This is a genomic window from Bradyrhizobium ottawaense (assembly GCF_900099825.1).
Lineage (GTDB): Bacteria > Pseudomonadota > Alphaproteobacteria > Rhizobiales > Xanthobacteraceae > Bradyrhizobium > Bradyrhizobium ottawaense_A.
Genome location: NZ_LT629693.1, coordinates 2,221,787 through 2,337,129 on the forward strand (window position 1 = coordinate 2,221,787; position 115,343 = coordinate 2,337,129).

General features: G+C 58.5%; 100 protein-coding genes and 6 pseudogenes (1 of these 106 cut by a window edge). 42 read left to right on the plus strand and 64 right to left on the minus strand.

The features are described 5' to 3' along the window. Positions 1-178 precede the first annotated feature (178 nt). The 3 genes from BLR13_RS10360 to BLR13_RS10370 form a co-directional block, all read right to left on the minus strand. Entirely contained in the window at positions 179-1,048 is an 870-nt protein-coding gene (locus BLR13_RS10360; protein WP_074824784.1) for an amidohydrolase family protein, read from the minus strand. Beyond that, on the minus strand, positions 1,045-1,983 hold the full coding sequence (locus tag BLR13_RS10365; RefSeq protein ID WP_074824781.1) for a LysR family transcriptional regulator: 939 nt from the start codon (positions 1,981-1,983) through the stop codon (positions 1,045-1,047). The genes BLR13_RS10360 and BLR13_RS10365 overlap by 4 nt, the downstream gene beginning before the upstream one ends. Before the next feature lie 300 nt (positions 1,984-2,283). Then, positions 2,284-5,133, minus strand: a complete 2,850-nt coding sequence (locus tag BLR13_RS10370; protein WP_079586444.1) for a 2-oxoglutarate dehydrogenase E1 component — start codon at positions 5,131-5,133, stop codon at positions 2,284-2,286. A 1,035-nt stretch (positions 5,134-6,168) separates the two neighbouring features. Between BLR13_RS10370 and BLR13_RS42555 the strand changes: the two genes are divergently transcribed. From BLR13_RS42555 to sseA, 3 genes are all read left to right on the plus strand, one after another. Then, positions 6,169-6,519 carry a Crp/Fnr family transcriptional regulator gene (locus tag BLR13_RS42555; protein WP_433994278.1) on the plus strand — a complete coding sequence of 117 codons (351 nt, stop codon included), beginning with the start codon at positions 6,169-6,171 and terminating at the stop codon, positions 6,517-6,519. A gap of 108 nt (positions 6,520-6,627) precedes the next feature. After that, complete coding sequence (locus tag BLR13_RS10380) at positions 6,628-7,569, plus strand: LysR family transcriptional regulator (protein ID WP_074824776.1); 942 nt, start codon at positions 6,628-6,630, stop codon at positions 7,567-7,569. A gap of 907 nt (positions 7,570-8,476) precedes the next feature. Beyond that, positions 8,477-9,337, plus strand: coding sequence for a 3-mercaptopyruvate sulfurtransferase (gene sseA / locus BLR13_RS10385; protein ID WP_074824773.1), 861 nt, complete (start codon positions 8,477-8,479; stop codon positions 9,335-9,337). Between the two features lie 498 nt (positions 9,338-9,835). Here sseA and BLR13_RS10390 read toward each other — a convergent pair whose 3' ends face one another. The 3 genes from BLR13_RS10390 to BLR13_RS10400 are packed head-to-tail and all read right to left on the minus strand — an operon-like array spanning position 9,836 to position 15,227. Continuing rightward, positions 9,836-11,440: an ABC transporter substrate-binding protein gene (locus BLR13_RS10390; RefSeq protein ID WP_074824770.1), complete on the minus strand. Its 1,605-nt coding sequence runs from the start codon at positions 11,438-11,440 to the stop codon at positions 9,836-9,838. Beyond that, positions 11,437-13,140, minus strand: coding sequence for a hydantoinase B/oxoprolinase family protein (locus BLR13_RS10395; protein WP_074824766.1), 1,704 nt, complete (start codon positions 13,138-13,140; stop codon positions 11,437-11,439). The genes BLR13_RS10390 and BLR13_RS10395 overlap by 4 nt, the downstream gene beginning before the upstream one ends. Beyond that, positions 13,137-15,227 carry a hydantoinase/oxoprolinase family protein gene (locus BLR13_RS10400; RefSeq protein ID WP_074831678.1) on the minus strand — a complete coding sequence of 697 codons (2,091 nt, stop codon included), beginning with the start codon at positions 15,225-15,227 and terminating at the stop codon, positions 13,137-13,139. Before BLR13_RS10400 ends, BLR13_RS10395 begins: the two co-directional genes overlap by 4 nt. A gap of 680 nt (positions 15,228-15,907) precedes the next feature. Between BLR13_RS10400 and BLR13_RS10405 the strand changes: the two genes are divergently transcribed. The 6 genes from BLR13_RS10405 to BLR13_RS10430 all read left to right on the plus strand — a co-directional run bounded on the left by BLR13_RS10405 (position 15,908) and on the right by BLR13_RS10430 (position 22,151). Next, positions 15,908-16,891, plus strand: a complete 984-nt coding sequence (locus BLR13_RS10405; protein ID WP_433994262.1) for an ABC transporter permease — start codon at positions 15,908-15,910, stop codon at positions 16,889-16,891. 11 nt (positions 16,892-16,902) lie between these two features. After that, positions 16,903-17,823 carry an ABC transporter permease gene (locus BLR13_RS10410; RefSeq protein ID WP_197679537.1) on the plus strand — a complete coding sequence of 307 codons (921 nt, stop codon included), beginning with the start codon at positions 16,903-16,905 and terminating at the stop codon, positions 17,821-17,823. Beyond that, complete coding sequence (locus tag BLR13_RS10415; RefSeq protein WP_074824761.1) at positions 17,820-18,842, plus strand: ABC transporter ATP-binding protein; 1,023 nt, start codon at positions 17,820-17,822, stop codon at positions 18,840-18,842. The genes BLR13_RS10410 and BLR13_RS10415 overlap by 4 nt, the downstream gene beginning before the upstream one ends. Then, on the plus strand, positions 18,823-19,755 hold the full coding sequence (locus BLR13_RS10420) for an ABC transporter ATP-binding protein (protein ID WP_074831675.1): 933 nt from the start codon (positions 18,823-18,825) through the stop codon (positions 19,753-19,755). The genes BLR13_RS10415 and BLR13_RS10420 overlap by 20 nt, the downstream gene beginning before the upstream one ends. Positions 19,756-19,820: 65 nt before the next feature. Further along, entirely contained in the window at positions 19,821-21,011 is a 1,191-nt protein-coding gene (locus BLR13_RS10425) for a MalY/PatB family protein (RefSeq protein WP_074824756.1), read from the plus strand. Positions 21,012-21,632: 621 nt separating this feature from the next. Then, entirely contained in the window at positions 21,633-22,151 is a 519-nt protein-coding gene (locus BLR13_RS10430; protein ID WP_074824753.1) for a hypothetical protein, read from the plus strand. 470 nt (positions 22,152-22,621) lie between these two features. Here BLR13_RS10430 and BLR13_RS10435 read toward each other — a convergent pair whose 3' ends face one another. Then, positions 22,622-23,578, minus strand: coding sequence for a PDR/VanB family oxidoreductase (locus BLR13_RS10435; protein WP_074831673.1), 957 nt, complete (start codon positions 23,576-23,578; stop codon positions 22,622-22,624). 125 nt (positions 23,579-23,703) lie between these two features. Beyond that, the gene (locus BLR13_RS10440) at positions 23,704-25,434 is read right to left on the minus strand and encodes a thiamine pyrophosphate-binding protein (protein WP_079586440.1); all 1,731 of its coding nucleotides are present in this window, start codon (positions 25,432-25,434) and stop codon (positions 23,704-23,706) included. Between the two features lie 246 nt (positions 25,435-25,680). On the opposite strand from BLR13_RS10440, the gene BLR13_RS10445 reads away from it, so the two are divergent. Beyond that, positions 25,681-26,556 carry a LysR family transcriptional regulator gene (locus tag BLR13_RS10445; RefSeq protein WP_074824747.1) on the plus strand — a complete coding sequence of 292 codons (876 nt, stop codon included), beginning with the start codon at positions 25,681-25,683 and terminating at the stop codon, positions 26,554-26,556. 76 nt (positions 26,557-26,632) lie between these two features. Here the strand turns inward: BLR13_RS10445 and BLR13_RS10450 are convergent, their stop codons facing one another. The 16 genes from BLR13_RS10450 to tnpA form a co-directional block, all read right to left on the minus strand. Then, the gene (locus BLR13_RS10450; protein WP_074824745.1) at positions 26,633-28,066 is read right to left on the minus strand and encodes an aldehyde dehydrogenase family protein; all 1,434 of its coding nucleotides are present in this window, start codon (positions 28,064-28,066) and stop codon (positions 26,633-26,635) included. Between the two features lie 205 nt (positions 28,067-28,271). Further along, positions 28,272-29,681 (minus strand): M20 family metallopeptidase, encoded by a 1,410-nt coding sequence (locus tag BLR13_RS10455; RefSeq protein WP_074824743.1) that lies wholly within the window; start codon positions 29,679-29,681, stop codon positions 28,272-28,274. A 5-nt stretch (positions 29,682-29,686) separates the two neighbouring features. Then, positions 29,687-30,544: a VOC family protein gene (locus BLR13_RS10460; RefSeq protein WP_074824741.1), complete on the minus strand. Its 858-nt coding sequence runs from the start codon at positions 30,542-30,544 to the stop codon at positions 29,687-29,689. A gap of 4 nt (positions 30,545-30,548) precedes the next feature. Beyond that, complete coding sequence (locus BLR13_RS10465) at positions 30,549-31,721, minus strand: aromatic ring-hydroxylating oxygenase subunit alpha (RefSeq protein ID WP_079586437.1); 1,173 nt, start codon at positions 31,719-31,721, stop codon at positions 30,549-30,551. 860 nt (positions 31,722-32,581) lie between these two features. Further along, the gene (locus BLR13_RS10470; protein WP_157793694.1) at positions 32,582-33,013 is read right to left on the minus strand and encodes an SgcJ/EcaC family oxidoreductase; all 432 of its coding nucleotides are present in this window, start codon (positions 33,011-33,013) and stop codon (positions 32,582-32,584) included. 184 nt (positions 33,014-33,197) lie between these two features. Then, complete coding sequence (locus BLR13_RS10475) at positions 33,198-34,328, minus strand: ABC transporter ATP-binding protein (protein WP_171944976.1); 1,131 nt, start codon at positions 34,326-34,328, stop codon at positions 33,198-33,200. Between the two features lie 10 nt (positions 34,329-34,338). Beyond that, positions 34,339-35,139 carry an ABC transporter permease gene (locus BLR13_RS10480; RefSeq protein ID WP_074824727.1) on the minus strand — a complete coding sequence of 267 codons (801 nt, stop codon included), beginning with the start codon at positions 35,137-35,139 and terminating at the stop codon, positions 34,339-34,341. Beyond that, positions 35,136-35,999 carry an ABC transporter permease gene (locus tag BLR13_RS10485; protein ID WP_143039762.1) on the minus strand — a complete coding sequence of 288 codons (864 nt, stop codon included), beginning with the start codon at positions 35,997-35,999 and terminating at the stop codon, positions 35,136-35,138. The genes BLR13_RS10480 and BLR13_RS10485 overlap by 4 nt, the downstream gene beginning before the upstream one ends. A 126-nt stretch (positions 36,000-36,125) precedes the next feature. After that, on the minus strand, positions 36,126-37,217 hold the full coding sequence (locus tag BLR13_RS10490) for an extracellular solute-binding protein (protein ID WP_157793695.1): 1,092 nt from the start codon (positions 37,215-37,217) through the stop codon (positions 36,126-36,128). 477 nt (positions 37,218-37,694) lie between these two features. Next, positions 37,695-38,705, minus strand: coding sequence for a YeiH family protein (locus tag BLR13_RS10495; protein WP_074824720.1), 1,011 nt, complete (start codon positions 38,703-38,705; stop codon positions 37,695-37,697). 54 nt (positions 38,706-38,759) lie between these two features. After that, complete coding sequence (locus tag BLR13_RS10500) at positions 38,760-39,557, minus strand: hypothetical protein (RefSeq protein ID WP_074824719.1); 798 nt, start codon at positions 39,555-39,557, stop codon at positions 38,760-38,762. A gap of 242 nt (positions 39,558-39,799) precedes the next feature. Then, the gene (locus BLR13_RS10505; RefSeq protein WP_074824717.1) at positions 39,800-40,288 is read right to left on the minus strand and encodes an Lrp/AsnC family transcriptional regulator; all 489 of its coding nucleotides are present in this window, start codon (positions 40,286-40,288) and stop codon (positions 39,800-39,802) included. A gap of 370 nt (positions 40,289-40,658) precedes the next feature. Then, positions 40,659-42,059: a porin gene (locus BLR13_RS10510; protein WP_079586435.1), complete on the minus strand. Its 1,401-nt coding sequence runs from the start codon at positions 42,057-42,059 to the stop codon at positions 40,659-40,661. A 1,008-nt stretch (positions 42,060-43,067) separates the two neighbouring features. Further along, on the minus strand, positions 43,068-44,591 hold the full coding sequence (tnpC, locus tag BLR13_RS10515) for an IS66 family transposase (RefSeq protein ID WP_074816759.1): 1,524 nt from the start codon (positions 44,589-44,591) through the stop codon (positions 43,068-43,070). Positions 44,592-44,669: 78 nt separating this feature from the next. Beyond that, a complete protein-coding gene (tnpB, locus tag BLR13_RS10520; RefSeq protein ID WP_083387555.1) occupies positions 44,670-45,026 on the minus strand; it encodes an IS66 family insertion sequence element accessory protein TnpB in 357 nt (118 codons plus the stop codon). Then, the gene (gene tnpA, locus BLR13_RS10525) at positions 45,023-45,451 is read right to left on the minus strand and encodes an IS66-like element accessory protein TnpA (RefSeq protein WP_074816761.1); all 429 of its coding nucleotides are present in this window, start codon (positions 45,449-45,451) and stop codon (positions 45,023-45,025) included. The genes tnpB and tnpA overlap by 4 nt, the downstream gene beginning before the upstream one ends. A 237-nt stretch (positions 45,452-45,688) precedes the next feature. On the opposite strand from tnpA, the gene BLR13_RS41345 reads away from it, so the two are divergent. Continuing rightward, positions 45,689-45,832 (plus strand): zinc-binding dehydrogenase, encoded by a 144-nt coding sequence (locus BLR13_RS41345; RefSeq protein ID WP_197679538.1) that lies wholly within the window; start codon positions 45,689-45,691, stop codon positions 45,830-45,832. Between the two features lie 241 nt (positions 45,833-46,073). Here BLR13_RS41345 and BLR13_RS10530 read toward each other — a convergent pair whose 3' ends face one another. Beyond that, entirely contained in the window at positions 46,074-46,835 is a 762-nt protein-coding gene (locus BLR13_RS10530; protein WP_074824714.1) for an NAD(P)H-dependent oxidoreductase, read from the minus strand. A 288-nt stretch (positions 46,836-47,123) separates the two neighbouring features. Here BLR13_RS10530 and BLR13_RS42560 point away from each other — a divergent pair. Both BLR13_RS42560 and BLR13_RS42565 read left to right on the plus strand, forming a co-directional pair. Beyond that, positions 47,124-47,312: pseudogene (locus tag BLR13_RS42560) on the plus strand (hypothetical protein); the annotation flags it as partial. A 112-nt stretch (positions 47,313-47,424) separates the two neighbouring features. Further along, a pseudogene (locus tag BLR13_RS42565) lies at positions 47,425-47,475 on the plus strand (hypothetical protein); the annotation flags it as partial. Between the two features lie 167 nt (positions 47,476-47,642). Here BLR13_RS42565 and BLR13_RS10540 read toward each other — a convergent pair. From BLR13_RS10540 to BLR13_RS10560, 5 genes are all read right to left on the minus strand, one after another. Further along, entirely contained in the window at positions 47,643-48,341 is a 699-nt protein-coding gene (locus BLR13_RS10540; protein WP_074824711.1) for a Crp/Fnr family transcriptional regulator, read from the minus strand. 433 nt (positions 48,342-48,774) lie between these two features. Then, the gene (locus tag BLR13_RS10545) at positions 48,775-49,524 is read right to left on the minus strand and encodes an enoyl-CoA hydratase-related protein (RefSeq protein ID WP_074824709.1); all 750 of its coding nucleotides are present in this window, start codon (positions 49,522-49,524) and stop codon (positions 48,775-48,777) included. A gap of 83 nt (positions 49,525-49,607) precedes the next feature. Then, the gene (locus tag BLR13_RS10550; protein ID WP_197679539.1) at positions 49,608-50,612 is read right to left on the minus strand and encodes an NADPH:quinone oxidoreductase family protein; all 1,005 of its coding nucleotides are present in this window, start codon (positions 50,610-50,612) and stop codon (positions 49,608-49,610) included. An 84-nt stretch (positions 50,613-50,696) separates the two neighbouring features. Further along, positions 50,697-52,226, minus strand: coding sequence for an AMP-binding protein (locus BLR13_RS10555; RefSeq protein ID WP_074824708.1), 1,530 nt, complete (start codon positions 52,224-52,226; stop codon positions 50,697-50,699). A gap of 111 nt (positions 52,227-52,337) precedes the next feature. Beyond that, positions 52,338-53,711, minus strand: coding sequence for an MFS transporter (locus tag BLR13_RS10560; protein WP_079586433.1), 1,374 nt, complete (start codon positions 53,709-53,711; stop codon positions 52,338-52,340). 353 nt (positions 53,712-54,064) lie between these two features. On the opposite strand from BLR13_RS10560, the gene BLR13_RS10565 reads away from it, so the two are divergent. Then, positions 54,065-54,844 (plus strand): SDR family NAD(P)-dependent oxidoreductase, encoded by a 780-nt coding sequence (locus BLR13_RS10565; RefSeq protein ID WP_074824703.1) that lies wholly within the window; start codon positions 54,065-54,067, stop codon positions 54,842-54,844. 237 nt (positions 54,845-55,081) lie between these two features. On the opposite strand, the gene BLR13_RS10570 is transcribed toward BLR13_RS10565, so the two are convergent. The 3 genes from BLR13_RS10570 to BLR13_RS10580 form a co-directional block, all read right to left on the minus strand. Further along, positions 55,082-56,245 (minus strand): serine hydrolase domain-containing protein, encoded by a 1,164-nt coding sequence (locus BLR13_RS10570; protein ID WP_074824700.1) that lies wholly within the window; start codon positions 56,243-56,245, stop codon positions 55,082-55,084. Between the two features lie 40 nt (positions 56,246-56,285). Continuing rightward, positions 56,286-56,603 carry a 2Fe-2S iron-sulfur cluster-binding protein gene (locus BLR13_RS10575; protein WP_074824699.1) on the minus strand — a complete coding sequence of 106 codons (318 nt, stop codon included), beginning with the start codon at positions 56,601-56,603 and terminating at the stop codon, positions 56,286-56,288. Between the two features lie 106 nt (positions 56,604-56,709). Then, entirely contained in the window at positions 56,710-58,056 is a 1,347-nt protein-coding gene (locus BLR13_RS10580) for a Rieske 2Fe-2S domain-containing protein (RefSeq protein WP_074824697.1), read from the minus strand. 237 nt (positions 58,057-58,293) lie between these two features. Between BLR13_RS10580 and BLR13_RS10585 the strand changes: the two genes are divergently transcribed. The 6 genes and pseudogenes from BLR13_RS10585 (at position 58,294) to BLR13_RS10610 (ending at position 65,105) form a co-directional block, all read left to right on the plus strand. Then, entirely contained in the window at positions 58,294-59,256 is a 963-nt protein-coding gene (locus tag BLR13_RS10585) for a LysR family transcriptional regulator (RefSeq protein WP_074824694.1), read from the plus strand. Between the two features lie 82 nt (positions 59,257-59,338). Beyond that, positions 59,339-59,915 (plus strand): annotated as a pseudogene (locus tag BLR13_RS10590) (transposase); the annotation flags it as partial. Between the two features lie 338 nt (positions 59,916-60,253). Continuing rightward, positions 60,254-61,042 carry an N-acyl homoserine lactonase family protein gene (locus BLR13_RS10595; RefSeq protein ID WP_074824691.1) on the plus strand — a complete coding sequence of 263 codons (789 nt, stop codon included), beginning with the start codon at positions 60,254-60,256 and terminating at the stop codon, positions 61,040-61,042. A gap of 600 nt (positions 61,043-61,642) precedes the next feature. Continuing rightward, complete coding sequence (locus BLR13_RS10600; protein ID WP_074824688.1) at positions 61,643-61,969, plus strand: DUF1330 domain-containing protein; 327 nt, start codon at positions 61,643-61,645, stop codon at positions 61,967-61,969. Positions 61,970-62,066: 97 nt separating this feature from the next. Continuing rightward, on the plus strand, positions 62,067-63,299 hold the full coding sequence (locus BLR13_RS10605) for an ABC transporter substrate-binding protein (RefSeq protein ID WP_079587919.1): 1,233 nt from the start codon (positions 62,067-62,069) through the stop codon (positions 63,297-63,299). Between the two features lie 585 nt (positions 63,300-63,884). Next, positions 63,885-65,105 carry an NAD(P)/FAD-dependent oxidoreductase gene (locus tag BLR13_RS10610; RefSeq protein ID WP_074824682.1) on the plus strand — a complete coding sequence of 407 codons (1,221 nt, stop codon included), beginning with the start codon at positions 63,885-63,887 and terminating at the stop codon, positions 65,103-65,105. Between the two features lie 58 nt (positions 65,106-65,163). Here the strand turns inward: BLR13_RS10610 and BLR13_RS10615 are convergent, their stop codons facing one another. Next, complete coding sequence (locus BLR13_RS10615; RefSeq protein ID WP_074824679.1) at positions 65,164-66,111, minus strand: D-2-hydroxyacid dehydrogenase family protein; 948 nt, start codon at positions 66,109-66,111, stop codon at positions 65,164-65,166. A gap of 465 nt (positions 66,112-66,576) precedes the next feature. Here BLR13_RS10615 and BLR13_RS10620 point away from each other — a divergent pair, with 465 nt between their 5' ends. Beyond that, positions 66,577-67,464: a LysR family transcriptional regulator gene (locus BLR13_RS10620; protein WP_074824676.1), complete on the plus strand. Its 888-nt coding sequence runs from the start codon at positions 66,577-66,579 to the stop codon at positions 67,462-67,464. A 286-nt stretch (positions 67,465-67,750) separates the two neighbouring features. Here BLR13_RS10620 and BLR13_RS10625 read toward each other — a convergent pair whose 3' ends face one another. The 6 genes from BLR13_RS10625 to BLR13_RS42570 all read right to left on the minus strand — a co-directional run bounded on the left by BLR13_RS10625 (position 67,751) and on the right by BLR13_RS42570 (position 74,471). Next, entirely contained in the window at positions 67,751-68,695 is a 945-nt protein-coding gene (locus BLR13_RS10625; protein ID WP_074824672.1) for a cupin domain-containing protein, read from the minus strand. Positions 68,696-68,780: 85 nt separating this feature from the next. Then, entirely contained in the window at positions 68,781-69,782 is a 1,002-nt protein-coding gene (locus BLR13_RS10630; RefSeq protein WP_074824667.1) for an NADP-dependent oxidoreductase, read from the minus strand. A 617-nt stretch (positions 69,783-70,399) separates the two neighbouring features. After that, positions 70,400-71,347, minus strand: a complete 948-nt coding sequence (locus BLR13_RS10635) for a LysR family transcriptional regulator (RefSeq protein WP_074824662.1) — start codon at positions 71,345-71,347, stop codon at positions 70,400-70,402. 15 nt (positions 71,348-71,362) lie between these two features. Further along, complete coding sequence (locus BLR13_RS40055; protein WP_154070841.1) at positions 71,363-71,503, minus strand: hypothetical protein; 141 nt, start codon at positions 71,501-71,503, stop codon at positions 71,363-71,365. 312 nt (positions 71,504-71,815) lie between these two features. Then, the gene (locus tag BLR13_RS10640) at positions 71,816-74,302 is read right to left on the minus strand and encodes a CoA transferase (RefSeq protein ID WP_074824659.1); all 2,487 of its coding nucleotides are present in this window, start codon (positions 74,300-74,302) and stop codon (positions 71,816-71,818) included. A gap of 10 nt (positions 74,303-74,312) precedes the next feature. Next, positions 74,313-74,471: a 3-keto-5-aminohexanoate cleavage protein gene (locus BLR13_RS42570; RefSeq protein ID WP_079586430.1), complete on the minus strand. Its 159-nt coding sequence runs from the start codon at positions 74,469-74,471 to the stop codon at positions 74,313-74,315. 385 nt (positions 74,472-74,856) lie between these two features. Here BLR13_RS42570 and BLR13_RS10650 point away from each other — a divergent pair, with 385 nt between their 5' ends. Next, complete coding sequence (locus BLR13_RS10650; protein ID WP_074831670.1) at positions 74,857-76,071, plus strand: ABC transporter substrate-binding protein; 1,215 nt, start codon at positions 74,857-74,859, stop codon at positions 76,069-76,071. Between the two features lie 93 nt (positions 76,072-76,164). Here the strand turns inward: BLR13_RS10650 and BLR13_RS10655 are convergent, their stop codons facing one another. The 3 genes from BLR13_RS10655 to BLR13_RS10665 all read right to left on the minus strand — a co-directional run bounded on the left by BLR13_RS10655 (position 76,165) and on the right by BLR13_RS10665 (position 78,667). Beyond that, positions 76,165-76,665, minus strand: a complete 501-nt coding sequence (locus BLR13_RS10655) for an alpha/beta hydrolase fold domain-containing protein (protein WP_074824656.1) — start codon at positions 76,663-76,665, stop codon at positions 76,165-76,167. Positions 76,666-76,815: 150 nt separating this feature from the next. Beyond that, positions 76,816-77,712 carry an AtpZ/AtpI family protein gene (locus tag BLR13_RS10660; RefSeq protein WP_143039760.1) on the minus strand — a complete coding sequence of 299 codons (897 nt, stop codon included), beginning with the start codon at positions 77,710-77,712 and terminating at the stop codon, positions 76,816-76,818. 403 nt (positions 77,713-78,115) lie between these two features. After that, the gene (locus BLR13_RS10665; RefSeq protein ID WP_074831669.1) at positions 78,116-78,667 is read right to left on the minus strand and encodes a TetR/AcrR family transcriptional regulator; all 552 of its coding nucleotides are present in this window, start codon (positions 78,665-78,667) and stop codon (positions 78,116-78,118) included. Positions 78,668-78,889: 222 nt separating this feature from the next. On the opposite strand from BLR13_RS10665, the gene BLR13_RS10670 reads away from it, so the two are divergent. The 4 genes from BLR13_RS10670 to BLR13_RS10685 all read left to right on the plus strand — a co-directional run bounded on the left by BLR13_RS10670 (position 78,890) and on the right by BLR13_RS10685 (position 83,616). After that, a complete protein-coding gene (locus BLR13_RS10670) occupies positions 78,890-79,579 on the plus strand; it encodes an antibiotic biosynthesis monooxygenase family protein (RefSeq protein ID WP_074831667.1) in 690 nt (229 codons plus the stop codon). A 279-nt stretch (positions 79,580-79,858) separates the two neighbouring features. Then, positions 79,859-80,632, plus strand: a complete 774-nt coding sequence (locus BLR13_RS10675) for an SDR family NAD(P)-dependent oxidoreductase (protein ID WP_074824651.1) — start codon at positions 79,859-79,861, stop codon at positions 80,630-80,632. Positions 80,633-80,665: 33 nt separating this feature from the next. Then, positions 80,666-81,907, plus strand: coding sequence for an alkene reductase (locus BLR13_RS10680; protein ID WP_244525137.1), 1,242 nt, complete (start codon positions 80,666-80,668; stop codon positions 81,905-81,907). Positions 81,908-82,008: 101 nt separating this feature from the next. Then, the gene (locus tag BLR13_RS10685; protein WP_197679540.1) at positions 82,009-83,616 is read left to right on the plus strand and encodes an MFS transporter; all 1,608 of its coding nucleotides are present in this window, start codon (positions 82,009-82,011) and stop codon (positions 83,614-83,616) included. Here BLR13_RS10685 and BLR13_RS10690 read toward each other — a convergent pair. After that, positions 83,613-84,377 carry a hypothetical protein gene (locus BLR13_RS10690; protein WP_074824647.1) on the minus strand — a complete coding sequence of 255 codons (765 nt, stop codon included), beginning with the start codon at positions 84,375-84,377 and terminating at the stop codon, positions 83,613-83,615. The genes BLR13_RS10685 and BLR13_RS10690 overlap by 4 nt on opposite strands. A gap of 62 nt (positions 84,378-84,439) precedes the next feature. Further along, positions 84,440-85,300: an alpha/beta fold hydrolase gene (locus BLR13_RS10695; protein WP_074824644.1), complete on the minus strand. Its 861-nt coding sequence runs from the start codon at positions 85,298-85,300 to the stop codon at positions 84,440-84,442. Positions 85,301-85,401: 101 nt separating this feature from the next. Here BLR13_RS10695 and BLR13_RS10700 point away from each other — a divergent pair, with 101 nt between their 5' ends. Further along, complete coding sequence (locus BLR13_RS10700) at positions 85,402-85,938, plus strand: TetR/AcrR family transcriptional regulator (protein WP_074824641.1); 537 nt, start codon at positions 85,402-85,404, stop codon at positions 85,936-85,938. 127 nt (positions 85,939-86,065) lie between these two features. Here the strand turns inward: BLR13_RS10700 and BLR13_RS10705 are convergent, their stop codons facing one another. The 4 genes from BLR13_RS10705 to BLR13_RS10720 all read right to left on the minus strand — a co-directional run bounded on the left by BLR13_RS10705 (position 86,066) and on the right by BLR13_RS10720 (position 88,745). Then, positions 86,066-86,644, minus strand: a complete 579-nt coding sequence (locus tag BLR13_RS10705) for an alpha-ketoglutarate-dependent dioxygenase AlkB (RefSeq protein ID WP_079587916.1) — start codon at positions 86,642-86,644, stop codon at positions 86,066-86,068. Positions 86,645-86,816: 172 nt separating this feature from the next. After that, on the minus strand, positions 86,817-87,323 hold the full coding sequence (locus BLR13_RS10710) for a DUF1993 domain-containing protein (protein WP_074824636.1): 507 nt from the start codon (positions 87,321-87,323) through the stop codon (positions 86,817-86,819). A gap of 61 nt (positions 87,324-87,384) precedes the next feature. After that, a complete protein-coding gene (locus BLR13_RS10715) occupies positions 87,385-87,834 on the minus strand; it encodes a UBP-type zinc finger domain-containing protein (RefSeq protein WP_171944975.1) in 450 nt (149 codons plus the stop codon). Positions 87,835-87,998: 164 nt separating this feature from the next. Continuing rightward, positions 87,999-88,745, minus strand: a complete 747-nt coding sequence (locus BLR13_RS10720) for an isocitrate lyase/PEP mutase family protein (RefSeq protein WP_074831664.1) — start codon at positions 88,743-88,745, stop codon at positions 87,999-88,001. 614 nt (positions 88,746-89,359) lie between these two features. Between BLR13_RS10720 and BLR13_RS10725 the strand changes: the two genes are divergently transcribed. Beyond that, positions 89,360-90,391 carry a hypothetical protein gene (locus tag BLR13_RS10725; RefSeq protein WP_079586427.1) on the plus strand — a complete coding sequence of 344 codons (1,032 nt, stop codon included), beginning with the start codon at positions 89,360-89,362 and terminating at the stop codon, positions 90,389-90,391. 150 nt (positions 90,392-90,541) lie between these two features. Here the strand turns inward: BLR13_RS10725 and BLR13_RS10730 are convergent. Beyond that, positions 90,542-90,856, minus strand: a pseudogene (locus BLR13_RS10730) (PAS domain-containing protein); the annotation flags it as partial. A gap of 253 nt (positions 90,857-91,109) precedes the next feature. On the opposite strand from BLR13_RS10730, the gene BLR13_RS10735 reads away from it, so the two are divergent. The 9 genes and pseudogenes from BLR13_RS10735 (at position 91,110) to BLR13_RS10770 (ending at position 97,045) form a co-directional block, all read left to right on the plus strand. After that, positions 91,110-91,484 (plus strand): response regulator, encoded by a 375-nt coding sequence (locus BLR13_RS10735; RefSeq protein ID WP_074824630.1) that lies wholly within the window; start codon positions 91,110-91,112, stop codon positions 91,482-91,484. A 138-nt stretch (positions 91,485-91,622) separates the two neighbouring features. Next, positions 91,623-92,465, plus strand: coding sequence for a transglutaminase domain-containing protein (locus tag BLR13_RS10740; RefSeq protein ID WP_074824628.1), 843 nt, complete (start codon positions 91,623-91,625; stop codon positions 92,463-92,465). A gap of 181 nt (positions 92,466-92,646) precedes the next feature. Next, positions 92,647-93,435 (plus strand): alpha/beta fold hydrolase, encoded by a 789-nt coding sequence (locus BLR13_RS10745; RefSeq protein ID WP_074824624.1) that lies wholly within the window; start codon positions 92,647-92,649, stop codon positions 93,433-93,435. Continuing rightward, positions 93,428-94,555 carry a PAS domain-containing sensor histidine kinase gene (locus tag BLR13_RS10750; RefSeq protein ID WP_074824619.1) on the plus strand — a complete coding sequence of 376 codons (1,128 nt, stop codon included), beginning with the start codon at positions 93,428-93,430 and terminating at the stop codon, positions 94,553-94,555. The genes BLR13_RS10745 and BLR13_RS10750 overlap by 8 nt, the downstream gene beginning before the upstream one ends. A 69-nt stretch (positions 94,556-94,624) precedes the next feature. Beyond that, a pseudogene (locus BLR13_RS10755) lies at positions 94,625-94,997 on the plus strand (response regulator). 192 nt (positions 94,998-95,189) lie between these two features. Continuing rightward, entirely contained in the window at positions 95,190-95,648 is a 459-nt protein-coding gene (hspD, locus tag BLR13_RS10760) for a small heat shock protein HspD (RefSeq protein ID WP_074824617.1), read from the plus strand. 74 nt (positions 95,649-95,722) lie between these two features. After that, entirely contained in the window at positions 95,723-96,046 is a 324-nt protein-coding gene (locus tag BLR13_RS10765) for a hypothetical protein (RefSeq protein ID WP_074824614.1), read from the plus strand. A gap of 129 nt (positions 96,047-96,175) precedes the next feature. Then, positions 96,176-96,265, plus strand: a pseudogene (locus BLR13_RS40060) (catalase); the annotation flags it as partial. Positions 96,266-96,574: 309 nt separating this feature from the next. Continuing rightward, positions 96,575-97,045, plus strand: coding sequence for a hypothetical protein (locus BLR13_RS10770; RefSeq protein ID WP_074824612.1), 471 nt, complete (start codon positions 96,575-96,577; stop codon positions 97,043-97,045). A 321-nt stretch (positions 97,046-97,366) separates the two neighbouring features. On the opposite strand, the gene BLR13_RS10775 is transcribed toward BLR13_RS10770, so the two are convergent. The 3 genes from BLR13_RS10775 to BLR13_RS10785 all read right to left on the minus strand — a co-directional run bounded on the left by BLR13_RS10775 (position 97,367) and on the right by BLR13_RS10785 (position 99,383). Then, positions 97,367-98,197 carry an SDR family NAD(P)-dependent oxidoreductase gene (locus BLR13_RS10775; RefSeq protein WP_079586424.1) on the minus strand — a complete coding sequence of 277 codons (831 nt, stop codon included), beginning with the start codon at positions 98,195-98,197 and terminating at the stop codon, positions 97,367-97,369. A 103-nt stretch (positions 98,198-98,300) separates the two neighbouring features. Beyond that, positions 98,301-98,705, minus strand: coding sequence for a DoxX family protein (locus BLR13_RS10780; RefSeq protein WP_143039759.1), 405 nt, complete (start codon positions 98,703-98,705; stop codon positions 98,301-98,303). A 57-nt stretch (positions 98,706-98,762) separates the two neighbouring features. Further along, positions 98,763-99,383: a VOC family protein gene (locus tag BLR13_RS10785; RefSeq protein WP_074824602.1), complete on the minus strand. Its 621-nt coding sequence runs from the start codon at positions 99,381-99,383 to the stop codon at positions 98,763-98,765. Between the two features lie 89 nt (positions 99,384-99,472). Between BLR13_RS10785 and BLR13_RS10790 the strand changes: the two genes are divergently transcribed. Next, complete coding sequence (locus BLR13_RS10790; protein ID WP_074824599.1) at positions 99,473-99,844, plus strand: winged helix-turn-helix transcriptional regulator; 372 nt, start codon at positions 99,473-99,475, stop codon at positions 99,842-99,844. Positions 99,845-100,340: 496 nt separating this feature from the next. Then, positions 100,341-100,739, plus strand: a complete 399-nt coding sequence (locus BLR13_RS10800; protein WP_074824596.1) for a winged helix-turn-helix transcriptional regulator — start codon at positions 100,341-100,343, stop codon at positions 100,737-100,739. 836 nt (positions 100,740-101,575) lie between these two features. Here the strand turns inward: BLR13_RS10800 and BLR13_RS10810 are convergent. The 5 genes from BLR13_RS10810 to hisE form a co-directional block, all read right to left on the minus strand. After that, positions 101,576-103,582 carry a carbohydrate porin gene (locus BLR13_RS10810; protein ID WP_244525138.1) on the minus strand — a complete coding sequence of 669 codons (2,007 nt, stop codon included), beginning with the start codon at positions 103,580-103,582 and terminating at the stop codon, positions 101,576-101,578. A gap of 38 nt (positions 103,583-103,620) precedes the next feature. Then, a complete protein-coding gene (locus BLR13_RS10815; protein WP_091976430.1) occupies positions 103,621-104,322 on the minus strand; it encodes an MgtC/SapB family protein in 702 nt (233 codons plus the stop codon). Next, positions 104,306-104,503, minus strand: a complete 198-nt coding sequence (locus BLR13_RS40065; RefSeq protein WP_143039758.1) for a hypothetical protein — start codon at positions 104,501-104,503, stop codon at positions 104,306-104,308. Before BLR13_RS40065 ends, BLR13_RS10815 begins: the two co-directional genes overlap by 17 nt. A 44-nt stretch (positions 104,504-104,547) precedes the next feature. After that, a complete protein-coding gene (locus BLR13_RS10820) occupies positions 104,548-106,239 on the minus strand; it encodes an NRAMP family divalent metal transporter (RefSeq protein ID WP_079586421.1) in 1,692 nt (563 codons plus the stop codon). An 87-nt stretch (positions 106,240-106,326) separates the two neighbouring features. Continuing rightward, positions 106,327-106,884 (minus strand): phosphoribosyl-ATP diphosphatase, encoded by a 558-nt coding sequence (gene hisE / locus BLR13_RS10825; RefSeq protein WP_079586420.1) that lies wholly within the window; start codon positions 106,882-106,884, stop codon positions 106,327-106,329. A 186-nt stretch (positions 106,885-107,070) separates the two neighbouring features. On the opposite strand from hisE, the gene BLR13_RS40070 reads away from it, so the two are divergent. Then, complete coding sequence (locus tag BLR13_RS40070; RefSeq protein ID WP_143039757.1) at positions 107,071-107,469, plus strand: hypothetical protein; 399 nt, start codon at positions 107,071-107,073, stop codon at positions 107,467-107,469. A 567-nt stretch (positions 107,470-108,036) separates the two neighbouring features. Here the strand turns inward: BLR13_RS40070 and BLR13_RS10830 are convergent. After that, entirely contained in the window at positions 108,037-108,870 is an 834-nt protein-coding gene (locus BLR13_RS10830) for a hypothetical protein (protein ID WP_197679541.1), read from the minus strand. Positions 108,871-109,145: 275 nt separating this feature from the next. Beyond that, positions 109,146-109,535 (minus strand): hypothetical protein, encoded by a 390-nt coding sequence (locus BLR13_RS10835; RefSeq protein WP_074824587.1) that lies wholly within the window; start codon positions 109,533-109,535, stop codon positions 109,146-109,148. Positions 109,536-109,850: 315 nt separating this feature from the next. On the opposite strand from BLR13_RS10835, the gene BLR13_RS10840 reads away from it, so the two are divergent. Beyond that, positions 109,851-110,114, plus strand: coding sequence for a metal-sensing transcriptional repressor (locus BLR13_RS10840; RefSeq protein WP_074824584.1), 264 nt, complete (start codon positions 109,851-109,853; stop codon positions 110,112-110,114). Positions 110,115-110,258: 144 nt separating this feature from the next. Beyond that, on the plus strand, positions 110,259-110,492 hold the full coding sequence (locus tag BLR13_RS42575; protein WP_433994279.1) for a DNA-directed RNA polymerase subunit alpha C-terminal domain-containing protein: 234 nt from the start codon (positions 110,259-110,261) through the stop codon (positions 110,490-110,492). Between the two features lie 130 nt (positions 110,493-110,622). On the opposite strand, the gene BLR13_RS10850 is transcribed toward BLR13_RS42575, so the two are convergent. The 4 genes from BLR13_RS10850 to BLR13_RS10865 all read right to left on the minus strand — a co-directional run. Further along, positions 110,623-111,615, minus strand: a complete 993-nt coding sequence (locus BLR13_RS10850) for an alpha/beta fold hydrolase (RefSeq protein WP_244525139.1) — start codon at positions 111,613-111,615, stop codon at positions 110,623-110,625. Between the two features lie 344 nt (positions 111,616-111,959). Continuing rightward, positions 111,960-113,441: a CoA transferase gene (locus BLR13_RS10855; RefSeq protein WP_197679542.1), complete on the minus strand. Its 1,482-nt coding sequence runs from the start codon at positions 113,439-113,441 to the stop codon at positions 111,960-111,962. A gap of 472 nt (positions 113,442-113,913) precedes the next feature. Continuing rightward, complete coding sequence (locus BLR13_RS10860) at positions 113,914-115,245, minus strand: NAD(P)/FAD-dependent oxidoreductase (RefSeq protein WP_091976433.1); 1,332 nt, start codon at positions 115,243-115,245, stop codon at positions 113,914-113,916. Between the two features lie 73 nt (positions 115,246-115,318). After that, positions 115,319-115,343, minus strand: partial view of a 3-hydroxyacyl-CoA dehydrogenase NAD-binding domain-containing protein gene (locus tag BLR13_RS10865; protein ID WP_074824571.1) — the final stretch only. It continues 950 nt past the right edge of the window; only the last 25 of its 975 coding nucleotides appear in the window; its start codon lies off the right edge, out of view — the gene reads right to left on this strand; its stop codon occupies positions 115,319-115,321.

Below are 115,343 nucleotides of genomic sequence, written 5' to 3' on the forward strand. Positions count from 1 at the left end.
TTGGCGGACGACGATTCACCCTCCGCCAACTGGATCATTTCTCGCAATGCGACGCTTCCTCCAGTGAAGGCGAAGGTATCGGTCGCCGACCATTACAAGATGGTGTACCAGCGATGTTTGGCGACTTAGAACACTCGCGTCCCCATCATGCCTCGTCCGGAAACTCGTTCAAATCGGACTACTCGAAACTGTAAAGCCGTGCCGGATTATCGACGAATATTCGTTGGACGTCTGTCTTAGACATCCACGAGTTGGCAAGCTCAAACAGGTCCGTGGTATTCGGCATCGGCTTGTCTTCGAGAAAGATGTGAGGCCAATCGGTTCCCCAAATGCATCGCTCCGGCGCCGCCGCAATCAGAGCTTTGGCCGGCGCCGAAAGGTCAGCAAAATTGGGTGCCAACTTCGACAGCCGGTAGCCAACGAGCTTGATCCAAAACCGGTCGTTTTCGAGCAACCGAAGAATGTTCTTAAATTCACTCCCCTCCACTCCATCCTGCATCGGAAAATGTCCCATGTGATCGAGTACGATTCGCAACGACAAATCATTCAGTATGCTTCCGATCTCCAACAGCCGGCCACTGTTGATCCAGAGCTGAATGTGCCAACCGAGCGGCTCGATCATCTTGGCCAATCTCGGCAACCATTCGATGGGCGTCCGCCCGGTAATGGCGTTAAAGCGGATACCACGCACGCCGGCGCGGTCCATTCTATTTAGCTCATCCATGGTGATGCTCTGGTCTACCACTGCAACGCCGCGCGTTCTTTTGAGACCAAGTCTGGCGATCGAATCCAAGAGGCAGCTATTGTCCGTGCCATAGACGCTCGCCTGTACGACAACCATGCGCTCGATCCCAATAGTATCAGCCATAGCGCGATATTCGCTTATTGGAGACAACGCTGGATCGTACATTCGCGCCGGACTAAGCGGATATTTCGCGGTAGGACCGAAGATGTGAAAATGCGTATCTGTCGTCCCGGGTAGGGCTTGAATTTTCGGCGTACGTGCGAGCGGCGGTGGCGGTGAGGCAACAATGCTATGCTGTGTCATGACCTAAACTGATCTGCCTGGAGGAAGGGATCAGGCAGTTCGCTCAAGCAGAGAAGCGACATCGCCTTCAGACTTTTCAAGAAGAGTTCCGCAGCGAGGGTCGGAGTGCGTGTTAAAGGTGATACAGCAATCACCTCACGCGGAATGGCAGGATCGATTATGCGCTGCGCACGGAGGAGCTTTCGATCCAGGGCCTGCTTCACGGCGATGATAGGAAGTATCGTTCCCCAATCGCTTTTGGCGACCAGCTCGATTGTCGGACCAAGCGAGTCAAGTTCGATCTCGGGTTGAAGCGCAATACCCTTAGCTGCCAAGATCGAATCTATCAGTCCACGCATGCCTTGCCGCTGTGATGGAAGAACCAGCCGGAACTCCGATAACCTGTGCGACTCGATCGTATGCGCGAACCGCTTGCCGGCCTGATAGCGCGTGGCGAAGATCAGGTAGTCGCGAAAAAGGGGAAAGATGGCAGTATCGCTGAGCGGCCCGGAATTATTGACGATGGCCAGATCCAGATTGCCGGCATGCAGTTGATCGAGGAGACTCCCACTGTATGCCTCAACTATCCTGAGCGTGACATCCGGATAGCTCGATTTGTAGCCCACCAGAACGGCTGGTAGGACGCTGTTTGCGACCGATGGCATGACTCCGATCGTCAAATGCCCTGCCACATTTCCGCTTGCGTCGCGCAAGTACCGCTGCGCTTCGTAGACCTCATTCAAGATCTTTTGGCAAAGACCGTAGAATGTCCGTCCTGTGTCGGTCGGAAGGACGCCACGGGACGTGCGGTGGAACAGCTTCGTTTTGAAGCTCCGCTCGATCCGGCTAATCTGCATGCTGACAGCCGGCTGAACAACGTTCAGTCGGCGAGCTGCCTTCGTTATGCTGCGTTCGTCGTACAGCGCGACAAAATATTCAATTTGACGCAAGTCCATGGCGCTCACGCGCTGTCGGCGTAATCCTGTCCCAGAAGTTGCGACCATTCTATGGATCTTCCGCTTTAGACCATTACACCGACGCTGGCCACCAACTCGAAAACCGATGTTTCCAGCTTGGACACTTTCCTCACGCCATCCTTTGATCCGACACCCACATCCTAACGAACTCCATATCTTCGGCTACCTCGAGCATGGCACAAGGCAGAAAGCAGGTAACCGGCTGGTAGACCGGTAGCAGGATCGCAGCATCGCGAGCGGCACGGTTCGACATTCTGAGTCTCTACTCATGTCTTCCCTTTAATGCCGTTTCTCTCTCCCAGAGTTGGCTAATCGCTCCAAAACGTATCCGTCTCGCGCTTCATCAAGTCCGATGGCCATATCCGTCAATTTTGCCTGGTCGGCGATGTGCTCATCGTTCGTCCCTATTGCCGTTGAGGCATTTGGGGGCCGGCTAACACAGTGGGGCCACTTGCATGGGTTGCCTATCCTTCGCAAGATCGCCTCGATTTTGCGGTCAATGTAGGACCACGCCCCCATGTTCTCGGGCTCTTCTTGGCACCAGATTACGGAAGCATCCGGAAAACGGCTCAGTTCGTGCTGCAAAGCATTCTCTGGAAATGGATAAAGCTGCTCGATCCGGACAAGAGCGACATCCACGCTCCGCGTGGCTGCCAATCTGGCTTCCAAATCGTAATATATCTTTCCGCTGCAGAGAATGACGCGTCGGATATTGTGTGCTGGGTCCGCGGGGGTGCCGATCACCTCCTGAAATGACGTGCCGTGATCAAAATCGCCGAGTCTCGAAACGGCGAACCGATTTCGCAGCAGTGATTTGGTCGTGAATACGATCAGCGGGGAACGGTCGAGTTTGCTTGCCTGCCGCCGCAGAAGATGGAACAGGTTTGCCGGCGTGGAGCAATTGGCTACTGTCATGTTTTCACTAGCGCACATCTGCAGGAAGCGCTCGATTCGACCCGACGAATGATCGGGACCCTGTCCTTCAAGGCCGTGTGGCAGCATCACGGTCAGGCCCGACCTATCAAGCCATTTGTCTTCGCCGCTTGCGATGAACTGGTCGAAGATCACCTGGGCAACATTTGCAAAATCACCGAACTGCGCCTCCCACACTACGAGGCAGCGGTCCACGTCCATCGAGTAACCGTATTCAAAGCCCAGGACCGAGTATTCCGAAAGCGGGCTTCCGACTATTTGGCAACGGCCTTGCTCCTCTTGAATTAGATTGAAGGGCTCGAAGGGGAATCCGGTTTCGTTGTCAATCAGAACAAAATGGCGTTGGGAGAATGCACCACGAGGCGAGTCTTGACCACTAAATCGCACGTCAAATCCGTCGGACGCCAGCGAAGCGAGGGCCAGTGCCTCGCCGAATGCCCAGGCAATACCTTTTTCGGAGCGGATCGCGTCACCACGCTCTTTCAGTTGCTTGACGATTTTCTCGCTGGCAGACATTCCGGCCGGTGGCACCGACAGCGACTCTCCGATTGTTCGCAACCGATCCAGCGACACTCCAGTCTGGATATCGCGATCGGAGGTCACTTGTCGTGTGGCAGACGAATTCGACTGGGATTCCCGATCGACCGACTGGACATGATTTTTCCGATAGCCGTCCAGCGCAGCATAAGCAGAGTCAAGCTCGGCGAAATAGCCGGCGGCAACTTCTTCCGCCCTTTCCTGCGACATAACGCCCTCTGCGACGACCCGCGCCAAGTATTGGTCGCGCACCGGGAGATGAGTCGCGATCTTGCGATACATGAGTGGTTGCGTGAACGTCGGTTCGTCGAGTTCATTGTGGCCGAAGCGACGGTAGCACACTAAGTCCACAACTATATCCGCATGAAACCGGAAGCGGTAATCAGCTGCAATTTGCGCTGCCCGAATTACCGCGTCGACGTCGTCGGCGTTTACATGCAAAACAGGAGCACCAATCGTACGCGCAACGTCAGTACAATAGATCGACGTCCTTCCGCATTTCGGATCCGTAGTGAACCCTACTTGATTGTTGATAACGACATGAATAGTACCGCCGGTTTCGTAAGCTGGAATCTGGCTGAGTTGAAGCACTTCGCAGACTACACCCTGTCCGGCGAACGCGGCGTCGGTGTGTACCAATAGTCCAGCGACACGACGTATGCCCTCCTCCCGGCTGGCAAACCGGTCCTGTCGCGCTCGTACCCTTCCCAGGGCAACACCATTGATGGCTTCCAGGTGCGACGGGTTGTGGCAATAGAGCAACTTCACATTTGCGTCGCCGAAGTATCGCTCCGTCTCGTGGCCGAAGTGATAAGGGACGTCTCCAGAGGCCTTGACATCTTCTGGAAAGGGCCGCCCTCCCTTAAAATCGTGCAGAAGGGCCGTCAGCGGCTTCTTCAATACGTTAGCTAAAACGTTCATTCGACCGCGCGCAGTGCCGCCTATCACAATATCGCGGAGTCCGTTCTCGGCGCACCGAGCCAAGACCGCTTCGAACCAAGGGATCAACGCTTCGGCGCCATCCGCACCAAACCGCTTCTTGCCGACGAAACGGAGGTTGAAAAAACGCTCGAACTCATGCGCGCGGATGATGTCTTCAGCGGCTCGGCCGCGCATGCTGTTGTCGATTGTTTCAATACTTCCCTCCGCCACTGCATAGATCCAATTTCGCGCGGCCGTATTGTCAACGTGGGCACAGTCGAAACCGATGCTACCTGCGTATATGCCATTCAGACGCGCGTGCAGGTTACGCAGTGTCGGCGGTGATACGTCATAAGCAAGAGAAGCACTGATCTCATCGTCAAGGGCCTCCCCAGATATCCCGTGGTAGCCTGGATCGAGCTCCGGAGGTCGTGGTTGCTTCCACAGTTCCAAGGGATCGAGCTTTGCCGCGAGGTGCCCGCGCTGGCGATAGGCGTCAATTAGACGCGCAGCAGCGACTTCCGTTACAAAGTTCGAGCCTCCACCTACCAGTGAGGCTTTTCCCCACATTTCATCGAAGTATGGCTTCCAACTTCCATCGACTGATTTCGGGTCGCGCATGTAACGATCGTAGAGATCAATCACGTAATCCGCGCTAACGGCTGATAAATTCATATGACGCCCGGCCTCATTACAGACTGACTGGCAAGGCCACTTGATTGAAGCCAATTGCCGCATGCAATCTCCTCGGCTTCCGCAGCCCGGGCAAATAAAGAGAAATGATGGGAGGTATCAGCACAACAAGGCTTCCGCGCGGCGCGTAATCTGTCAGGTTAGCAAATTGCATGACGTCTTCTACTCACGTTCGTCGATCGACAGAAGAGAACATCTTTCACGGCGACGGCGGATCTCGTCGCATGCCGACGCCAGCGTGCTGGCAGGTCAGTGACGACGGATCGGACTCTCAAGGATTGAAGTGTATCGTACGATACAGCAACGCCCTGCGCAGACGGGTCATACTGGTAATAAACCGAATACTTGAGAGGGAACCCGTGGTGAAACTGACGGAACAAGGTCTCGCCCGCCCAAACAGCGCAAAAGCAATTGCTGTCGCGAGCATGGTGAACGACGGCAGATTGCTTGCCGCAGTTATGCCGATGCCTTCTCGAGGTCAAGCACTTCGGTCCGCCGCGATGGAAAGGCGAACCCGGTCCTACCCAATTTCAGACTTTCGATGAACAGGACCGCAGGAGGGCTTTCACGTCTATGACCACAATCCAGCCGGCGTGTGAAGTCCAACCCCGCGGGACGCCAGATGGCGGCCTATCGCATGAGGATTGCTCGCATGGCTTGACTAAACCGGGGGCCCCCATGCTTCGGCAGTGGCGCCAACGCATGTCCGTTAAGAATTGCGCCTTGAGAAGCTTCTCACCGCTCGACTTCAATTACATTCGCCCCCTTCTGCAGCCCGTGACCTTGAAACGACGTGCCGTGTTGCAAGAGCCCAACAGAGGTATCGAGTACATAAATTTTGTCGAAACGGGAATTATCTCGCTGATGACAGTTGCCACCGGAAGCATCCTCGAAACAGCGATGGTTAGTTCACGCGGCTTCGCTCCAGCGTCCGCCGTCCTCGGCGCAAGAACATCCGCCCATAGGTCAATCGTACTCGTCTCGGGACACGCGTTACGAATTCGTTCTGACGATTTGAAGCGCTTGATGATCGAGCGACCTCAGATTCGGGAAACTCTTTTGCAGTACGTTCAATCACTTATGGTTCACGGCTCGCAACGGGCGCTTTGCGGGGTACGACATCAACTCGATCAACGTTTGGCCTGCTGGCTTTGTCTAGCGTGCGATGCACTTGACGACGATGTCCTTCCCGTAACGCATGATCATCTTTCAACAATCCTGGGGTTCCGGCGAGCTGGCGTCACTCAAACATTGAACCTTTTCGAAGAGCAAGGACTGGTCGGGAAAATGCGAGGGGTTTTGCAGATACTCGATCGTCACCGGTTAGAGCAGAGAGCATGCTGTTGCTACAGACGAATTGCGACTGCCGATGGACGGACGAGTTCGCCGGACTACGCGGCTGCTTCCCTCCCCCAATCAATGCAACGCTGATCAGCGTCACACTGTGCCTGATCAGCAACTATGGGCTTGCAAATTGCGTTGCATCGCGAATCCGTTGATGGGGAGGAGACGAACCCCTAGCAAGAGCAGAGGTGGACAATGCGGAATAGCGGGGGACCGGATGTCGCATCATCAATTGATGTCGATCGTCTGAATTTGATAACATCATTCGTGTCGGTAGCGGAACATCTCAGTTTCATTGCTGCCGCCAACGTTATTGGCACTTCTCCATCGACGATTAGTCGAAAGGTATCGCGATTAGAAGATGCGCTCGGTCTCCGGCTGTTCGAGAGGACCACGCGTCGCGTCGCGTTGACTGAGGCAGGACGGTTATACCACGCGCAATGCGTACAAATTGTTAACCATTTGGCCAACGCGGATGCAATGATTGCATCCCTCAACTCGGAGCCGAACGGCCAATTGCGCGTAAGCTTTCCTATTGCTTTCGGCCGGCTTCAGCTTTCCGCAATCATCAGCGAATTTCTCGACACCTATCCGAAGGTAAAAGTGGAGGCCAACTATACGGATCGTTTCGTCGATCTAATCGAGGAATCTTATGATGCGGTCGTGCGGATCGGAAGCTTGCCGGATTCGAATCTGGTCGCGCGCAAAATTGCCGCGAACCGCAGGCTCGTCGTTGCGTCGCCGGCCTATCTTGAGCGACAGGGCGTTCCTCATGAGCCCGCCGACCTTGTGTCGCACCGTTGTCTAAGATTCAGTCGTTATTCCGCATCCGGGAGTGTCTGGCGTTTCAAGCGAGATAGCCGGATCGACGAGATCAAAATCTCTGGTGAATTTAGATCGGACAGTTCCGAGGCGATCTACGAAACGGTTCTGCGCGGGCGGGGGATCGGACTGGTTGCCAGCTATCTCTGCAATCATAGTATCGAGAGAGGCGATCTCGTTCTTCTTCTGCCGGAGTGGACCAGCGTGCCCGAAGCAGGTGTCTATGTCGCCTACAGCAGCAGCAGACACCTCGCGCCCAAAATCAGGGTGTTTTCCGATTTCCTGGTTCGAAAGCTGAAAAACGTGCCGTGGTAGGCACGAGCCGTAGGAGCTGGGATATCGGTGACCGTCGTAGCCCGGGGCGCCGGCGCAGTATTCAAACGACGGCATAGAATGAATGGCTCTTGCTGCAGATGAATTTGGCAGAACCCCTCGTCAATAAGATTCCAAGGCTACTTTCTCCAAGGACGCGCAGCTTCTGATAAACGCAGGCTGCCGTTCACTTTTCTGTCTGCTCCATCAGCCCGAAAGTAAGGACAATAAACGGACCGGCCGGAAGGCCGTGATGCGCAGTCAACGATTCGAATACCGCGGATCCTTTGTCTTCCGATGTGATCCGATCTTTTGAGTTTTCTGATATCGCCAGAGTCATAGTCAATAAATGTTTCCCACGTGTCAGCAAGATCTCACGTCGGAACAGGTCTCGAGCGTCCACGACCTCTGATCTCAGGGGATTTACGCGACAAGGTCGTACAACCGGGCGATTTGTGAAATCGAAAAGCCTCCGGCGGGCATGCCGGAGGCTTTGGAGCTTTAACAAGAGATGGGTGTCTAAACTCTCCCAGTGTTGTTGTGCAAACGAACGTTTGGCGGAGAAGAACGTCGGACACCCCGTTCCGAGCAGAGGAGCGAACGTGTGCGAGGCGCGCGACGTAGAACGTCGTCGCGCTGCCATATTGGCAGATTAAGTCGGGGACGAGGGACGAAGCATTGTACGCAAGCGGACGAAACACAGCACAACTTCCTACCTGTGTTCTTCGAGTACCAGGTGCGTACGTTTTAGTACACACTTTCGAAACAGGATCATACGTTTGCGGAAAACAACTCTTTCGTTGATCTAGACGCTAACTTATATGAGATTCGAAGCGGTCGAGCCTAGTTGCTCGTCTTTCCCGTCCCTGCGATCGTCGTATCGCGGGATACACCACAGGGGTCTTGCACCATGAAATCAGCCGGCGACGATCCGCTCGTTTCTACCGATTGGCTCGCAGCGCGCCTCGACGATCCTGCGATCCGGATCATTGATGCGTCCTACAAGATGCCCGGAATGCTGCCCCTGCCGGCGGACGATTTTCTCGGCGCGCATATTCCAGGCGCGGTGTTTTTCGATATCGACGCCATTGCCGACCAAAATGATCAATTGCCGCATATGTATCCAGATGCCGCGCAGTTCGAGAAAGACATTTCCGCGCTCGGCATATCCTCTGGCGATACCGTGATCACCTATGATTCCGGCGCCTGGGTCGCGGCGCCCCGTGCCTGGTGGATGTTCCTGTCGTTCGGCCACGGCAAGGTAAAGGTGTTGGATGGGGGCCTGCGGAAGTGGCTCCGCGAAGGACATCCGGTCCATTCTGGCAAGGTCATGCCGGACCTTGGATGCTTCAAGGCGGAGTTCGACTCGCGCTTTATCCGCAACAAGCAACAATTGCTTCGCAATCTGGAAACACAAGCGGAGCAATTGATTGACGCCCGCCCGCGTGCTCGCTTCGAAGGGATCGTAGCCGAGCCGCGACCCGGGAGGCGCTCCGGTCACATTCCTGGCAGCCGCAACGTGCCCTACGTCGAACTGTTCGACGCCGAAACCGGCACGATGAAGCCGCTCGAAGATCTGCGAACGGCGTTCACGCATTCGGGCATCGAACTGACAAAACCGATTGTCACGACTTGTGGCTCGGGCGTGTCCGCAGTGGTCCTGACCTTGGCGCTTCATCGGCTAGGTGTGCGCGGCACTGCTGTCTACGACGGCTCGTGGGCCGAATGGGGTCTGCCTCATGGACCGCCGGTCGCGACCGGCCCCGGCTAATTTCAGAACGCCAGCTAATGCCGGTTTGGTCGGCATCACCAGAAATCCAACCGGCTGAGGAAAATCCGATTTTTCCGATGGCACGCGATCACGCCATTCCGATCGGTGAGTGGTATCGAGAATGATCTATTCCGAAGACCAAATAGAAGAACCAAGAGGACTTTGCGGATCGCTACCTATAAAGGCCTTGCTCGACCGCGCTGGTCGGTTGCCAATTTGGCTCCAATCAACTGGGTACGCCAAGCATTGAGGCGTCCCGTTGCCGAACTGCTGATTGCCGCAGCCGCGCGCCGATAAGTTTCAATAATGACTGAAGCGTCTGACGTCGGACAGCTCCGGCCCGACCAGCTCGCGGCCGTCAACGGTCGCTCCTTGCCTGTATATCAGGCTTACCAGAGCAAGGACCAATTCTTCATTTTTCGAGCGCAGTGAGCAGAGACGGACAATCTCGGGTTTTCCGTGATATTCCCAAAAGTCCTACAGAAAAGCTGATTAGATCTAGCTGGTGAGATAGACTCTCGCCATTGACCCTTCGAATCCCTCTGCGTTCGTCGTATGGTCTTTGACCCGGCTCTGGCTGATCGTCAACCACGAGGCCATCACAATGGGGAAATTGGGAACATCACGCATGACGATGTCTTGGATTTTTATCCATTTCGCAATGCGATCCTGCTTGTCGAGCGTCACCGCCGTCTCTTCCAGCAACGCATCGACCTCAGGATTGTTGTAGGCTGTACCGTTCGAGAACGGGACACCCTTGATCAAGTTCTTCGACCAGTACAGGCGTTGAACGCCAACCTGCGGATCGAACAGATTGCTGATCGAAGCCAGATGCAGCGCGAACGCACGATCGCTGTACACGCGCTTGACCAATGTCCCCATGTCTTGACCACGCAGTTCCACGCCAATTCCCGCGCGGCTCATCGCTGACCGCAAGAACTCCCCGAGCACCCGCTGGTCGTCGCCGGTGTAATCCATTGTCAGTGTGAAGCGCATCCCGCTTCCTGCCCGCGCGTAGCCAGCCTCGTCAAGAAGCTTTGCAGCAGCCGCGACATTATAGGGATAGGGCGATAGCTTACTATTGTGAAATTCCTTATGATAGGGAACGATCGGTGCCGCCGATGGAACGGCATTGCCGAAGAACACGATCTTGCAGATCGTTTCGCGGTCGATGCAATGCGCAATGGCTTGGCGAACTTTGAGGTCTTTTAGATATTCGTTTTCGAGATTGGCCTCGATAATGATGATGTTAGGTGGATCATAGACATATCCATTTTCATCGAACGATATTTTCGGATTCTTTTTCAGCCTCTCGACATCTCGATAGGGCACCGGCGTGCGGTAGCCGAGGTCGACGTCTGCGGTCTCGAAAGCGATCGTGCGCGCGGCCGGGTCGGAGATGAAGCGGGCGACCAATCGATCAACATAGGGCAACGGCTTATTCCAGTAATTCGGATTGCGGTCCCATATGACATGACTGCCGCGGACCCATTCCCTGAAAACGTAGGGACCGGTTCCAATCGGAGCTGCGTTGTTGACGTGGGTCAGCGGGTCTGCGTCGCCGTACCGGTGCTTTGGCACGACCGGAGATTCCCCCGACGACAACGCCGATAGCAGGTATGGTGTCGGCTTCCCCAGGTGAAGAATAACCGTGTATTTGTCCGGCGTCTCGATTGTCTTGATCTGGGCGAACGTCGTTCGGCCGCGCGGGTGGAGCTTCTTTTGGACCGCGATCGAGAATGCAACGTCCTCGGACGTAAAGTCCTCGCCGTCGTGCCACTTCACGCCCTCGCGAAGCTTGAATGTATAGGTCAATCCATCGGGTGCCACGTCCCACGAGGTCGCGAGCAGAGGCTGCGGGTTCATATTGTGGTCGAATTCGAGCAATCCTTCCGTCGTTCTCCCGCTGAATGTGATGCTCGACGAGTTCACGAACCCCAGCAGCGTCGGGGGTTCAAACGCCGCGACCATTGTCACTACCCCGCCTCTCTGTGGCGTCGCTGCGCTCGCTGAGCGGGAACGTGTTGCCCCACCAATGCCCAATGCGGGCAAGGAGCATAAACCTGCAACGATGGAACGTCGGTCCAGATTGATCTTCGTCACTGTATTTTCTCCTGTATGGGGGTGACAGATCGCTGGTCGGCAGCCGCACGTTCGAGCCCGTACAATTCCTGCGCCGCCTTCAAAGAGATGAGTTCATTGGCGAGATCGGTCTCGACCATGACGCGATCCCGCCCTTTTGGATCGCCGATACCGCCGCCGCCTGGTGACATGATCAGGACTCGCTCACGGGACGGAATGAAATGCTGGCCCTTGCTCGGCAGCCGGCTACCCGACTTCAGGCCGACATAGCCGGCGCCACCGTCCAACCCGCCTTCAACTCCGCGCGGGGCAAATTTCACCCGCTCGTACGCGCCGCTGAAAAAGAACGGCTCGTCGATGCCGTTTTCCATTTCGATGGTCTGACCGAGACCACCGCGCATGCGGCCGGCGCCACCGCTATCCTGCCGGTACTCCTTGCGCCAAACAATCACCGGCGACATCGATTCGAAGATCTCTATCGGACCGCCGCGCACGCCACTCGGGAATCCGGTCGCCGACAGGCCATCGCGAAACGGCAGCGCGCCCATGCCTCCGGTGGTGACGACGCTGACCATAAAGTCGTCCCCAAAACGCGACGGACTCGATTTGGAACCGCTGGCGCCGACAATCCAGAGCACACCGGACCCCTCCGCTGGCACCCGCTCCGGGATCGCCTGCCGCAAGCAGCCGAAAACGAGATCCGGCAACATCAGGCCAATCAGATGCCGGTGGACGACGGCGGCAGGCTTGATCGCATTGACGATAGAGCCTGCGGGCGCGGACACCGTGCGCGGCTCCAGCGAGCCCGCGTTGTTGGGAATGTCGCGCGCAATAATGCAGCCGAGCGCATAGGAGGTATAGGCCAGCGTATAGCAGAACGGTACGTTAAAATTACTCTTGGTCATGCCGTCCGACCCCGAATAGTCGACATGGATGCCGCCGTCGGTGACCGTCAGTGCCGCCTTCAACTCGACCGGCTCGCCCTGACCGTCGAGCGACAACGATGCACGCCATGTGCCTTTCGGCAGCTTGGCGATCTCGGCCCGCACGGCTTCACGCGACGCATCAATGATGTGGTCGGCCAATTCGTCGAGTTCTTCCAGCCCGAATTCCTCCATCATCTCCGACAGGCGGGCGCAGCCAACGTCGTTGCAGTTGATCAGCGAATAGACGTCCCCCACCGTCTCCACCGGCTGACGCGTATTTGCCCGGATCACCGCCATCAAGGTTTCATTGAGAACGCCGCCTTCAACGATCTTCAGGATAGGTAGATAAAGCCCTTCCATGAACACATCGGTCGATGACGACATGTCGCGCAATCCGCCGATATCCATCACATGGCTGTTGCAGGCGAGGAACCCCACCAGCGTGTCGTCACGAAAGCAGGGCGTGGTCACCGAGATATCGTTGGTGTGCCCGGTGCCCATCCAGGGATCGTTGTGGATGAAAACATCGCCTGGCTGCATGGTCGGGATCGGGTATTCGTCAATCACATGACCAACCGCCAATGCCATCGAATTGATGTGGCCGGGCGTTCCTGTCACCGCTTGCGCCAACATTCGACCGTCGGCGTCGAATACTCCTGCGGCGAGATCGCCGGATTCCCGAACGACGGTGCTGAAGGCAGTACGCTGCAACGTCTGGGCCTGCTCTTCCACCACCGCAATCAGGCGGCTCCACATGATCTGCTTGTCGATGAGACCGAGATTTGCTTCGCTCACGCTTTTGTCCCCTTGCGTTCCATCACGATCGAACCGAGACCATCGATCCAGGCATCGAAATTTTCTGTCACGTAGGTCGATGTTTCATCCTCCGTGATAATCGCCGGTCCGGACAGACGGGCGCCCGTGGCAAGGGCATCGCGGCGATAGCGCGAAATATCGACCGGCTTGCCGGTCCGGCCATCGAACACCTTGACGATCTCGTGGGCCGCGAGCGTCGGAAACAAGTCGACGTCAGCGATCTGCTCGGGCAATTTCGTCACGGTCGAAAGATTGACGGACCAGGCCATGATCTCGATCGCCGCTGCGGGGATCGAGCGCTTGAACAGCGCCTCGTAGTCGGCCTCGTAACGGACTCGCAGCGCCGGAATGTCGGCATCCACAAGATCGTGAACCGGAAGTTCGACCGCGATCTCATGGCCCTGCCCGACATAGCGCATAAACGCGATGCGGCGCTCTACAAGCGGCTCGCCGTGTGCCGCAGGCTCGACCCACGTCCTAATCTCTTTCGACATCGCGTTGAGAAGGCCCGTTGCAGCAGTCGCATCGAACGTATCGAGGCGCATGTACTTGGTCTTGACCATCTCGTAAGAAATCGGCGCAGCAAGAAAGCCGACAGCGGACCCGACACCCGCATTGGGGGGAACAATGACGCGGTTGGCGCCAATCTTTTCCGCGACGCGGGCCACATGCAGCGGCGCGGCGCCACCGAACGCAATTACAGTATGATCGCTTGCCACCGCGCCGCGCTCGACCGTGTGAACTCGAGCGGCACTGGCCATGTTCTCGCATACCATCTCGTACACGGCGTAGGCTGCCATCTCCGCGTCGAGACCCAGCGGATCGCCAATCACGCTCTTGAGCGCCTTCTTCGCCAGTTCGGGATGGAGCTTGATCGTGCCACCTGCAAAGGTGGCGGGATCGATCAGGCCGAGCGCGACATCCGCGTCGGTCACCGCGGGTTGGTTGCCGCCAACGTTGTAGCAGACGGGCCCGGGAACCGAAGACGCGCTTTCCGGTCCCACGATCACGCGCTTCAACGAATCGAGCCGTGCAAGCGAGCCGCCGCCCGCGCCGATCTCGACCATCTCGATGACGGGGATGCGAACCGGAAGGCCGCTACCCTTGAGAAAGCGTGCTGCGCGATCGACCTCGAACACGCGCGATGTTTCCGAACGATAATCCTCGATCAGACTGACTTTCGCGGTCGTGCCGCCCATATCGAACGCCAGCACCTTGCGCTCGCCAAGCCTGGCCGCGATTTGCGCGGCGAAAACGGAGCCGCCGGCTGGGCCGGACTCAACCAGCCGCACCGGAAACTTCCGCGCGGTTTCAACCGAGGTCAGGCCGCCGCCCGACGTCATCAGGCAGAGCGCCCCGCGGAAGCCCATCTGCTTCATCTTCTCCTGCATGCGGGCTAGATAACCGTCCATCAGCGGCTGCACGTAGGCATTCGCCGCCGCGGTCGATGTCCGTTCGAATTCCCGCATCTCCGGACATACCTCGGATGACAGCGTGATGTAGAGTTCGGGCATGAGGGATTGCAGCAGCTTGGCCGCGGCCTGCTCATGCGCCGGGTTTGCGTAGGAATGCAGGAACGCAATCGCAACGCTCTCGATTTTCTTCGCTTTTAGTGTTTTGGCCACGGTGGCGATGTCGTGCTCATTCAACGCCAGGCGAATGCAACCGCGCGCGTCCATCCGCTCGCGCACCGTGAAACGCAGCGGTCGCTCGACTAGCGGCTTCGGCCGCACCAGCGCCAGTTCATATTGATCGTAGCGGCTCTCGGTTCCGATCTCGAGCACATCGCGAAACCCGTCCGTCGCAATCAGCGCCACCCTGGCGCCGCGACGCTCGATGATCGCATTGGTCGCGAGCGTGGTCCCGTGGACGAAGATATCGGTGTCGGCAATCGATTTTCCGGCACGAGCCATCACCTCGCCAACACCCCGCAGCACACCTTCTTCCGGGGACGATGGCGTCGTCAATACCTTTCCGGTCCAGCGCTGCGTTCCATGCTCCAGCACAATATCGGTGAACGTTCCGCCGACATCGGCGGACAGCTTCAATTTCGGTTCAGCTCTCAATCCCGCGTCCTCAACAGTTCCAGATGCGCTCGATAGCGATGGCCCGGAGATTCCGTTTTCCAGCGTCACCAAGTAGGTGCCGACACCGGAAACCATGCATCGTCGGCTGCAATGTCTGGCACGAATGCTGTTGGAATGAATAGTTTCATTTTTGGAATTATCTAATGCAAAAGATCGATCAAAGACTCGTCGATTACTGTGGCAAGCTAATGAAGGTGCACTCGCTTGGACCACATGATGATGTCGCTTGCTCTCAACGTAGCGGGCGCTAAGGGACGGCTCTGGATTGCATGACACAGGTCATCGAACACTTCTCCTCTATCGACTCGTCTTGGGTGTCTCTTGGCGTCGAGCGTGCGATACCGTTAGCGGCCCCCGGCTTCAAGCTTCTCCTTACCGACGTCAGAGATCTACAGATCCGCTGCACCATCGCCAAGGCGACGGGACACCCCGGGCAACGCCCATTCGATTGCGAAAGCCGACCCGCGGTGGGGTGGCCCCGGCCGGAAAGCAGTGCGCGGACGGCCGAACACGGGGAGTTCTGGTCTCGGACTTGCGTCTTCGACGGCCAAGTCTACTGGGGTCGGGGCCGGCAAGGTTGTTTTGAACGCCATGTCGCGACGGGAGCGCCGATATGATCGGGTGCCTGACTGAATATCCGAAGTCCAAAGGAGCTTGAATTGGCAACATTCGGGCGCGCCCGACAGATGATTCGCCGTGTCGCGATCCAGGCGATCCCGACCATCCTCGGCATTATCGCGTTGAGTTTTCTCTTGTTGAATCTGATGCCCGGCGATGCCGCCGACGCGATCGCGGGAAAGTCCGGCTCCGCGACCGTGGAAACAATGGAGACACTGCGCCGAAGCCTCGGGCTCGATCAGTCTTTTTTCACGCGGCTCGTCACCTACGTTTCCAATATTGTCGCACTTAATCTGGGCACGTCGAGCAATTACAACGCGCTTGTCATCGATGTCATCATGGAGCGCCTCCCCAACACTTTGCTGTTGATGCTGTCGGCCTTCTTCATCGCCGTAACCTTCGGCATTTTCCTCGGATGGGTCATGGCCATCTTCGCTAACAAATGGCCCGACTGGTTGCTGACGATGATCGTTTTGCTGCTCTATTCCGCACCCGGCTTCTGGATCGGCTTGATGGCTATCGTGCTGTTCTCGGCACACCTCGGCTGGTTCCCAAGCGGCGGCATTGAGACAATCGGCATCGAGATGACCGGAATAGCGATAATACGCGACCGGATCCTGCATCTGATCCTGCCATCCATCGCACTGGCGACGTTCTTCATCGCTATCTACGCACGCCTAACGCGGGCGGCGATGCTGGAAGTGTTGCGTCAGGATTTCATGCGCGCTGCTGCGGCCAAGGGCCTTCATCCGCTCGTTCTGCAATTCCGCCACGCGCTACGCAACGCGCTTATTCCCGTGACAACGGTGGCAGGTCTTCACTTCGCAAATCTCCTGAGTGGCGCAGTGGTGGTGGAGACCGTTTTCAACTGGCCAGGGCTCGGCCGTCTGACCCTGGACTCGTTGATCGCCCGTGATTTCAATGTGCTGCTCGGGATTCTGCTTCTGTCGTCAATTATCGTGATCGGCACTAACGTCGTCATCGACTGCATTGTCATGTGGCTCGATCCCCGCATCGAGATTTAGCAGGTAGGCTGATGATCATGACGGATGTCATTGCTAATGAACCGGACAGTCCGATTCCTGCCTCCAGAAAGGATCCGATAAGATTTATGCCAACCAAACGACGCCCCCTGCCAGCCTGGCTGCGCGACCCGTTCCTTTGCTTCGCCGTGATCATCTTGCTCGGCATCATCTCCATTGCGATCGCAGCCAACCTGATCTATCCGACCGACCCGCTCGATATGGTGGCGCAGCCGCTGCTTTGGCCCGGACAAGACATGGATTATCCGCTCGGGACGGATGCGCTGGGACGTGATGTCGCCGCTGGCATCGTCCACGGTGCCCGCGTCTCCCTACTGGTTGGGTTCTTCGCGGCGCTCATCGGCCTCGTAATCGGCACCACGATCGGCGCGCTCGCGGGCTATTTTGGTGGCATCGTCGACAATGTTCTGGTTCGACTGACCGAGTTGTTCCAGACGATTCCGCCGACCTTGCTGGTCATCGTCATTCTCGCAATCGGCGACCCATCGGTGTTCCTAATTGTCCTCTCGATCGGGATTGCCTCCTGGCCGATGATTGCCCGGCTTGCGCGCTCCCAGTTCATGGCATTGCGTGAAGCCGATTTCGTCATGGCCTCGCGCAGCCTTGGCTATGGTACCTCGCGCATCATTGTTCGGGAAATCCTGCCGAATGCCCTCCCGACAATCGTGGTTGCGACATCGGTGCTGGTCGCGAACGGCATTCTCGCGGAAGCCGGTTTGTCCTTCCTCAATCTTGGCGACCCCAATCGTGTGAGCTGGGGCAGCCTGATCGGCAACGGCCGCTCGATGCTGCGGGATGAATGGTATCTGTCGGCGTTACCCGGCGTTGCCATTGTCCTCACCGTCCTGTCCATCAACATCATCGGCGACCGTTTGACCGACATCCTCAATCCGCGATCGGGCAGCACCCGATGACATTCTCGGATCGACAGAATCCTGTCCTTGAAGTTCGCGATCTTCAGGTCGGTTTTCCAAACAGTATCGCAGTGCAGGGAGTAAGCTTTGCCATCGCACAGGGAGAGACCATGGCGCTGGTTGGCGAATCCGGCTGCGGTAAGTCCCTGACGGCGTTCTCTATTCTGCGATTGCTGCCGCCGACTGCCTCGATCATCGGCGGACAAGTGCTATTCGACGGGCTCGATCTCGCCACAGTATCGGCGCGGAAGCTGCGCCAGATCCGCGGCAAGGGAATCTCGATCGTCCTCCAGGAGCCAATGACATCCTTGAACCCCGTTCTCACCATCGGCACCCAGATTTGCGAGGTCATTCTGCGGCACGAAAAGCAGTCGCGTCGCAAAGCCAAGGATCGCGTGATCGAATTGCTCGACCTGGTCGGCATTTCCGAGCCACATCGCCGCTACGACCAAATTCCTCATAATTTTTCCGGCGGAATGAGGCAGCGAGTAATGATCGCGATGGCTGTCGCATGCAATCCGCAGCTGCTGATCGCTGACGAGCCCACTACGGCGCTCGACGTCACCATCCAAGCTCAGGTGATGGATCTATTAGACCGCCTGCGACGCCAACTCTCGATGGCGGTGCTGCTGATCACTCACGATCTGGGCGCGGTGGCGCAATGGGCCGACCGGGTGGCCGTCATGTATGCTGGTCGGATTGTCGAACAAGCCTCAGTCAGTGAGTTTTTCGCTGGCCCGAAGCATCCTTATTCCCAAGGCCTGCTCAGCTCGGCTGCCGGCGACGGCTCACATTATACAAACCAGCGCCTCACCGAAATCAAAGGCTCGATAGCCTCGGCGGCCGGCGAGTCAGGTTGTTCGTTTGCTCCCCGATGCCCCGCCGCAGTCGCTTCCTGCCGCGCTGCCCCCCCTACGCTCGAAACGATCGGTCCAGGCACCGTTCGCACTGGATGGTCGGTTGCGTGCAGTCAGCTTCAAGTCCCGGGAGATAAACGTGATTCCGCTGCTTTCGATTGAGAACTTGCGCACCAGCTATACTTCCCAGGGACACACCCTGCATGCGGTGGATGGCGTCTCCCTCGAGGTCCGAGAGCACGAGACGGTCGGGTTGGTCGGCGAATCCGGTTGCGGAAAATCGACACTCGGCAAGACCATCGTCCGGTTGCTGCGCCCGAGCGAAGGCGCGATACGTCTCAACGGCGAAGACATCAGTCAGCTTAAAGAGAGGTCACTGCGAACCGCGCGTCGCACCGTTCAGATGGTTTTTCAAGATCCCTTCGGATCGCTCAATCCGCGCCAGCGCATCGGCACCATCCTTGATACGCCACTCAAGGTTCATGGCATCAATGATGCCAAAGAGCGTCTAAGACGAACTCTTGAGATCACGAACAAAATCAGTATTCCGCAGGACGCCTTGCAGCGCTATCCGCACGAATTCTCTGGCGGGCAGCGCCAGCGAATCGGAATCGCCAGAGCACTAATCCTGCGACCCCGGCTCCTCGTCTGCGACGAACCCGTATCCGCGCTGGATTTGTCCATACAGGCGCAAATTCTCAATCTGCTGGTTGACCTCAAGAAAGATCTCGGCCTCTCTTATCTGTTCATCTCACACGATTTGTCCGTTGTACGCTATTTTGCCGACCGCGTGCTCGTGATGTATCTCGGCCGCATCGTCGAAAGCGCAGACCACGTTACATTGTGGCGTAACCCGCGCCACCCCTATACTCGCGCGCTGTTGGCGTCGATTCCATCATTAAAGTTAGGCAAAAAGCCTGTGAACGTCTTGCCGGGAGAGGTGGGACAGGGTGTGCCTGAGCGCGGATGCCGGTTCAGAGCACGGTGTCCCGTGGCAGTCCAACAGTGCGAAACCTGCGATCCGCCCCTGCGAAAGCTCCCGGATGGCAACGCGGTCGCCTGTCATCTCGCCTAAGGGCAAAAAGTCCAATACCGGAAAAACGCGCGCGGCGCCAGTAACAACGAAGAGCAGTTGCAGCAATGACCAGTACACCAACTATCAGTTTCGAATTGAACCGGGCCGATCTGCGGGCGCGCCGCAATGCCAAATGGAGTCAGTATGGTCCAGATGTCCTACCGGCCTTCGTCGCCGACATGGATTTTTCGGTTGCGGCGCCAATCCAAACAGCGATCGAGCGAATCGTTAGGGATCGGGACTATGGCTATCCAATGCGCGAAGGCAATAAGGCAGAGTTGATCGTCGCCAAATCCTTCGCCAGACGAATGAAAGCCCTGTACGACTGGGATCTCTCGCCGGACCTCGTCTTGCCCGTGGCAGATCTGGTTCAGGGAACCTATGCTCCGATCCTCGCGTTCTCGGATCCTGGCGACAGCATCATTCTGCAAGTCCCGAGTTACCCGCCGTTTCGCGACGCCATTAACGGCACAGAACGCAGGCTGCTTCCTCTGCCTATGCGCGACGATGGGACACGTTACGCTTTCGACATGAGCGAACTTGAGACGCTGGTGGAAGAAGGGACTCGCATCTTCGTACTCTGCAATCCGCAAAATCCGACAGGACGCGTCTTCCGACGCGACGAACTTCTATCGCTCGCTCAATTCGCAATCGCTCACGATCTTATTGTGATCTCCGACGAGATTCATTCCGATCTGGTTTACCCGGGGCAACAGCACGTACCGTTTGCATCTCTAGGATCAGAAATAGCTTCCCGTACCATTACCCTCAACTCGGCGACTAAAAGTTTCAATATTCCGGGCCTCCGTTGCGCGCTTATTGCATTTGGCAGCGAAGACCTGCGCGAACGGTTTGAAAAACGCATTCCGCTGAGACTAGCCGGTCAGGGCAATATAATCGGCGTCGATGCGACGGTCGCCGCTTGGAACGAATGCCAGCCCTGGCTTGACGCGGTCATGGATCATCTTCTCAAGGCGCGCAACCGAATAAAGGCCGTGCTCAAGGCGGAAGTCCCGGAAATCCACCTCCATGCGCCAGAAGCGACCTATCTCGCTTGGCTTGATTGCAGCAAGCTCAAGCTGTCAACCTCGGCGTTTCAGTTCTTTCTGGATAAGGCGCGGATCGGCTTCAGCCCCGGCGAGAGTTTCGACCCGAATTGTGCATCGTTCGTGAGGTTCAACTTTGCAACCTCGACGCCGATTCTCGACGAGATTCTGGATCGCATTATTATTGCAGCGAGGCAGAGTGACAGCTGACAACTCTCGCAAGAGAGCTCCGCCGAAGTCTGATTGGATCACTCCGGTGCGGCCAGTCGTTGCATTGCATCCATTCGGCGTTTCGAGGCCCAGAGGTTCACACGCAGCGTAATCGCTCCGGGAGTTTGACCGTCGTTACTCTCGGCTTCAACAGTGAATGTCGTCGCCACACTATCCGTCGCCGGCGCAATCGGGACGACCACAACGGGAAGCACCGTCACGATTGAAGGCATGTTTTGATGCGGTCCAGAGACGCCTGTTAAAGGGCCTCGTCGTACAGCAGGTTCAGATCTCGATATCGCCTGGGCACCTCAAAGGGGCGCCGCAGGATTGCACCAGGCCGATCCGAATCACGACTCGCCGAACGCACCGACTTAGTCATTTGGGGCGCCTGATCGCCATCGCGTGTCCGGAAAGGTGGGGCGAATATGACGTATCTTGAATACTGGCCGGAGATATCCTTGGGGAAACACTTGCGGCCCTTGTTAGAGATTTCCCCATGCAAGCCAGTCGACGTATCGACTTCTATCGCCCTCCGCCACGTTAAAAGCGATTTCGAACGGCGCATTCAAATCGCTTTCTCGGTCGTTCCCAGTAAAGTTCAGAAATTCTGCCGCGTTCGTGGACCGCGAGGACCGCGGCATCGTCGTGCTCGTCCAGGGCAGGCATGCCGATGGCGGGGAAGTCGGCTTGTGGGTGGTGCGCTCCCTCGCCGCCAGCGCTCGCAGCATTCAAGGCCCCTATCGAAACTCCAAGCCAGCCACGGTTCACATGGAGCAATGGATCGCTTCCGGCGAGGCTGGCGACGGCTTGGGAATCGAGAGCTGGCGCATCCACGACGAGGCGGGTCACGGCCTCACAATGTATCTGCACTACCGGGCAGGGATGCCGGTCCAAAGCACATCTCACATGACGATGCGAGGCGGGCCCGATCCGGCCTTCAGACGGATCTATCACACGGACAAGGGAGCGGACGTTGTCAGAAGTCTCCCCATGGCGGTCAATAGCGTCCAGGAGTTTCGCTTTAGGAGCACGCTGGAGGAGTTTGCCGAGGTCTTCGACGGAAACGAGAACCTAGTCAGCATCGCAGTCGAGCCCTGGTATATGCGGCGGGTGCTGGTCCCGGCGAGCGAAGAGTAGATACCCGCACGAGGGCCGCCCGCTGAGGGACGGCGACCCGCGTATTCCAGACGTCGGATTTGGTCTCGACCGCCTCTATGGTGTTCCCAGATAGCTCACTGTTACCCAGCAATATCTTTATTGGACCGTGCGTGCCCGTCCAGAGCCTAGGGACGGTATGATTTCTTGCAAGTCTTCGCGGAGAGACCTGAGACGACGAAATCAAGAGCCACAATCCACACGCCAACGAGATTTCTAAGTTCGTCCGAGAGTGTTTTCATACCGTCAACTTGTCCGCAGAAGAGTCCTGACCACAGCCCCAGCTGGCAGGCCGCGTTTCACGGCTTCGATTCCGGGCGCCGTTTGGACGACGAAGATTGACGACGCACTGCAAAAGCTCCCGAGACCGCCACCCTAGCAGCCCGGCAAACTGTGCAAACGTCGCGTGCTGCTCGCTACGCATCGGTAACGCTCAATCGAGACGGTTACGTCTAGAGACTGAGCTTGAGCCGGCCGCCCGCCGACCGCGAACAGCAAGTTACGATTTTGGTCGTGCGCTCGTGATCGAAGAGTACCGTATCCCGATGAAGCGGGACGCCATCTAACACATCGACAACGCATGTTCCGCAAACGCCCTGCCGACAGAGAAAGGGCACATCGAGGCCAGCGCGCCGCATGGCGTCGAGGATCGTGTCCTGAGACGAAACCTGGATGATCTGCCCCGTGTCAGCAATCTCGATCTCGAACGTCCGATTTTCCGTTTGCGGGCCGGTGCCGAAGCTTTCGGTGTGGAGGCGACCCACGGGCCAACCCGCACAGGCCTTGATGACCAGCGCCATTAGCCCGGTGGGACCGCAGAAATAGAGATGCGCCCCCGACGCCAGTGTCTTCGCCCCCAGGCCTTCCACGTCTAGGCGGCGAGCCGGGTCCCCGCCGCTGACATGGACCGTTGTATGCCGGGCGTACGTGTCTTGCCGAAGCACGGGTAGAAAGGCAGCTCCCGCTTCATCGTGGACGCAGTAATGCAAACACCAAGCGGCGCGGCGACGAGCCAGCGTCCGGATCATCGACAGGATCGGCGTGATGCCGATGCCACCGGCGATAAAGACGTGCGCCGAAGCATCGTCCGCAATCTCGAAGGTGTTGCGCGGTGGGGATATCATCAGGACATCGTCACGGCCTACGGTGTCGTGCAATTCCTGCGACCCGCCACGACCATCTGCATCGCGCTTGACGGCGATAACGTATTCCTGATCGCCAGCCGGGTCGTTGACGAGTGAATATTGCCGAACGATGCCGGATTGGAGAAACACGTCGATATGAGCGCCGGATGTAAAGGCTGGGAGTCTCACACCGTCCCCCCCGACGAGCCGATACGACCGGATGCCCGTCGCCTCAGTTCGTATTTCCGCGACCCGTGCGTTGATCTGTTCGACACCCGTCGTCATCAACGCGCGACTCCGGATCCCATCGCTGTCATCGCTTGTGCCCACAAAGCTCATCGCTCAAGCAGACTAGATTTTGCAACACGATTCACTTCGAATGACGTCATTTGAAGACGATTGTCTTACCGCTAACGCCGCTTTGGCGCGGCGGCTACTGCCAGCGGCGACGTGATGTCGGCGAATGATTGAGCCAGTGACGTTTGCACATCGATTACCGTCGGCTTGTTCGCACTCACGGCCTCCTGCAATGCTGACGCAAGCTCGGCTGGATCGGTCACACGCACGCCACGGCACCCCATGGAGCGAGCGATAGCGGCATAATCGAAGTCCTTGAATTCCGTCGCCACCGGCCCGTGGCCATGCAAGACCCAGCCAAGCGCCATATTGTTGAGCACCACGGTGATGATCGGAATGTCTTCTTCGATAGCTGTCATCAGTCCGTTCATTGTCATGGAGAAGCCGCCATCACCACACACCGCCACGACCGTCCGCTCGGGATGAACCAGCTTGGCCCCAAGTGCTGCGGGAATGGCAAAGCCCATCGGCCCCGAGCCTGCCGCCTGCAGGAAGCCGCCGGCCTGTTTCGTTTGATACCAGTGCGTCATCATGATGCGGTTTTCGCCGGCGTCGCATGTAACGATCGTATTGTCCGGCAGCGCGCGCATCATCTCACCGATTATGCGCTGCGGCAGGATTGGCGCGTCTTCTGCGAAATAGCCCGGCTGATCGAAATATCCTTTCTCCTTGCGCCATTTGGCAACGCGCCGTTCGCCGGCCTCTTTGCGGCCGGCTGAATCGATAGCCTCGCGCAGTTGCAGAAGCACCTGTCCGGCATCGCCAACAAGAACGTGCTCGGCCGGGAAAGTCCAAGATGCATTGCGCGGCTCTATGTCGATTTGAATGAAGGTCTGCCGCGTTGGATCCAAAAGATCCCGATTTTCCCAAGCGGTGTCGCTCGGCCCAAGCTTCGTGCCGACCGCTAACACCAGATCGGCTTCGCCAACGCAGGCGTTTGCCGCTTCGGTGCCGAATGTACCGAATACCCCGAGCGCTAACGGATGCGTCTCCGCGAAGATACCCTTGCCTGCGGCCGTCGTCACGACGGGCAAGCCCGCGGCTTCAGCCAGCGCGACCAAGGGCTTGTAAGCCTGCGCAATGCGCACGCCGTTACCAGCAACAATCACCGGCCGTTTGGCGGCTTGCAGTGCTTTGGCCGCGGCAGCAACACGGGTTATGTCTGCGGGGGGCGGCGCAGGCGGCAAATAATATCGGGTCGGATAGAGACATGGGTGGGAATCCGGCTTAACCGGTCCCAAAGACTCCTGTGCAAAGAGGATGGCAACCGGACCCGGCTGACCGGATACCGCATGCTTGATCGCAAGCTGAGTCGCCTGTACTGCGGCTACGGGCTCGTGGGCCTGCATCACTTGCTTGGTCACGGCACCGAACGCACGCCGCGCGTCCCAGCTTCCGTAATCACCTGTCGCCTGCTGATAGGGCGCGTGCAGATGAAACAGCGGCGCATCGGAGAAGTCAGTCAACAGCAGCATTGGCGAGCTGGAAAGATACGCCTCGATGATACCGATCATGCCATTACCGAGTACCCAGGGCCCTTGGCCAATCATGACGCCTGGTCGACGTGTCAGCCTGCCATAAACCTCGGCCATGACGGCTGCGAGCGATTCCTCGCGCACGAGTACCATGCGAAGGGAGTTCTTATGCTTGCCAAAACTGGAAACGATACGGGCCGTGTGACCGCCGGAGATGCCGAAGACATATTCGATACCGGCCTCCTGCAAGACGCGCCCGATCAAGGTAGTCGAGTGTTCTTCCTCGGACAGCATACGTTCGACAGTCATTCCGCTTTCCTCCTTTTTGTTCGTGGCAGCTCGAAAGAGATCGAGCGGCTCTCGCTAAATTTTGTCGACAAGAAGTTCTTGCCGAACGGCTTCCCGGCCGGATTTTGATCTCTAAGGGAGCTAACCTGCCGCGCGTTGCGGTAGATATTGACCAACACTTGCATTCCTGAATTAGGACGTCCAATATTATTGAAGACACCATTTGAGTATAGAAATGCTATGAAACCGCTCCCACTCGATTGTTCAATGCGCGACCTTCGAGCCTTTATGGTTCTTGCCGAAGAACTTCACTTCGGTGAGGCCGCCAAGCGGCTCGGCGTCGCTCAGCCGCCGCTTAGCCAAACGATCAAGCGGCTCGAGACAAAACTCGGTTGCGCGCTGTTCGAGCGTCATACGAGGCGGACGGACCTGACCGAGGCAGGCAGGGCCTTAAGGGAAGCGACGGCGAGAATCATGGATGAATTGGGCCGAGCCGTGAGCGACGTCAGACGACTTGATGCTGGCGAGAGCGGGTCGCTGGCGGTCGGTTTTCCTACCACGGTCGCTGTCACCATCCTGCCGAAGATCTTGCGGGATTTCCGCAACCGGAATCCGAAGATAGAACTGAGACTCTATGAGGTGCCTAGCATGGAGCAAGTCGAGCGAATTCGCGCGGGCTCACTCGATCTTGGCTTTGTCAACGAACCGATTGTCAGACCCGAACTGCAGTCGGTCAGTGTGCAAGTCGAACCGTTCGACCTGCTGCTACCCGCGAAACACAAACTGCTGCGACGTCGCGGCCCAATCCCAGTGGAGGCTCTATCCGGTGAAGGTTTCATAATGTTCCCCCGCAAGCTCGGTTCCGCGTTCAACGATCGGATCCTCGAAATATGCCAGGCAGGGAATTTCACGCCGCGCGTAGTGCAGGAGGCGCTTACCTGGAGCACGATTGCTGCCCTGGTCGATGCCAACATTGGCGTGTCTCTCGTGCCGAGCAGCCTACGTCGCCTGCGCGTTGGCAACGTGGTGTACCGCAGCATCTCCCCATGTGCAGTCCAAACCTTCACGTCAGTGGTGTGGCGAACGGAGAACCGTCGACCAGCACTGCTGAGATTTGTTGAAGCGGTGAAGATGGCCGGATGACCAAGTGTCCAGACCAGGCCGACGAGCGCCTGCTACGTCGTCGCCTTTCAGCCGCGTGGCGCGCGCCGGGCCCCGACTAGCCGTGTTTGACCGCTACAGTCTTCAGCGAGGCACAACCGAAGAGTGCAGCGAAGCCTTTTTCACGGCCGTGGCCAGAGCCTTTCATCCCTCCGAATGGCAATTCTACTCCGCCGCCGGCGCCGAAATTGTTGATGAGAACCTGGCCCGATTTGAGCTTACGTGACAATCGCATGCCACGCCCGAGATCTCTGGTCCACACACCGGAAACCAGGCCGTACGGCGTACCGTTCGCGACACGCAGGGCGTCCGCCTCATCGCGCACACGAATCGCCACCAACATGGGGCCAAAGATTTCTTCTTGGGCGAGCACGTGATCGGGCGGCACGTCGCCGATCAGCACGGGTTTCACGTAATAGCCGCCCTCGGGCGCGTTTGAAGCTATGGTGCCAGCACCGATGGTGGGAAGCCGGTGGCGTTCGGCGAGGTCAATGTATCTTTTCACTCGCGTCAACTGCTGGGCGTTTATCAGTGGGCCGAGATCGAGATTCCGGTCGGAGGGACCCTCTTGCAGGGCTGAGAATCGGGCGGAGAGATTGGCAGTGAAATTGTCGTAGACAGAGTCTTCGATCAACACGCGGGAGCCGGCGGCACAAGTCTGACCGCAGTTCTGGATGATTGCATTTACGACGGTCGCCGCTGCGGTATCGAGATCGGCATCAGCGAAGACCAACTGTGGGCTCTTACCGCCAAGCTCTAGCGTCACAGGAATGCGGTTGACGGCGGCGGCCTGCTGTACCAGCGTGCCTACCTCTGGTGAGCCCGTGAAGCTGATATGACCGACCCCGGGATGCGCCGCAAGAGCCGCGCCCGCTTCCTCTCCAACGCCCGTGACGACATTGAACGCGCCAGGCGGGAAGTCCGCCTCCTCGGCCAGCCTTGCGAGAGCGAGGGCCGTCAGAGAAGCATCCTCCGCGGGCTTCACCACGCAGGCGTTGCCCATAGCCAAAGCAGGACCGACGGAGCGACCGATGATTTGCATCGGATAATTCCAGGGGATGATGTGGCCGGTGACGCCGTGCGGCTCCCAATGAGTAAAGACTGTGAAGCCTTGTTCATAGGGGATGGTATCGCCATGAACCTTGTCAGCGGCCCCTCCGTAAAATTCGAAGTAGCGGGCACAGGCAATGGCGTCGGCGCGACCTTGGCGCAGCGGCTTGCCGACATCTTGGCTCTCCATGCGTGCAAGCTCCTCAGTGTCGCGCTGAATGAGCTGGCAGAGGCGAGTTAGCAGGCGACCACGCTCGGTGGCGGAAAGTCGGCCCCATTCGCCATCGAGCGCGGATTGGGCCGCGGTGACGGCTGCAGATATATCAGCAGGCGTACCGCGGGCGATGCGGGCGACGGAAACGCCGTCTGAGGGGTCGATCACCGGCAACGTGGAAGTTGGCGCGCGCCAGGTGCCGCCGATGAAATGTCCATGGACTTGCATTGCCGTGTTTTCTCCGAAGAATTAATGACGCGAGTCTTGATGCCGGTCGCCTTTGGACGTCCTGGCGGACGATCGGCCAGTAGAAGCCCAGGCGTGAACGCGCACTCGGCCGGGAGCCGAGCTACACGTTCGTATTCGTCATGCGTGTTGTCGAAAAATCGGCGGTTCGATAGGCATCGAGGCGGGACAGGATGACGCCGCGCTTTTATACCGGCGGCTGCACATCTTCCGGAATTGGACAGACGTACCCCTCCGGACCGACACGCCTGGCCAGATCCGCCTTGGCGCTCGCAATGAGGGACGGGTCAAGCAAGGCCTCAGCCGCGACGCCCGCCATCGCCTTGGCCGCGGTCACCATTCCTTTGTGCGCTTGGCTCGATTTGCCCTGCGCCGTTGCCTGCCAGGTGTGTGCCTGGGTGCCGATGGCCCAGGTCGCGACACGCGCCCACACCGTGGGCACGACCCAGCTCACGTCCCCCACGTCGGTCGAACCGTTCAGCGAGGCCGCCTCGCACTCCAACGGAATGACCCCGTCGTGCAGGGCAAGCGCACGCTCCGGTGGCAGCCCGACGCGGCGGAAGGACGCCTCTATATCAGCATCGGTCAGGGTCTTGCGGATAGCTTCGGCGTAGCCCCTGTCAGCATCGTCGAATGAAGGTGGCCCGACGCGGCTCAGGTTACGGTGCATTGCCTCTTCAAGGGGCGTATTGGCCACAAGGTTGGACATGCCGCTCAAGACCTTGTCCTTCACAGTAGTCTCGGTCATCAGAGCGGCGCCGGCGGCGACTTGCCGGACGCGGCGCAGCAGCGACCACATGTCCCGCAACTCGGCCGCGCGCACCACGTAGCGGAGCGTAGCCGTCGCTTGCACGACGTTCGCCGCGATCCCGCCCGCGTCGAGATAGGCGTAGTGGATGCGCGCGTCCGTAGGCATGTGCTCGCGCATGTAGTTGACGCCGATGTTCATCAGCTCGGCGGCATCGAGCGCGCTCCGTCCGAGATGAGGGGCTGCGGACGCATGGCTGGCGCGCCCGGTAAAGGTGAAGTCAACGAACGTGTTGGCAAGGGATTGGGCGGCGATGACAGATGTGAAGGTGCCAGGATGCCAAGTGATGGCGATGTCGACGTCGTCGAAGACACCCGCACGCACCATGAAGCCCTTGGCCGCGCCACCTTCCTCGGCCGGACAGCCGTAATAGCGAATGCGCCCTTTGACGCCATTGGCCTCAAGATAGTGCCGGATGGCAACCGCCGCCAAAAGCGCGCCAGCCCCCAGAAGATTGTGGCCACAGCCGTGCCCCGAGCCGCCCGGAGCAAGCGGCACCGGTTCAGCAACGCCGGCCTGCTGGCTGAGACCAGGCAGCGCATCGTACTCTCCAAGAACCGCGATGACCGGGCCCCCGTCTCCGGCTTCGCCCATGACGGCAGTCGGCATCCCCGCGACATTGTCGGTAATGCGGAAACCGTGACGTCGCAGCTCGGCGGTGTGCGCAGCTACCGCCTTATGCTCTTCGAAGAGGAGCTCCGGGGTATCCCATATCTGCTCGCTTAGCTGCGTGAGCGCCGGGCTGTGGTCGTCGACATGTTGCCATACTTGCTCGTAATTTCTCTGCATCTGACTTAGCCTTCTCTGAACTCGAGTATCATGCCCGCCGTCGCATCGCCGAGGGGCACGACGCCTCCGGGCGAACTCCTAATGGTGGCGACGCCGTTGCGATCAAGGATCGCAGTAGCCGCCGGCAACGATGCGACCGCGACCGTCGCGCCGATCAGGCAGCCCGCGCGCGGAACGATAGGCAGCGCAGCGCCGGGGTAACGGGCGGCGGCGCCAGCGGGGGACAGGATGTGAAACATCGCGGATCCCCAACGTGCCGCAAAGCCCTCGGCAGTCACCTCCACCCTATCCGGCCCAACGAGCCGCGCATGGTCCGCGGCAAGCGACTCGGGCCGCGGATGCACCATCACGACCTCGGTCACGCCCAACGCACCGTTCGGATGCTCCATCCACTCGGGCCGATACACCAGCGATCGCGTCAGGTGACCGCAACTGAAAAGAGCGGGAAGTCCCGGCGCATCATCAGGGAAGCGCTGATTACGCCACGATGCGCGTCGCGGTCCATCTGGCGTGTCTACGGTGCGGCCACCTTCCGAGAGAGGCGGCGGATCGAAGCCGAGCGAAACTAGCTCCTTATGAACGGCAGAGCTGTCTGTCGGTCGTAGCCCGACGATGGCAGGACCCTCGTAACCGGGCGGAAGATACGCGAAGCGCGACGCCGCGCTGGTTTCCGGCGGGAAGTAGAGTAGCTCGATATAGTTTTCGGCAAACACCGCCGTATGATTCTGGGTGGGAAGCGGCGGCGCATGGAAACCACGCGGTGTAACGCGGAATCCAAGTGCTTCGAACCCAGCTTGCGCGCGGTCGATGTCCTGAACGAGCACGACGAGATGGTCGAGCCCGATTATTGATGTCAGCGGCATCTTGCTAAACGGCCTTCTGTTGCTTCTGCCTCTTTCTCTCGGCAAAGACCATGTCGAGGAGGTAGTTCTCGAAGCTGCGAATGGAGGCCTCGCGGTGAGAGAAGCGACCGATCTTGCGGAAGCGGGTAGCAAGGCCCCGCTGGACATCGAGAGCGATCTGGTTGTCCTCCTCCAGGACCGTCGTCGTGGTGGGATAGTAGTCCGCCGCGGCCAGTTCCTTGAAGTTCGGCAGCTCGATCGTGCTTTTGGGAAAGCACCAAGTCATCGCGACGCGAGTCCGCGTCAATGTCTCCGGGTACATCGTCATGTACTTGACGGTAGTTGGCGACAGGATGAGCTCGAAGGTCGGGCGCAGATGCACTTGATAGACGCCCGCCTTCTGCGCGTCGGACAATCCCTCGATAACGGGCAGCGGAACACCCGACGGCGCCGACAGATAATATTTGTTATACCAACAATCAAATGGCCCGGATGCCGATACGACCTCCATCAGATAGGGATTGGAAGGAGCCATATGTTTGCCGTGAATGAATTCGACGTGATATTCGTCGAGCGAATTCTCGGCATAGACTTTCCAATTACAATCCACCATGAATTCCACAGTGTACGTCGATTGGAGGTCCTCGCCCCGGTAGTTCCGCGCGAGTTCCGGCAAGTCTCCCAGCCAAGTGAGCAACGGCGGCGCCTCTGGGTCGAAATTGATGAAGATGAACCCTCCCCAGGTCTCGAGCCGAATGTTGACGAGCCCATGCTCTTCGGGCGTGAATTTAATTGTTTCCATCGGACGATGGCGCCCGGGCGTGGCCACGAGGCGGCCCGACAAATCGTAGGTCCATCCGTGATAAGGGCAGACGATGGCGCGGCAGCTGCCGGCACCCTTGAGCAGGGTAGCAGCGCGATGGCGACACACCGGCAGCACGGCGCGAAGTTCATTCTTTTCGTTACGGATGACGGACACGAGTTCGCCGCCGATGTCCACCGTGAAGTAGTCGCCCGGGTTCTTCACCTGCTCTACGCGGCCGATGCAATTCCACTCGCGGAAGAAGATTCCGCGCATCTCCGCCTCGAACCACTCTGGCGACGAATAGACGAAGCCCGGCAGGTTTGATGCCTCCTGCAACGGCCGGCGGGTCTCGGCAAAAAGACTTTCTCGAAAACTATCTGCGTTCGATTCCATAGAACTGCCTCGTCAAGTATGATAGCCGCGACCTCAAGTCGACGACCCTGTTCGGGCAGGAAGGTCACAACTCACGATTAGGAAGTCCAATACAATTAGAAGCTGCAATATATATGAACTTTGATATATATGAATCGTGATGCAGTTCACCTACATGGGCGTATGTCACTCGCTCAAAAATGAGACTCGCGCACCCTTGGCGCCGCCAGAACGCACGCGAGCGAGCCGCAGCCATTGTCCTCGCCCCGATTGGCGCCATCAGTTCCAAGTCTACGGCGTCGGTGACACGCGCTCTGTGCCATCGCCGTCATTGAATCACGGAGGCTGTATCACGGAAGCGTCTAACCAGGGCCCCGCCCTCGAGATCGCTGGCCACGACGACGAGATGGTCGAGCGTGCCAATTCGAGACTCTGGTATTCCCCCGCGCGCCCGCATCACCTCCTCCCTCCAAAGAACAGCTGCTGCAGATCCTGCTCATTGCCGAGGATGCCAGAGATCAGAGAGATCTCAGCACGGCGTCGACAAATCGTCGAAGGTCCCTCACCTTCCCATCTCAATCCGCAAAGACAAGCGGGATTGCGGATGATCATCGAAAGGGGTGAATCTTGCTTGTCGTTGTTGCAAGAACGGCCGCGCTTGCCGGAGAACGCTGACATGTCTCTTGTCGCCGGTCGGCATGTGGTCGGAAATGAGGGCAGCGTCGCCTTTGCGCACCTTTGAGAGCTACGGCCATCGGCCGGGCTCGGCGATGCGTCATGCAGCACTCTGTTGCGGAGTCGACAGCGCACCGCTCGCATCGACGCGACATGCAGCATATGTCCGCGGCGGCATGGCGCACGCAGAGCGCGTCTTCAATCAGCTACTTTGGCACGGGAGAGCCGTGGTGCTGTGCAATCAACCATTGACCGTCAGTCTTCATCATTGCGAACGTCAGGCGGTAACTAAGCAGGGTGCCATCCTTGAGGGTGAAATCTACAAATCCCGAGGTGAGCAACACATTCCGCCCCACCGCGATGGTGTGTTGATCACCCATTTTTACCCTGGTTCCCGCCGGAAGCTTGTTGAAATAGGTGCGCGCGCCTTCGGAGCCAGCGAATAGCTGCGCGGTCGATCCAAACAAGAGCGAATCTTCGGTGTAGAGAGCGACGATCTCGTCGACGTCGCCCGAATTGTAGACCTGCTCCCACTGAGCCCAAACCGCGGCAGCATCCTCAACCGGAGCAGCCCTCGCGGGTCCTGTTGAAAATAGAAATGACCCGAGCGAAATGCTGCTGACAAGATCATAGACCACGCTCTCATCCCTCAAATGCTCAAGACCAGACAAAACTTGTGAAGTAACCACCGCTGGGAGTCTTCACTGACGTTGTCGGGTGCCATAACGACGCCGCACGATAAGATTCTGCCAATACGTGCGGTTTTAGGCCTGACCAGGCGCCGTCGACCCATAGCTCGCGTCTACTTCTCCCAACCGATAATCAAGCCAGTTCAAGCTGCTGTAGCTCGACTCTTCCTACATCCTCGGCTCCAACGTCATCGACTACTAGAACGGCCCCTTCGAGCGATAGATACAGGTCAATGGCTTCTCCAGGATCAGGGATTTTAATTCCATAAGGAAAGCGACCTACAATGTGTGTTTCCGAGTTGATCAGAAAGATGACTTCCGTCTCGTGCCCGAGATATGCCACGTCCACGACTCGAGCAGGAAGGTTGGGCATTCCAGGCTCGGGTTGCAGGCGCACGTTATGCGGCGGCAAAGCAAGGCAGGTACGCGTCCCGCTGCCGAACGCGGTTGCGCGCACAACGACCTCCCCGCCCCCAATCTGAATGCGCGCGTGGCCGGAATCAGCCGCAGTGGCATTCGCTATCGGAAGAATGTTGTGGCCAGAGAAAAAGCGACCAACAAAGGCCGAAGTAGGTGCCCTGAACAACTCGGTCGGCGGGCCGACGGCAACTAGGTGCCCGCCACGAAGGATGGCGACGCGATCCGAGAGTGCGAGCGCCTCGTCACGATCATGGGTCACGTACAGGATGGTCGTTCCGAGCTCCCTGTGAATCCGCCGAATCTCGGCCTTCATCTCGCCTCTGATCTCGCGATCAAGCGCGGAAAGAGGTTCGTCCATAAGCAACAACGGTGGTTCGAATGATAGGACACGAGCCAAAGCCGCTCTTTGCTGCTGCCCTCCGGACAACTGGCGCGGCCTCTTCGCTTCGTGACCGTTTAGCCTCACTAAGTCGAGAACCTCCGCGACGCGCTCGCGCCGACGGGCCGGGTCCCAGCCACGCAGCTTGAGCGGATAACCAACATTTTCGGCAATCGTCATGTGCGGGAACAGGGCGTAGTTCTGGAACACCACGCCCAATTCGCGTTGACCCGGCGCCAATCGGGAGATGTCCTGGCCTCTCAGGAGGATCTGACCGGAAGTCGGCACTTGAAATCCTGCGATCAGCGAAAGAACCGTACTCTTGCCTGAGCCGCTTGGGCCCACCAGGGCGACGAGCTCACCGCTTCTCACCGAAAGGTTCACTCCCGCAAGTGCGACGCCTCGCCCATACTCCTTCGTTAGGGCCCGCAACTCCAAAAGTGGTTCGCTGTTCTGCTTCATCATGTCCATCTCATCATTGGAGTGGCCGACGGAGCAGTGAAGCTGCCGTGACCAGTAGAGCTGTCGCCGTCATCAGAATAGCCGAGATGGCCGCGATAGAAGGGTCCAGGCTGAACTGCATGGAATCGAATATCGCTTTGCTAAGTGTCGTAACGCCTGTTCCCCCAAGGAAGGACACGAGTACTGCATCATCAAAGCTGGTTAAGAAGGCGAAGATGAAGGCTGCGCCAAACGCAGGCAACAACAACCGAGCAGTGATGCCGGCGATCGCCCGTGGTCGTGTCGCGCCAAGACTCATGGCGATAAGTTCGTAGTCTTTCGGGATACGACGCAGCATCGTCAAAAGAGCAATGATCGTTACGGGGAGTGCGAGCACTGCGTGGGCCAAAACGAGGCCAAACATGCTGCCGATGAGCTGCAACTTCACGAAGACGAAGTAAAGGCCGACTGAATAGGAAGTCAGCGGGATGATCATCGGCCCAAGGCTAAGATATTCACAGCACCGGGACAGGAGGTCGTCTCGTCGAGCGATTGCGTACGCCGCGGGCGACGCGATGGTAAGGGCCAACGCCGCCGCGCACAATGCGACTTTGAACGAAACCCCGAGGGTACTCAGCCACAGGGGCGAAGACAAGACCATCCGATAGAGCGAGAGTCCCCAGTTCTGGGGCGGGAAATAAAGTATGGATTCATCGGAAAACGAAAGGACCAGCACTAGAACCGCCGGAAGCAACGAGGCGGCGACCGTCAACGCTTGCAGAAAGCGCACGAACACGATTGCGGCTTCACTAAACGCAAATGCGGCTCGTCTCATCCGAGTGCTCGCTTCAAGCTTTGGCCGCCCAGGAGCCAACTCGCCAAAACAACGATGAGACCGGCTACCGCTGTCAAAACGGCACTGTCCGTCGCTGCGCCAACGGTATCAAACCGCAGGAAAAGGTCGCCCTGAACGAGTGTGGAAATGTACGGCGTCTGAGCTCCTCCAAGGATGACGGGAGTGACGTAAAAGCCCAAGCAGATCACGAAAACGATCGTACCCGTCGCCAAGATGCCCACTAGCGACAAGGGGATGATGACGGAAGAAATCGCGCCGGCCCTGGTGGCGCCCAAGCTCTCGGCGGCTCGGACCAGATCGCTGTCGATAGTTGCGAAGGTCACAAACAGGGGCAATACGCCATAAGGGAGCATCGTATGCACCATGGCGATAATTACGGCCCAAGGCGTGTAGAGAAGGCCGACCGACTCCGACGTAAAGCGCAAAGTCTGGGCAGCTTCGCTCAATATGCCATGGCGGCCGAGAATGATCATAAAGGCATAGGTCTTGATGACGATGTTCATCCACAGTGGAGCGAGCACGGCCAACCAAATGATCGATTTCCACACCGTAGAACCGGGCATGCGGAGCGTCCAGGCAAGTGGAGCGGCGAGAATCACGGTCCCGAACGTCACGGTTAGACTAATCAGGACCGTGTATTCGAGGGCGCGCACATTTGCCGGAACTTGGAAGAAACTTGCGAACTGGCGAAACCCGCCCGCTTCCAATGGAAGCATTAGTATCTGCGAGATCGGAAAAACGACCAAGAGCAAAAGCAGAACGATCAGCGGCATTGAAAGAATTAGCGCGGAAGCGAATCCTAACTCCGGGTTCCAGCCGCCACTCGGTCTGTTGGCCACGAACCCTCGCCGGAGCCAGAAGGCTCGTATGTTCCTCGTTTCAGGCAAACTCGTAACTTCCTCGTTTAGGGACGAACCGTGCAGCCTTTGATCTCTCAATAATACACCAGCGCGTCCTCTCACCACCTAGCGCGCGGATGTGAATTCCTTCCATCGCAGGTCGATCTCGTTCTTGTGTTGCAAGTACCAGCTGTGATCCAGACGGACCTGACCGGCGAAGTGGGGAGGGTATTCAGGCAACCATTGCGCTATATCGGCAGGCAATAAATTGTACAGTTCCCCGTTGGGAAAGCCGTAACTCGTCCGCCCTGCGTATCGGGCCATGGCGTCGGGGTGGTTGACGATCCACTCCAGATACGCGAACCCAGCCTTTGCGTGAGGCGCCCCAGCCGCCACGGCCAGGAAGGACGGCTCGTAAACTGCCCCCTGCCAACTCACGTTGACGCGCATGCGGTCAGTCGGATGCATGGCGAGATTGCGAGCGCGACCATTCCATAACACGGCCATGCTCACCTCGCCGCTGCGGAAGATCTGCTCCGACTGGTCGCCCGATTGCCAAAAGACGCGAATATGAGGTCGAATTTCCTGAAGTTTGCGAAACGCCCTCTCGATATCCATGGGGAACACTTTGTCGGAGGGAACATCGTCTGCCTGAAGCGCCATCGCCATGGCGATAAGAGGATCACCAACATAGAGCGAGCGCTGTCCGGGAAAGCGGTCCACAGCGAAGAAGTCCTTTGGTGTCGTTGGACAAGCGGCTACCGCCTTGGCGTTGCAGGCGATCACATCACTGACCGTGGCATAGGCAACGCCGTAGTCAGTGACGCCATCGGGCATTTGCTTCGCAAGACGCGCTTTAACGTCGGGAGGCAGCTTCCAAAGTAGGCCTTGCTGCGAAAGCATCTCGGACTGGCTTCCAGTTAAGGCGTTGAGAACGTCCCACGCCGTTTTGCCCGCGGCTCGCTGAGCCTGTAATGCAGCTACCTGCTGACCGGGAGCCCCCAGCCATTGAACTTGGTTGCCGGCGGCCACGAACGGGTCGCTAAACAATTCCTGTCCGACGCTGTTCGAGATGCCGCCCCACCCAACAACGATCATCGGTCCCGTGGCATCCGGCGGAGGACTCCCGAGCTCCTCACCGGCAGCTTGCGTTAGGGTGTTCTGATACGCGCTGGTCAGCAGCAGTAGACAGACGAAACTTGCGACCCCGAACTTCATCTTCCCCTCCACGTTAGGCCCCGGCGCTACCGTCATCCTCTGTCATTGGGAAGTCAAATATAGATAATTTGCCACATTGATACGATATTTCGTATGATGCAGTTCAGCCTAACTTCGGGTCGGCGATCCCATTCGCCTAAGCCGCAACTGCCTTCGCAGTCGCCCGCTCACTCTTTTGCTACTGTAACTCTCGCTTCCGGCTGCGCGAACGGTCCGACCCGCGCGCATCTTTGACTACGGCAATCGAACCGGCCTCGTCTCCGCCGTCAAACAGCTAACCAGTATCCCAAACGCCCAAGTGCAGCCTCGAAACAGGTCGCATAATAGGCGCGCGAAATGAAGGTTCAATCGGGACCTTTCGTCGGATTGATTCTGAGGAACCCCAGACGCTCTCTTGGGCACGGAACGATAGGTCCGATTGAGACAGCCGGCTCCGAAGCCTGTCTGGATCTGAAATGTTGCCCGGCCGTGCTGGGCTCAAAGCGGGATGATGCAGGTGAATGCCGCGACCATCGAGAAGAGCAATCCCGACAGTATCAGCAGCATGGCGACAGGCCGCCAGCCATAGGCACTGAGGCTCCGCCATGGCAGTGAGAGTCCTATAGCCGCCATCGCGCCGACGAGGCAAAATCGCGAAACGGACGCGGCCGCTCCGTTCAAGTTTCGTGGGACGAGTCCAAGAACGTTGGCGATCGCGAACAGGGTAAAGCAGATTAGGAACCAGGGTGGCCCTATCGTGGCATTGCGTTCACTAGATGCGCGCAGCGTCCATGAAGTCAAAAGAAGCGCCGGCGCGAGCATCGCCACGCGCAGCAATTTGGTCATCGTCGCGATATCACCGGTCGCCTGATCGATGCTGTACCCGGCGGCGACCGCGTGAACGACTTCGTGGATCGTGCCGCCGAGCAGATATCCGGCCGCCCCGGGATCGAGGTTCATCAGTTGTGTGAGCGGCGCGTAGGCCAGCATCGCTGCCATCGACAGCAGGCTGACGAGACCTATCGTCACCCCTGCATTGCGCTTGCCCTCATCATTCGGAGTTAGCGCGAGCGCAAAGGCGGCGGCGGCCGACGCGCCGCAGATTGCAACCGACGCGGCGAGCACGAGCGCCAACCTACGCTCGATCCCCATCACGGGACCGAGCAAGGACCCTATGAGCAGTATGGTCACAACGTCGACCGCGAGCGCGCCAATGCTTGCGGGGCTGAGGACGTGAAATGCTTCCGTGGAAATCTGCAGGCCAAGTAGCGCGACGCCGACGCGAAGCACATGTTTGCCTGCGAACTCGACGCCCGGAGTCCAGAGCACAGAAGGCACGCGAACCGAAGCTATCGCAGCACCTATGAGCAATGCCCAAACCACACCGCTGCCACCCCACGCCGCCGTCGCTGTCGAAATGGCGGCAAGGAAGGAGCACAACAGCAAACCCGGAAGTACTTGGCCCGCGCGGGTGCTGGCGGCCCACATTCGCAACGGCAGGAAGATCATCTCGCACTAACCTCTGGGCATTAAGATCATCGCCGTCACCCGCACCGGACCGTCTCAGGCGCTTGCGGCCCTGATCAGCACTCGCCCCATCAGCAGCATCTCCGGAAGACGCTGGCGAAAAGCCCCGATTGCGTGGTCGATCGAAGCGGGAACGGGCGCGACGCGCAGCGGAGCCAGACCGAGCAACGCTGCCGCATGCTCCAACACCCCGTCGCATGTGGCGCTAAATCCGGCGGACGCCAGAACGGATGGGCACGACGCTGCGACCTCGTCGAGAAGATCGGGCCAATTCGCCAGGTGAAGCCAAAGACTCGGACGGACGCCGCTTGACGATCCGGGTCCGACGCCGGAAAGTTCATCGACCTGAGCGCGCTGCCGATCGTCCAGTTCGCCGTAGCGGAGCAATGCGGGCACGGAGCTGAGGATCGCTGGGAAATACGCCGGTTCGGAACCGCCACCGGGTGGCGAGACGCCGGTACGAACCGCAGCCAGAATCGTTGTGGCCAAGAGATTCCAGCAATTGCCGCGTTCATATGCTCGAAGTACTTCCACCGCGGGCGGTGGCGGAGGTGCCAGCTTCACACCGAGACCATGGCCAGCGACACATCGATCTATGAAGTCGATCATCGGCTTCATTGTTATCTCGATTTTCGACCTTGAGTCTTCGGCTAGAGGCCAAGCCCAGGCGAGTGCTCCGTCGATCGTCGCGAGATGTCGCCAGATCAGGTTTACGACGGGCGAACCTTGCACTTCCTTGATACGACGGTAGATCTGCGCGACCTCGCCGACCGCTTCCGCCTCTGGTATCTCTGCCAACATATTCAATCCGTTCGGATAAAGGATGCGCGCCATCTTCCGCGAACGTAGCTTTGCGACTCAGGGCAAGTGATGCGGCCTCCACACCACGGGCTGAACGTTCTGGCGGGAAACTCACAACAATCGATTAGGAGGTCCAATATAATTAGAGGGCCTGATCTATATTCAGATTGATATGATGCATTAAGCCCCCCGCGCGGGAAGCTGCGCTTATTGGAGCCACTGGATCCGATGACAGAGGCGACAAACGCTCTGCGGTGCCATCTGTCATGACAGCACTATTTTTTTTCTGTCATCCCGGTGGAAACGGTGACGTAGTCGAGCGGCAACGCCGTTGTGTACTTGATCTGCTCTAGGGCGAAGCTAGAGGTCACATCGTAAAGTTCTGCGACGTTGATGATTTTTTTATAGATGACGTCATATGCATCGACGTCGGGCACGACAATACGTAGCAAATAGTCGACTGTGCCATTCATCCGATAGAACTCGACGACTTGAGGTATCCTTGCGATGGCGCGGCAGAAATCTTCCGCCCATTCCAGGTTATGGCGAGCGGTGCGAATGCCGACGAAGACCGTCACGCCGACCCCCAGTGCCTGCGGATCGAGTAGCGCGACGCGGCGTTGAATGACCCCGCTGGCTTCAAGCTTCCGGATGCGCCGCCAGCACGGTGAAGGCGATAGCCCTGCGGCCCGGGCGATTTCATCAAGAGGAGTTGTCGCGTCTTCCTGTAAACAGGCCAGTATTTTCCTATCGATATCATCCATTGGACTGCATATTTCCACATTGATGACCTGCTCCGACGGCACCACTTACGCTTTAGTTTAGTGCGTCGTGCTCTCGTCAGCCGTTCGATTTCCGGGCGGCCGACTGTCACTTCGCCAGCGTCAGCACACGTCAAGACGGCGTTCGTCGGATGCGTACAGAGCAACCTTGCAGTCAATAGCCCCTGCCCGCGTCGCCGATGCCATAACAGGTTACGACATAAAGATCGGGCAGATAGCTGCGCCGCGGTAGAGACACTGCTCTTTGCAGTGGCTCAGGACGAACGCAACGAAATCCCGGGGATTTGGAGAAATCCCCGGGGAAGTTTTGCCGGAGCGGGGAGGAATACGTTCCGACAATCGAGCAACCGGCTCAAAATCTGAATATTAGACCTGTCAGGCCAGTAGTCTGGTACGGGGTGGCGTAGCCAACGGTCAGCCCGCCACTAAGTTGAGACCAAACCACTCCGCCATAGACGTCGAGGTGCTTGTTGACTGCGTAGATAGCTGATCCGGAGGCCGTGTTAGTAGCGCCCGAGCAGTTAAAGGAAATATTCGTCGAACAGGGCGTGGAGGCAGGCGAAATTTTGTAGAAGCCCTGGTTCTCAAGATAGTATGCGACTGACAAGGTCCATGGACCGGTTTCATATTTTGCGCCGATCCATACTGTATGCTGGTTCTGGCTTCCGTAGAGATAAGCCGTGTTGTTGATCAGGCCAATGGTATAGCCGCCAGCGACTGTATCCCCCACAGAAAGCGGATCGGAGGGATTCGAATAGTTGGCATGCTGAAAGCCTGCATAGAATGTCACCTTGCCGCCGAGTCCTTGTCCAGCCAAATCATAGGTATATTTACCCATGATTCCCCATAACTCGACGTTTTGTGCGGTGACCTTCAGAGTGCTGCAGCTCGGGGTGCTGGCCGTGCCGCATGCCCCAACGCGGAACGTGCTGTCACTCACCACGTCCCTCATCATCTGGTAAACAGCGTCAATCGAAAAGCCGTGCGACGTGGCTCCGATATTAGCTGAATAGGAATTGCCGTGCAGGTTTGAAGCTTCTGCCCCTTGAGCGTACATGACCTGCGCGTGGACCGGCCCGTACTGGTAGGCGTATTTCACGGAGTTGTCCCAGCGATATCCAAAAGAGGGAATTCCGCCTCCCAAAAATTGCAAGTATGAGAGGTTCCACATCGTTGACTGTGGGTCATATTGCCAGTCCACATCGCCAGCGAGCGAAATTATCCGGCCAGCCGTCAACGTACCGTAGGTATCGCTTTTTAGCCCACCCCAAGCTTCCCCGTTGAACGCTTGGCCGCACCTGGTCCCGTTGCCATTTACTGTCTGTTGACTCGCGGGCAGGCCATTTTGCTGGATGCGGGTAGCGCACATGTCATCCAACTTCCCCGTCAGAGGATTGAAGCCGGTTTGAAGCTTACCTATCACCTGCCATCCGCTGCCAATATTCTCTTCGATCTTTAAGCCTATGCCGGATAGACCTAGGGTATTGAGGGTTGAAACCGGCGCCCGACCTGCCGGAGCGGCTAGTACTTGGGGGTTCAGGCCCCAATAGGAGCCTCCGACCGGAGCGCCGGTCGTCGCATAGCCGTAGCCGACGTCGATCGTTCCGTAGAGGGTTATGCCCTGCCAAGTCAGCGAGTCAGGAATTTTTGGTAGAGCTTTGACGGTATCACTCAGATCAGCCGCAGCCGCAGCGACGCTAAATCCGGCAATTGCCATCAAGCCAATAGCAGCACTTCTCAAAAAAGTCCCCATAGCACCCCTCCATCAATGGGTCGGTTATGGTGTGGTCCGTCCCGAAAACCACTTCGCGAAATACCGCTGTCATACGAGCGCCTCATGAGGCGCACAGTTAGCGACCACTCATTTTCCAAGGAGACCTTCGGTCGCTCGCGCTCCTAAAGAGCATCGAGCACGAGCGACCTTGAGCCGCCTTGGAGATGTACGACAAACGTACGACGCTAAGGGGAGCCGCAGCGCATTGGTAAGTCCAATACAATTGGTTGCCGCAATAGATATGCATTTTGATATGTGCGCCTCCGACAACGCTTCGTTGAAAGTTTCAGATACGACTACGCTGCGAACATGCGACGCAGCGAGGTAAAGTTGAACTTAAGGCCAACGGCCATCTCGATGTTTTCGACAGCGCGATCCGATCATTTCCGATGTCACGGCTCCTCTTCAATCTCCTCGTGATCTGGCGCCCCGCACGTTCTTAGTTTCGGTTCAGGCGGATTTTTCTGACCGCAAAACCCTCAGGGCGCCGGTATTGATCTTGAAGATGCTGAGCTCCTCCATTGTTTGAATGGATCGTGGTGGATATTGTCCCGACATGAGCAATGGATTTCGCGATAACGTCGTTTGGAGCCTACTGCGCGCTGACTCGTTCCATCGAGATCATATGTTACACTGGGCAACCGAATTTCAGCGTCGGGGTGTCCTGGTTCTTGAACGAGCGCAGTGCCCGAACCAAAGGCGGCGGCGGCACTACGGCTTGTGTTCGGGTGAGCCCAGATGGTTTCCGCCGAGAACGTCAGGTTCTTGACTGGCATCCGTCGGGTGATGAAACCAAGCGCCGACATGCTGAAGTTCAAGTCACAGGTAACCCGTACCAACTAGCGACGGCTGCGCCGTAGGCCGCGGAGTATTCAGCTTTGGCGATTGCGTCGTGCCGTACCCGACCCGTGCCGCCGAACAAGCTGCTCGATCCGCATGGACTCCAGTTACGATTTAACCTTGCGCGAACATCCGTAAGCGGTGTTTTCAGGCCACGGCTTTGAGGTCTTGCTTTCGGTATGCCCACGGCAGCAGCTGATCGATATCGCGATTGGGATGACCGTTGGCGATCCTTGTGAGGACGTCGGTCAGGTAGGCGAGCGGATCGACGTCGTTCAACTTACAAGTTTCGATCAGTGAGGCGATGGTGGCCCAATGCTCGGCACCACCGTCCGAACCTGCGAACAACGCATTCTTTCGGTTGAGCGCGATCGGGCGGATCGATCGCTCGACGGTGTTGTTGTCGAGCTCGATGCGGCCGTCGTCGATGAAGCGCGTCAGCCCTTCCCAGCGAGACAGGGCGTAGCGGATGGCCTCGGCAAGCTTGCTCTTCTGACTGATCAGGCCAAGCTTTGCGTGTAGCCAAGGCTCGAACGCGTCGATCAGCGGACGGCTTCTCTGTTGCCGGGCTGTTCGACGCTCGTCAGCATGACGACCGCGGATGTCTTTCTCGACAGCATAGAGCGCGGCGATACGTTCGAGCGCTTCGCTGGCGATGGGCGACGGACCGGGGACGGCGAGCTCATAGAAGTAGCGGCGTACATGCGACCAGCAGAACGCAAGGCGGACGTCGCCACGATCGGCCAGCTTGCGGTAGCCGGCATAGCCGTCGACCTGCAAGACGCCCTTGAAGCCTTCCAGATGGACAATCGGCCGCTCCGCTTTGCGATCGGGTGCGTAGACATAGGCCACGCCCGGTGGATCAGAGCCGCCCCATGGCCGGTCATCGGCGGCATAGGCCCAAAGCTGACCGGTCTTGGTGCGGCCCCGGCCGGGATCGAGCACGGGCGCCGTCGTCTCGTCCGCAAACAGCCGGGGTAATTCCTTTAGTCTCGTGAGAAGCCGTTCGTGCAGCGGACGCAGGTGCCAGGCGGCGTGGCCTACCCAGTCCGCCAGCGTCGATCGATCCAGAACAATCTGTTGCCGGGCGTAAATCTGGGCCTGGCGATACAGCGGAAGATGGTCGGCATATTTGGACACCAGAACCTGGGCGATGGTGGCCTCGGTCGGCATGCCGCCCTCAATCAGGCGCGCTGGCGCAGGGGCCTGCACGACACCGTCCTCGCAACGCCGGCAAGCATATTTCGGCCTGATGGTGACGAGCACCCTGAACTGCGCTGGCACAATGTCCAGCCGCTCGCTCTTGTCTTCGCCGATCCGGTGGAGTTCGCCCTGGCAGCAGGGACAGGCCTGGTCGTCGATGTCGACGACGAACTCGATCCGCGGCAGATGCGCTGGCAGCGAGCCCCGGTTGATACGTCGCTTCTCGGCCCGTGCAGCTCTTGAGGCCGGAGCCGACTGATCCGCTGCCGCCTCATCGCTCGCCGCCGTCTGCTCGACGTCTTCGAGGCCGAGCAGCATTTGATCTTCGGGCAGCGTCTCAGCCCTGCGGCCAAAACGATGCCGCTGCAGTTCCTTGATGATCTGGCGCAGCCGCTCGTTCTGCATCCGCTCGGCGAGCAGCATCGCTTTCAGCATCTCGGGATCGTCAGGCAGTGCGTCGCTCGGCATCACCAAATCAGATCATATTCAGTCGCATTTTGCGACGATCCCGTTGCACGTGATTCACTTCGCCGCAGGAACAAATCGTCAGCCAGGCTGCGTCGGCGTTACCGTCTCTCGGGCTTCATGAACGCGCCGCCAGTCCAGCCCCTCGAGCAACGCCGACAATTGCGCAGCCGACAAACGCATCACACCATCCTCGATCTTCGGCCAGCGGAAGATGCCGTCCTCCAGCCGTTTTGCGAACAGGCACAGGCCCGTACCGTCCCAGAAGATCAGCTTGATCCGGTCCGCCCGCTTGGCTCGGAACACGTAAACCGCGCCCGAGAATGGATCCGCCGTCATGATTTCGCGCACCAGCGCCGCAAGTCCCTCCGCCCCCTTGCGGAAGTCGACAGGCTTGGTCGCCACCATCACCCGGACCGCGCCGGTCGGGCCGATCACGCGCCGGCCATCAATGCACGCAGCACCGCCATCAAAGTCTTTGCGTCCGCACCACGGCCGACCCGGACCGTCACGCCGCTGATCTCGACCTCGATCGTTCCGGCACTGGCCTCAGCCTTGCTCCGCGGTGTCCTCCGTTGCGGAACAGGAGACGATCCCCCATCCACAACCGCCGGCACGAACTGCAGCCCGTCAGCCTCTGAACGTTCAGCTTCGGAATCTCGCAATTGACGTCGCCAGCCAAATAACTGCTGCGGTGATAATCCATGGCGTCGAGCCACGGCACAGACCGAGTCTCCGCTCGTCGCGATCTCAGCGACAATCCGGGCCTTGTCTTCATCGCGCCATGTCCGCCGCCGCCCGGCGCCGGTGAACACTTCCAGCCGGCGGACTGGCTCCGTGATAGCAATATGTTCAGTGTCCATTCTAAGCCTAACGGTCAAAACCGGACCGCAGACTCGCAGATCACGACATCATCCGGAAGGTGGTCGCGGAACACCGCTTACGAACATCCGACAATTCGATCAGATGAACATCTGCGGCGCGCTTAACTAGGGTGCCACTCCGATACCTGTGTTGGGAATGATCCCCAAGATGCCTACCGTCAAGGGATACAGGAATTTCGGGTTATAAGCGGCACCGAAACGAGCCGTAGAGCCGCAGTGAACTACATCCTCATGGGGCTGGAGAACGGGGCGTTCAAACCTGTCATCGATCAGACGGTCCAGTTCGACGACATGGTGGAAGCGCACCGCTATCTGGAAGGCAGTTCGCCAATTTTGGCAAGATCGTCGTCACCCTTTTGAAAAGTAACAGCAGCACCGAGCCGACCCGCGAATGTCGCCCAGCTCTTGCTCGGCCGGACACACAATCAAGACTGCGATCCGGATTTCCGCCCCACTCTCCCTAGATACGCATTGTTGCGAGCCGCCTGCGATATCGCGAGGCGTTCGAAAGCTCGCTTGATCGGCCTGGAAGCTCTGAGTCTTCGGATACGGACATTTCGCAGAACTTGCAGGAGATGACTCGCGGTGACCGCGCGTTTGATTAAGGCCGAGGTGTCTTGACCGTCGAGTGGAGATCCAATTGGTTCCGTGTAGACTGAGACGACTTCAGGACGAATTGCTCATCGTAATCGTCAAGTTTTGGATAACTGATTGTCGGTGCCGTTGCGAGACCGAGCACACGGTCACGGTAGCGTGCAAGGTATTCGGCGCGGTCTTCGCAACTGATGCGACGCGGAGCGTGCACGATAAACGGCTCGACTACGGTGAAGCCCGTGAAATACAGCATGCCGTGGTTGATCGGAAAGAGAATCGTAGAGATCGGACCGCTCAGTCCATGCGCGGAGTACATCGGTGGTTGGCCGCCGATAGTAGTCGAGCACATTGCACGTTTGCCGGCGAGGACGCCGCGATCGAACCACTTTCCACCACCGTAGATTTTACCGCCGGAAGCGAAAACGCGATCGACCCACCCTTTCAAGATGGCGGGCACTCCGAACCACCACAGCGGGAACTGCAGGATCAGGGCGTCGCACCAAAACAGCTTGTCCATCTCCGCCTGAATGTCGGAGGAAAATCCATCATGTGCTGCTGCGTATGATTCTTCGGATTCCTGCCGGTAGTAATGCGGGTCATGCGTCGTCGTGAAGTTGCGGCGATCCGACACCGCGTTGAAGCCCATTGCATAAAGATCGGATACGGCCACTTCATGGCCTGCCGCCGTCAGCCCTTCAGTCGCCTGTCGCGTCATCGCGCCGTTGAAGCTCTTTGGCTCGGGATGGGCATGGACAACGAAGACGCGCATCGTGCTTTATGCTCCAGCATCGAAGAGCTCGGGCTGATCTGACGGATATTTCGGACCAGCCGGACTGGCTTGCGCATAAATAGTGTAATAACGCAACCTGATTTTCGGCCTTTCGACGATGCGGGAATGAACGAGGACAAATTAAATACGATGACGCTCGGCTTCGGGCGATATTCAAACCACTTGCGATATAAATCCGAACCTATTGCGATATAAAACGACGTGACGCCATCCGTCCGAAGACGGTGAACATGCGTTAGGTGGGCCTCATGAGACGCAACGCAGCCGGTGGAACGTCCTTCGCGATTCGTAGTTCTGTCCGACCGAAGCGGCGCCGCTGCGCTTGCCACGAGCTTCGTCACCGAACTGAAAGCAAGATACCGAAATCCAGATTTCGATATTCTCGTTAATAACACGGGCCTCAACAACGGGCGACGATTCGAGGATGTCACGGAACACAGATTTGATCTGCTGCTGCAGATCAATCTGAAATCACCGTTCTTTCTGATCAGGGCACCGCTGGCACATTTTCGAGAACCGGCCGCATCCTCAGCATCTCGTCGATGGGAACCCGCGCTGCCTACCGACGATGGCGGCCTACGCGCCGGCGAAGGTTGGACTAGAGGCTTTGCCACGGCTGCTGGCTGTTCATCTCGGCGAACGGCAGATCACGGTGAATTCGGTGAGGCCGGGCACGCCGGCTTCCGGCCCCCCGGTGAAGCGGTGCTCCACCAGAAACGTCACCCGGTTATTTGACCACGCTCGATGCGACGCCCATTCGGATCCACGAATCGACAGATCTTGTCGTCAAAAGAAATGGTCTTCGGCGATTGCCCGCAAGGCCGCCACGTTCAAGATGACGATCTCACGCCCGCCCTTCATGACGACCTTATCTGCCACCAGTCGCGACAGTTCGCGGCTCATGGTCACCCGCGTCACACCGATCATTTGAGCCAAATCATCAACACGATGCGATTCCGAGAGACGTGCCGTATTGTCAGCATCAACCACCCCATATGCGTCGAGCAAATGGTTAAGAATCATCGCCACGCGCACACGCGCAGGCACGCCGTCGGCCACCAGATGCATCGTCACTAGTCTGGTCTTCTGAGCCAGCCGGCGACCTACTTCCAGGAAAATATCCGGATCGGCCCTTCCCGCTGCTATCAGCGCGCCGCGATCGATAACGAGGACTCGACACGGCTCTATGGCGACCGCCGAAGTGCAGCGCGGAAGGCTATCGAAAATTCCGTATTCGCCGAACGTTGTCTGCGGCCCCGCGAAGGCGATGATACGCTCTGATCCATCGGGATGACCAATAAAAACCCGCACGCGACCGGAAAGGACGTTGTGCAGGGAGATTGGCAGATCGCCCTCCCGGTAAAGATATTCGCTCGGCGAAAAATCGCGCTCTACGCCCAACTTTCGGATTTTCTCCCACGCCGCTCCAACTTCCGGAAAAAGGAAGGGCGAGATCGGCGTATCGCTCGGCAAGATCACAGTCATTGTTAGTACCGAAATCTCATCGATCAGCCAGATCAGTTCGCCGATGATCAGAGTCGTCCTTGGACACCTTGTCGAGCTACCCTCGGTAGCCGGACATCCTTTCAGAAATCACAAGAAAACATTCTCCCTGATGCATCGCTCGCTCGAGTCGGAACCTGCTGACTTCTTGGCGAAACGTTAGCGAGGAAATCTAATCACCGCCTCCCCAACCGTCAACGGCGGTTTGCCCATGTTGCAGCGCAGAAGTTGCGGGAGCATGATCTCCGCGGATCAAACAACCAAAAGCGGTCCGTTCGCGAACCGCTCGTCTGGCACGAAGCCCGAATGCCTGCGCGGCATCCTTCAGTGAGTAACAACCGCCTACCCAAAACATTCGGTCAACTTATCCTAAACGTCGTCGGGCCCTGCCGTCGCCGATCCACATCCACTTCGTTCATCGCCCGAGGAATACCGCCTTGCGTTTTTCGACAAAGGCGAGCAGGCCCTCACGCCCATCATTGGTCTCGAACAATCCGGTTTGGCTTGCACGTTCGCGATCAAGCGCCTCGTCGAGATGAGTGAGGGTCGTGGCTGCGATCGCCTTCTTCGTCGCGGCCAGTGCCCGCGTAGGACCGGTCCGGATCCTGTCCACCAGGACGCGCAACTCGTGGTCATAGTCGTTATCCGCCACCGACTTATAGATTAGACCGAGCTGTGCCGCCGCGTCTGCGTACAATCGCTCGCCCAACATGACCATTTCGTTCGCCCGGGCGCGGCCGATCGAGGCAGCGAGGAGTTCGGTCGATCCGCCGTCCGGCATCACTCCGAGATTGACAAAAGCCATCAAGAAGTAACTGGAACGCTTGGCCACAGTGAGGTCGGCCGCCACGGCGATAGAGCACGCCATCCCCACCGCAGGACCGTTGACACCGCTGATCACCGGTTGGCGCGCGCGGGTGATGGCGCGCACCAATCGATGTCCGCTGTCGACCATCTCGATATTGATGCCGCTGACGTCGCCTCCGGAACTGAACGCGCGGCCGACGCCGCTCAAGACGATGACGCGAACTTCGTCCGTGGCTGTCTCAATCGCCTCGGTCGCAGCGTCCAGCATCGCGATGTTGAAGGCATTAAGACGCTCCGGATTATTCCATGAAATGGAAAGGACACCATCCGCGACATTGATGATGATTGGCAACTTCATGTCGATGCTCCAGTAAGGCAGCTATTCTTGATGCACGTCTCGCGGGCGTGTCGTGAGAAATGATCGTCACTGATTGATGATGATTACACCGTGAGAACAATTTTACCGACTGCGCGACGTTGGTCGATTTCACGCAACGCGACTGCCGCGTCATTTAGCGCGTAGGTCGCGCCAATGACCGGTTTCAGGGTGCCGCTCCGCACATGCGGCATGATCGCCTCCCACTCGGCCTGCAGATGTCTGTGCCGCTCAGGCACGAAGCCAACACCGACTACAGAGATGTTGTTCAGCAGCAAGCGGTTGACCTGGACAGTCGGAATTTCGCCGGAAGTAAAACCGACGACGAGAAGACGGCCGCCTTCCTTGAGCGTTCGGAGAGAGTCGGTAAGACGGTTACCCCCGACCGGATCGACAACAATATCCACGCTTCCAAGCTCCTTGACGGCACCGCTAAAGCCGTCAACCAGAACATACTTGTCCGCGCCGGCTGCAATCGCTGCCGCGCCCTTTTCGGGCGTTGACGTGACGGCGATGACGCGACTTGCTCCGAACGCTTTGGCGATCTGGATTGAGGCGGTGCCGATGCCGCCGGCGGCACCCTGCACCAACACTGACTCTCCCGGCGCCATGCCACCTCGTTCGATCAACGCGAAATAAGCCGTCAGATAATTTAGTGGAAGCGATGCCGCTTCCACAAAGGAAATCTCTTTGGGTAGTGCGAAGGTCATATCCGCGGTGGCGACCGCCAATTCAGCAAACCCTCCGATCATAGGGATCTTTCCAATCATCGGAAGCGCTGCAACTCGGTCGCCGGGCGCGAATCTTGAACCTTTGGGCGCAGAAACGATCTCGCCGGCGACCTCGCAACCGGGGGCGTAAGGCAGCGGTGGTTTCACATGATAGAGTCCGCGGGTTTGCAACAATTGCGGAAATGATGCGCCTGCGGCGTGGACCTTGATCAACACTTGATCAGAACCGGCGACGGGGGCCGCCACATCCGCGAACTCCATCGCATCTGGACCGTCGAGTGACGTGATTTGCATTGTTTTCATGATCTCACCCATTTTGCTTTGGATTTGCGTCTGCATCGTGCTTTCGCGACGGGTCGGCGGGCATCCGTATTGAGGCTCGCGCGCTCTCGACCAGGCAACAGGACAACACATCGATCGCAGCTAGTTGACCTGGCGCTCGAGCGCGCTCCAGAATTCCTTGCGGAGTTTGAATTTCTGCAACTTTCCGGTCACGGTGCGGGGAAGCTCGTCGCGGAATTCGATGCGCTTAGGACATTTGTATCCGGCGAGACGCGGGCGACAATGCTCGACGAGGTCCTCGCGCGTCGCTACGGCTCCCTCGTCGAGCACCACTAGAGCCGTGACGAGTTCGCCCCACTTGTCATCCGGTATTCCGATGACGGCGACGTCTCTCACGGCCGGGTGCGATTTCAACGCATTCTCGACGTCGATCGAAGACACATTCTCGCCCCCGGTAATGATCATATCCTTCTTGCGATCCGAGATGGTCAGGTAACCGCCTTCGTATCTGCCGCCATCGCCCGTACGGAGCCAGTTGTCGGCAGTCGCGGCCGCAGTCGCTTCTGGATTTTTCCAATATCCAAGGAGGTTATGATTGGACTGCGCGAGCACCTCGCCATCATCGTTGATCCTTAGGCGCACGCCTAGCGCAGGCGCGCCCGCACGCCCGAGAAGACGGGCCTGCTCGCTGGGATCCAGGTGATCCCACTCCGCCCGCATGCGGTTCAAAGTCAACATCGCTGTAGTTTCGGTCTGGCCATACATCTGGAGAAACTCCCAACCGAGCTCATCGCGAATTCGTTCGATGATACGAGTCGCCGGGGGAGCTCCGGCGACGATGATGCGCACCCGCCCGCGCCCTGGGGGCGTTCCGCCCCATGTCCGGGCGGCATCGAGAATGGACGTCACGACTGCCGGCGCTGCACACAGGTAGGTGACGCCATACTTCTCGATTCGGCTCAAAATCTCTCTGCCGTCTATCCGCCTCATCATGATGTGCAGAGCTCCCATGTTTGTCGCAGCATAGGGGTGGCCCCAACCGTGGCCGTGGAAGGCCTGAATAGTGTGTAAATAGACGTCCCGGTCGTTCACCGATGCCTGCCAGCCGAACAGGACTGCGTGCAGCCATAGATTCCGGTGTGTCAGTTGAACGCCCTTAGGCTGCGCGGTGGTGCCGGAGGTATAGTTGATGGTCGCCGTCGCGCTCTCGTCCCCAACCCACGGCGCCGGCTCGGCATCGCTCGCCCATATCTTTTCGTCGTCTTCCCCGAATACGAATATCCGCTTGCAAGGAATGGTATCGGCAAGTTGCCGCAGTTCCGGGTCGATCAGCAAAACCTCGGCGTCGGAGTGTTCGACAATGTATCGGATCTCGGTAGCGGTAAGCCGATAATTTATCGGCACGGTAACACGCCCCCATCCAGACACACCGAACAGCGTACAAAAGAAACGAGCGGAATTCTGCGAAACGATGGCAACGCGCCCCCCGACGGGCACCCCCATCTCGTCGAGCGTGGCGGCCTGCGACCGTGCGCGGCGGCCAAGTTCCGCGTAGGTGATTTCTCCCCAGGACGCGGCAGGTTGATCCGGCTCATCGATGATTGCGACGCGATCCGCGTACACTTCCACGGCCCGATCCAGAAAATCTTTGGTCGTCAGCGGAAAAAGCATTTTTCGTCTCCAGACCGGCCTGCCCTGTGATGGGTCGTGATGATGATGCCTCTAAGATTCGAGACGGCACGCGCGCGTAATCTTATCGTTCCCGAATCGGTGATTCACGCCTTAAGGGCGTCGACGACTTAAGTTGCCGATGGGTAAGGTTTCCGCGATCGATCCAAGGGGCTCGACCGCCTCAAGACTCTTGATGCCGCCAGCCGATTTCAGCCTTCGCAACGCCAGAACCGAAGCACAGCCCACCAGCGCCGTTGCTGTGAGGAGAAGCCCAAGGGCATAACTGCCGAACGATGTCACAACACTGCTCGCGACAAGCGGGATCACCGCGCCGCCGAGCACACCACCCAGACTGTAGGATATTCCTGCGGCGCTATAGCGGTATCTCGTCGCGAAAGTCTCGGGAAACAGAGCACCCATCGGTCCATAGGCGAAGCCGAGCGAACCAAGCATCAGTACGATTCCGATCAAAAACGATAATGGGGTGCCGATGTCTATGATCGGGAACAGGACTAAACCTACCGTCGCCGAAACCAAGCCGCCGACAAGGATAACGTCGTGACGATCGAACCTATCGGACCACACCGAACCAACGATCGTAGTTGCGGCCCAAGAAAGTCCTCCCGCGATCCCAACCGCGAGAACAGTCGTCTTGCCCAATCCGAGCGTACCAGTGGCATAGGTGGTCATATACACTGCGCCGACGTAGAAGAACGCGAAGGTCGGCATCATCGCCAAAGCACAGAGCACAACCTGACCGCCCTGTTCGCGGAATGTCTCCGCTATGGGCGCGCGAACAATCTCCTTTCTTTCCACTGTCTTTTTGAACTCGATCGTTTCCTCGATCGTGAACCGCACCATGAGGCCTACGACGACTAGAGCGCTGCTGGCGAGGAATGGGATTCGCCAACCCCACGCCAAGAAGGATTCAGCGCTGATGGTCAGGGCTATGATCAGGTATGTTGCACTGGCCAAGGAAAACGCCAGGGAAGCACCAAGCTGTGGAAAGACGGCGAAGGTCCCTCGCGACGCGGGGGTTGCGTTCTCTGAGGTCAGCAATGCCGCTCCTGCCCACTCCCCACCGACGGCGAGACCTTGGACTATCCTCAACGTCACAAGTGCGACGGGAGCCCAGATACCGATCGACTCGGCGGTGGGGAGCAAGCCGATCGCGACGGTGGAAAGCCCCATAAGAAGCAACGTCGAAACCAAGGTCTTCTTTCGGCCCAGTCTGTCGCCGAAATGTCCGAAGATGACCGAGCCAAGCGGCCGCGCCACGAAGGCCACCCCGAAAGTCGCTAAAGCGAGAACAGTTCCGCTTGATTGACCCAGCGATGGGAAGAAGACCTTGGCAAAGACCAATGCTGCGGCGGTACCGTAAATAAGAAAGTCGTAGAATTCGATGAGAGTGCCGATCATGCTTGCGACGGCAATTTTTTTCATGCTGTGCGAACGGCTTGAACCATGCTCCGTTTGATTGCTCATGTTTCCCCTCCCAGGGTACGGCCGTATCGACCGTATCGATTGTGCATTGGCAATTTGACCCTTCTGGACAAGCAGTTATGTATCGCACGATACAGCCCACCGGAGAGGATCAAATATCTGCGGATATTGCTCGATTGTCCGAACCATTCCGGGCGACGAAACATTTCGTTCTTCCCGGACGATGGATGTCCCCTGGTTGGCAAATGGGCTGGCCCGCATGACCGAACGCGACCGGTGGATCGGATCGACCGCCTCTCCGTACGCGATCAAACTACGTGCCTTGCTCGGGTACGACGGATCCCGTACGACTAGGTCTTGCGAAGATTGCGCGTTTTGTCGGGGGATTTTCAGATATGTGGAGATTTGATCTTAGTAGACGCGTTGCTGTCGTAACTGGTGGTAATGGCGGAATTGGACTTGCGATGGCCGAAGGGCTCGCGGACCAGGGATGCGTGGTTTCGATTTGGGGACGGAACGCAGAAAAGAATGCCGCGGCGGTTGCGCGTATCCAAAGTCGCGGCGGCAGCGCCAAGGCGTTTCGTTGCGACGTCTCAGATCGTCAACAGACCGAGCGCGCAACGCGGGATACGCTGGACGCGTTTGGCCGGATCGACGGCTGCTTTGCGAATGCGGGTATCGGCGGAAGTGGAAGGACTGCCTTTGTGGAGCGGACCGATGAGGACTGGCGGCAGATGTTTTCGGTCAACCTCGATGGCGTCTTTCACGCCTTGCAGCCAATCGTCAAGCACATGATCGAACGGGCCGCAGGTGGGGATCGCTTTGGTCGACTGGTGACAACATCAAGCATGGCTGCACTGTTCGGAACCGCCCGCAACGAGCACTATGCGGCTTCTAAAGCCGCTCTCAATTCGTTGACCAAGTCATTGGCCGTCGAGCACGCGCGGTTTGGCATCACCGCGAACGCGGTTCTTCCGGGTTGGATCGACACCGACATGTCCGAGGAGTTGCAGGCAAATGATAAATTCATGGCTAACGCGGTGCCGCGCATTCCTGTTCGGCGGCTGGGAAAGCCGGAAGATTTCGCCGGTATCGCGATCTACCTCATGAGCGAGGCGTCATCTTATCACACCGCCGACTGCATCGTGATCGATGGCGGATACAGCGCGTTCTAGATTGTCCGTTTACGACAACGAAAAGCGCACGCCTCCGAACCCGGCGCGCGGATTGTTTTCCCCTGCGCCACCCAAGACGCCAGAGGATAGTCGGTACGCAATAAAACCAGCCGCGCTCGCCCTTCTTTGTTGCAGATCGGAAGGCCGCTTTCGGAATTCTGATCCCCAAGAATTCCGTCTGGGATCGCGCGATACAGCCCACCCTATCGGGCTCAGCGGGCTGACCGGCAACGGCCGTCATTCCTCAATCGATGAAACGATCAGGTCGACCAGGCGCTGCGAGCGCTTCCGCGCGTTGTAAAGCTGTGGATATCCGCAAACGAGATGAACAATCGTCAGCTCTCGTTCCGGATCAACGCAGAACAACTGCCCTCCAAAGCCCGACCCGGCAAAAGTCGGCGGCGAGGTAAGCGTCCCCAGATTAGTCACGAATATTCCCTCTCCACGTACATAGATGGAAAGACCGATGTTCGCCGGGAATGGATCGGTATGATCTCTTTCCGCTGCCGCCATGAAGAGACCGTGAAGCTTATTCCCGGATTGGATTGAGGTGGCCGCCTTGATGATCGCCGGTGAAAGAACCCGAACACCACCGATCTTTCCGCCCAGCCGGAGCATCTCGGCAAAGCGGAATTGGTCATATGCCGTCGAGAACGCTCCTCCGGCCATAAATTCGACTTCGGTAGAAATTTCGGCAATCTGTTCGACGTCACGCGGCGGCAATGCATCGGGCGAGTCGTCCCGCATCGCAATTGGCGCCAGCCGGGCCAACAGGTCGGCACGTCCCTTCAGGGTCAATCCTGTGTCCTCCATTCCGGTGGGCACGAAAAGTTCCTCTTTCAGGATTTGATGAATCGACCGTTTCTTGGTGTCCAGCCGCCGCATTATCTCGCCAAGGACGGCATGGGCGGCGCCCGCGTGATAGTTTGCGACGCCTTCGGGAGCGGGCTCCAACGGCCGCTCGCATATCTTCGCAACATACGCCTCGTTTCCATCACGCCAGTCCTCGATCGGATGCTGCATCGCCAGACCGGCTTGATGGCTCAGCAGCTGGCGAACGGTAACGCGTTCCTTGCCTCTTTTGCCGAATTCAGGAATGACTTCCGCCACTCTTGTCGTCAGGGCCAACTGACCACGATCGATAAACCGGAACACTGCGCCCGCGACGAGTTGTTTGGTGAGCGACATAACAGGCAGCACGTCGTCGGTCTTTGCCACGCGCCCCTTGCGCTTGTCAGAGTAACCGATCGCCTCGTGCATGACGATCTTGCCGTATCTTGCGATGAGAATGATGGAGGCGTCGGATATTCCTTTTTCAATGTCGCGCTCGATAGACTGTCGCAGCAGACCAAACTTCGAATCATCCATACCGACATCGGCCGGCGACGTATCGATTCTCATTGTTAACTCTCCCTTATTGTCTTGATGGCGGCGCGTATCATCAATCCTCCGGCGCAATGATGACTCGCAACCCGTTCAGGGCGTCGCTGAACGTAATCTGGCACGATAGCCGGCTGTCGGCAGTGCGATGGCTCGAAGCGTCGAGCAGGTCGTTCTCATCTTCGCTCATGGCGGGCAACGCGCGGGAGAATTCGGGGTCCACATAAACATGGCAGGTGGCGCACGAACAGGAGCCGCTGCACAGCGCCAGCAGATCGCCGAAACCATTGTTGCGGATGATCTCCATCACCGATAAACCGCCTTGGCCTTCGACGGTCTGTTCTTCACCCACCCGCGTGACCACCGTCAAACCAGACATCAATCATTCTCCTCCGATTTCCTCTATCGTCCGCAGCTCAATCACTGCGGACTCGCTTTTTGTTGAACCCTGAAAAAATGTCTGGATTGTACCAAGGAAGTTCGCGTCAAACTTCGTCGCTTGTTTCCAACACCTTCCCGGCGGGAGAGTCAGCGGCCGCGGCGAGTTCGGCCACCAGTGGTGGATTCTTTAGGCAGGCGTCCGCCAACCGGCGCCCGGTTTCGCGGATTAGCTGGCGGTCCATTTCTGAGTTAGCTTCCGGCGGCGCGCGCACAACGGTGTTATTGCAGTATGTCGGGATGACCGCGCCCGCATCACGGAACACGCCGATAGGATCGTGACCGGCTTGCACGGCACGGATGCCGCGTCTCGCCTGCGAACGGAACATTGTGATTCCGCGATCGGTGGCGCCGAGATGCTCCAATGCGTGGACGGCGATTGCGCGCTGCGAGACCTGCGCGTCATAGTCGGAAGGTTGCCGCTGACTGGCCTCATAGGAGTCCGGGGGGAGCTGGCCGGGGAGCATGATGTCACGATCGGCCAGCCACGCGGGCGTGGCGCCTTCGGTCTCGCTCACGTGGCGAAACTCGATGAGCATTGCGTTGGTATCATCGGTTGGCACGATCCAGCGGCTAATGGCCGGACCGCTGAACCCGTGCTCCTCGCTCCCGTCTTCCCAAACTGGCGCTATCGCCTGCAGGTTGGGCATAATGCATTCGCCTGACATTCGAATCCAAATATTCTGTCCGACTCGTCGGCTCGCGACAGAAACCACCCCCAAAGGGGTCTCCCGAAATTCCAGTTCTGGCAGGATCCTGAATTCCCCGGTAAAGTGAACGCTTCCAATCGTGTGGAGAAACGCTACGTGGGCCGGGTCAACCGCGTTTTCCATCTGCTGTAGCCAGTTGCATGGAAAGAAGTATTTTCTGCCCGGAATGGTGCGATAGCCAGGCCGGATGAACGAGTCGTAGATGGGAAAGGGTGGCTTCCGGTCGGGCGGGCCGAGATAGGCAAAGACGATGCCTTGATACTCATGAGTAGGATAGGCCCCTTGGCAGAGGTGGTCTTTCAAGGTGCTCGCCGCCGGCTCGCCTGGGGTCTCCAGGAGAGCACCGTCGACGCCGAAGAGCCAGCCATGGTAGCAGCAGCGTATTCCTTGCGCCTCGATCTGTCCGAACTCCAAGGATGTGCCGCGGTGCGCGCAATGCAACTCCAGGAGACCCACCGCGCCGCTCCGATTGCGGAATGCCACCAGCTCTTCCCCGAGGATTTTGATCCGGTGGGGAAGGTCGTTCAGTTCGTCGGAGAAGCAGATCGGCTGCCAAAAGCGGCGAAAATACTCGCCACCCGGAGTGCCGCGGCCAACATGTGTGAGCTCTGCGTCCTCGCCGGGCACCTCGCGATGGAAGTAGCCACCAAATCGGGTCGTCGAGTAATCGGGTCGCTTAGCCATTCAATCCTCCCTCTATTTTTTAATGGGCGCGGCAAGCGCGACTTGCGCCGCCGCGCCCAGATATGCGCAATCTGGGGCTAACATGGCCTTCCCTCTGGCTTTCCTCCGGGTTGGCTAGAGGCACCTCAAGCAGACCATATGCTTGGCCGGATCAATAAGCTCGTCGCCGGCGTTTGACTATGTAGGAAGAATAGAATTGACTATGCGATAGCATTTCATAATCGGGGATTGAGCCCCATGGATCGCTTTGACAACGTGCGGGTCTTCGCCAAGGTGGTGGAGAGTGGCAGTTTCGCTGGCGCTGCGGCGCAGCTTAGTATTTCCGCCAGCATGGTCAGCCACCATGTGAAGGGACTTGAAGAGCGGCTCGGTGCGCGGTTGCTGAACCGTACGACGCGCAAGATCAGTGTCACCGAGGTCGGGCGCGCCTATTACGAGCGATGTACGCGGGTGCTGGCGGACCTCGAGGAAGCCGATCGGGTCGCGGGCGACATGCAGACAACCCCGCGGGGCAACTTGCGCGTCAATGCGACTACATACTTCGGCGCGAGTTGTTTAGGACCAGTCATCGCCGATTTCATAACTCGCTTTCCCGACGTTTCGGTCGAATTGACGTTGAGCGGTCGTGTTGGCGATCTGGTCGATGAAGGCTTCGATGTCGCCGTCCGACTCGAGCCGCTTCCGGATTCCAGCCTTATCGCGCGCCGTCTCGCTGTATATCGCGTGGTGATCTGCGGAGCACCGAGTTATTTCGAGAAGCGCGGCATGCCATGCAAGCCGGCCGATCTCTCCGATCATAACTGTCTGGTGTTCACCGGCTCATCTTTTTATCGCCGCTGGCACTTGATAGACGGCAACACCGATTTGCGCTTTCCGCCGGCGGGCAACGTCAGTTCCAACCATCCGTCGGCGCTGCTGCATGCGGCGCTCGCCGGACACGGCCTCATGTATGCGCCGACCTATGTGGTCGGCGAAGCATTGCAGGCGGGACAGCTCGTATCGGTACTTGACGATTTCGTGCCACCCGTGACGGTGCGTGCGCTTTACCCGCATAGTCGGCATCTCTCGACGAAGGTCCGAGCTTTTGTCGACTTTCTCGCGGCACGCTTTGGGCCGGAACCGCCTTGTGAAAGTCTAGGAACATCGTCGCCCTCTAAAAGCGATCCATCTTTGATGTCGCTTTTGGATGGGAAAGACTGAGGATGCCGCCCGGGCTCGACATCACGCCCGTTCGCCCGCCCTCGGGCAAAACGATCGCGATCCCCAAACGGCGATGCAAGAAATTCGGACGATTGTGAACGAGGCGCTGTCGGCGCTGGAGCGCGAGTTTGCCGCGCTCTATTCGCCGATTAGGCGGCGTCGATCCCGCCGGAGAAGCTGCTGCGGGCGATGCTGTTGCAGGCGGTTTTGTTCGATCCGCTCGCAGCGGCTTGGAGCGGCTGGAATACGACCTACTGCTCCGCTGGTTCGTCGAAATCGGCGTTGACGACGCAGCCTGGGACCATTCGGCTTTCTCGAAGAATCGCGACCGGCTGCTGGAAGGCGACATCGCGGCCAAGTTCCCAGCGGCGCGGCTGGGGCAGCCCAAGGTGATGAGGCTTCTGTCGAGCGATCACTTCTCGGTCGATGACGCGCTGATTGATCGAGGCCTGGGGCTCGATGAAGAGCGTCAAGCTCCAGGACGGCTCGGGCGAGCCGCCCACGCAAGGTGGCGGGCGCAATGCCGATGCGGACTTCCATGACCAGAAGCGCGCGAACGACCCATGCTTAGACCACCGATCCCAATGCCCGGGCTCCACCGTAAGGGTAAGGAAGCAGGCAAGTTGTGCTTCATCGGGCAAGGGCCGATGGAGAGCCGCATATTGTCAAAACGATCCATCGGACTGAGTCTCTGATTATGAAACACCATCGCATGGTCCATTCTATTCTTCCTACATAGTCAAACGTCGGCGATGAGCTTATCGATCCGGGAAAGCATATGGTCTGATCGAGGTGCCTCTGATCAGCCGGGGAAAGCCAGAGGGAAGACTATGTCAGCCGAAGACCATGTCGGCGCCAGATTGAACATCTCTGAGCCGCAGCTGGGGCGCCGCGACGCAAGTCGCTCGTGCAATTTCTCGGCAAGTCTGTTCGACATGAGAAGCGCTTAGCCTCAAGATCAATCCGAGAATGCGACAGTCAGTATCAGGAGCGAAGCATGACGAAACTCACGATGACGGCAATGAATGTCGGCCCTCTCGGCGGCGCAAAGAACCTGTTGGTAGCCTTCGCACCTGGAAACGTCGAAACACCGACAACGTCAGCAATTGTGGAGCACCCCAAGCACGGAATCGTTTTGTGGGACACAGGCGTCAATGACGCTGTCGCCGATCCGGAACGGGCAGACGATTATTGGGGGAGCGGTCTCCCCGCGGCCTTCGGTGCCGAGCGCCTGAAGCGCGAAGATATTGTCGATGCCCAGCTCAAGAAGCTCGGTATTTCCCTCGGAGATGTGCGGTATGTCGTGTATTCGCATCTGCATCTCGATCACGCTGGCGGCATGTCCTATTTTCCCGACGCCGTACATGTTGTGCAGCGGGACGAGGTGCGCTACGCGATGTGGCCCGACGCATGGACGCGTCCCATGTACTGCCAGAACGACTTCCGGGACATTCGCAAGCTGAACTTTCTGGAAATCGACGGCGATTTCGACTTATTCGGGGATGGCTCTCTAAAACTCGTCAAGGCACCGGGGCATTCTCCCGGGCAGCAGGTGCTTGTTGTCGATTTACCGAACCGCGGACGGATCTGCCTCGCTGCAGACACCGGTCACCAGCGCGACGGCTTCGAGAATATGGTCCCAATGCCGTGGGATTGGAGCATCAGCGCGATGTCCATGACGCGCATGCGCATGAAGCAGCTGGAACGCAGCGGAGTCCCATTGTTCTTTTGTCATGACATGGACGACTTTTCGAAGCTTCCGCAAAGCGGTCAGTTTTGGGATTGATTGATACGCGCGATTGTTGGCGCACGCTCTCGCCCGAGTTAGCAAACCATAGGCTTACGAGCCAATCCTTGTTGGATTCATCACCGGTGATTCCAGCGGACGTGTGGCGCAGATCATCGAGTTACATGAAAAACGGAGCTCAATATGGATTGTGCTAAATGTCGAATGCAAAATGCGGAATGCGGACTCTTCTCGGCAACAACGCCTGGGCGCGCGGATACTTCGTCCCGACCGCTGGTCGAGATGAAGAGAGCATCCGAGTCCACATCAGAGACCAAGAACTGCTTCACCCAGCAACTGGATCGGCTTGAGCTGAAGATCTCATAGATCGGTCTCTACAACATTCACGCGATGCGAACTCCTGCGGCAGGGTCCGTGTCGCGGCCAAGCTACGCAATGCTCCGGATAAGAAGTCCGCAATGTTCGGAAGAATTCTCCCCTTCACAGCTGCAGATCAGAACGATACGTGCGTGAATGTCGACGACAGGCAATCGCCAGTCGTTGAGTGCTCCGCAGCTGGACAGCTAAATCCCCTAAAACTAGCTGAACTCGACATCACACGAGTCACAGAGAATGCCAACTACATAGACAGGTCAGACGATGCCCAAGGGATATTTTTTTGGTGAATTCGAAATCGCTGATCCGGTCGGTTATGATGCTTACCGAGCGAAAGTTCCGGAGATCATCTCAGCTCATGGAGGCCGAATTCTCGTGCGCGGCGGAGACCCGCAACCGCTCGATGGCCTTATGCCGCAGCAACGTCGCTTCATTATTGTCGAGTTCGATAGTCCTGAGGCCGTGAAGACATTCTACTACTCCGACGCTTATCAGGCGTTGCTGCCGATCCGGTTAAACGTCAGCACCGGCAATGGGTTTGCGGGCCTGCTGACCGGAGGTAGCCATCCGGTGAAGGGCGTTGGCGGCTGAGAAACGTTGACAGCCGGCAATGACATTGGATCCCGATAGTGCCGCGTTCGTTGCTCGGATAACCGCATGACGCCGCGTAAGAATGGGGAGGATTGAAATGTTGAATCGCCGAAAATTCGTGGGAGCCGGTTTGAGTGCCCTTGTGGCCGGAAAGGTTCGTGTCGCTTCTGCCCAGGACGCTAACACAATCAAAATTGGCCTGATCACCGACATGAGTGGCATCTACAAAGATAGCGAAGGTCCTGCCAGTGTAGCGTGTGCCACACTCGCCATTCAGGAGTTTACGGCCGCAAATCAACAGGTCAACGTCGAACTGATCGTCGGCGACCATCAAAATAAGGCGGACATTGGCGTAGGAATTATACGCGAATGGTTCGATCGGCAGGGCGTCGACATAATTACTGACGTCGGCAACAGTGCCGTCGCGCTCGGTGCTCGCACTATAGTCGAGGAAAGGGACAAGATTTCGATCGTTACATCGGCAGGAAGTTCCGATCTGACGGGAAAGGGTTGCAGCCCAAATCAACTGCATTGGAGCTATGACACCTGGTGTCTCGCACACTCGATCGCGACGGCAATTTCTCAATTCGGTGGGAAGAGGTGGTTCTTTGTCACGGCCGACTACGCTTTCGGACATGCCGCGCAAAAGGATGTGACCAGATTTGTTGAGGCTGCGGGTGGAACTGTTATTGGCTCGGTCGCGCATCCGCCCGGCGCTTCCGACTATGCATCCTTTTTACTGCAAGCCCAGGCCGCGAAGCCGGATGTTATCGTGTTCGCAAATGCTGGAGCCGACTTGACCAATTGCATGAGGCAATCGCAGGAATTCGGCATCGCAACGAGCGGAATTCGTTTTGTCGCAATGGGCGGCTTTATCACTGACATTCTCGGGATGGGACTTCCGGTCGCCAAAGGATTGTCGCTCACCGAAACATTCTATTGGGACTTAAACGACCGGACTCGCGCTTTCATGAAACGGTTGCAGCCTTCGCTGCCCGAGGGCGTATTTCCGAATATGAGTCACGCTGGAAATTATTCCGGGCTTTCGCATTATCTCAAAGCGGTGAAGCAACTGGGGGTGACGCGCGCCAAGGCCTCAGGCCGCTATACAATTGATACGATGAAGAAGATGCCGACAGACGACGATTGCTTCGGGCCGGGGTCGATCCGTGCAGACGTCCGAAAGATCCACCCGGCCTATCTGCTTGCAGCAAAGGATCCCAGCGATAGTAAGGGTCGGGGCGACGCATATGACCTGTTGGCGACAATTCCAGCTGAACAGGCGTTCCGTCCCATGAGTGAGGGCGGTTGTCCGCTCATGAAGACCTGAGGGACCGATGATTCACCAGCTGACGGGCGGCATTAGCTTGACAAGCGGCCCGACTTTTTCTGCTTCCGGCTATCGGGTCGCGCTCGCTACCGACGAGAACGGGCGCCAAGAGCTACGCACGAGAGCTAAGCGAGGATAATGTCGCACGGGACGCCATGTTGTATCGCACGCCTAACTCTGCTCGACATAGTGTACCGCCATACAGACATGCGGGGGGCGGCTCCAACGATGAAGCCACCGGACTGGAACTCTTAGTGACGTGCATTAGGAAAATACGGGGCCTTATTCCCAGCGTGTTGATGTCGGAGCCAGAAAGACTGCCGTTAGAAGGCGTGGCTCGCGGCGTTGGCGATTGGCTCGAAGGAGCGCTATCGGCTTGCATGCTCGTAGACATCGGGTACGACGATGAGTTCGTCGGCGTCCGTTTCCTTAACGAGTTTGTCGATGCCAGTCCAAACGGTGTCCAAAGATCTAACGATGGAGCGGGCGAGCATCGGCATCGCCTGCGCCGTTCCATCGGGCGAGGATAGCAAACCAATATTCAGATTAAGGAAACGACATGAGTAAATCAGTTGAGCTGCCCAAATGACGCAAGGACCCGTCGTGATCGTCGGGGCCGGGCATGCAGGCTTTCAGGTTGCCGCCTCGCTGCGCCAGCTCGGTTTCGCCGATTCCGTGCTGATTATAAATGACGAAGCGCATCTGCCATATCAGCGACCGCCTCTGTCGAAAGCCTATATCACGGGCGCGGCCGGGCCTGAGAGCCTCTTCTTCCGGCCGGAAAAATTCTATGCCGACCAGAAGATCGAGCTGGTTTCCGACCGCGCCACCGCGATCGACCGCGCCGCGCGCAAGGTGAAATTGGCTTCGCGTGGCGTGCTCGACTACAGCCATCTGGTGCTCGCGACCGGCGCGCGCAACCGCCTCATCGAGCTGCCCAACGCCAATCTGGTGGACGTGAAATATCTACGCACCCTCGACGAGAGCGAAGCGCTGCGCGCCTGCATCGGTTCGCACCAGCGCGTGGTCGTCATTGGCGCCGGCTTCATCGGTCTCGAGTTTGCCGCGACCGCAAGGATTAAGGGGCTCGAGGTCGATGTAATCGAGCTCGCAAGCCGCGTGATGGCGCGCGCGGTGACGGCCGAAGTGTCGGACTATTTCCTGGAGCGCCATCGCGTGGCCGGCATCCGCATCCATCTCGGCGTGACGGCGACCGGCATCGAAGCCGCACGCGGCAGGGTGACTGGCGTGAGTCTCAGCGATGGCCGTCATCTGCCGGCGGATCTCGTTGTGGTCGGCGTCGGCGTACTGCCGAATGTCGAGCTTGCGGCGGAAGCAGGCCTGCCGGTCGCATCCGGTATCATCGTTGACGAGAATCTCTTAACTCCCGATCCAAATATCTCAGCCATCGGCGATTGCACGCTGTTTGCAAGCCAGCGCTTCGGGGGCCGGCAGCGGCTGGAGTCGGTGCAAAACGCCACCGACCATGCGCGCTGCGTGGCGGCGCGGCTGACCGGCGACGACAAGTCCTACGACGGCGAACCCTGGTTCTGGAGCGACCAGGGCGACGACAAGCTCCAGATCGCGGGCCTTACCGCCGGCTATGACCGCGTCGTGTTGCGCGGCGAGCAGGCGCAGAAGGCGTTCTCGGCCTTCTGCTACAAGGGCGACAAGCTTCTCGGCATCGAATCCATCAACCGCCCCGGCGACCACATGTTCGGCCGAAGGCTGCTCGGGATGCACCGCTCGATTTCGCCGGAGCAGGCGGCTGACCGAGGCTTCGATCTGAAAAAGGTCCTGGCGTAAGTGCGGGGCTACCAAAGCTATGCGAAAGCACCGAAAGCCTAGCAAAGCCGAAGGAAGGTCATGCTTTCTTTTTTGGCACAGTTTCATCGAGCCAGGCGGCGACGCTCGCGGCCACGTCGCTGTAGAACGTCCGATAGAGATCTTCCGCGACGTATCCCACATGAGGCGTGGCCAACACATTATCCAACGTTCGAAACGGATGATCAGCCGGCAGGGGCTCGGTGTTAAACACGTCGAGCGCGGCTCCTGCAATAGAGCGCGACGTCAACGCTTGCACAAGGCCGCCCTCGTCGACGATAGGTCCGCGCGACGTGTTGATCAACCAGGAGGTGGGCTTCATGAGTGCGATATCGGCACTGCTAACAAGGCCGCGCGTGCGCTCGCTCAGAATGACGTGCATGGTCAAGACGTCGGCCTGGTGGAACAGCTCGTTCTTCGTGACCAACGTTGCCCCCGCAGCCTCGGCCACGGCGGGCGTCATGTTTTGGCTCCAGGCGATCACCTTCATGCCGAAGGCGCGGCCGATGCGCGCGACCTGTCCGCCGACATTGCCCAGACCCAGCACGCCCAGCACCCTGCCTTCGAGTTCACGTCCAATCGAGGTCTGCCAACCGCCTTTGCGGACGGAATTGCTGTCGCGGACGATCTGGCGCGCGCTGGCAAGAATGAGTGCCCAAGTCATCTCGATTGTGGGCGTCGACCGGTAACCGGTCGCGGTGACTCGAATCCCAAGCTCCTTCGCCGCGGCCACGTCGATCGAGGAGTTGCGTGGTCCAGTCGAGGCTATCAACTTGAGCCGAGGTAGGCGTTCGAGGACTTCACGCGGCAGCGGCGTTCGTTCCCGCATGACGCAGATTGCGTCGAACGGCAGTAGTCTTTTGACGACCGCATTCAGATCGGCAACGTGGTCTTCTAACACCGTGATTTCGGCCCGGTTAGCGACAGAAGACCAATCAGCAAAATAGAGCGCGACCAGTTGATAATCATCGAGAATCGCGACTTTCACGTTTTGCTCCTTTGAACCAAATCCGAAGTGCCGAGAGACGGTGCCGGCGCCGCCCGAACCGTAAGCTCGCGGAAGTTCTAGCCGACAGGGCGGAAGCCATAATCGAGCCCTTGCTACGAATTTGCCACAGCGCTAGGCGCGAAACTGCGGGGCGCCGAACTCATGAATGCGAACGCTGCGCGTCTGGGCAGTTCCTCTATTGGCTATCAGTTAGAGCTCTTGGTGGCCCTCGCAAAGGACATATTTGCCACCATCTAAGACAGAAGGTAGGGACCGGAAATTGCTATCGCACAACTCTTCATCGTCGACGCTCTCGTCGACCTGGGCCGGTGCTTGTGGCAGGGATGTAGAAAGCTTAGGTGACCGAAGCTGATGCCATTTACGTAGACTACCAGCCAATCAAATCGCTTTTGCTCGACCCAGCGAGGGGCGATAGGCTCGTCATCCACTCGAAGGGAGGATAGCATGGAGCTGCGGCAGATCGACTGTTTCCTCGCGGTTGCTACTGATCTGCATTTCGGGAAAGCAGCTGAGAGGCTCTCTGTCGCTCAGTCTTCCGTCTCCGAAGCAATACGGGCTTTGGAGCATGAGGTGGGAGGACCGCTTTTTGTAAGAACGAGCCGGCGAGTGCAGTTGACGCCACTTGGCGAGAAATTGCGCCGGGGCGTAGAGCCGGCGGCGCTGGTGCTTCGTGCCACACTTGAGGATTGCCGCAAGATTGCACTTAATCAGTCCAACCGAGTAAGGATCGGATTCGTCGGCGGCGGTCTATATGACTTAACGTTGCCGTTTATCAGGCATCTCAAAAGTAAATTCCAAATCGACGTCGACTGGGTGGAGCTCTCCCTTTTAGACCAGTTTGAAGCGGTTGCAGCAGGCAAGGTCGATGCTGCGTTCTGCAGGCTTCCGCTTTCCCACGATGGTCTCGTCCAATGTGTGGTACTGTTCGAGAACAAACGAAAATTGATCGTGTCGACCGATCATAGGCTTGCGAACAGAGACTTGGTTGATCCTGAGGAATTGGCGCTCGAAACCCTCCCGACGCTGCCAGACAATCATCAGTTGGGACCTTGGACAGCATTTCATTTCCCCGATCATACTCCTTCTGGGCGCCCCATCGATCGAGGACCTGTCGTAGAGACTGTCCGTGAAATGTTCGCGGTCGTTAAGTCTGGCGAAGTGGTGGCTCTCATGAGCGCTGCCGCGGAGCGATACTATTCTGACCCCGGCGTGAGATATATCGACATTGACGTCCCCCCCGTGGGGACCGCCCTCGTGAGGCGTCGAGCCGATCGGCGACGCGTGATCTTGGATCTTGAGGAATGCTCACGCGACGTGGCGGCGAACCACTGACCGAATATCAGTACTTAGAGGGACTCTTCGCCGTGCGAAGCTGGACGATAATGCCTCAGGTTTTCGGTCGGCGACTGCGCCCCGATCACCACAATATTCCAATCATCCGTATTGGCAATTTTTAGACGCCGGATGCTCATCGCTCCTAAGTCTCCGATCATGGTCCAGGGCAATTTCGAGCGCATTATTCATCTGTCATCCAATCAAATTGCTTGAACGTCGTTGGAGTACAACCCACGCTGATGACCCGCGTTAGGAGACCCGGTCACGCCGATCACCAATCTTTCTAACGCGCCTGGAACTTTACGCGTTCGGGCTCCTTCGAGCCGACCAGCATAAAGAATTCACAGCGTTCCGTGCCTTCGTTGCGGAAATAGTGAGGCTGGCCTGCCGGATTTAATATTACGTCCTTCCGACCCAGCCGAGCCTCATGAACCCGACCGTTCTCCTCCCAGCCCACTGTAAGCACGCCTTCGGTGACGAAATAGACGTCCTCGACATCGCGGACATAACCCTTCACGCCCTTCCCGCAAGGCACGAAAATCAGCTCCTTGCGGTTGGACCACGGCACGACCGCGCCCTCACCGACATATATCTTGCGAGCAAATCCCGCTGGATCCCAACTAGGGATTTGGTCGGTATAGCGAACGACATTTTGGGCCATAAGCTGCTGCAGGGGATGCGAATCTAAGGGATTGAACGGCATGATTTTTTCGAGCTGAACACCGAGACGTGCCGCCAGCGCCGGATCGGTATCCCTTGGGTGCGCATGGTAACGTGTCTTGTCCGCCCTGCCAGACTCCGCAACCACTGAAAACTGAACCGGTTCCACCCCGTCATTACGCAATCCATGCGGGACGTTGACCGGAACGGAGATCATGTCCTTCAGGCCAAGCCTTACTTCAACCAGTTCGCCATCCCGCTCCCAGCCGACAGTCGAAACTCCGCCGAAGACGAGATACGATTCTTCCATATCGTGCGAGTGCAGCGGGGCATATTTGGTCGGCGGCTGGTGGACCAGCACAACCGTGAAGTGCTCCGGCTTCAGCGCATGCGGATCGTCGATCTTTGACGAAAGGCTGTTTCCAACGAAGCGAGCCGCAGCACGCTCGAGCCCCACGTATCGTTCGTTCCCGGGAAACGCATTCCAATCGAAATTACGATCGGCGTATCGGGCGATCGACGCCGTCATCCGAGGGGCAAAATCCAGTTTTTCAATGATTGGCTTCATGTCGTCCTCGCCATAAATTCGGAATAGACACTAAAAGTCACGCCACGCGTGACTGCCTTGACTAACAACGGTCATGTGCCGCTGCTCAGTCAGCGACCCGGATAATCACCTTTCCGAAGTTGCGGCCTTCGAGCATACCTATGAAGGCTTTTGGCGCATTCTCTAATCCATCGATGACGTCTTCTCGGTACTTGATCTGGCCACTACTGACCCCCGCGCTGACTTCACGCTGGAAATCGGAAAACTGGTCGAGAAAATCCGAATTGATGAAACCTCGCACGGTTAGACCCTTTACCAGGATCTGCCGCATGGTCGCGGGCAGCCTGTCCGGACCCGGAGGAGTCTGTTGGCCGAATTGAGAAACTAATCCACAGACGGGTACGCGCGCGAGACGGTTCAATAAGGGCCACGCGGCTGCCCAGACTGCACCTCCCACATTTTCGAAGTAAACATCGATGCCATTCGGGCAGGCCACTGCAAGCTTCTGCGCAAGATCAGGCGCGCGATGATCGATCGCCACGTCGAATCCGAGTTTATTTTTCACGAACGCGCACTTATCTGGTCCTCCAGCGATCCCCACCGCTCGTGCTCCAGCGATACGTGCAAGCTGACCAACAAGGGATCCGACCGGCCCGCTCGCCGCGGCGACTACCACCGTTTCACCGCGCTTCGGCTGCCCGATAAGCCGCATGCCCACATAGGCGGTAAAGCCAGGCATGCCGAGCACACCCAGTCCGGTGGTGATCGGAAAATCGGCTGCGTCTAGCTTGCGAAGCCTCTCACCGTTGGAAATGCTCAGTGTTTGCCACCCGGTCTGAGCGAGGACCACATCGCCGGCCTTGTAACTCGGATGATTCGAGACGAGTACGTCGACCACACTTTGGCCCACCATTACGTCGCCGATGGCAACGGCCTCCTCCATGCGCCCGCGCATATATGGATCGAGCGAAAGATACCGCGTTCGCAGCAGCAGTTGACCGGCGCCGGGATCCGATACAGGGGCCTGTTCGAGACGGAAATCATCTTCTTTCGCCTTACCGACGGGACGGGCTGCTAAGACGATCCTTTTGGTGCTCAGGGCGCTCATCTCAACTCCAACATCTAATGGAACTCCGGCGGACCCAAGGTTGTGGCGCAGTGGCTCAACTGGGTAAGACGATCATCGGACGACGGCCACAAACGATTTGGCCATCGGCTCGTCAATATTGAATAACGAGCAAAGCTCTGAGGGCCGGGGATTCCCTGGCAAGCGTGCTTGTGATTTCAAGAGACACTCAACAACCGTTTTGTTCGTTGGGTTGATAAAGGTGGATAGACCGACCTGCTCCGGCTTCGGTAGGAGGGCAGGATCTGTCGACCGCGCGGCGGTCAGGGCGCACTGTTGCGTATCCAGTGCAGGGGAACACAGTCGGGCGATCGGTCGCTCGCGCGGCCGCCGCATCACCAATGCGCTGACAAGCGGGTGTACCGTCCCAGCGCCTTCAATGCTGGAGGGCGGCCGGCACCCAAAATTCCGCCGAGTGCATTCGACGATGGAAAAATTGCCTCGCTTGGCCTTTCGCGACCGCAACGGTATCGAGCACATGTTAGGTCGCCTCAAGGACTTCCCGCCGCATCGTTACTTACCATGACCGGAATGCACGTAACTTCCTCGCCGCCGTTTGCCTGCCACAACGGTCAGTTATTGGTCGTGACTCACGAATCTTATTGCTTGCGCCTGACCAGCTTGCGTTTTCGCTGTTCGCCCAATAGCCAATCCTTTGATTGAGAGAACTCGTCTTCAAGGAATCGCCGTACCTCTCGCGTGAGTTTTCTAAGATCGCTTTCCCGCCGACGCAACAGCCAAACATTCATCGAGGTGGATTCCTGAGGAAGCACCCGGACAAGGTTCTCAGCCAACGCAAACGGAACGGCAAGAAACGCCAAACCAAGTCCTTCTGCCACGGCTTCGAAGCGGCTCGCCATTGGCGAGACGTCCAATACACTCCGCGCCTCCGCGGCTGCTCGGAAGCGGGTCAACAATGGCATCTGGCCGGCACGTTCACTTTGCATAGTGGGAAAATCAGAAGCAGAGCCGATGATGTCATGATCTTCAAGCTCCGCCAGCGACCGCGGCGCCGAATGTATGGCCAGATATCCTTCAGATGCGAACAGCCCAAACGATACATTCGCTACCCGTTTTCCAATCAATTCACTTTCACCAGGATCCCCCATCCTGATGACGAAATCGAGATCGCTCGTGGCGACGCCTTGCTGTTGAACCGTCGCCGTAATTTCGAGGTGAACGCGATTGTTCAGATCGCGCAGTTTCTTTACGCGCGGCAAGAGCCAATGCTTCGTTAACCCCTCTGTTGCGGATATTCGCACAACCGACGATCTTCGACCAACGTGTGAGCGAAGGTCACGATGAAACGATTCAAACGCGAGCATCATATCACCTGCAGAGCTGCGAAGATCCTCACCCTCCTGTGTCAGTTTGACTCCCGACGGTGTGCGAAAGAATAGAGGGGCTCCAACATAGCGTTCTAGCTCTCTCAGGCGCCGGCTTAGCGTAGGTTGACTCATACCAAGACTATCAGCAGCGCGATTCACGCTGCCGCTTCGGGCAACAGCAAAGAACAGTCGGAACAGGTCCCAGTTTGCGTCTGCCACACCGCAAGCCCAGCTTCACATGGTCATTCGACGGTAATCACGTACCAGCGCATGCTTCAATGTACGTAGCTTGCGTTCGCCGCCAGGATGGGTTTTCGGCGCGGCGAAGCGTCCGCTAAAATCGGAGCGAACCGGCGCAATTGAATTAGTCATCATTCGGCGTTTTCCATTGCAATTCTGAGTAGCGCATCGACCGCACTTCGCGTCGGCGCAATATACATTTTCGGCAGCATTTTTGCCAGCGACTGGGCCATCCAATTGTGGGATCCCTTATCGCATCTCCTCATTCTCGCGGACGCAATCCCGCCTGAGGTTAGCAATCAAATTCAATAATTCGCGGCTAGACAATCGACGATCGCGCCGACACCGGCGTCGGCCCGCCCTGGACCTGATCTGCTGACAATGTTGCCGATTTGATTAGTACTTCGACGCGAAAGCTACGAACTACGTCTTGCGGCCAGCGCGCCGTTATCGTGGCAGATAGTGCTTGTGGAGCGGCCAACCATCTGCCACGACATTACGACTTGTGAGTTCGTCGATTTCAGCGCTCGAAAGGCCGATGGCGGCGAGCACCGACCTCGTGTCGGCTCCTGGCCAACGCGCAGGCTCAAGCCGGCCTACAACACGCGATCTCAGCCTGTACCATGTTGGAAGGGGAAGATTCGTGCGGTGTCCGCTCGGGTGTGCAGATTCGATCATGGCGACGGATTCAGGATTTACATCGCAGTGCAAGCTTGACAACGTACATTTGCTCCGTAACTCATCGAGACGAGTGATCGGAACGATAGATGCGGAAGGTGTGCCTTCCAACCGTTTGGTGAGCTGGCTAACGCTGGAAGCCGCTATCGCGGCTACTAGCTCCGCGTCCGTCGCATTCTTGGCACCGATCTTTTCTGCCGCAGCTGCTATGTCTGATTTCCGACAAGCGAGAAAAATCCAGCCGTCGCGTGCTTTGTACGTACGATAGTGTGGACCATAGCCGGTTGCCTGTTGACCGCTAGGTTCCAAGGCATCGTCCTTCCCATCCGTCGATACCACAAACGGGAATTGCACGAGCTGAGCGCCCATGGACAGCGACGTCCGCACGTAGGACCCGCCGCGACCCAGAGTTCGAGCAATCAACGCATGCGCGATGCCCGATGCCGCGCTAAAGCCCGTGATGTAGTCAACGCACGAGGCAATTCCGTGCATCACCGGCGCATCGGGGGTGCCATAGCGAGCAGTGATTCCGGTTGCCGCCTGAAGAACCGGATCGAAAGCGGGGAATTCTTTGTATAGTCCTCCGTCGGGACCTCCCCAGGCGCTGACCTGGCAGACTACAATATCCGGATTGATTGACCGGAGCTGTTCGTCAGAGAGACCGATGCCAGCGACGGACCGATCGAGGAAGTTATGTATGACGACGTCGGTGTTTTGGATCATGCGCTCCAATAGACGCCGGCCCTCAGCCGACTTCAGGTCCAAGATCGCCGCGCGCTTTCCCTGATTTACGTCGACGCCGGTCCACATCAGCAGGCGTGGCCCGGCCTGCGGCGCCGGCGGGTCGATTCGTGTGACATCGGCGCCAAACTCAGCGAGCGTCCTCGCCGCCGACGGTCCTGCAATGACATTGGAGAAATCGAGGACCCGGAAGCCAGAAAGTATCTTCTTCGAAGAATCCGAGCCGGTGGCAGGAGGGAACGAGATTGAGGCCGATGTCCAGACACGTTCGGAGGCGTCACTCCGGCGTGACCGGAGAGACGGCGATTGTATGTCGCCTCCCTTGATCGACACGTAGCGACCCGCTTGCATCGTAGAGCCTAACTCGGGATCTGTGAGCGCGGCCACGTTGCCACCCTCCCGGGCTACCGCCCAATTCAGCCACTCCTTCGATGTTCGAACGACCGCCGCAGGGACACCTGCCTGACCGAAAGCCACTTCCCATTCATGCGCAGGTTTTTGTTTGAGGCGCTCCGCTATTCCTCGCCGGACACGCTGCTTCCAATGCGGGCTCAATCCAACAGAGTCACTAAGGTTATTGCCGTCTCCCCCTTCTTCCCAGGGGCTGCCGAGGACCATGCCCTCGGCGATCAGTTCGTCGAGCAGATCCAGCACCTCAAGGCCGGCTCTTGCAAGATGGGCGTGGTCGGCGGCGGTGATGTACAGCAACCTGCCGTCGGCGCAAAGATAATTACTGGCCTGTGGTCGAGAGGATTGACCGAGATATGCTTGCAAGGTGGCGCGGTGCGCCGGAGTGAGGTGCGTCGACAGATCGCGCAGAATCGGGAAAGCTATTTCACTCATCGCCTTCTCAATCGGCGGCAAATCATAGCGCTGGGGCAAGCCCTCGATTTTCATGGCGAGCACCCCCATAGCCGACATCAACGCGTCCGCAAGCGGCACTTCGACTTGTTGTCCTGCCCCGGTTCTTACGCGGTGCAAGAAAGCCATGGAAGCGGCTATTGCCGCATGGACGCCACCATAGGCGGAGGCCACGGGCAAAGCGGAAAAAATCGGCGGACCGCCGAGGACTGGTCCGAACGCATGGATATCGGTATACCCGCCCAGGGCTGCCGCAATGGAGCCTTCCCACGAAGCTAGATCCTCTTGACGGCTACCCTTGGCGAACCCGGGCATGGACACATAGACGATTTGAGGATTGCTCGTGGCGATGGTCTCATAGTCGAGGCCAAAGCGCCGTGCACGGTCGAATCCTAAATTGTCGATAATGATGTGTGCACTCATAGCCAAGGATCGCGCTTCACGTTGCCCCGCCTCACTCTTGAGGTCCATGCTCAAGGAGCGCTTGCCACGGCCAAGATGAGCCTCCTCTAGGCCCACTACGCGGTCCGGTCGATTGATCTCGATAACCTCCGCCCCTTGGTCAGCAAGCAGCATCGATGCCACACGGCCAGCCCAGATACCGCCCAGATTCAAAACACGAACACCGCTGAGCGGATGCGTGGCAGACGACATTGCAGACTCCTCATGATGGGCTCAGCATCTCGCGAACCTGTCGTGGCGAAGCGATTTGGGCACCAAGGTCTTTGATGATCCTTCTAGCCGTTTCGACCAGCGAGGCATACGAGGTCGCGAGTTCGACCATTGCTAGGTAGACCGTATCCTCTACTTCGGGCGTGGCCACCGGCCAAGACAGACTGTGCGACCATTCGCAGCATGCGGTCGTGCAAGTAGAGCAGCCCCAGCGGCATATTCGCTACCCAAATTATGGATCGGGGTTATTCAGTGATGACTGGCCCCGTGCGTCGGATCGCTCTCCGCATAACATTCGCGCTGCGAACATCTAGCCATCGCAGTGGAAATTAACCCTGCTTCAACCTGCTAAATCAAACGGGTCGGAAGCGGCGAGTGCCAACACACACGAAACTCACAGTCGTTCGTCACAATTGAATAACCCCAGTTCAATCTTTTGATTGGCGCACGAACGAGCCGCTGGTTTGGTTATGCCCGATGAAAATCACAAAAAGAAGAAACGCGCCGCATCCGCGGCGCGTCGGGAGGATCAGACAATGCGGACTATCGTTGGCCTTGCGTTAGTCGGCTTGCTCGCAGGCGCCTCGGGCGCGGCCGCGCAGGTCTCCGACGATGCCGTCAGGATCGGCGTCATGTCGGACCAGAGCGGCGTCTATTCCTATAGCACCGGCCGCGGCACGATCGAAGCCGTGAAGCTCGCGATCGCGGATTTCGGCGGCAAGATTCTTGGCAAGCCGATCGAGTTCGTCACCGGCGACGATCAGGACAAGCCGGACGTCGCCAACGCCATGGCGCGGAAGTGGATCGACCAGGACAAGGTCGACGTGGTGCTGGCCGGCGGCAGCACCCGCACTACAATGGCCGTGCTCAATGTCGTAACAGAGAAAGACCGGACGCTGCTGGTGTCCGGTTCTGGCTCGCCCGACATCACCGGCAAGCTGTGTCATCCGAACGTGACGCACTGGGCCTTCGACACGTACAGCCTAGCTTCCACCGTGGGACGCTCGGTCGCTGCGCAGGGCGGTAAGAGCTGGTTCTTCATCACAGTTGACCTGTCCATCGGCCAGGCGCTGGAACGCGATACCGCAAAGTTTATCGAGGCCGGCGGCGGTAAGGTGCTCGGCGACGTACGCCATCCGCCCAACTCGGCCGACTTCGCCTCTTTCTTGCTTGCGGCCCAGAGCTCCCGCGCCCAGATCGTCGGCCTCGCCAATGCTGGCAGCGATCTCGTCAACACCATCAAACAGGCCGGCGAGTTCGGCATGACCGACGGTGGCCAGCGCCTTGCAGCGCTGTTCATGTATGTCAATGACGTGCAGTCGCTTGGACTTGCCGTTGCCCAGAACACGCTCGGCGCCACCTCGTTCTACCACAACCTCAATGATGCGACGCGGGCCTGGACCGCGCGCTACCGTCAGGCATTCCCCGGCAACAACCTGCCCAACATGGTTCAGGCTGGCGCCTATGCCGCCGTCACGCATTATCTGAAGGCGGTACAGGCGGCAGGCACTGATGCCGCCGCTCCGGTCGGCAAGAAGATGCGTGAGATGCCGGTCAACGACTTTTTCAACAAGGACGTCGTGATCCGCGCCGACGGTCGCGTGCTGCCCGACATGATGCTGTGGCGGGCCAAGACGCCCCAGGAGTCCACTGGGCCGATCGACCTTCTCGCGATTCTGGAGACGGTGCCCGGGGCCCGCGCATTCAGGCCTGAAGCCGAAAGCGGGTGTCCGTTGCTGAAGAAGCAGTGAGCAACTCGCCGTTCGTCGCAGGGGCAGCGTGCGGTGACCAAAGCCATGGGCGATAACCAGCTTCACAGGCAACAATATGCTAACATCGCGGTGTCACCCCCGAGCAAATTGCTCCCTGACATACTGTCCCACGCGGTCTATTGCGCTTTGCCCTTCTGGCAGGATGGCCGCGAAAAAGGGCCAGACGTGGAACATCCCCTCCCAGATTTCGAGCGTCACTTCGACGCCCACATTCTTTGCGCGTTCGGCAACCCGCCGAGAGTCGTCCAGTAGCATTTCCTCGGTTCCCACCAAGATCAAAAGTGGGGGCAACCCAGAATGCTCTCCGTACAGTGGAGACGCCAGCGGATGATGCGGATTTCCTTCCGGACCAAGATATCGCAAGGCATGCGCGTTCGTCGTGTCAATGCGGATGACGGGGTCTCGGTCCCGATGCGTAACGATCGTGCCGCCGGTTTTTGCAAGATCGGTAGAAGGCGAGAAGAGGATTGCGGCGCGTGGTTGTTCGATGTCTTTTTCTTTCAGTGCCAGCATGAGTGCCAGAGCGAGCCCTCCACCGGCTGAGTCCCCCGCAATGATAATATTCTCAGGCAAATGTCCTCCAGCCGAACAGGGGCGCGCGGGCCTTGCCGGCCTGGCTCTACGCGCTCCGCTCCCCGAGCCGCGCTTTGCCTCGTCTCGGCCCATGCGGGTGACGATCCCTCGCGCAAGGATCGAATGACTTTTTAGCGGCGACCCCGCTCACTAACGCGCGGACGGAGAATCAAGCATTCCGCCTATCTCGACCGTCTTGCCCGCACTCTTCGGGGCCTTCGCCAGGATGGGAAGAAGAACCTTATCGGCCTCCTCTATCTCCCGGCTAGATGTGTCAGCCTCAGTAATTCGCCGAATTGCCTGCAAATCACGTATGAGTTTTATGCGTGTGGCAATCAGCATTGGATGTTTGACGAGCGTCTTCTGCCTTTCGTTCTCAGGATTGCCGGTCCTCGCTTCGAGGGCGACCGTGGCGAAACGGGTGATCAATAACGCCGACTGATAATTGTCCAGGGACTTGCCGCCTGAAGATAACGCCTCTTTCTCCGCGAGAAATACTCTGCACCGGTTCGCTAGCGTGCCCGGATTAAGATCCGAAAAATCGGTTTCCAGGGCGGCCTTATCGGGCTCGGAGATCGAGTCATATGTCTTGACAAACTCGTCAGCATCTTTTGCCAGGATGACTATCTGGTCACTGTCTGAAATACGGGAGATCGGCGGTTTCAGAATAAACTTGATTTCCTTTCCCGTAGCACCGAGCGCCTGCAATCTTGCACGCATCATAACAAGGCGGAATGGTGATGCCGAGGCGGTCACGTCAACATCATCTGGCGCAATCAAATCGGCTAAGAAGGGCCGGGAGATTATTGCGGCGACCATGAATATCAAGCAGGACAAGCAGAGCGTTCCGAGACCCAGGCCGATGACGTGAAGCTTTTCCTTATTGTGCGGTTTGCTGAAGTCCATTTTCAGAAGTGAATAACCGCCAGCGCCGCCGATTACGCCGAACAGGAGCGGCAGCACCGTAACAACGACCGGACTCTGCGACCAGGCGATCCAGACACCCAGCAACGCCCCGAGGGCCCCCATAGCGAATGCAACTTGCATGGTCATCCCTCCCGCGAACACACCTTAAGGATATCCGTTGCAGACTATTTCAATCATGGCCCAAGGCAAGCGCCGTAAATGAGGTGAAGTCCTCACTTCAAATTGCCTGCCTCGCCGGAAAATGAATTGGACGAGCAGTTCAGGGGAGAAGCGATCACGGGAGAAGCGGCATGAGCTCGCCGCAGTTTCTCGTATCGCTCTCAGGTTTCTTACGGAGCGGGTGGCGACGATGAGCCACAATTAGACAGCCAGGATCTGGCGGCCGGGCGGAGCTGGGCCGGGCGAATATGAAGGGGAGCGGTTACTTCTCCTACCGCGGCTCGGTCACGGATCGCGCTCCTGCCGAGCGGTCCCTCATTAGCCGTGATTTCGAAACGGAATTCACGCGGCGCGAGTTCGAGGCTTACTTCGAGCGTTGGCGACCAGCTTTCGCCGGCGCGGGCTTCCACAACCGGGTGAACTCACGCGTCGCTCGATCGTATGTCGCGAAGTCATTCACTGCATTGGCCACCACCAATGCGCCCGTGATCGTTGCCAGCAATTGCGAGGCCTCATCCGACGAGAGGCCCTCCTCCACGAGCTTTTCGTGACACATCTTGAAGAACTTCTTTACTTCCGCTGATACTTCCGGCGGCAGATCCATGGATGATGCACCGAGGACGGCGCATGGACACATGCGATCCTCTGAGTGCAAGGTCCCTCGGAACGCTTTCACCCAAACCTTCACCGGGTTTGGCTCCTTCTGGAGCTCTCGTTCGATCAAATCCGCCGTCTGTGCGGTATAGCGCTGAATGACGGCTGCAGCGAGGTTCTCCTTCGTCGGAAAATGATAGTGGACGCTAGAACTCTTGACGCCCACGTCGACTGCAATCTCTCGAAAACTGAAACCGTTGAAGCCGGCCTTCCGCATTCGCCGCTCAGCGGCGTCCATGATGGCGGCGGCGACGTCACTCATTGAGTCTGCTCCCGTGGCTACCTCTCGATAGGTAGGGCTTACAGAGATCAAAAACAATGCCTGTCAGTCTATCTATCGGTAGGGCATAATGCTAAGCAAGGCAGCGAACGTCTGTCGCAAGCCTGATCTTCGGGCCCTTGGCCGGGCTTCGGCCCGTCGATCGCGGCAGGAAGACATCACCCCTCCCTCGGGCACGAACCTCAAGCAAGCTGGGTGATCAAGATGTTCTCGGTGATCTTCGAAGTCCATCCCAAGAAAGAGCAATTCGACCTTTACCTCGCTCTTGCGAAAGACTTGAAGCCGATCCTGGAAGGCATCGACGGGTTCATCGACAACGAGCGCTTCGAAAGCGCGCGTCGGCCAGGGTGGATCCTGTCGCATTCCACATGGCGAGACGAAAAGTCCGTTGTGAGATGGCGCACCGTCGCCAAGCACCACGAGACTCAACAGCGCGGTCGTGACGACGTCTTTCAAGATTATCATTTGCGGGTCGGCGAAGTCGTGTCGGATACGGCGCCTCCCAACGGCGTACCTCTGGTCGAACAGCGTTTGGACGAGACGGAAGTCGGCGCCGGGAAGTTTGCGACGCTTACCGAGGTTTTGCCATCGGCGACTGGAGCAGGATCACTGGCCCCGTCGGAGTTCGCTGACCGCTTGTCGCTCGATCGAACACACTCGGCCCCGATCGACTACGATGTTTTCTCAAGCATCTACAATGCGGGAAAACTTGCATTGTTGGCGAGTTGGCGCGACCGCAACTCCGCTGAGCAGTTTGAACCACAGCTCCCTACCGAGGCCGACGCTGTTCGTCATCGCGTCGTACGCATCGTGCGTGACTACGGCATGTTCGATCGACGTGAAAGCCCACAATATTATCCTGACATTCCACGTGGCCCGACGACGCGCAGATAGGACTCCGTCGTTCGCGAAAAACAAAGCCGGCCGCAAGTCCGAGGAACCCAGGCATTCGAGGGCCCGAGTCATGGATCGGCCGTTCCGCGCTCGCGGCTTGCATCCCTCTCTCTGCTCGGCGAAGCGACATCGAGGGAAGTCGTTCAGTAATTCTTCCGCCGCCCGTCACGACGTTGTTCCTCTCTATCGATAGATCAGACTTGACGCATCCAGTTTCCAGAGTTAATTCTCCGAAGCTCATCAATCTATCGATAGGTAGAATAACACAGGAGGGTTGCCATGCGTTTTCAGGACAAGGTCGCGATCGTTACAGGAGGCAGTTCAGGCATCGGCAAGGAAGTGGCGACCCGATTTGTCGCTGAAGGTGGATCTGTCGTCATCATCGGACGCGATGCCGCCAAAGCTGAAGCCGCAGCCAAGCAAATCGACGCGACCGGAAAGCGTGCTATCGCCCATGTAGGCGACATTTCCCTGCCGGCGACCGGACAAGCAGCGGTGAAGGCAGCGCTAGATCGCTTTGGCCGTCTGGACGTCCTGTTCAACAACGCCGGCATCTTCGGGCCGAAGCCATTCCTCGACGTCACCGAGGATGAATACGATCGTTTCCTGAGCATCATCCTCAAGGGCAAGTTTTTCGTCGCACAAGCGGCCGCAAAAGCCATGAAGGCTGCCGGCCGCGGCGGCGCGATCGTGCAGACCGGCTCCATGTGGGGCCTGCAGGCGATCGGCGCCACGCCCTCGTCCGCTTATTCAGCGGCCAATGGTGGCGTCCATGCGCTGGTCAAGAACCTCGCGATCGAGCTCGCCCCAGACAAGATCCGCGTGAATGCGATCGCGCCCGGCGTGATCGAGACCCCGGTCTTCAGCACATTCCTGACGCCGGAACAGGTGAAGACCGTTCTGCCGACCTTTAATGCAATGCATCCTCTTGGCCGAAACGGTCAGCCCGCAGACGCGGCCGAGGCGCTTCTGTTCCTTGCCTCGGATCAGGCGAGTTTCATCACCGGTGTCATCCTTCCGGTCGACGGTGGCGTCATGGCTGGCAGGCAGTGATTGCTCGTGTGACCAGGTCGACGTCCGACATCGGTGATCCGTCCCGCGCCTGACCGCGCGGGGCCAACCTCCCCATCACGCCCCTCCCTTCCCTTTCCGGCGCAGGCCCGTCACGAACGGAGAATCCCAGTGGGTACAAACGTTCAAAAGAAACTCTTCACGCCCGTTCAAATCGGGCCCATCACACTGAAACACCGTGTCGTCATGCCGCCGATGAGCCGGCTACGGGCGCAGCCAGGGACGGGCATTCCGAGCGACTTGCAGCTCGAATATTATACGCAGCGTGCGTCTGACGGCGGGCTGATCGTCACGGAAGCGACGGCGATCGCGGCATCCGCGCGAGGTTACTACCATGCGCCCGGTCTCCACGCGGACGACCATGTGGCGGCCTGGAAACGGATCACGGATGCGGTTCACGCCAAGGGCGCATACTTCTTCACGCAGCTTTGGCACGCCGGCCGCACGACACACGTCTCGATCACGGGATCGCAGCCGGTTACGGCGTCTGTCGATCCGGCTTACTGGGCTGATCCGAGCATCGTCGTCGATACGCCTGATGGGTTTCGTCAGACATCGCCGCATCGAGCGCTGGAGACCGCGGAAATCGCCGGTGTTCTCGAACAGTACCGCGCGGCCGCCCAGAACGCGAAGAAGGCGGGTTTCGATGGTGTCGAACTGATGGCGGCCAACGGCCACCTGATGGATCAGTTTCTGCAGGACAACACCAACAAGCGGACCGACCAATACGGCGGTACGGTCGAGAATCGAATGCGTCTTCTCGTCGAGGTCGTCCAGACGTTGGCCGAGGTCTGGGGTGCGGATCGGGTCGGGGTTCGACTCGCGCCAAGCGGGACGTTCAACGGCATGGGCGACAGCAACCCCCGTGCGCTGTTCCGCTCGGTGGCAGAGCGGCTTGACGGCTTCGGGCTCGCGTATCTTCACCTCATCGAACCGCGGGTGAAGGGCGGTGAGACCGTTGCCGAAGCGCAGGCGCCGGTCGCAGCCCAGGAATTGAGCAAGATCTTCAAGGGACCAGTCATCTCGGCCGGTGGATTCAATCCGGAGACGGCCGAGGCAAGCGTGGTCAATGGCGATGCGAGCCTAATCGCCTTCGGCCGTCACTTCATCGCGAATCCCGACCTGCCCAGGAGGATCGAACTCGGCTTGCCGCTGAACCCATATGACCGCAGCACCTTCTATGGCTACACCGCGCGCGGCTACACCGACTATCCCGCCTACGAAGCGTCCTTACAGGCTCTGCTTCCCACTTCCTGATTGAGATTGCGAAAGTCCTGCCGATCGTCCGCGCGTCGGCAGGACCTCTTGTCGTTGATCTGCATAGCCGAGCTCATCGCGCGGGGTCGCGGAATAGCGGAATGGGTGGTTTCGTGCTCAGAAATGGCGAAAATAGTTTCGGTGAGGCAGCGGGACAGCCGCAGGCTGACGCCATGTCGCCGTCTTCGAGGGCTCGGTTCTCTGGCCGGAAGCTGCGCACGTTGCTTTGTTGTGCAGGCGCGCCCTTCCTCATCATGCTCGACACTAACATTGTCGCCGTCTCGCTGCCGTCCATTGCGCGCGACTTGCGCGGCGGATTTGCTGATGTCGAATGGGTCGTCAGCGCGTATATCCTTCCGTTCGCGGCTCTGCTGATGCCTGCAGGCGCCTTGGCCGACCGTCTTGGACGGCGGCGCATGCTGCTTATCGGGCTGTCGATCTTCACATTCGCCTCCTTTCTCTGCGGTGCGGCACCCAACCTCGCTACACTGAACGGGGCGCGCGCATTACAGGCGGTCGGCGCGGCGCTCCAACTGACGTCGTCGCTGGCCGTCGTCGCACACGGATTCGAACCTCACGAACGAGACCGCGTCTACGCGATCTGGGGCACCGTAATGGGCATGGCACCGCCTCTCGGTCCGATCCTCGGCGGCCTCGTTACGTCCTATCTGGGATGGCGATGGGCGTTTTACATCAATTTGCCGTTGGGCGCCGGATTGATCGTCCTCGCCCTGACGTCGGTCGCGGAATCTCGCGACCCGAAAGCGTCAGGCTTGGACTATCGGGGAATCCTCCTCTTTGGCGCCGGTCTTTTCGGCGTTGTGTGGGCTCTGATCGATGCAAATAGCATCGGCTGGGAAAGTGCGCCGACAATCATCAGACTCGCCGCAGGCGCGGTCCTGCTTGTGGCGTTCGTTTTTGCCGAACGCAAACACCCACGCCCGATGATCGACCTGTCGATATTCCGCGATCCGACCGTCACCGGAGCAGCCGTTGCTATGTTGGGTTACGCGGCCGCAGCACAAGTCATGATGACGATCCTTCCGCTCTATCTCCAGGATGCGTTTGTGCTTTCTCCGGCGATCACAGGTCTCGCAATGATACCTTTCGCATTGCCGCTGCTGATCGGTCCCAGCGTGGGCGGCAGGCTCGCGACGCGCATGTCCAGCCGTGCGATCCTGAGCTTCGGTCTCGGATTGGTCGCGCTTGGCAATGCGATCGCGGCAGCAGCCGTGCTGGCGGACCTATATTGGACGGCTGCGATCGGCATGTTCATCACTGGATCAGGCGCGGGCCTGCTAAACAGCGAGACGGCGAAAGCTCAAGTCAGCTCCGTTCCGCCAGAGCGCGCCGGGATGGCCTCCGGATTGGCAAGTACGACGCGGTTCATTGGCATCATCGCCGGTGTCGCGGGGCTGGGCGCAGTGCTCGCAGCCGTGGCCGAGGCCAGCCTTCGAAGGCTTGGAGCGCCACTCGTGCTCGATCAGAGGGTCGATTGGCACGACCTGAGCCTTCGGATCGTAGGTGGCGACGCGAGCGGTGCTTTGTCTGCTTTATCAGATCCGATTCGAATCGCCCTCCAAGGCACGGTGCACGCCAGCGTAGCAGCCGGCTTCGGTGCTGCACTCTCCGTTGCCGCGGTCGTCGCAGTTTTTGCAAGCCTGGCGAGTTGGCGGCTCATCCGGGCGGCTGGAACGCGCTCATCCTAAAGCGGGAGCCCCTCCGACGCCGCATACACGGCAACAGCGAGACCTGCCGGGCCCGCGCCGACGACGATCACGTCGTACGTCGTTCCAGGTTTGATATCGGGGACGATTCCCAGGCCAACTCCCGCCTCGGCATCGCTCGGCCGGCGGAGCACCGTCCCGTTTGGACAGATCAGGATCGGCAAATCGGCTGCCTGCACGCCGAGGCGCTCGACAAGGGCTTTGCCTTCAGTACCACCTGCATCGATCAGCGAGTACGGGTAGCTGTTCCGGGTAAGCAGGCCCCGAAGGCCAACCGTCGCCGGCGATCCCGCTTCTCCAAGGATGACCGAGCCAACGCTGTCCCCCTCCAACAGCGCGGCGCGCCGCAGGATGAAGGCCCGCATCATCAGTTCGCCGATGTCCGCGCTGCTGATGAGCAGAGCTCGAAGATGAGGGAGATCGAACGGATAGGCCGTGTACCCGTTCGGTCCCGCGCAGACCATGGCCAAGGAGGCATGCCCGGCAAGGTCACTTACTTCTCCGCTGAACTGACCCGGTCCGCCGGTGGCAAATATCCCCTCCCGGCCCAGACCATCCCGTCGGCTCGCAACGATGCCCCCCTCGACGACCAGCCACACGGCCATGTCCCGATCGCCGACATCGAGAAGCTTTTCGTCCGGTGCAAAACGCCGCTCAGGACCGCTCGCGAAACGAAGAGCGAACTGTATTTGAGCCGGAGTCAGCGTCGGAACGATTTGGGCCAGTCGGTCGTCCAGCAGCATACCAAGTGCCTCGCTGATGGGGATTCGGCTCGTGCGACGCCGAATCGTACGGGTCGGATTGGTCAGCCGGCCCAATGGCCGCGCAGCAGCCGATTGAATGCGTCCGCCCGCTCCTCAGGAAAGAAAAGCCGCGCTCCTGACAGCTCAACCGGCGGTCTCGCTCCTGGGATCGCCTCGGCCAGCCAGTGCGCCCATTTCACCGGAAAGTAGACATCGTCCGTGGCCCAGACGATCAGTGTCGGCGCCTTGAGCTGACGCAATTGGGGCTCGATGGCCAAAGTGTGTTTGTTGTCGAATGCGCCGACGAAGCGCTCCAGATCATGGATACGTTGCTCGTTGCGCAGGTGTGGCCGCAGGTAGATTTCGATATCTTCGTCCCTGACGGCTTCGGAGTGCTCGTAGGCTGGGCCAAGTGCACCTGGCGAGCGATAAATCGATTTGTCGCCGAGCATTGCGTTGAGGGTTTTGCTCAGCCCGCCGGCAGCAACCATTTCCACGAACGGTTTGAACGCTTTGGGCGGCCAGTTGTCCTGGGTATCACAGTTCGTGAGCGTCAGCGTCCGCACCCGATCCGGATTGAGCGCGGCGAAGATCTGGCAAATCCCTCCGCCGCTGTCGTTTCCGACCAGATCGACCTGATCTATATGCAGCGCGTCGAGCACTTCCTTCAGCATCTTCGCATTGGCGGTCACAGACACGTCCTGAGCGGCTGCGATTTCCGTGTCGCCGTGCGCAAGCAGGTCGACCGCGATGCAGCGCCGAAAATCTGAAAGCGCGCCGAGCTGGTAGCGCCACATGTGCTTGTTCAGCAGCACGCCGTGCACGAAGAGAGCGACCGGTCCCGATCCCACTTCCACGTAACCGATTCGGCCTGACGGCGTGTCGACGTGGCGAACGGCCGGCGTATCCTGTTCGTTGCTCATGAGGTCCTACTCCTACTCCGCTCTATCGATAGGTAGACCATGGGATAACTCTGGAAATCTCTGCCGTCAACGTCTATCTATCAGTAGAGATAGGAAATGCGATGAACGAGACGGCAGAGCGCCTGTTGGACCTGGCCGAGGCTCGCATCTGCGAGGCGGGCTACCGTGGCTTCAGCTTCCGCGATCTTGCAGCCGAGATCGGCATCAAGAGCGCCAGTGTCCACCACCATTTCCCGACGAAGGCGGGAATGGCCGCTGCGGTCGCGCGCCGATACGGGGATCGCTTCTTCGAACTGGTCGCGCGGCGGGGTGATGAGAGCGGCGACGAGGTGATTGCGATCTATCGATCCGCGTTTCGCAGCCCGATCGAACGGGATGGCCGGATGTGTCTAGGCGGCATGCTTGGCGCTCAAGCGGGCGGTCTACCGCCCGAGATCGTGCAGGAAATCGAGATGTTCTTTCGACGCTGCATCGACGACCTTTCGAGCAGAATTGGCGGAGCGGATGCTATGGCTCGGGCGTTCCATGTGATGGCGGCCTTGGAAGGAGGCTTGATTCTTGCGCGTGCCTATGGCGACATCTCCGCGTTCGATCAGGCGACTGCGGGGCTTACCGGGCCCACATTCGCAGTCGCCTGATGATCGCGCGAAAGCGCGCTGTCATGATCCCGGCTTCGGGCCGAAGCGACCTCACCATCGACGCGGACGTTTTGTCTGATCACTTCGCCCATCTATTCGCCGATCTGACAACAGCAATGGCGGAACGCTAATCGCTCGAGGAGCTTCGGCGAGAGCGAAACGTACGCAAGGTCACGGAGTAGCGCAGAACGTCCATCGGTGCGATGCTGTGCTGCCAGCTGTTCCGCACCGGGCCATGGAGCAAATACACCGATCGTGGTTCGACATGCGCGGACCGGCGCTCCCAGCCCTCCCCCACCCTCCGACGCAGCCGCAATGTGCAAGGTGCGAGAAACGACACTGCGACGATATCTTCATACGACGGCCGGTCGCGGTGCCAGCCGATTCCAGCGCCCGGCCCATACTCCGTCACCATGAGCTGCTCAAACGCCTCGGCCGGTACGCCACTGATCTGGCTTGCAACGTCGGTGAGCGGCAGAAGGTAATCGGGAATGCCCGCATCGGCGCGTGGCTCTTGGCCTGCGAAGACATACCTGTGCCCAAAGCTGTATATGCGGCGATTGCCCTGATGGCCGTGAAATTCGAAGGGCTTCAGGGGCAGCTTTTCAAATCGCTGAACGAGGCTCTTTTCGTCGGCGGTCGATATTACATCCGGGATATAGCGGAAACCGGCAGGCAGCTCAGGCTCCCCGAACAGGTCGTCCATGCTGCTGATGGGACTGCTGGTGTATTTCTTCGCTGAAGCGCGTTTCACGGGCATCGAATCTGGAGATTCTTCTTGGGGGCTCGACTTGTGGTGAGCGGACGGCTTGCCGCAGGGCGACCGCGCTCCCGATCGGCGCCGAGAGGGTCCGGGCAAGAAAGGAGAGCCTGTCTCGTCAAGCTTGGACAAAATTCATTGGCCCAAGGAAGTCCATTTTGCCGACGTCGACGCCGCCGTTGCGGAGGACCGCGTACGTCATCGCAATATGGAAGTAGACGTTCGGAATCGTTATCTGAAGCAGATAATCCTCGCCGCCGATGACCTTCCCGGGAACCCACGAAAGGCTGACTTTGCGGCCTTCTGCGCCTTCATATTGTGCTTCGTGTACGCTTTCGGCGAAATCGACAGTTTTCCGAACGCGAGCGCGCAGCTCTTCGAGGGTTTGCTCATTGTCTTCGTGTTTTGGCGGCGTCTGCCCGGAAAGCCAGGCAGCGGCTGCTTTGACATAATCGCAAGCGCTCTGCACCTGGTAGATCAAGGGCTTCATGTCGGGCGCGAGACGACCGTTCAACAGCTCACGGACGTCAAACTGCTTGGCAGATGCAAATTGGTCGGCCTTGTCGAGCAAGACCTCCACAGTCTTCAAGGACTGGACGCACTGCGAAACGACTTGATAATACATGGGATCTTCCTTCGCTGGATTTTGCGCTAGTGACGTGCTGATGTCGTCATAAGGCGGATGCTCATTCGTTGAGGTGATTCTCCCAATCCGCTGGGACGCGCCCCTTTGGTCCAGGCGAAGGCTGGTCAAGTGGCCGAGATCGCGGCAACGCCAGCCTGGGGCCGTAGAACGGCTTTTCGGTTCCATAGTTCCAGAACCAATCCTCACCAGGCTCGAAGCTTGTTACGATAAAGTGGCCAGTCTCGCGAAAATGCGCTGTAGCGTGCTGGTTTGGCGACGTATCGCAACAGCCGATGTGGCCGCATTTGGCGCAGCGCCGCAGATGGAACCACCATTGGCCAGCAGCAAGACACTCGACACATCCCGTTCCACTTGGAATGGCGTGAGGGTCAATGCCTTCTGATACGTCGCTCACTGCTGCTCCGCGTCCGCTCGATCCAGCGGGCGAATGCCCACCGTGTTGGGCTACCGGCGGCTTGTAATGCCGTCGTAAAGGGGGGCCGTTGCGCATTCAAACGGCCCTATAGAAAGGTCTTGGTCCACGTCCACGAGACGAAGATGAGGATATCTGGGCAAACGGCGCCGCGGAAGTTGGCTATCTTCGCGGCGCAAATCTTCTCACAATCCTTGCGAGGGCGTCGCGGGTTTGGCCGTCCTCCAGAGGTCGCAGGCAGATTACGAAAAGAGCTTTCTCGCCTTCTTCTGGAGAGCCTCCATCGCCTCGATGTACGGAATCGGCCCGTAGCTCACGCGGGCAACACCCAATTTCGCGAGCTTGTCATTCGATGGGACGCCTTCCATGACCATAACGTTGACCGGCAGCGTCGCTTCCTCAGCAATCCGACGGATATGGTCGGCCTCGATCAGCCCGGGAATGAAGAAGCCGGACGCGCCGGCCGACGCGTATGCCTTCGCTCTGTCCAGGGCTTCGTCGACATCGCCGCTGTTACCTAAGAACACATCGGTCCGTGCATTGATAAAGAGAGGAACGCCCTTGTGTTCGGCAGCATGTCGGATCGCCGCAATTCGCTTCGCCTGCCGATCAACGTCGTAGAGCCCTTTCCCCTTGACCACGCGGTCCTCGAAATTGATCCCGATGATTCCCAGATCAAGCAGCTTGGAGATGTTCGAGGCTAGTTTGCGATCATCGTCGCTGTAGCCGCCTTCGAAGTCGACGGTCACAGGCACGTCAACTGCCGCCACGATCCGCTCGACGATCTGCTCGGCAAGAGGAAGCGGAAGGTCCTCGCCGTCCTCATACCCCTGCGCAGTGGCGACAGACCAACTGCTCGTCGCGATCGCCTCCGCACCGGCCTCGACGATCGTTTTCGCACTGCCTGCATCCCACGCGTTGTAAAGTATCACTGGCGTTCCTTTGACATGAAGGGCGGCAAATTGTTTGGCTTTCTTGGTCTGGCTCACTGTCATCCTCCCGTTCATAGATTGCACGATGGTGAAATCGCAGACGGACTTGGAGTCGAAGCCGCGCTTGCGCACGCCACCAGCGTGACCCGCCGCGCAGCACTGAGCGGCGGGCTACGATCAAATGCCACGCGCCGTTGCGCAGCCTGACTATCTATCGATAGATCGCTGGTTTGATACGACTCCTGTTCAGCTCTGTCAACATCTATCTATCGATAGAACATCGCTCGAGTTGCTCTCGTCCGCCCGGAGGTCTTGCTGCCAAGGCGATGAACGAGATGGCTGCGCTGGATATTACCGCCTCCCCAGGGGTGGCAGTCCGCTCTATCGCGTCGAAGCGGCGCGCGCGATTGCCAGGCCAGATGCGATAAGACGCCGCCTAACACTGGTTTGACGATGTCGCAACAGAAGCCTAGCGGGTTGCTTTCATTGGGTCGCTGGACGGCTAAGTCGTGAATAAAGAGCAGATTTATCTATACCCGTCCCATAGCAAACCGCGGCGCCTGTGCAATGCGTTGCGCTTGTCCGCCTGAGATAAACGCCACGCGTACAACATTTATCGCAATTGGCCGGATTGGGATTCGTCTCAAATGCACTCTGGACGGAGCGAAGCCATGAACCAGGACAGGCCGGGTCCGCACGATCTTCTCGCGCGGGCCTATCTCGACATGCTGGCCGCCAAAGCTGGCGCGAACAGCGGACCGCTGCTGCGCAGCGGCGATGCCGACGACCCGATCGAGCGGCTGATCAACGACTTGGCCACCGCACCTGAATCCGTCGGCCGAACCTCCATTCGAGCCGATCTGGCGGCCGCCGCGGTGCTCGTGGCGCGCGCGATCGAGCCGGTCGATGAACTGACCCGCGACCTGCGGCGAGGCTGCCCGGTGGTCTCACTTGCCACTCACGGCGCCGAAGTGGTTTCCCTGGCTCGCCAAGTGCTAAAGACCTGCGCGTTCGGCGCCGAGGCCAAGGTGCTGGACGAGCGAGGCTTCGATCACGGACCGATCCGCCCGGTATTGCTGCTAGCGAGGGACGGCACCTCCAACGAGCACAAGGCGGAGCGTGGGAACGACTCGGTTGCACAGGCCCTGCACGCCCGCGCCCCGGTGTTTGGCCTGGCGCCCGACCCGCGCCGCCACTTGCCGCGCGACTTGCTTCGCGCAGCCGAGCACCATCTCGCGCTGAGCCAGCTCGACGGCTCCGGCGTCGCGCTGGTGATCGAGGCGGTGACCGGGCGGTCCCCGAGCGCGGCGCTCGACGACCAGCTCGTCCGGGCCGTCGACATCTCCGACCTCGCGCTTTCAGTCCGCTCCGACCGCACCGCCGACGAGTGCGTCGAACGGCTGCAACGAATCGTCGCAACGAAATCGTTCTTCGATCACCGTGGCCCCGCGCTGGAGGAGCTCGCCGGCTACGGCGCCGCCCGGGAATGGGGACTCAACCTCGTGAACGATCTGCGCGAATATCGCGCCGGACAACCGCCGGGCGGCCAAGCGATGCACCTCTTTTCGAGCGATGGATCCATGAACAGGAACCGAGGGGTATCGCACCGCCTTATGCCTCATAGGGCCCGCCTTTTTTCAGCAGAACCGCAACGACGTCGCCGCAGCTTTGGGCGCGGTCCGCACCGCAAGCGAGATCCTTAAACCGCTGCTCTCAGGGGGCCACGTGCGTTCGGCCGGCCGCCTGGCGGGGGCGTTCCGAGCTATCGGACGCGTGACCATCGCCGACCAGATTCTGGAGAGCATGAGAGCGCTTCACCACGATGTCCGCGAGGCCTGGCCCGGGAAATTACAACCCTGGCCGCGGGCTGAAACCCACCTGACCTCCTCGCCGAGCATGATGCGGAAATCGATTTCGTACGCGCCGACGATTGCACGGGGGGCCGAAAATGCCGCTCTTACGCGGTCACGATCGGCTGGGTGAATATGAGCCGATAGGTCGTCGAACGTTACGTACTCGCTCTGCGGCACGCCCCAGAGATCGAAAGCCCTTTCGTCCATCGTAAATCGATTGGTGTCGACGTTCGACGACCAGAGCGCGACGCCCGCGCCGAAGCTGTTCGGCGTCCCACACCGGTCGCGCGGCCTTCTCCGTCCGGCATTCCCAATCCTTTGGTGCTGGAGCCCGGCCGGCTGAGCCAACCCCTTGCGTTTCCATGGATTCCCCCTCGGCAACAATGAACTTTTTTTGGCGTAATCGATTGATCCCAAGCAATGCCAAGCCGCATTTGCGGCAGAAATTTCGGTGGGAGACCTGCGATGCAGCCAAGAGACCAACTCCGCTTACATCCAAAAGGTTCGAGGAAACCCCTGCTTAAATCCAGGTGAGAACCCGGTTTTCAGATCTGAGAAGTGATTGACGATGATTTCAGGAACGAAACGAGCGGTCATTCTCATTGTCGAAGACGATGTGTTAATCCGGATGGATGCGGCCCAGATGATCGCTGGAGGCGAATTCGACGTTATCGAAGCTGCCAATGCTGACGAAGCAATTGATATCCTCGAAACGCGCTCAGACATCGCCGTCGTGTTTACCGACATCCAAATGCCCGGCAGTATGGACGGCCTCAAACTGGCCGCTGCGGTGAGAGATCGCTGGCCGCCGATCAAAATCGTTGCGACTTCCGGCCATGTCACAATCGGTCATGATGACCTGCCCGACGGCGGACGCTTTTTGCGAAAGCCCTACAGCCCTGCCGAAATCTTGAATACACTTCGTGAAGTGGTCGCCCAATAGGAAGCCGGGGGAAAGGACTGGTGCCTCGTTCCGGCCCGATGGCCGCTGAAACATAGATTCGCTTAAAATTCGATCACTATTTCCCGGAACAAACCTCGCCGCCTGCGCTTTTCAAACGCAACCAATCAGGAGGCTTCGGTGCAAATTCGGGCAGGCTACGACATTGCTTTTCAGTGTCCTCGTGCAGTTCCCATGGTGTTCATGCTCACCACCCATCCTTCACGCGATGGAGACATTCTGAGCGATCAGTCGATGCACTTTTCGCCGAATGTGGACGCGCGCGACTACTTCGATCCTTACGGAAACATCTGCACCCGCTTCGTCGCCCCGACCGGCCTACTGGAGGTCCGCAGCGAGTTCATCGTCGAGGACAACGGCCTTCCCGACGAAGTGTGTCCAGCAGCGCAACAGGCCGACGTAGCGGCATTGCCCCCTGACATTCTTCCCTTCCTGCTGGCTAGTCGTTACTGCGACACCGAAAAGCTGTCGAACCTTGCGTGGTCACTTTTTGGCGGCATCCAGGGCGGCTGGCAGCGGGCGCAGGCGATCTGCGAGTACGCTCATGACCGCATCGAATTCGGCTACCATCATGCGCGGGCGGACCGCACCGCCTCGGAAGGGCATGAAGAACGGCGTGGCGTCTGTCGTGATTTCGCTCATCTTGCCGTAGCACTTTCCCGATGCATGAACATTCCTGCCCGGTACTGCACTGGCTACCTCGGCGACATCGGCGTTCCAGCCGATCAGGCTCCCATGGACTTCAGCGCATGGTACGAGGTGTTTCTCGATGGTCGCTGGTTCACCTTCGATGCGAGGCACAATCATCCCCGCATTGGGAGGATATTGATCGCGAGGGGACGCGACGCGGCCGATGTGGCTATCTCAACAGCTTTCGGTCCGGCCCACTTGGTGCGTTTCAACGTGATAACCGAGGAGCTAAAGGAGGTCAGTCAGGATAGCTTGCTGAAGGAAGCAGCCTAAGCCCGGATCTCGCCGGCCCGAGCCCAGTCCCAGTCCTTGACTAGCGCCGGCAGTATCCAAGCTGCCGCACTCTATTGGTCAGGTAGCACTGTCGCTTGCTGCTCCGGGTCGCCTGCGCAACTGCGCTGGTATTTGACGGGCGGATAGGCTTAAAACTGACGAGCTCAATCAGGGACCAGGCATGGATGTATCGGCAAGAAACAACGTCCACGTGAGCGGGCGGGGTGAACGTGGCATCGTGTTCGCCCATGGCTTCGGCTGCGATCAGAACATGTGGCGCTTCGTGGCGCCCGAATTCGAGAACGACTTCAAAGTCGTGCTCTTTGACCACGTCGGCGCCGGAGGTTCGGACCTTTCGGCCTACGACAAGGCGAAGTATTCTACGCTCCACGGCTACGCCGACGACGTCGTGGAAATTGGCCGCGAGCTAGGCTTGAAGGACGCCATCTTCGTCGGCCATTCGGTCAGCGCGATGATTGGCGTCCTGGCCTCGTTGAAGGCTCCAGATCTATTCGGGCGGATGGTATTGGTCGGCCCCTCCGCCAGGTACATAGATGACGGCGACTACGTGGGCGGCTTTAGCGAAAAGCAAATCGCGGAGCTTCTCGAATTCCTTGAAGACAACCACATGGGATGGTCCGCCGCGATGGCGCCTTCCATCATGGGCAATCCAGATCGTCCCGAACTCGGCGAGGAACTGACCAACAGCTTCTGTCGGACCGATCCGGAGATCGCAAAGGCATTTGCGCGCGTCACCTTCACATCCGACAACAGAGGCGATCTCGACAAGGTCACAGTCCCAACCCTGATCCTTCAGTGCAGCGAGGACATCATTGCCTCGGAGGAAGTCGGAAAGTTCGTGCGCAGCCGAATTCCGGGCAGTGAGATCGTGTTCCTCAAGGCAACCGGGCACTGCCCAAACCTGAGCGCGCCGGCTGAGGTCGTCTCGGCCATCCGGGCGTATGTCTGAGTCCGGGCCCACCGACGACTACCGGGATCTGTTCGAGCACGCCCCTTGCGGTTATCTCACGATCGGATCCGATGGGCGCATAACGAAAGTCAACGCCACCCTCGTGGCCTGGACAGGTTTTGAAGCCGACAGATTCGTCGGCCGACGCCTCCATCAATTCCTGAACATGGCGGGTCGTATTTACTACGAAACCCACATCGCGCCCTTGCTGCGGATGCAAGGTTTCTTCAGCGAGTTTGCGCTGGACTTTGAGACCGCCGCCGGCGAGCGGCTGCCGGTGATCGCCAACGCAGCCGAACGCCGCGCCGCCGATGGCGAGCTGTTGTTCACGGCCCTGGTAGTCATCAAGGCGACCGACCGGCGGCGCTACGAACGCCAATTGATGGATTCGAGGTCGGAGTTGCAGAAAGGACTCGCGACCGAGCGGGAAACCGCGGAACTGCGCGAGCAGTTCATAGCCGTGCTTGGTCATGACCTGCGCAATCCGCTTGCGGCCATTAGCGCCGGAGCCAGGATCCTGCAGCGGTCGGGGGCGCTTCAGCAGCAAAAGGAACTGCGTGTCCTTGATATGATCAATTCGACCGTCACCCGTATGTCCGACCTGATCGACAACATCCTGGATTTCGCGCGTGGGCGGCTAGGCGGCGGCATCAAGTTGAACCGCGACGCCAACCGGCCGCTGGAGCCTGTTTTGGAGCAGGTCGTCGACGAATTGCGGACGGCATCTCCCCAGCGCGTGATCGAGACTAGCTTCGAAATAGCGGAGCCCGTAAATTGCGACCGCACGCGGATCGGACAATTGGTGTCGAATTTGATTGGCAATGCTCTCACCCACGGAGCTCGGGACCAGCCCGTACGCGTCGGAGCTAGAACCGAAGGCGGCGAATTCATCCTATGGGTTGCGAATGCCGGCGAACCAATTCCAGCAGCGGCGATGGAAAAGCTTTTTGAGCCGTTCTTTCGGGGCGACGTCCGCGACAGCCGTCAGGGTCTCGGACTGGGGCTCCATATTGCTTCGCAGATCGCGCAGGCGCATGGCGGCCGGATCGACGTGACGTCCACGCCGGATGAAACCCGGTTCGTCTTCACAATGCCGCTCACTCCATCAACATCAACCTGAACACCCGCCCAACGCTGTGCGAGATGGAACAAAACTTCGAGACCCCGCTTGGCAGCAGTGGAGGGTGAAATGGCGGCTGAAAGTCCGGTAATCTTGATTGTCGAAGACGAATTCCTGTTGCGAATGGATTCGGCCGAGACGCTCGAAAATGCCGAGTTTGAAGTTGTCCAGGCGGGCAATGCCGACGAGGCGATGGCAATCCTTCAAGCTCGCCCTGCGATTCACGTCGTTTTCACTGATATCCAGATGCCGGGCTCGATGGACGGTCTGAAGCTCGCCCGATTCGTCCCGGGACAGGTGGCCTCCAATCAAGATCGTAGCGACGTCCGGTCTTGTGAGGGTTGGAGCCGAAGATTTGCCGGCCGGGAGCGTCTTCCTGCCGAAACCGTATCGCGGCGCCCAGGTCGTCGCAACGCTGCGGGAGATGACCCGCGCTGCCTGATCAACCCGGTTCTGCCGGATCGTCATCTTGAAAATTTCCCGCCACCCCCTTGAAACCGAATCCGGTTTTGCTAATTTTCTAGTCGCCACCTTAACGGTGGCGTCCGGGGCGCCCTCTGGGGCCCCGGAATTGAGACGGGCACCGGTCGTGTCCGGTGCCTCATACCCATCTTGCTCTTTGGAGGATTTGGCTATGCGCACTTATGACTTCTCTCCCCTGTTCCGATCGACCATCGGTTTCGATCGTCTGTTCGACCTCGTCGAAACGGCCCAGCGGGCCACCGAGGAATCCTACCCCCCGTACAACATCGAGCGGCTGGCCGACGACCGGTACCAGATCTCCCTTGCGGTTGCCGGCTTCTCGCCCGACGAGATTTCGATCACCGCCGAGCAGAACGTCGTCACTATCGAAGGCAACAAGGCCGAAAAAGCCGGACGCGAGTTCCTGTTTAGGGGCATCTCGACTCGGCACTTCAAGCGGCAATTCAACCTGGCGGACTACGTGCAGGTGAAGAACGCGACCTTCGACAACGGCCTACTTAAGATCGAACTGATCCGGGAAATCCCCGAGGCCATGAAGCCGCGGCGCATCGCCATCAATGGCGCAGCGGCCGCGCAAAACGTCCATCAGATCGAGGCCAAGGCGGCCTGATTGATCCACTGCTGGAGCCGCGCGTCGCTCGCTGGACGCGCGGCGTCGGTATTCGTCAACAAATGGAGGAGACCATGCGGCCGACGACCGCTTTCGACGACAACGTTTTCGACTTCAACGCGCTGCTGCATCCCGGGACCGTGTTCGATCATCCGCGGGACGTGCTGACGCATGCCTCGCTTTCGGTTTCCGAAAAGCGCGCCATCCTGGCGTCCTGGGCATCCGATGCATCGGCGATCGCTTCCTGTCCCGCGCTGCGGGCCCCGTCCGGCCTCAAGGCACCCGTCACCATCGACGAGATACTCGAAGCCTTGTGCGAATTGGACGGCGGCCCGCGCCATCCGCCGGGCGGCAAGCCAAACCGCCTGCGCTCGACGTCGAGGGCCTTGGCGGCTTAGCAGGGAGAGGCACCATGAATCATATCAGATTACCGCAACACGTTGTAAACTGGATCGAGCGTCGGTGGACAACCAGATTCGCGCAGATGCTGGAGACTGGCAACGTTTGGGCCCCGCGCCTTCCTGCCCCCGGTTTCTGTGGGCCGGCTGGTACTCGATCGCATGCCCGATAACTTCTTCGCGGAAACCGAACAGGTCGCCTTCATGACCCAGAACGTTCACCGGAAATCGCGATCGTTGGTGCGGGGAGCGCTCTCCTCTAAAGAGATTCGAGCTTCATAATGTGACGACCTTGCGTTCCAGATGACTTAGTCTTTTCAGATCGACGCTTGTCTCGGATCCAAACAAGCGGTCGCGTCAAGTTGGCAGAACTTTACGAAGATTCGTCCCGATTTGTTTCACTTAGCTCGCCGCCATAGGCAATTCGCGGTAACTCGCTGGAGTCCAGCGTCTGGATAGGGGTATTCAGCATCATCCTGGCCACCGTCCTAAGACGGGCGAAACGGACTCCGCACCGGAGAGACTCACATGGCGACCAAGGACGTTGAGCAGGAACTGGAAACCGAAGACCTCACGCAGACGAAGCGAATGGTCGAGGCAATCCTGGCGGGCTGGGAGCTGCTGACCTGGAACGAATTGCTCGCGGAGGATATTGTCTTGTCGCTTAGGCTCGGCACGCTGGATATCAGCCGGCTAAGCGAGCTTCGTGGCTGCGGCGGTGATTTTCAAGCGGTCGGCCGAAGGCAGGCTAGGCGCGTGCTAAAAAGCCTCTATGGCGACTTGAGAAAGGACCTGTCGGTCACGACAGAGGTCATCAACGGATATTACGCCATAGTGCTGGGAAAGTTGGCAGTGCGGAAGGCGGGCCACGAGGTCGAGTATCTGCCCGTAGTGATCTACATGGCCCTCAATTTGGAACGTAGAATCCAAAGCATGACGGTTGCAATCGTCGATCTGCAAACGCTTGCTGACACGATCCGAAACGAGCCCAAGCGGTGAATACTTCAAATAGCTCAATGCCCGCCGCCCAGTCGTATTCTCCGCGTGAGGCACAATGCTTGTCGCCCAGTGTTACAACGCGGAAAACTCGCAGCTCAACCTCGTGCCTTTGTATCCGCCGGAAATCGTTCGAGCAGACCAACCGCTAGTGATCGCTCATGCGCAATCCTCCGTTTGTCAGCGGCCATCGGGCCCTACCAGCAAGTAAGGACGGAGCTGCCTGATGGCATGATCGCGCGTTAGCGTTGGCGACCGCAATGAAACGAAGCAAATGTTTGCTAATTTGGGCTAAAGCCGTTCGCGCAGCGTCGGTAGTATCCGTCAGTGCGTTGCCAGCCTGGAGGCCGGTACAGCGGGAATAGGCATCCGGCACGCCACGCCGCCATCGACCGGGAGCACGACGCCGGTGATGAAAGCGGCTTCCTGGGAGGCGAGAAAGGCAACAGCGGCCGCGACATCGTCGCTGGTCCCGATGCGCAGCAACTGCATCGCACGTATGGCGGCGCCTTGAATAGGATCAGCGGCGACGGCAGCCTGCCTTGGACCGCTGACAATGAACCCGAGAGAAACGGCATTCGAGCGGATGCCGTCGCCAGCCAATTCGACCGCAAGCGAACGGGTAAGAGCTTCGACGGCAGCCTTCGACGCCGAATGCGCGGGCTTGTTTGCGATGCCTCGGCTGGCCACGGCCGTGGAAATATTGACGATAGCGCCGCCGCCCGCGGCACGTAGAAGGGGTACGGAATGTTTGCTGACCATCAGCGTAAGGGTGGCAGCACCGTTTAGAATTGTGTTCCACGAACTCACCTCGATGTCCTCAATCGCCTTGTCGTGCTCGGTGATGAAGGTCGTCGGGCCGGCGTTGTTTACGAGAACGTCGAGCTTGCCGAACCGATCCCCGATCTGCCCGAGAACAGAGCGGATGTGGCAGTCGAGCTTCAGATCGCCTGCGACAAACAACACGTTGTCGTTTCCGATGCCGTTTTCTTCCGCGATGGCGGCGGCGGCCGCACGACCTTCGAGTTCGTTCCTGCCAGTGAGGACGACTGCGCAGCCCTCTGCTGCCAGGCGCTTGGCAATGGCAAGCCCGATGCCTCTACTCGAGCCGGTTACGAGTGCGACCTTTTTGTTAAATCTCATTCTGCTTCTCATCCTGTTCCGATCGCATGTGGGTGCGGCATGCGATCATTCGGCGTTCACACGAGGGTCCGTTCGCACTTGGACTTTCGCCCCGAGGATTTATGAGTTCCCTTCCTCAGCGGAAATGCCGAGCTTGTAGAGCACCCCGGGCCGCCCAAGCCACCCATCCACTGAGTGTCGCAAGCACCAAAGTGTGTACGACATCACCGTGCATGATGAAGAGCTGAACGAAAAATGCACCGACGGAAACACCGAGTAGAATAAGCGCCCCCAATCCGGAGGTGAGCGGCCATAACAAGAGCAGCGCTCCGCCGATTTCGATGGCGCCTGTGAAGTATCTGAACCACGGGCCGAGACCGATCTGGACAAAGCCGTCGACCAACTGCTGGACGCCGAGGATCTTCGAGGTACCGGTCGCCGCGAAGATTAGCACCAGAGCGATTTTGGCCGCCCATAGCGCGATACGGCCAAGCTTGCCTGGGCGCGGCATCACTTTTTCATTGGCAAGACTATTTGTCACGATGTTCTCCTTAGAGGTTAGCGGTGGGGGGGTGCCTACTGCATGACGGGGTGTTGGCTAAAGCAGCACTCTCAAATCGTACGGCTTCGCCGGCGCGAACTCGCCCTGCCACGCGCGCTGATGGATGTCCCAGGGAGAACTTCCCGCTTCCCGCGCTGCAACCAGCTTGTCGGGATCGATTTGCACTCCAAGCGGCTTGCGCGCGAAGTCCGGCGAATTCTGGATGTGCTCAATCGACGTCCAGCTATCTCCGTAGTTATCGACATTGAGCTCAATGCTGTTTCCATCAGGATCGTTGTAGTAAAATGCGGTCTGCGATCCTTCATCCACCGGCAAAACAGGAACAATCCCGAGCTTCTTCAGCCTGGCGTAAGTCCCAAGGAGATCATCGAGCGTTCGATACTCGAATGCGACGTGCTGAAGGCGATGATGTTTGGAGCGCTCCGGGTCGCGTGCCAGCCCGGGAAATTCGACGAACGCGACGCGGTGATTGGCCTCGTCGTTGCTCATCCATGTGGCCTTGGGCTTCACGCCCTCTTTTGCGCCCGTCGGATTGTCGGAATGATAAATCAGGCGCATTCCGAGAACGGCCTTGTACCATTCGATCATCGGCTGAGCGTTGCCCGTGGTCAGCCCTATATGTTGCAGTCTCGGATGAGCGATGAATTCGGTGTTCATTTGCTTCCATTCGTAGTTGGGTAATAGCCATGATCAATCTGTCAGCTATGATGAATCCTTACAAGTAGGATGACTTTCTGCTTGCAAGTATGGAAAAGGATACCATGACGATTGCCGATCTGGCCGACGCCACCGTTGTGCGCGCAGAAATGCGCCGGGCGATCGGCGCAATCACGGGCAAATGGAAGCTGGAGATACTTTGGCTTCTGAATCGGCGAACGCATCGCTTCGGAGAGCTGCGCTCGATACCGGGCATCACGCAGCACATTCTGACGGCGCAACTCAGAGAACTGGAGGCCGACGGGCTGATCTCACGAAAGGTTTTCGCGGAGGTGCCGCCTCGGGTGGAATATTCCATCACACCGGCTGCTAGAGCCTTAAAGCCGGTAATGGATGCGCTGTTTTCGTGGTGGGAAGAATTTGGCCCCTCCCCGGAAGGTGCGGCCCATGGAGATCGATAGTTCGGCCCGCCGTGGGATCTCGCATCTTACTTCTTCCACGCAGCCTGCCGGGACGCAGCCGCAGCGGCAAAAATTCCCTGCTCGTAATCAATGAATGAGCGCACCAGGGCACGGTAGGTTGTTTCGGCTATTTTTGGCGAGAGTAGTGGCATGCCCTTCGCAATGAGTTGCGGGGGACGTAGGCGATCCGGACGCATTGCAGGAACGCGCAATTGCCAAGGACAGGCGCCTCCTCCCTTGTGCGGGCCACGCCGCGAAAGCGGCGGAGCCTCCTCCTCTATCGGCCGATCGATGACGGTCTCCGACCGCCCGACTGTCCTGCCTAACGCTTGGCGGCGGCGAGCAGCCGAGGCCTCCAGTGCCGCTGCGGCCAGATGCTGCTTTTCCTAATGGCCGATCGGGCAACATCTGAATTTCTCTCGCTTGGCGGTAGGCAATAGAGGGTTTCTCATCTAAGTAGGATATCGACAAGTAAGATTGTTATTTGGATGTTAGTATGAAAAAAGTGACTATTGACCCGAAGTCCGTCGTCGACCCGGTCGCTCTGCGCGCGGAAATGCGCGACGCGCTTGCGACGATCACTGGTAAATGGAAGTTGGAAATTCTTTGGCAGCTCAATCAGCGCGTACTTCGTTTCGGAGAGCTAAGGCGCGCGGTCCCGGGCATCACTCAGCATATGCTGACGGCGCAGCTTCGCGAACTGGAGTCCGATGGACTCTTACGCCGTACAATCTTTGCCGAAGTGCCGCCTCGAGTTGAGTATGCGATCACCCCGGCCGCCCAGGAGCTTAAACCCGTTATCGACGCACTCTTCACCTGGTGGCGCAATCACGGCGTTCTCGCATTGGGTCGGAAGAATCGCAGGAAGCAACCGGAGAAGACCCGCAGCGTCTGACGGAGCCGTGGTTGGCCAATTATCGTCGCTCCATGTCAGTGAGCCAACAACGGCTTTATTGCAGCTCCGTTGACCATCAGAGTCCGCAGCCATGGGCGGCGATAAATTCATCGAATAATTCTATTTCCCGATCAAGGGCAAGGAGGACACGTTGACGGACCATGCTATCTCCGAATGTCGCGGCGTCCCGTCGAGCGGTTACCGCCTCAACGAACTGCTTGACGTATGAGAGACAGCTTTCGCTTTTATCGGTCGGTTGCATGAACAGTGCCTGCGCCCCTCGAAAGTGCGCTGACGCGACCGGCATCTTCCGATCACATTGCGATGCTTCAAGCGTCGACGAAATTGACAGAAATACGACGAGAAAGAGAACAAGCTTTGTTGCCTGGCGCATAGGCCGAGACCCTTGGCGAAATCGCCCCTCCCTCGCAGCTTGAGCTTTGCTTGCACCGAGAAGCGGCTTTCGCAGCCAATACGGCGTTTGACCTGAAACCTGTCATCGACGCCATCTTTGCTTGGGGGAGCAAGTATGGAGAAGCTGCGTCGAACCTAACCAAAAGCAACTCCAAGTGATCGGGTGGTTCGTGGCATCGCATGTCCGCCCGCGTGAGAACGAGTTAAGTTTATAGCGACAGAAATGGCCCGCGCTGTTTGACAAGCTCGGGCCATTTCGCATGTTGGCACAGTTCGGCGGACTAATGTTCTTCAGAGATTACTCGGTCTCGATCTTCAGTTACACGTTTCAGAACGGGCGTTTCTACGCTCGCTGCATCCGCTCGGGCAGAATCTGAAATGTCAGACAATAATTTTGCAGCAGGCTATATGGCGATACTCCCTCAAAATTCGGCGTGCGCGCGCGCCGAGAGTACCGAGACCGGTCCCCGATCGGCGTTGTAGGAGGGGTTGGCGATGAACTGATAGTCGAACGTCAGCGTGCTCCATCTGTTGAGGTTATAGGCATAATATGCCTCGAGGATTTTCTCTTCGCGGTAGTTCAGTTGGCCATCACCGATCAGCAAACCGATGCCGCCGGCAGCGAGGAAATCGCGATGCGCGCTAGAGAGACCGTTGATCGCCCCTCCAATTCCGATTGTGTCATTCGTCCGCCCCCAGGAGCTGCCCTTGATCGAGATGCCGCCCGACACGCTACGGTCGATGTCGGTGAACGACAGGATCTCGGTCTGGCCATCGTTCCAGCTGGCGCGGGCGAAGATGCCGACGTCTTGGGTGATTGCTTGCTCCATGTTTGCGTAGAAACCATATTTGGGCAGGGTATGACGGATGCCCGCCGTTGTGGCATTGATGTCGAGCGAAGGATCGGCGGCCACGATTGCCAGCGCATCGCGATAGCTGGCGGTGTTGCCTTGGTTTCCAAAGACCCCGAGCCGAAGTTTACCGGGTTGATCTTGGATCGCGTAGCGTTCCTCCAGCTCAACGACCGCGCCACCGCCCCTGGAAGTCAGGACATCGCTGTTGGGTGCTGACGGAACCTGGAACAGGCCCGCCCGCACCGCCCATTCCTTCCGATTGAGCTCGACCACTGCGCCGCGCGTGAATCCCGGCAGATCGGCAGGAAAGTCATAGGCGCCGGACGACCAGATAGCCCAGTTCATGAAATCCGCGCGCGGATCCTTGGCATAAGAATTACCGTCGAAAAAGTCGCCAATGGCAAATCGCCCGACCGTCAACGTGACGCGGTCGATGTCGCGTTTTCCAGCGAGTTGAAGCGGGCCGTCCGCAACCTCTTCCTGCTCGCCGCCCAGGCCGAATGTCTGGCGGATCAAATAGCGTTGCGGGCGGAGCTTCGGAAAATCCGTGCCCCCCTTTTGGGCTTCACCATTCGAAAAGCCCGCCAGCCCGAGCGTAGTGTTCAAGCCGAAGCCCTGCGCAAGTTCCGGATTGAAGTAGAGCTCGCCGCCCTCCCACAACCGCCATCCGAGAAACGCATCCGCCGTTAACGTCTCTCGACCTTGTCCGCCTCCCGGAAGGCTGTTGGCGCCCTCATAGGGCGAGCGGATGCGCGGATACCCTTGTGTAATGAGCGTGGTTTGCCCGTGAACATTCCAATCGGGCGATTCCGGTATTTGCATCGCATTGACAGGGGACGTGGCGGATGGCGCCCAGAGCGGTGTTTCCCCGAGCTTATAGTTCAGCCCGACCTTGATGACGTGAATCTTTGGATCGACGTTGAGGCCCGGAAGCATTGCATCGCCGAGACCATAGGTCCTGCGCGCCAGGTCGATATAGTCGTATTCGACCTTTGCGGTCCAATTGCCGCCAACGGCCTTTTCGATGCCGAGGCCGGCTGTCCAGCCGACGTGTGGAAGAAACTGTGACGACAGGGGTGTGACGCCGTCACTCGCGTTGATGTTGACCCTGCTTTGACCCCACGCCAATCCGCCGGTTACATAGGGTAGCATCGTCCCGAATGCATAGCCGATCCGACCCCGCGCCGTCGCTGCGTATTCCAGCGTGGAATTGAAGGGCGCCGGGTCAAGCTTCGGAAGATCACGTGGACTTGTGAATAGCGCATCCAACTCTAGGCCGAGCACCACGCGATTTGGCAGCTGAAGGTTATAGCCCGCCTGAAGCCCGCCGATCAGGCCCGTGAGGCTGTGGGGAAAAAATACCGCCTGTTCAGGAACGGAATTGGTGCCGGGACCACCAAGGTCGCCTTGGCCGTAGCCGACCTGCCCTCCGACGTAAAACCCTGTCCAATCGTAGATCGCTGCGCGAACCGGCGCCTTGGTAGGTAAGGTCGTCGGCAAATCGCCCGCGGCCGCGACAGAACACGTCGCAAGAATAGCCGACGTAGTGCTTCCAATTATGCAAATCCGCTTCATCACGTTCCCCATTACTCTGATCGTTTGTGTGGTGACTGCTATTCAATGATTGGTCCGACGCTCCAGCTCGCCGCCGAAACGGTTGCTTCAAGGCTGAGACGACCCACCACTTGCTCGAGCACGGCGTCGCTCTTCGAATGAGCCGAGAGCTGTGCGACGACTTCGACGCGCCCGCTCTCATCGAGGTCCGTGCTGTCGAGCCGCCGCAAACTGAGCTGACCATTGCTGGTGCTCTGCAACAGCAGCGCGCGGACATGCGCCTCTTCCGGATTACGACAGACGACACGTACGCGGTAATGAAAGTCGACTTCGGTCTGCGTAATCGGCTGCTGGTTGATGAGCCGAACCAACGGCCGCAACAGCAGGTTGACGAGAACAACAAAACTGGCCGCCAGCGCCGCATGCAGCGAATGCCCAGCGCCTGCGAGCATTCCCACTGCCGCCGAGCACCACAATGTGGCCGCGGTGTTCAGGCCGGTGACATGAAGTCCCTCGCGAAAGATGATTCCCGCACCCAGGAAGCCGATGCCCGAAACAACCTGAGCCGCTACGCGCGTGGGACTTCCTTCATCGGGAAACAAGCCTGCGAACATCACAAAGCTTGCGGCACCGATTGCGACTAGCGTGTTGGTTCGCAAGCCCGCCATTCGTTGACGCCATTGGCGTTCGAACCCGATGCTCGCGCCCAGCAACGTCGCCGTGGCGAGGCCGACAGCCGCCTGATCAATCGATGCGTTCACTGTGAAAACCCTTCTCGACTTCTTGCCGCTTTCGCCAGCGGCGGCCCAGAGCCAGCAATGCCCCGGCCCGCTCCAGCAATCGCGTCGCTGACAACACGGTCCGAAGATCGCTGCTTGAGATCCTGCGCTGCCGGTGCAGCATCATCGCGTAGCGCAAGATACTGCTTGCCAACCGGAACAATCCGATGGCTCCCCATCGTCGCGCACTTGCGACGGCAGCCCTGATCAAGCTCCACCCGTCGCGAGTTGGAAAATGCGAAGCAGGACAAGGCCACCGGCGGCGATAAGGTAGCCGCGCAACACGATCATCCAGATCCGGGATGCAAGAGAAAGGCGTGCTGGCGGCAGCTGGTCGAGAGGTGGCATGCGCCAATTGTCATCGGCGACGTGCGCTGCCCTGGATATCGACCCGATGTTTCCAGTCTCGAGTTTCCTCGAGCGGCGCTGCGCAAACGCGACACCCAGAGCGGCCAGAAGCCCGACGACACTGCCCCCGATGAGGATGCTCAAGATGATGGTGTCGGAAATTCCGGGAAAGACGACCGATCCGGTGAGGATAACCGAGAGCATCACCAGCACCGCAACGACGGCACCGGTGAACAGATTGAGCCTGCGCGAATTGACCCACGGACCGAGCACCGGCCTGTCGTTACAAAGGAGCAAGAGAAACACGGTGGCGCCTGGGAGCAATACACCGGCGAGCGTTTGAACAGCGCTCGTCAGCAGCCCAAGCTGGACGCCGGGGGTGAGGACGAGCACGGCGGCGAGAACGATGAGACCGCAATAGATGGCATAGAATCCCTTCGCGTCGGTCGGCTTGCGGTGCAGTGAATGCCGCCACGAGAATACATCGCCGAGAGCATAGGCGGTGGACAGCGACACGGCGGATGCACCGATGATGCAGGCATCGAGCAGCGCCAGCGCGAAGAATACCGCGGGAGCTTTCCCGAAATACTTCTCCATGCCGGCGGAAACTGCGCCTGCGTCGACGAAATTCCCGAACTCGGGGTTGCCGGCAAACGTCTGAGCAGTGAACGCCATGATCGCCATTGCGCCCGCGATCACGATCGCGATGCCGATCATGAGATCGACGCGCTCATACTTGATGAAACGCGGCGTGATCCTTTTGTCGACGACATAGCTCTGTTGGAAGAACAGCTGCCAGGGCGCAACTGTGGTGCCGACGATCGCAATGATCAGCAGCATCACTTCGTTCAGTGCCGCCCCCTGCGGCATCTTCGGCACCATCATGTCCTGGATCATCTGACCCGCCGGCGGATGGATGAAAAGGAGCACTGGAAAGACCAGGAAACTTCCCAGGACGAGCATCAGCGCGAAACGCTCGAAACGCCGGAAGTCACCTGTGCTTGCCGCGAGCATAACAAGTGCAGCGGCTGCCAAGACGCCCCAGAGCTTTGGCAGTCCGAGATAGTCGAGCGCCAGCGTGATGCCGATGAACTCGGTGACAATCGTCAGTGCGTTGAGAATAAACAGATCGATGACGCTGAACGCGCCCCAAAACCTGCCAAACCGCTCAAAGATGAGTCGGGCATGGCCGACTCCGGTGACTGCGCCAAGGCGGAGCACCATCTCCTGATTGACGTACAGAACCGGGATCAGCAGCACCAGCGTCCACAGCAGCGTCGTGCCGTAATTTTGACCCGCCTGAGTGTAGGTACCGAAAGCGCCGGCGTCATTGTCGCCCACCATGACGATGAGCCCCGGTCCCAGAATGGCGAGCAGGGTCTTTAGCCGTGCGCCCAAAGTCGATCTCGGCGCGAAATCGTCTTCTGCAATGGTGCCAAGGGCGCCATGGATGTCGCCGAGATGGGCTTTGTCCAGCACGGCGGTCTGGATTGTTGGTGCGCCAACGTGGTCGCCAATTGTCTGGGGACTCAATTCATTCACGACAGTCATAATCTGTTCCTGTTCAGTCTTGGCCGGTGGCCTGATGTTTCGAGTTTTAGGCAAGGATGCGATCGCGCTCTTTCACGCCGCCGAGCGCTATTCTTCCCCTGCGGTTGTTCGACGTTGCGGATTGCGACCGTCGTTGCGCCCTTTGGGCAGCTTTTCGGCAATGCCGAGCGTGTCGGCGCGAGAGCGCATCTCAATCCAGACATCTGCCGGATCAATGCCGGCGCGATGCCACAGCGCGACGAGGTGGTAGAGCAGGTCTGCGCTCTCTCGAACGATGCCTCGATCGTGGTGCTTGACGGCCTCGAGCGCCACTTCGCCGGCTTCCTCGATGACCTTTTGAGCGATCTTGCGCGTGCTCGACGCCAGCAGCCGAGCCGTGCGTGGATGATTCTCCGGCGTTACTTCGGAAAGCGATCGATAGAGATGATCGAGTTCGCTCCGCCGCTGGCCTGGCGCCGCGATGCCGCAAGGTGAATCCGGCGCCAGCGGGCTTTCGGTCTCGCGTGGAGGCGATCCAGTGGGTTGCGCGAGCACGGCAGGGGTCCGGCGCGGGCCTCCACTGCGACGACGTGTCTTGCTCCGGCGAGACCCGTCGCTCTGCAATTCGGGATATTTCAGGTCAGAAAGCTTATTGGCGTCGGTCATCCTCTGCCTCCGTCGTCACCTCGATGCCGTTCATCCACGGCACGAGGCGAGCGGAGGCGCTAGACGCCGACGCTACCTCGGCCGAATGGGATCACGGCCTTACGAAACTCTGTGTGATAGTTCCCCGAAGGGGCTCCCGTCGCGGCACCGGAACGGTGGGCGGCGGGACATCTAGGTCCTTCTTCCATGTCGTTCCTTTACTTATCCGGCCAGCGCCAAGCGCCGGCCGCGCGGTTGCATCGGCGACTGGCCGAACGCGCCGTGTTCGTCGAAGTTGCCGATCGGCAAATCGCCGCTGGGCTCGACCTGCCAGCGGCATTCCACCCGGCCATTGCGATTGATCCAATGACAAGCCAGCGCCGGGGATGGAATCCGTCGCTGGCCCTTCGGGCGGCGAAGACCCGAAAGGTTGTCATTGGAATGGGTACCGACGAAGCCGGCGCCGCGCAGCGCAACGCGCCGCGGCCCCAGGGGCCGGAATCCTCCAAGTCTGAAGCCTACAAGCCTGAAGTCTGTAAGGCTGGATTTTGCGAGTCTTTTGAACATCGCTCACCTCCATTTCCGCTTTGCGCGGCAGGCCGGTGAGCGAGACAGTCAGCTAGGCGCGACCATCACCCCTCACGCGGCGAAAGCCCGCGCGATTGATCTTGATATTCTGCGGCTTCACGAGCCCGACATCTGTCGGACCGGCGCTGCCAAAGGTGGTACTGCCCATGTGTTGTTTCGAGAGTGCTCGTCGTTAGAGTTAAACCGTGAGAAGCGCACTTCTTGTCGGAAACGATCGGTTCCAAACAATGACGAGGCCAATACGCCCGCAAAAAACTAGTGTCAAGCGCTTTTCACTATCCCCCATGGGGGATACGACATATCCCCGTGGGGGGATCTAATAGAACCGTTATAGTATCCGAATAAGCGGAATGGAGACGGCACGCGAATTACCATAACGGACAATGACTGCTGACTGCCTAGCAATTGCAGGCCGTCGAAAGCGCGATAGAGCGCGCCAAGAACGCCTTGATTCATGGATACGTCAGCAATTCTGCAACGATCACTGAGGACCGCGGGCTCTTTGGGGCCGCGCTCTTAGAGAGTTCAAACAAGTTGCCAGAATATCTGTCACGATCAATGCAGCCACAGCCCTGGGATCGCTGCTTATCGAGGGCTCAACAAAGGCTTGCCAAACAAGGAAGGAGCAAGATCGTCGAGGAACAGCAGCAATTGGGCTCTGCCGCCGATGGTGTGTCCCGACGCGCTGTTGAGCGGCACGATCGCCTCGACGGCGATTTGCCAGGTGACCGCCACGTAGGATAGGCCGGGGTTCATGGTTGCGTTCGACTTCGTTCCTTGCGCGCTGTCGAACGCGAACTCGACCAGCGGCACCAGCTGATTGAGCGGCTCGTCCTTCGGCGGGCCGCCCGTGAAGCGGCTGGTCAGATACAACGTCGAGAATTCGACCGCAAAACCCCAATGCAGGATGTCGACGTTATGGGTCTGCATCGGGCCAAGCTGACCGCTGATGGGGTCGATGCCGAGATTAGACGAAACACTACCGGTCGGATGCTCCAGCACAATGGCGCCGGTGATACCGAACGGCCTCAGCCACGAAACACTGTTCGGCAGATCACCAAAGCCTTTGCCAAAGAAAATTCCCGGCTTGATCGTGTCGGGCGCACTGGCATTGACGCCCTGTGCGCCCGAGTGTCCGATGCCCCAGGCGAGGCTCGCCGAAAGCAGCATCTCGTGCGGATTGTCGCGAAAAACCTCCCATTTGAGCCCGACATTGGTGGCGTCGAAACCCGAGCGTTTGCTCACACCCCAGTTTCGCGCGATCCAACTGTTGTCGACGACAATGCCGACCGTGGGCGTGAGAAGACGCGTAAAGGACCAGTTGATACGATTTGTCGGTGACATCGCCGCCCCCGTCAGGATGGTCCAGGTGCGAGAAGTTCGGCAGTACGGCTTCGTCCGCAACGGCGGGATCGTCAAATGTCAGGGTCCCCGGGAAGAAGCGGTTGCCTGCAATCCCGTGCGCGTAGGCCGTATGCGAGACGGCGAGCGCCGCTGACGCCAACGTCAGTGCACTCACCCAGCCGACAGCACGCGTACGCCGCGCGGGGTTCGCGGGGCGCACTCTGCGAAAGACTTTGAGAAGCGCCTTCTCACACGGAAAGCCCTCCGACCAGCGATATATGAGCATAACGAAACCATGCCTGTTGAATCCAAAACGAAGCACACAGCGCGAGCAGCCGTTGCACGAAAGTTCAGATCAGGGGCAGATGTCGTGGAGGCCGATCCAGCCGCATCGGGTCGCAGGCGGCATGTTGGTCTTGAAATACCGCGGCGACCAATGACATGCAAATTTGGTCGGCGACGGAGATGCCAGTCGGAGGCGGCAACCCGGGGAGAGCAACCACGCCACAGCAGTGATGACCGCCGCCAGCACCGCGTTTGTCGGAATTCTTGTCCCCCGCGTTGTCATGGTGGACATGCGGCATCAGCATTCCACCGTGACTTTCTGTCAATGAGTGGATGATTGACGTTTGGCTATCAAAATAGAAGACAAGCGATGGCGCGAGCACGCCAAACCCATACGCTGCAACAAGGATACCTGCCGCCCAGCCTCGCATCTGTTTGGTCAGCAAACTCAACATTTGTCAGGACAATTGACCAGGTTCGGCAACCAAGAGGCTCTCCTGCTCAGATTAGCCCATCGCTGCCGGCAACACCCGGCAACGCTTTATCGTCGTTCGACTGCCCATGTGGAGTGCGAGAGTGTTCTCGTTTGGGATGAACCGCCGGGGTCGAACGTCTTGCCGGAAACGATCCATTTCAAATAACGATGAGGCGAATACGCCCGCCAAAAACCGGTGTCAAGCGCTTTTAGTTATCCCCCATGGGGGATATATAGCATCCTCATAAAGGATAAATAGCGCCATTACAGTATCCTCGCGAGGATCGGAGAGTACATGCCCCACCAGAATCACCCAGCAATTATCAAGCGGCTCAAGCGTGCCGACGGTCATCTTCAGACCATCATCGAGATGATCGAAAATGACAGACCGTGTCTGCTGATTGCCCAGCAATTGCAGGCCGTCGAGAGCGCGATAGAGAGCGCCAAGAAAGCCTTGATCCATGACCACATCAGCAATTGCCTGGAACGGCCGCTGAAGACCGCGGGCTCTTCGGGCCGCGCACTTAACGAGTTCAAACTGATTGCCAAATATCTATGACGGATCTCAGCCGGGGCGCCTGCGTGGGACGTCGGATTAGCATTATCCCGTCTCGAGCGTGCGCCGAACTGTGCGTTGTGGGATGGGCAATACCAAGCAAAGGAGTTGGTCATGATCGATCCATCCCCCGAGCTTCCGGATGATATGCCCGTGGTCAGCCTCGAACTTCCGCGCAAAGTGCGACAAGCGCTAACCGCGGCCGGCTTCAGGACCGTCGGAAGAATACGAGAAGCTCCGGATGCGGAAATCCTGCGAATTCAAGATCTCGGCGAGAGTTCACTCGCCCTCCTCCGCAAGACTCTCGGGTTGCCGTCCTCCATGGGAGTACGATGCAACGCCGTTCCGATGCCGGTCAAGAATAAGTCCCGGGACCACTGAGGTCGTGTTTTCGTCGCGACTGCGGCCGTCACGGACATGTCGGCGAGTGTATTGCAGAAGCCTACATAGCCATTTTCGTGTTGGTCTCGATCTTGTGAAACTACGCCGTTCGCGAAGAAACTATTTCATTTTAACGCGAGGCTTTAGCTGAAGGAGGTTCGTTGCAGTTGCTTGTTGCCTTCACGCCGGCAAATCTCGCGTCCACCCAGGCCTCAATATCGGCTTTGGCCACGGTCAACACTCCCTCGTGGCTGGCGTCGGAATACGTCCGATAAGATACGGAGTTACCGACCCGGCAGAGATCGCGGGCTACTGCGTCCGTTGCTTGCGGTGGTATCGTTCGATCGCTGGTTCCTTGGATAAGCAGCGTTGGCGCTACAATCCTTAGCTGACCTGGCTCGTTGGCCGCCGTGGCCTTCAGCAAGAGACCAAGATCAGGCTGGATAACAAATTGGCGGCTGGGAATCGACTCAGCCCAATAGCCAGATGCGAGCGCTTCATCAATGCACCCCTCCCATGTGTCCCGTAGATGCCCGATTGCTTGTGGCGTCAGTATCCGCTCCAGAGCAATCTCAGGATAGTAAGCTGCGTAGGATTGAAGCACATAGGTGACGAAGGGAAGAATAGGAGACGGGTGCGACCCAGTCACAACTTCCTGCACAAGCTCGCCGATATGCGACGCTGGTGCCATCGCGACGTTTCCAACAAGCGTGAACTCGGGCGCATAATCAGGTCCGATTGCTGCTGTAAATAGATCAGCATGCCCCCCTTGCGAATGCCCCATCACCACGTACCGCGTTCCGATGGCTAGATCGATCTCGCGCGAGGCACGCATGATATCGATCGCGCTTCGTCCTTCTCCTGAACCGACGAGATAGGCGGGCGTTCCTTCCGCACCAATCCCTTGATAATCGGTTGCGACGACGACGTAGCCGCGCTTTACGAAGGCGTCCAACATCGCCTGGGTGATGGAGAGATACCTGTGCTCAGGCCCATCCAAAGTATCGTTGGACGGCGCGCACCGAAGTGCAAGGCCGGTCGTGCCATGCGTCCAGGTGATCAGCGGCCAGCCGGCGGCAGGCGGGTTGCCCGACGGGATCGCCACCGTACCGGAGACGGTCACATCTGAATCGTCAGGCCTTCTCGAATGGTAGAGGACACGATAATTTCGCGCCGCACTAGGTAACGCTGCGGCCGTGTTGAATGGACGAGCCCAGATTAAAGCGCCTCGCGCAGCGGCTGGCCCGACCGCAGGAGGCGAAGCGTCGCGAGACATATCTTCGCTGCTCCCCGGCGCCGCGCCGGCCCGGTATAAAGACGCCAATCCGACTATCACGACGCAGGATAGCACTCCGACAGAAAATAATGCTCGCGACAAAGGATATCTCCTCAAACTCTAATCGCACTCCTAGCTACCTGGCGGCGACCACTCGTCGCCCTCTCTCGGCACGCACGGCCACGCGATCATCAGGCTGACAACCATTCAGGTTTGCTCGAGCCGCGCGGGACGAGTACGGTCCGGAAAGAGCCGGGCGTCCGAGACATGACCACCTGGTCGGTAAGCCCTTGATAAGTGCCTAACGGTGTCTCTGCGGTGAAGAGATCGGGAACCACGTATTTGTGTTCTTCAGTTGAGCCGGCGGTAGCCTGAGCGTACGCCTTGTCGAAGATGCCAAGCGAAAGCAGCCACAACACGGTTCTGGTAAGAGATACGACGACTCGATAGCTTCCCCCCTCTACCTCGCGCCGGCGCAGGGCCGCGAGGACGCCGATCGTGCCGAGCCAGCCCACCACGTTATCGCAAATAGGGACAATTGGCGGTTGTTTCGGCTTGGAGGGGGTCCCTTCGATACAGAACAGGCCCGATACTGCCGCGCCGATCTCATCGAAGCCGAGACGGTTCGACCAAGGGCCTTTCTCCCCGTGGAGAACGACACTTGCGTGGATCAGTCCGGGCTTTTTTTCGCATAGCTCCTCGGCGTCGAGGCCGTTCCGCTCCAGAAAACCTGGACGCTTGTTGGCGAAGAACACGTCGGCATCCTTTAGCAGGCGATTGAACGTGGCACGATCTTCCTTTGAGCTATCCAGAATTGTGGAACGCATGCCGACCTGCACGTCCCAGAAAAAGGCCTCCACCTCCGTGTCATTGGGCCGCCAGATGTTGAGAACATCGGCACCGTAGAAGGCGAGATCTCTCCCGATGGCCCCTCCCGCGATCACGTGCCCCATTCCGAACGCACGAATGCCCTCTAGGGGACTCTGTCCACCCTTGTCGAGCGGCATCGGCTCGCTTTCTCCAATCTTTTCCAACGTAATCAATGGCATTCTGGAAAGGACCTCTGTGTATTGGCCCTCCCTGCGAAATTCATCGTTGGTACGCACCATGGCCATGACAATGCCGGCCTCTGCCGCAGCACTCTCCAGATCCTCCGCGCGCCACTTCAGAATGGCGTTCTGAATGGATTCGGGGCTGTCACTGCACCTGAGTAGGTTCAGGGTACGCGTGCGCAACCTTGGATAAAAATCTAGAGGGACGATGTGACGCCCATCCCGGGTTTCACGAAACAACGGCAACGCCATGAATGGGTTGCCTGCATCCGCGCCCATTGCCGGAGGACGTCCGTTGATCGTTTCCCATTCCCGCTCAAAAAAGCCGCAGAAGCGCCGAAGAGCTTTTCGCACGTCTACCGCGATATCCTGTCCTTCGCCGGTTCGGGATCTCCAGAGCGAGGCTGCGGCAATGGACTTGGCGGCCAAGCCGATCGCGGCCATTGCGCCAAACCGGAAGCTGCTTGGGATAATCGGATCGCGGCCGAAGAAGGAGAGTTTGCCTCCACAGTCGGCGGTTTCCATTCCAACGTCTTTAAGCACCTGCTCCACGCCGCCATGCAGGTCGAAATCCGGAGAACTCTCGGGCTTGCTCAGTTTAGATTGAAGGGTTTCGGTCAACAGATCTGGTGCGCAAGACATTTGCTGTGCCCTTTTCAAGTGACTTAAGCTTCATTTGTCAAAGTCGGCCGTGACATCGCGTCAGAGGTTGCGAACCGCCCCGCCGCTTTCGAAGAGGCGTGCGGGATCGGTCGCAACAATGTCGGATCCGCGGACACACAATAAGATTTTCAGATCGCACGATCAGGCTAGTGCCAACGATTGCGAAGCCGCGTACAGACCTGCGCAGAGACGCCATCCAGTTCTCCTCTCGCGGATAAGACCGAGCACTTTCGCGCGTGTTCGCTTCCGTTCGAACTCGTTGCGCCTAATATGCGGAAAGCCGCTGCCATCCGTTGTTAAGCCCAGCAAAGCTTGCCAAAATTTTCCGAACGGCGAAGATCTTCCAGACTTAATCCTTGTGGGGCTCCATTCCGCCGATGCTACTGTGCCGATATGCAAGGATCATGTTGCCACCGCCTGGACGTAGCCGTTATTTGCCTCTCTGCGGCCTTTCAGACATCAGGAGGGAGCTCCGCTGCCCGGTGAAGTAGCTCCATAGCCATTGCATCCGGACACGCATGCGATTTTGTCGCTCAGGCAATGCGACAATATGAACAAACGCCCAGGCCAACCAGGCCAGGAATCCACTGAGTCGGATTCTGCCGCTCTCCAGGACGGCAAAATTCTTGCCGATTACGGCCATGTTGCCCTTGTCGAAGTAACGGAACGGCCGAGGCGAGGACTTGCCCCTGAGCTCCGCTGCAATGAAGCGGCCGACGTAACGACCCTGCTGAATCGCGGCTTGAGCCACACCCGGCACCGGCCGCCCGTCCTGAATTAATGAGGACGTGTCGCCTACCACAAATATTCCCTCTTGATCCGGCACGTTCATGAAAGGTCCAACGCATGCACGCCCCGCCCGATCTGTCTTGATGTCAAGCATCTTGACGATTGGAGACGGCGCCACGCCCGCGGTCCAAAGCACCGTAGCGCTCTTGATCAATTTGCCGCCGACTGTCACGCCCTGCTCGTCCACTTTTTCCACGATGGCGCCGGTAGTCACTTTCACGCCCAGCCTATCGAGCCTTTTGGCGGCCTTTTTCGACAACGATTCGGCGTAGCTCGGCAGCACGCGACTTCCGCCCTCGATCAGTAGAATCGAGGTATTCGCAGGATCGATCGACCGATAGCTGGAACGCAGGGTAACCGTCGCCAGTTGCGCGATCGACGCGGCCAGCTCCACGCCTGTTGGGCCGGCGCCAACCAGAACGAAGGTCATTTGTCGAGCGCGCTCTTCGGCGTCGTCCGTCATTTCCGCCATTTCGTAAGCAGTGAGCAATTTGGTACGGATAACCTCCGCGTCCGCAATCGTCTTGAGCGTGGGGGCATATCGGGCAAACTCGTCGTGACCAAAGTAACTCGGATGCACTCCGGTTGCGACTATCAAGTAATCGAAGGATACGTTCTTCAAGCGCACGCTGTTACATTCAACCTCGACGAACCGAGACTTAAGGTTCAGGTCTTTGATTTCCCCCCAAAGCACCGACAGATTCTTCTGCTTCTCCGTAAGTTTCCGAATTGGGACAGCGATCTCGGAAGGAGCAAGGATAGCCGTCGCGACCTGGTACAGAAGCGGCTGGAAAATGTTATGATTACGCCGATCGATCAAAATTATCTCGGCATCGCACTTTCGAAGCGCCCGCGCCGCTGCCATCCCGGCAAATCCTGCTCCGATAATTACAATGCGCTTCCGCTCAGTTCCATGAGCTTCGGCGACGGGCAATTGCGCTCGTTGCTGTGCCATTTCTAACGTCTCACTCATTGTTTCCCTCACGACATGCGGATCACGGCCGATATCGAGCCAGCTCTCGGTCGGGATATCCTTTCGGCGGCTGTCAAGCAGTTCGAGCGGATTTGCTC

Bases quoted from the DNA above. Each gene is read 5' to 3' on its own strand.
- BLR13_RS10360 (WP_074824784.1), bottom strand. From the start codon at position 1,048: ATGACACAGCATAGCATTGTTGCCTCACCGCCACCGCCGCTCGCACGT.
- BLR13_RS10365 (WP_074824781.1), bottom strand. From the start codon at position 1,983: ATGGACTTGCGTCAAATTGAATATTTTGTCGCGCTGTACGACGAACGC.
- BLR13_RS10370 (WP_079586444.1), bottom strand. From the start codon at position 5,133: ATGCGGCAATTGGCTTCAATCAAGTGGCCTTGCCAGTCAGTCTGTAAT.
- BLR13_RS42555 (WP_433994278.1), top strand. From the start codon at position 6,169: ATGGTTCACGGCTCGCAACGGGCGCTTTGCGGGGTACGACATCAACTC.
- BLR13_RS10380 (WP_074824776.1), top strand. From the start codon at position 6,628: ATGCGGAATAGCGGGGGACCGGATGTCGCATCATCAATTGATGTCGAT.
- sseA (WP_074824773.1), top strand. From the start codon at position 8,477: ATGAAATCAGCCGGCGACGATCCGCTCGTTTCTACCGATTGGCTCGCA.
- BLR13_RS10410 (WP_197679537.1), top strand. From the start codon at position 16,903: ATGATCATGACGGATGTCATTGCTAATGAACCGGACAGTCCGATTCCT.
- BLR13_RS10415 (WP_074824761.1), top strand. From the start codon at position 17,820: ATGACATTCTCGGATCGACAGAATCCTGTCCTTGAAGTTCGCGATCTT.
- BLR13_RS10425 (WP_074824756.1), top strand. From the start codon at position 19,821: ATGACCAGTACACCAACTATCAGTTTCGAATTGAACCGGGCCGATCTG.
- BLR13_RS10435 (WP_074831673.1), bottom strand. From the start codon at position 23,578: ATGACGACGGGTGTCGAACAGATCAACGCACGGGTCGCGGAAATACGA.
- BLR13_RS10440 (WP_079586440.1), bottom strand. From the start codon at position 25,434: ATGACTGTCGAACGTATGCTGTCCGAGGAAGAACACTCGACTACCTTG.
- BLR13_RS10445 (WP_074824747.1), top strand. From the start codon at position 25,681: ATGCGCGACCTTCGAGCCTTTATGGTTCTTGCCGAAGAACTTCACTTC.
- BLR13_RS10450 (WP_074824745.1), bottom strand. From the start codon at position 28,066: ATGCAAGTCCATGGACATTTCATCGGCGGCACCTGGCGCGCGCCAACT.
- BLR13_RS10455 (WP_074824743.1), bottom strand. From the start codon at position 29,681: ATGCAGAGAAATTACGAGCAAGTATGGCAACATGTCGACGACCACAGC.
- BLR13_RS10460 (WP_074824741.1), bottom strand. From the start codon at position 30,544: ATGCCGCTGACATCAATAATCGGGCTCGACCATCTCGTCGTGCTCGTT.
- BLR13_RS10465 (WP_079586437.1), bottom strand. From the start codon at position 31,721: ATGGAATCGAACGCAGATAGTTTTCGAGAAAGTCTTTTTGCCGAGACC.
- BLR13_RS10475 (WP_171944976.1), bottom strand. From the start codon at position 34,328: ATGATGAAGCAGAACAGCGAACCACTTTTGGAGTTGCGGGCCCTAACG.
- BLR13_RS10480 (WP_074824727.1), bottom strand. From the start codon at position 35,139: ATGAGACGAGCCGCATTTGCGTTTAGTGAAGCCGCAATCGTGTTCGTG.
- BLR13_RS10490 (WP_157793695.1), bottom strand. From the start codon at position 37,217: ATGAAGTTCGGGGTCGCAAGTTTCGTCTGTCTACTGCTGCTGACCAGC.
- BLR13_RS10495 (WP_074824720.1), bottom strand. From the start codon at position 38,705: ATGATCTTCCTGCCGTTGCGAATGTGGGCCGCCAGCACCCGCGCGGGC.
- BLR13_RS10500 (WP_074824719.1), bottom strand. From the start codon at position 39,557: ATGGCGCGCATCCTTTATCCGAACGGATTGAATATGTTGGCAGAGATA.
- BLR13_RS10505 (WP_074824717.1), bottom strand. From the start codon at position 40,288: ATGGATGATATCGATAGGAAAATACTGGCCTGTTTACAGGAAGACGCG.
- BLR13_RS10510 (WP_079586435.1), bottom strand. From the start codon at position 42,059: ATGGGGACTTTTTTGAGAAGTGCTGCTATTGGCTTGATGGCAATTGCC.
- tnpC (WP_074816759.1), bottom strand. From the start codon at position 44,591: ATGCCGAGCGACGCACTGCCTGACGATCCCGAGATGCTGAAAGCGATG.
- tnpA (WP_074816761.1), bottom strand. From the start codon at position 45,451: ATGGACACTGAACATATTGCTATCACGGAGCCAGTCCGCCGGCTGGAA.
- BLR13_RS10530 (WP_074824714.1), bottom strand. From the start codon at position 46,835: ATGCGCGTCTTCGTTGTCCATGCCCATCCCGAGCCAAAGAGCTTCAAC.
- BLR13_RS10540 (WP_074824711.1), bottom strand. From the start codon at position 48,341: ATGACTGTGATCTTGCCGAGCGATACGCCGATCTCGCCCTTCCTTTTT.
- BLR13_RS10545 (WP_074824709.1), bottom strand. From the start codon at position 49,524: ATGAAGTTGCCAATCATCATCAATGTCGCGGATGGTGTCCTTTCCATT.
- BLR13_RS10550 (WP_197679539.1), bottom strand. From the start codon at position 50,612: ATGCAGACGCAAATCCAAAGCAAAATGGGTGAGATCATGAAAACAATG.
- BLR13_RS10555 (WP_074824708.1), bottom strand. From the start codon at position 52,226: ATGCTTTTTCCGCTGACGACCAAAGATTTTCTGGATCGGGCCGTGGAA.
- BLR13_RS10560 (WP_079586433.1), bottom strand. From the start codon at position 53,711: ATGAGCAATCAAACGGAGCATGGTTCAAGCCGTTCGCACAGCATGAAA.
- BLR13_RS10565 (WP_074824703.1), top strand. From the start codon at position 54,065: ATGTGGAGATTTGATCTTAGTAGACGCGTTGCTGTCGTAACTGGTGGT.
- BLR13_RS10570 (WP_074824700.1), bottom strand. From the start codon at position 56,245: ATGAGAATCGATACGTCGCCGGCCGATGTCGGTATGGATGATTCGAAG.
- BLR13_RS10575 (WP_074824699.1), bottom strand. From the start codon at position 56,603: ATGTCTGGTTTGACGGTGGTCACGCGGGTGGGTGAAGAACAGACCGTC.
- BLR13_RS10580 (WP_074824697.1), bottom strand. From the start codon at position 58,056: ATGGCTAAGCGACCCGATTACTCGACGACCCGATTTGGTGGCTACTTC.
- BLR13_RS10585 (WP_074824694.1), top strand. From the start codon at position 58,294: ATGGATCGCTTTGACAACGTGCGGGTCTTCGCCAAGGTGGTGGAGAGT.
- BLR13_RS10595 (WP_074824691.1), top strand. From the start codon at position 60,254: ATGACGAAACTCACGATGACGGCAATGAATGTCGGCCCTCTCGGCGGC.
- BLR13_RS10600 (WP_074824688.1), top strand. From the start codon at position 61,643: ATGCCCAAGGGATATTTTTTTGGTGAATTCGAAATCGCTGATCCGGTC.
- BLR13_RS10605 (WP_079587919.1), top strand. From the start codon at position 62,067: ATGTTGAATCGCCGAAAATTCGTGGGAGCCGGTTTGAGTGCCCTTGTG.
- BLR13_RS10610 (WP_074824682.1), top strand. From the start codon at position 63,885: ATGACGCAAGGACCCGTCGTGATCGTCGGGGCCGGGCATGCAGGCTTT.
- BLR13_RS10620 (WP_074824676.1), top strand. From the start codon at position 66,577: ATGGAGCTGCGGCAGATCGACTGTTTCCTCGCGGTTGCTACTGATCTG.
- BLR13_RS10625 (WP_074824672.1), bottom strand. From the start codon at position 68,695: ATGAAGCCAATCATTGAAAAACTGGATTTTGCCCCTCGGATGACGGCG.
- BLR13_RS10630 (WP_074824667.1), bottom strand. From the start codon at position 69,782: ATGAGCGCCCTGAGCACCAAAAGGATCGTCTTAGCAGCCCGTCCCGTC.
- BLR13_RS40055 (WP_154070841.1), bottom strand. From the start codon at position 71,503: ATGATGACTAATTCAATTGCGCCGGTTCGCTCCGATTTTAGCGGACGC.
- BLR13_RS10640 (WP_074824659.1), bottom strand. From the start codon at position 74,302: ATGTCGTCTGCCACGCATCCGCTCAGCGGTGTTCGTGTTTTGAATCTG.
- BLR13_RS10650 (WP_074831670.1), top strand. From the start codon at position 74,857: ATGCGGACTATCGTTGGCCTTGCGTTAGTCGGCTTGCTCGCAGGCGCC.
- BLR13_RS10660 (WP_143039760.1), bottom strand. From the start codon at position 77,712: ATGCAAGTTGCATTCGCTATGGGGGCCCTCGGGGCGTTGCTGGGTGTC.
- BLR13_RS10665 (WP_074831669.1), bottom strand. From the start codon at position 78,667: ATGAGTGACGTCGCCGCCGCCATCATGGACGCCGCTGAGCGGCGAATG.
- BLR13_RS10670 (WP_074831667.1), top strand. From the start codon at position 78,890: ATGTTCTCGGTGATCTTCGAAGTCCATCCCAAGAAAGAGCAATTCGAC.
- BLR13_RS10675 (WP_074824651.1), top strand. From the start codon at position 79,859: ATGCGTTTTCAGGACAAGGTCGCGATCGTTACAGGAGGCAGTTCAGGC.
- BLR13_RS10685 (WP_197679540.1), top strand. From the start codon at position 82,009: ATGGGTGGTTTCGTGCTCAGAAATGGCGAAAATAGTTTCGGTGAGGCA.
- BLR13_RS10690 (WP_074824647.1), bottom strand. From the start codon at position 84,377: ATGCTGCTGGACGACCGACTGGCCCAAATCGTTCCGACGCTGACTCCG.
- BLR13_RS10695 (WP_074824644.1), bottom strand. From the start codon at position 85,300: ATGAGCAACGAACAGGATACGCCGGCCGTTCGCCACGTCGACACGCCG.
- BLR13_RS10700 (WP_074824641.1), top strand. From the start codon at position 85,402: ATGAACGAGACGGCAGAGCGCCTGTTGGACCTGGCCGAGGCTCGCATC.
- BLR13_RS10705 (WP_079587916.1), bottom strand. From the start codon at position 86,644: ATGGACGACCTGTTCGGGGAGCCTGAGCTGCCTGCCGGTTTCCGCTAT.
- BLR13_RS10710 (WP_074824636.1), bottom strand. From the start codon at position 87,323: ATGTATTATCAAGTCGTTTCGCAGTGCGTCCAGTCCTTGAAGACTGTG.
- BLR13_RS10715 (WP_171944975.1), bottom strand. From the start codon at position 87,834: ATGCGCAACGGCCCCCCTTTACGACGGCATTACAAGCCGCCGGTAGCC.
- BLR13_RS10725 (WP_079586427.1), top strand. From the start codon at position 89,360: ATGAACCAGGACAGGCCGGGTCCGCACGATCTTCTCGCGCGGGCCTAT.
- BLR13_RS10735 (WP_074824630.1), top strand. From the start codon at position 91,110: ATGATTTCAGGAACGAAACGAGCGGTCATTCTCATTGTCGAAGACGAT.
- BLR13_RS10745 (WP_074824624.1), top strand. From the start codon at position 92,647: ATGGATGTATCGGCAAGAAACAACGTCCACGTGAGCGGGCGGGGTGAA.
- BLR13_RS10750 (WP_074824619.1), top strand. From the start codon at position 93,428: ATGTCTGAGTCCGGGCCCACCGACGACTACCGGGATCTGTTCGAGCAC.
- hspD (WP_074824617.1), top strand. From the start codon at position 95,190: ATGCGCACTTATGACTTCTCTCCCCTGTTCCGATCGACCATCGGTTTC.
- BLR13_RS10765 (WP_074824614.1), top strand. From the start codon at position 95,723: ATGCGGCCGACGACCGCTTTCGACGACAACGTTTTCGACTTCAACGCG.
- BLR13_RS10770 (WP_074824612.1), top strand. From the start codon at position 96,575: ATGGCGACCAAGGACGTTGAGCAGGAACTGGAAACCGAAGACCTCACG.
- BLR13_RS10775 (WP_079586424.1), bottom strand. From the start codon at position 98,197: ATGAGAAGCAGAATGAGATTTAACAAAAAGGTCGCACTCGTAACCGGC.
- BLR13_RS10785 (WP_074824602.1), bottom strand. From the start codon at position 99,383: ATGAACACCGAATTCATCGCTCATCCGAGACTGCAACATATAGGGCTG.
- BLR13_RS10790 (WP_074824599.1), top strand. From the start codon at position 99,473: ATGGAAAAGGATACCATGACGATTGCCGATCTGGCCGACGCCACCGTT.
- BLR13_RS10800 (WP_074824596.1), top strand. From the start codon at position 100,341: ATGAAAAAAGTGACTATTGACCCGAAGTCCGTCGTCGACCCGGTCGCT.
- BLR13_RS10810 (WP_244525138.1), bottom strand. From the start codon at position 103,582: ATGAAGCGGATTTGCATAATTGGAAGCACTACGTCGGCTATTCTTGCG.
- BLR13_RS10820 (WP_079586421.1), bottom strand. From the start codon at position 106,239: ATGACTGTCGTGAATGAATTGAGTCCCCAGACAATTGGCGACCACGTT.
- hisE (WP_079586420.1), bottom strand. From the start codon at position 106,884: ATGACCGACGCCAATAAGCTTTCTGACCTGAAATATCCCGAATTGCAG.
- BLR13_RS40070 (WP_143039757.1), top strand. From the start codon at position 107,071: ATGTCGTTCCTTTACTTATCCGGCCAGCGCCAAGCGCCGGCCGCGCGG.
- BLR13_RS10835 (WP_074824587.1), bottom strand. From the start codon at position 109,535: ATGTTGAGTTTGCTGACCAAACAGATGCGAGGCTGGGCGGCAGGTATC.
- BLR13_RS10840 (WP_074824584.1), top strand. From the start codon at position 109,851: ATGCCCCACCAGAATCACCCAGCAATTATCAAGCGGCTCAAGCGTGCC.
- BLR13_RS42575 (WP_433994279.1), top strand. From the start codon at position 110,259: ATGCCCGTGGTCAGCCTCGAACTTCCGCGCAAAGTGCGACAAGCGCTA.
- BLR13_RS10860 (WP_091976433.1), bottom strand. From the start codon at position 115,245: ATGAGTGAGACGTTAGAAATGGCACAGCAACGAGCGCAATTGCCCGTC.